The sequence below is a fragment of the Limnospira fusiformis SAG 85.79 genome (genome assembly GCF_012516315.1).
In the GTDB taxonomy this organism is placed as follows: Bacteria; Cyanobacteriota; Cyanobacteriia; order Cyanobacteriales; family Microcoleaceae; genus Limnospira; species Limnospira fusiformis.
In genome coordinates, this window is record NZ_CP051185.1 from 5993243 (window position 1) to 6108585 (window position 115343).

Consider the following 115343-nt stretch of genomic DNA (forward strand, 5'->3'; position numbering starts at 1 on the left):
AAGCTCAATTGCGACGGTTGAAGCGAGTAGCAGAAGAACAGCAAAACCTATAGCGATCGCTTCCCAGATAAAAAGGGAACCTCCCCCATACACGAGAAAGATCCCCCATTGTCTGACAATCTAATTACTCCGAGAGTATCCCCAGTCTCAAGCCTTGGGGATTCCTTCCTACCTAATTACAAATCAGTTGTCGAATTTCTGGTTGAGCTCTCAAAAACTCGATCGCTTGTTCTCCTAGTTCACTAACGTCATCATACAAACTCATCAGATTATTGACATCTACCGTGATCGTATCAACCGATTGGAACCCTAAAACCACATCCAACATGGTTAACCGACCATCTCGAGTTGAATCTCGCAAAGCCGACAGTACATCATCAACAATGTTATCAATAGAACTACCAGGATTAATAAATAGACTAAAGGCCCCCACAGCTAATCGACCATAACTCGAACCTAACAGGCTATTAACTGTATCTGTGGGAACATTTACCCCAAAATTCAGAGCATTGCGGAAAGTGGTAATTTGAGAATCACTCAGTTCCGCCAAAGTAAATAAAGAGTTCAGTTGGTTAGACTTTTCCCCAGTTTCAGCAAATGTCTCCAAATCTTGAAACTCTAAGGAAATACTAGCGGGGCCGTAAATTAATTGGATCGCTTCGACTGCAGGAGCCGGGCGACTCATGAAAATTGTCAGACTGGCAGTGATTCCTACAATCATCACTAAACTCAGGGATATATATTTAGAGATCCCTTTGGTGAAGACACTGTAAGGGCTACGAAGTCCCTGACGAAAAGATTTTAGCGAAAAGTTCATGCAATATCTCCAGTAGCTTGGAAACCGCCTAGTGATTGTCACTACTAAAAAGCGACTTAGCCGATTTGGCGGTCAGGAGGATCGGCTTCCCCCCAGAAGAGGTCAATTTATCAATCAGCCTACCCTTTGACCGTGGGACACACGGCTGTAAGTTCAGGTTGATAACCCTATCTGTTTTATAGGTTTACTAGACAGGTTGAATGGTTCCCCAAATCCTTACTAATTAAACGATTCAGATATCCAAGTCCATTCTATCTAGTAACTGCTGAATTATACCAGCATCCTGAGCAGTTGGAAGGTGGTTAAGATAATCTTCTAAGTCACAGCGAGCCTCTGACCAGCGATACAGTTGATAGTAAATAAGACCGCGATCGCGCTTTTCTTTAATATCATCAGGAGACAAGATCACAATCCTCTCCACTACCTTCAGCGCCTCCTCAAATTCCCCAACATTCATATAAATTGCCTTCAGATTTTGCAGCATCCGCCTTAAAAATTGCCGTGGTGCGATCGGATTGAGAAATTCCGGCCGTAATTTCATCGGCTGTCCATAAATTTCCGACAATCTCAGCTCACAGTCCTCGGGGAATAGCACTTCTCCCCGTCCAAACGCATCAACATAAATCCCCGCATCTTCAAATTCTGGCTTAATCAGAAAATGTCCCGGCATCCCAATTCCCACCATCGGAAAATCCATGCGTTTCGCTATCTCTAAATACACCAAGGACATCGTAATCGGAATACCAGTCCGACGGTCTATCACCTGATTGAAAAAGCTATTTTTCGGGTCATAGTATTCAGTCCGATTACCCCGAAATCCTAATTCATCATAAAGGTAATGATTAATCGCCTTAATTATCCGCAGGGGATAGGCCGGCTTTTCCAGTCTCTCTAACACATCCGCCGCCATCCTATCTAAGTGTTGCAGATATTCTAAATGGTTAAAATATGGCTGATGTTCTCGGGCAATATATAGGGCAGCCTTAGCCAAATCTATTTGATTTTCTGGCTGGCTAATCTCCTCATAAAACTGTTGTCTTGGTTCCGCAAAAGTCATGTTTATATTAAGTAGCTTTTCGTCGATAATTACTCAGGGTCATTATCCCCATATCATCATAGGCCATGACTTTTGCCAATCACCCAACTGCGACGGAAAAATCGGGCTAGGGAAGATTCCTCTAAACTTAGGAAAATCGGACGACCGTGGGGACAAGTCCGGGGGGAACGGGTAGTCACCCATTGATCTAATAGGGTTTGCATTTCGGTTAAACTTAGGGGCGTGCCGTTGCGAATGGCACTGCGGCAAGCGGTGGCTACTTGGGCGGCCTGTAAATCGCCGCCATGGCTTAGTTCAATCAGCGCTTCTTGACAGTCTGGGCGATCGCACAGAATTTCTGGGGCGCTGCGGATGGCCCAGAGTCCCTCCCCAAAGGGGTCAACTTCCAAATTGAGGCGGGTTAGTTGTTCTAGTTGCGCCTCGGACAAATTCGCTAAGATGATCGGAGTTGACAGGGGGATTACTTGCCAACGCCTGCATAATTGTTCATAAATTACCCTTTCGTGGGCAATGTGTTGTTCTACTAACCACAAACCCTCTGGGTGTTCGGCCACAATATAGGTATTGTGAATTTGACCGATCGCTTTTAGTTTGGGAACATCAATTCTCTGGGGGTTTTCCGCTGATTCTAGGGGGGTGGGGCGGGTTCGGTATGAGGCAGTATCTTCCGAGACGCGCAACAGCTTCTCGATGGGATTAACCCCCGCTGAGAGACTTTCTGGGTTCAGCTTGAGAGTCTGAGCAATGGCTAGGTGAATTTGATCTTGCCAGTGTTTGAGATAATGTAAATAAATCTCGGCTTTGCTAGGATGGCGATTCCAATCAATTAAGGCGGGGTCGATATGCAGATGCACAAAACAAATCGGATAGCGATCGCGCCCACAGGTACGAGCAAAAGCCGATAATATCGTAGGCTCCAATTCGGGCGATCGCACCATACGACCATTAACTCCTATCTTAACCCAATCCTTGCGGCCACGTGAAGCGCGATCGGGCAGGCCAATCACCACCTCTAACCATGATTTCGATAGGTTTTGATGGCACTCTTCCAGCGATTCGGGGGGGTCTACATCCATTTTCAGATATTGCAGATCCCCCGCCCTGATACCCCTAATAAATTCTGGTAGCATCTGTTGGGTGGTCATGGCTGGCCCAAACCTGAGCCAGGGGCGATCGTTTTGGTGAATTTGCCATGTCACCTGGGGATGACACAGCGCTATCTGTTGTAACAACAGCTGCGCCCCCCGCAATTGTTGGGTCGCTGTCGGTCCGGCTGTGCGGCGCGAAGACCAGTTAGCAAACAGATTACTCACTCTTACTACAGTACCAGGTGCGATCGCCACCGCTTCCACCATTTCCGTCTCTCCCTGATGGTTATACACTACCCGCCATCCTGAACTTGGGGACGAGGAAAAACCAGGGCGACTGAGAATCTCTAAATCAGACAGTTGCGCGATACTGTGCAGCGCTTCTCCCCGAAACCCTAAACTGCTAATCTTTAATAAATCCCTTGCTGTCGCAATTTTACTGGTACTATGAGCCAGGGCAGCTAGTTTCAGGTTGGCTAAATTCATACCCTCCCCATTATCTGCCACCTCAATTCGCCATTGTTGCGGCCATAGAGAAACTGATATCCGCGTCGCCTTCGCATCAATGGCATTTTCTACCAATTCCCGCACCACCGCCGCCACTGAGTCTATCACTTCTCCTGCGGCTATCAGGTCAACGACTTCTTCTGACAGGATTTTAATGGAGTTCACAGTATATCTATAACCTGGTAAACCTTTGATCACTCCCCCTCTGAGGAAAAGTATTTAATCCAACCCCGCCGCATCCCTATCTCTACCATAATTCCCCCTACTGCAAACATCACTAAATTTTCTACCACCCAGAGGGCCATTTGTGCGAGAGGTTGGGGCGCTATATCCCATATAGCCAACCCCCGGACTAGACCGAAAGCAAACACCACCCCTAGTTTCAGTTGCGGGTTATTATCGCGGCGGACGGTGTAGCGATAAGTCACACCGAAGAGAAAGCCACTAATTATGGCGATCGCTCCCTTGACGATTAAATGCACATCCAAGGGTAGCCCCTCTCCTAGGATACCACTAACGGTCAACTCCATCATTAGGGCGATCGTCCCTACAGAAACACCCGCCCAAATACCCGCCACTAGGGACTGTATGCGTTCAGCCGGACTAAAGTTAGAAGATGGATGCGACTGGCTCAATTTCAGGATATGATAGCCTCTGAAGTCAATTTTCATCTGGTTTTGTAAAATACTACTATGGATATTTTGTCATTAGGTTGGGTTGGATTGTTAGTCGTCTTTACTTTCTCCATTTCAATGGTTGTCTGGGGTCGTAACGGCTTTTAGGCTATCCAGCATCACCAAAAACGAGGGTAAATTATCCTTTTCGCCCTCACTCACCAGTAGGGGCAAAAAATGTTTCGCCCCTACAACTTATTGATCCATTAATTCCCTGGTCACATAGGGCGGGTTTATTAATAGCCCAACCCGGAGGGCGGGTTTATTAATATTGTCTGGGAGAGTTGAGTTGACAGCCCAACCCGGAGGGCGGGTTTATTAATATTGTCTGGGAGAGTTGAGTTGACAGCATAACCCGGAGGGCGGGTTTATTAATATTGTCTGGGAGAGTTGAGTTGACAGCATAACCCGGAGGGCGGGTTTATTAATATGGTTTTGGAGAGTTGAGTTGACAGCAGAACCCGGAGGGCGGGTTTATTAATATGGTTTTGGAGAGTTGAGTTGACAGCATAACCCGGAGGGCGGGTTTATTAATATGGTTTTGGAGAGTTGAGTTGACAGCAGAACCCGGAGGGCGGGTTTATTAATATGGTTTTGGAGAGTTGAGTTGACAGCAGAACCCGGAGGGCGGGTTTATTAATATGGTTTTGGAGAGTTGAGTTGACAGCATAACCCGGAGGGCGGGTTTATTAATATGGTTTTGGAGAGTTGAGTTGACAGCAGAACCCGGAGGGCGGGTTTATTAATATGGTTTTGGAGAGTTGAGTTGACAGCAGAACCCGCCCCTACAATTATTAATTATTAATTATTAAAATGGCTTTTTTTAATATTCAAGTTAAACCCAATTCCCCACAGCAACTTATCCGAAAAGAAGCAGACGGTAGCCTAACCGTCTATCTCAAATCGCCACCAGTTGACGGGAAAGCAAATCAAGAATTAATTAAACTCCTCGCTAAAAAACTAGATGTTCCCAAATCTAACATTAAGATAAAATCTGGCTTATCTTCCCGCCGTAAATTAGTAGAAATTAGTTAATTTAACTGCCTTTATCCCAACCCACATCAATTATCCATTAATTACCGGGTGGGGTGGGGCGGGTTTATTAATATGGTCTTGGAGAGTTGAGTTGACAGCATAACCCGGAGGGCGGGTTTATTAATATTGTCGTCCAGAGGCGAGGTCACACCATAACCCGGAGGGCGGGTTTATTAATATTGTCGTCCGGAGGCGAGGTCACACCATAACCCGGAGGGCGGGTTTATTAATATTGTCGTCCGGAGGCGAGGTCACACCATAACCCGGAGGGCGGGTTTATTAATATTGTCGTCCGGAGGCGAGGTCACACCATAACCCGGAGGGCGGGTTTATTAATATGGTTTTGGAGAGTTGAGTTGACAGCAGAACCCGGAGGGCGGGTTTATTAATATGGTTTTGGAGAGTTGAGTTGACAGCAGAACCCGGAGGGCGGGTTTATTAATATGGTTTTGGAGAGTTGAGTTGACAGCAGAACCCGGAGGGCGGGTTTATTAATATGGTTTTGGAGAGTTGAGTTGACAGCAGAACCCGGAGGGCGGGTTTATTAATATGGTTTTGGAGAGTTGAGTTGACAGCAGAACCCGGAGGGCGGGTTTATTAATATGGTTTTGGAGAGTTGAGTTGACAGCAGAACCCGGAGGGCGGGTTTATTAATATGGTTTTGGAGAGTTGAGTTGACAGCAGAACCCGGAGGGCGGGTTTATTAATATGGTTTTGGAGAGTTGAGTTGACAGCAGAACCCGGAGGGCGGGTTTATTAATATGGTTTTGGAGAGTTGAGTTGACAGCAGAACCCGGAGGGCGGGTTTATTAATATGGTTTTGGAGAGTTGAGTTGACAGCAGAACCCGGAGGGCGGGTTTATTAATATGGTTTTGGAGAGTTGAGTTGACAGCAGAACCCGGAGGGCGGGTTTATTAATATGGTTTTGGAGAGTTGAGTTGACAGCAGAACCCGGAGGGCGGGTTTATTAATATGGTTTTGGAGAGTTGAGTTGACAGCAGAACCCGGAGGGCGGGTTTATTAATATGGTTTTGGAGAGTTGAGTTGACAGCAGAACCCGGAGGGCGGGTTTATTAATATGGTTTTGGAGAGTTGAGTTGACAGCAGAACCCGGAGGGCGGGTTTATTAATATGGTTTTGGAGAGTTGAGTTGACAGCAGAACCCGGAGGGCGGGTTTATTAATATGGTTTTGGAGAGTTGAGTTGACAGCAGAACCCGGAGGGCGGGTTTATTAATATGGTTTTGGAGAGTTGAGTTGACAGCCCAACCCGGAGGGCGGGTTTATTAATATTGTCTGGGAGAGTTGAGTTGACAGCATAACCCGGAGGGCGGGTTTATTAATATGGTTTTGGAGAGTTGAGTTGACAGCAGAACCCGCCCCTACAATAATTAATTATTAATTATTAATTATTAATTATTAATTATTAATTATTAATTATTAATTATTAATTGATAAATCTATCATCTACTGAATTAGAGAATAATGGCACATCATTTATGATACCATACTTCTCGAATTTGGCAGCCATACTTTGCCAGCGATCGCTATTTATTTTCCCTAAATTCTTATCTGTAAGTCCCCCAGTGACATAATTAGCTACCTGTTTCAGAGAAGCTATTTGATAATCTAAATCGTCATACTCTCCACCGGGTTCTGCATAATTATTAACAATAATTTTCGCCGCCTTTTCCACATCATCCAAAGCCAACCGCCAACCCGCAAATGTCACCTCTAAAAATTTCTGCACTATTTCCGGGTGGTATTGTAATAGTTCATTATGGGCAAAAATTACCTGAACATAGGCATCATAACCATAATCACTAAATTTAATAATGTTAGGTGTAATCCCGGTTTTGGCAGCAAATCCAATCGGTTCGTCTACAATATAACATTGTACAGCATCTACTTCACCCCTCAGTAGCAGATCATGTTTTTCCTCTCCTGAAACTAGGATAATTTCAATGGCATGGGAGGGGATGTTATCATAACCCATAGCCATTTGCATAATCGAGTAACTTTCCCCCTCCATTCCTACCCGTTTCCCGATTAAATCTTGTAAGTCATAAATCTGACTATTTGGCATCGACATTAACCCCAAAGGGGAATTTTGGAACATCGTAGCTATAGCTTTTATCGGTTGACCCGCAATTTGGGCATTCATAATAATATCCTGTTCACAACAACCAATAATCGCCGGATTTTTGGCTACTTGATTAGTTACAATCATCGCCGTTTCTCCCGGTCTAATTTCTACCGCCAAACCACTGCTTTTATAGAGATTATAATAATCAGCCAGCAACACCCCAGCAAATTGGGCATTATATTTCCAGTCTAACTGCATAATAATTTGATCAGGGTGTGTAGCTAACTCATTAGCAGCTACAGCCGCCGGACCTCTCAACTTATCTAGCAGTAAAGACCCCCCCAGAAAAGCAGAAGTTTTTAAAAATTGGCGACGATTGATAATCATGGTCTAAATTACTGATATATAGCGATCGCTTTTAAGATACTCCCACCCTTGGTCAAAAATCAACCCCTCAGCATCACCCCCACCCCCATAATTGATAACTCCCTATTTACTTACATTCAGTAATTTGGGGCGCGCGTCCAAATAATCCCGTCATTATTCGTAATGACAAATAACGCAAAGGTCGGATTTTTTTTAATCCCCAAAGTCCCCAACGACGCAAGATAACTTTAGGTCGCCAATTCCCCGAAAACATCCGATCCAGAAAATCCGTAAACCCCAAAATTAACAGGTTTTCTCCCCGCCGCCATTTCTGATATCGGTTGAGAGTTTTCATGTCGCCAATATCTTCACCCGCTTGATAAGCCTTTTTCACAATTTCGGCGATCGCACCAGCATCACGAATCCCCATATTTAACCCTTGACCTCCCACCGGGTGACAACAATGCGCCGCATCTCCTACTAACGCTAATCTATGATTAACATAGCGATCGCTTTGCATCAATTGCACGGGAAACACTATGCGATCGCTCAATAATTCTAAGCGCCCCAAAACTCCACCCGTCCGATATTCTAGCAATTCCAAAAACTCCCCTTTATCCATTTTTTGCCACTCATGGGCTTGGCTATGGGGCGCAGTTAACACCACTTGACAGCGATTTCCCGGTAGCGGCAAAACTCCCATCGGTCCGCTTGACCAGAATTTTTCAAATGCTACATTATTATGATGTTTTTCTGTTTGAATCGTAAACGCTATACAGGACTGCCAATATTTCCAACCTTTCGTCTTAATTCCAGAGGCTTCACGCAAGGGAGATTTAGCACCATCAGCAGCTAGGACTAACCTCGCTTTAATGGTCTTAATTCCCTCCCCATTTTCTACCTCGATTTCGGCGCGATCGCTATAATAATTAACTTGTTTCACTGTCGCTGGACACCACCAATGCACCTCGGCGCAATCTTCCAGAAACCTTTGCATTGCTGTTAGGATAATCGAATGTTCTCCCACATATCCTAATGCTTCCGTCCCTAAGTCCCTCGGTTCAAAATTGATCACATTTGGATGATCGCTATCACTCAGACTAATTTGATAAAATGTCGTTATTTTGGGGAGAATGTCTCCCCACACCCCGATATCATCTAAAATGCGCCCAGTTTGTAACGTTAAAGCATAGGCTTGGCGACGACTGGCGGCGATCGCTTTTGGCTGAGGTTCAATTAGTGCTATTCTTAACCCAGAATTTCTTAGGCTACACGCTACTGTCGCCCCCACAATACCACCCCCCACAATTGCTATATCATAGTCTCCCTCACCCTTCACCGATTCTGCTATTATCGATTCTGCTGCTAACAATTCATTTACTACCATTGGCCCGCTATTACACTCAATGCTCCACTTTCATCTATCATACATAGTATATTGTTAAGTTTTGTAACAAAAAATTAATAAATGTTAAAAATTTTCGCTTTTTGGGGAGGGGGGTTGCTTTTGCGGCTGCCTTGCGCTATACTTTTATCATAATGGGATGTTTGCGATTTTTTTATTTTTGCCTATTTCTTATTATTGAGGATATGTCAATATCATAACAGAAAGCGGCGGTCGATGTCAACCCCTTGACCAGAAAAATTATGGGTGAGAATGGGGCTGAAAAGCAGCGATCAGCAAACAGATAATCCCGACATTAATAGAAATATCAGCGACATTAAACACAGGAAATTGAATCAGGCGGAAATCGAAGAAATCGACCACATGACCAGAAACAAAGCGATCGATACCGTTACCCAAAGCGCCGCCAAGAATCAAACCATATCCCCACTGTTCCCAGGAAATGAGCCGAGGGCCAAACCAAGCCCAAAGCATTAATCCCAGACTAACCAGCAGAGACAACCAACGCAGCCAATAAACACCGCCATTGCTGAACAAACTAAAAGCCGCCCCAGTATTAACGACATATGTAATATGAAAAATACCGGGTAAAATGGGGACAGTTTGGGGAGGGGTAGTCAACTCAAAAGTCTGCACGACCCAAAACTTAGTCAAATGATCTATCACCAAACTGATAGTTGCAGCTATCCAAAAAGTCGAGTTTTTTTTAAATCCCATGGAGGATAATTTTGAGTTAATAAAACATTAACCCCCGGAGGACATAGGATATAACAGTTACCGCACAAGCCACAGCCAACTGACCACCGAGGGGAGTAAGAGAATAGCTGTGAATAGCCGTCATGAGTGGAATTATGCGATCGCCTACATCATTCATCAAATGAGTAGCAACCAGATAAAGTATCCCCACCAAGTGAATAGTAATCAATCCACACAGACAGCTAAATCCCAGCAATTCCAACTTAGGATGATTACGAAAAGCCAAAAAACCACAGACCCAACCACCGGGAACAAAACCCAATAGATAGCCAAAGGTAGGCTCTGCGAGGTAGCCAAAGCCGCCGCCTTGGGAAAAAACAGGTAAAACCGTCAAACCCAAGGCTAGATAGGCAATTTGAGACATAGCCGCCGCATTTTTTCCCCCCATACACCCCACCAGTAGAACTGCTCCGATCTGATAGGTAACACCCAAGGAATGTATCTGAATGTTAGGCTGACTCCAAAGGCTAGAGGGGTCGGTGACAAACGCTTCCAAGAAGGTGCCACCGATAGTCAGAAGTACGCCAATGATCGCCCATAAAAATTCAACTGGTGGTATCAATTGTCAGGGAGTTATACTGAAGTTTTAGTCTGGTGTTTATGGTTGGGTTTTTGTCCGGGAATAGGAGCCTCTCCACCCTCAAGACCGAGAGACTCTAACATAGCCCGATCGCTTTCGGGAGGTTGACCCATAGTAGTTAGGTAATGTCCGATCAGCATGGCATTAATCCCCGCTTTCAGACCTAACCCTTGTAATTCTCCCATAACAGCTTCCCGTCCCCCTGCATATCGCAAAATTTGCTCTGGGAGGAGCAGGCGAAAAATAGCGATCGCTTTCAGTGCTTGATATGGGTCAAGACGGGAGCGCCCCCCCAAAGGGGTTCCTTCACGGGGGTTAAGTAGATTAATCGGAACCGACTCTACCTCAAGTTCCCGCAATGCTAAAGCCAGGTCAACACGGTCTTCCCAGCTTTCCCCCATACCGATAATGCCACCCGTACAGGCTTGAATACCAGCAGCCTTGATATTTTTCACAGTTTCAACGCGATCGTGCCAACTATGAGTCGTCACAATATTACCGTAAAAACTTTCGGAAGATTCCAGATTGTGATTGTACCTAGTCACACCTGCTTGCGCCAAAGCCTGAGCCTGTTCTGGGGTAATTTCTCCCAAAGCACAACAGGGTTTAATGGAAGTTTCCGCCTGAATACGGCGAACCGTCTCTAGGATCTGTTCAAACTCACTAGACTTGGGGCTATTGTACTTAATACCCCGTCCCTGAGAAACCAAACAAAACCGTTTCGCCCCAGCTTCTTCAGCAGCTTTCGCCTGAGCCAGAATTTCCTCTGGAGATTTTAGCCCATAAATAGGCGAATTTTCCCCAGGGTGGTGAACCGACTGGGAACAGAAACTGCAATTTTCCGAACAGTTCCCCGACTTGACATTAATAATGCTACATAAATCTACCATTATGCCACAACAGGCTTGACGTACTCGGTCCGCCGCCTCACACAGCAGCAGAATGTGATCATTTCCTTCGATCTTAGTCAGTGCGATCGCCTCTTCTCGACCAATGCGATCGCCCCCAATTACCCGGTCAGCCAGGGAATTGAGCCACTGCAATAGTTGCTCTGTTGTCTGACCCGTAGGTGTAAGCGACCAAGACTCAGCATTGAGTTGGGACTGACGGTTAGTTGATGGCAGTGCTTGAACCACGATTAAGCCTTAAACTGCGTAATTACCTTAATCTCCCCATCCTAGCATCATCTCACCCCAAGCTCAATGGCAACCCCACCCCGTGGCCATAGATGGCAATTGTTAATTATTCATTAATTTTCCTCCCCCTGGTAAAGTTAGGTGCTACTAAAATTTATCAATCTCCCCACAGATCAGACTAAATAAGCCGCCTTTCTTTGACATAAGATGTTCCCCCCAATTAGAATTTAATAAAAACAGCACCATACCAGCCACCTATAGTCAAGTTAGCCTTGATTAAGATTAGTTTAAGGTTAGGTTATCCTTGACAGAAAAACCAAGTTAAGCTAAATCTTTAGATTTTTTTCTAACCATAAACTCCCCTTGTGGAGTCATCAATCTTGTGGTAATTTCTTGTGTAGGTATCGGGCTTAAAGTCTGTTTTTGTACCTGAGTATCAAATTAAACCAGAACCTTAATCGGTTATTGTTCATCTGATTTCCTAGTCGTTTCACCAAGTGGACGTATTTTTCATGGTTCTCAATCGCAAAGTCCTTTTAGCAGTAGCCTCCCTACCAATACTATTGGGAGCAACCGCCTGCGCTCCCGGTCCCCAAGAAGGAGAAACTCGCGGCCAAAGGATATCCATTAGCGGCGCTGGGGCGACCTTCCCCGCCCCCCTATTTCAACGTTGGTTTGATGCCTATAACCGCCAGGTAGACCCCAACGTACAAGTTAGTTATCAGTCCGTCGGAAGTGGGGCTGGTTTAGAGCAGTACATCAATGGCACAGTAGACTTCGGAGCCAGTGAAGCACCAATCACAGACTCCGCCACTCGCACAGAATCCTTCATCGCCGCCCACGGTCACGATCCCATTCAACTTCCCTTAACCGGAGGGTTTGTTTCCTTCTCCTATAACCTACCCGGAGTTGAGAACCTCCAACTGAGACTATCTCGGCAAGCCTACTGTGGTATCGTGACCGGACAGATTACCCAATGGACTGATCCGGCGATCGCCGCCGATAACCCCAACCTCAATCTTCCTAACCTACCCATTATCTTCGCTCATCGTTCCGACGGTAGTGGAACCACCTTTGTATTTACTAACCACATCAATACAGTCTGTCCTGACTGGCCTGCTGGTGTCGGCACCTCCGTAGACTGGCCTATAGGTATTGGTGGTCAAGGAAACGAAGGTGTAGCCGCGGCCATTCAGCAAAACGAGGGAGCCATTGGATTCCTATCTTATGCCTACGCAGCCCTCAACAACATTGACTCAGCTTTAATCGAAAACCAAGCCGGAAACTTTATCACCCCATCTCCAGAAGCAGCAGCTAAAGCCTTACTTGATGAACCCGTACCCGATAACTTTGCTTTGCTAGTTCCTGACCCCTCCGGTGCTGAGTCTTACCCCATTGTCGGTCTAGTTTGGGTAATGATCTATCAAAACTATGAAGACGATGCCAAATGGCAAGCTCTGCGTCAGGTTTTTGAATGGTCTTTAGGTCCAGAAGGCAGAGCCTTAGCAGAAGAACTCCTTTTTGTTCCCACCCCCGATCCTTTAGTACAAAGGATTAAAGCTGTCTTTGACACCGTAAATGCCAACTAACAGATTCCCTTAGACAATTCAGGAGTGCCACATTTTTGGTACTCCTACTACCAAAACTTTTATCGAGTTGGGATATATAGCCCAGAGTCTGGGTGTGTTAACAAACCACTCCGTTAGCCTTTTCCGGTTCAATGGATAACTGACAACTACTCCCACACTTTCCTAGTCCCAGTTACTTCCTGAACATTTTGGCGATCGCTCCTTCCTGTAAATACTCAACTAATCAAAGTGGAGACAAAACAACATCATGACCCTGGTTGATCCATCAAATCAATTCACTAGCCGTAGCCTGGAAAAACGAACCAGCACCATTAGAGTCATCGATATCGGCTTCTGGGGATTAACCCTACTCCTGGCTATTGGTGCCGGAGCCGTTTTACTTTGGGTAATCCTACAAACAGCGATCGAAGCTACCCCCGCCATTCGCCAATTTGGTCTCGGTTTTTTAGTCAATACAACCTGGAACCCTGTAACCAACGTATATGGCGTGCTACCCCAAATTTATGGAACCTTAGTTACCGCCTTTATCGCTCTAGTAATTGCTGTTCCCCTCGGCATTGGGGTCGCTGTCTTCCTCACCGAAGGATTTGCTCCCAAATGGGTGACAACTCCCATCGCTTTTGCGATCGAGCTAATTGTAGCCATTCCTAGTGTGGTTTTAGGCATTTGGGGCATTTTTATCCTCATTCCCATGATCAGACCCGTTTTTAGATTTCTCAACAGCAACTTCGGTTGGATTCCCCTTTTTGGTGGTGCTACCCCCTCCGGTAATAACCTCTTACTGGTCGGTTTAGTCCTATCCATTATGATCGTCCCCATTATCATCTCGATTACCCGTAGCACCTTTGAAGTTTTACCCAGAGACCTCCGCAATGGTTCCCTCGCTTTAGGAGCCACCCGCTGGGAAACTATTCTCAGAGTCCTTATCCCCGCTGGCTTATCTGGGATTATCAGTTCCGTCATGTTGGGAATGGGTCGCGCTATGGGTGAAACTATGGTAGCCGCCATGCTAGTCGGTAACGCCAACCGCATTAACATATCATGGTTACAGCCCGGATCAACCATTACAGGTCTCATCGCCTCCCAGTTTGGCGAAGCCGGACGCACCCAAGTAGCCGCTCTCATGTATGCAGGTTTAGTCCTGATGATCCTATCCCTGGTCGTCAATATCTTGGCAGAACTCGTCATTCGTCGATTTCAGAATATTGAGTAAGGTTTCTGACTTTGACCTGAGTTTTTTGTTCACTCAATCCCCGATTAAGTTTAGCAAGCATAAATTATGGATAATCTAGGTCGTCAGCCTTCCTTTCCTTCTGAAGGCGATAGTTTCGATATCAGCGAGAAAACCATGGCTCGCCATCGCCGTCTCGTGGGACGGGTCTTAACAGTCTTAACCATGGTCTTTGCAGCCACAGTTGTCATTCCCTTGCTGTGGGTCCTCGTTAGCGTCTTTCAAAAAGGCGTAGGCGCTTTAGTCTTTCCCGATATCTTCACTAAATTACCACCCCCTCCCGGCCTCTCTGAGGGCGGTTTTGGTCATGCCATTATCGGTAGCTTAATGACCCTCGGAATTGCTACCATGATTGCTGTTCCCTTTGGTGTCATTGCCGCTATTTATCTAGCCGAGTTCGGTCGCGGCACTAAGTTAGCCTACTTGGTCAAGTTCTCCTGTAACGTACTTACCGGGGTTCCCGCCATTTTATGTGGCTTATTTGCTTACTCCATTGTCGTCAGACCCATGGGAGGATTTTCCGCTTTTTCCGGTGGGGTCGCTTTGGCTGTCTTGATGTTACCCATTATTATTCGCTCTACCGAAGAGGCTTTGTTATTGGTTCCTAATGAAATGCGGTTAGCTGCCACTGGTATTGGGGCTACCCGATTTCAAACTGTAGTGCAAATTGTCTTACCCGCCGCCCTAACTTCTATTGTCACAGGTGTTGTTCTCTCTGTCGCCCGCGCCTCTGGAGAAGCTGCACCCTTACTGTTTACCTCCTTTAACAATAACTTCTGGGCTGCTAATGTTTGGGAACCAGTTGCTACCCTACCTATCTTGATTTACTTTTTCTCGATTATTCCCTACAAAGCATCTCAGGCTTTGGCTTGGGCCGCCGCTTTGGTCCTGTTGTCACTTGTCCTTATTTTCAGCGTTTTAGCCCGCTATTTCAGCCGCAAAAAAACCTTTTAACTTACCCACCCCCTCCCTTTTTTTTGCTCACCTATTCTGCCTCACTGTTCTTTTAGCTTGACCAATTGGAGAAACCATGCAACAATATATTAGTGATGTGTCCGTAAATACTCGGCGCATTTTTGAGATTAAAAATCTATCGGTTTACTACAGCGGTGCGATCGCTCTCCGGGATGTTAACATGGATATCCTGGAGCGCAAGATTACCGCTTTTATTGGCCCCTCTGGCTGTGGTAAAAGTACCCTCTTACGCTGCTTTAACCGCACTAATGACCTGGTTCCTGGTGCTGAGGTTAAAGGGCTTTTGAATTACCGAGGTCAACCCCTCTATCGCAAGGGAGTTGATCCCGTTGTTGTCCGCCGCCGCATTGGTATGGTCTTTCAGCAGCCTAACCCTTTCCCTAAGACCATTTATGATAATGTCGCCTATGGTTTGCGCGTAAATGGAATTAAGGATAACTTAGATGAGAGGGTCGAAAAAGCCCTACGCAGCGCCGCCCTCTGGGATGAGGTTAAGGATAATATGAAAAAGTTGGGGACTTCTCTATCGGGAGGACAGCAGCAACGTTTATGTATCGCTAGGGCGATCGCTGTTCAACCCGATGTTATTTTGATGGATGAACCCTGTTCCGCTTTAGACCCCATTTCCACCATGCGAATTGAAGATTTGATGGCTGAACTAAAGGAACATTATACCATTGTCATTGTTACCCATAATATGCAGCAGGCTTCTCGCGTAGCTGATTATACCGCCTTCTTTAACGCCGAAGCCCTAGAAGGTGGTAAGCGCGTTGGTTATTTAGTCGAAGTAGATACCACTGAAAACATTTTTTCCTGTCCCCAAGACCAGCGAACTCATGATTATGTTAGTGGTCGTTTTGGCTAAACCATAAACCTCCATATATAGCAATATTACATGATGATTGGTAAAATTAAACCTACTCCCCCCGAATCCCATACGGCGGGGATGTTCATGGTTATCCTTAACTCTCATCACCCCGCTATATATCCCATTAATTCCCCAACTGTATTAATCAAGTTGTGGGGGTTCTATTTGTACAATTGCTCAACAATTCAGGAGTTAACTGCTCATGATGGATGCTAGTATTCCCGATACTGCTAATGTGACTGATACCGATATAGTCATCCATGCTGAAAATATTGATGTTTTCTATGGGGATTTTAAGGCAGTTCGCGGCGTGACTATGGACATTCTCCAAAAACGAGTAACCGCTTTTATCGGACCTTCTGGCTGCGGTAAAACTACTATTCTCCGCTGCTTTAATCGCATTAATGATTTGATTCCAGGCTTCAGGTTGTCCGGGAATATTTACTATCAGGGTCAGAATTTATACGATCCCATTGTCGATCCTGTCCAAGTGCGACGACAAATTGGTATGGTATTTCAGAAGCCTAACCCCTTCCCTAAGTCTATTTATGAAAATATCGCCTATGGGGTGCGCGTCAATGGTTTGGCTAAGTCTAAAGCTGATCTCGATGAAATTGTAGAGCGATCGCTCCGTCAGGCTGTACTGTGGGATGAAGTCAAGGACAAACTCCGACAAAGTGGTTTGGCTTTGTCTGGGGGTCAGCAACAACGTCTATGTATTGCGCGCGCGGTTTCCGTTCAACCTGATGTAATTCTCATGGATGAACCTTGCTCCGCTTTGGACCCTATTTCTACCATGCGGATTGAAGAACTCATTGTTGAGCTAAAACAACAATACACTATCATTATCGTTACCCATAATATGCAGCAAGCAACTAGGGTCGCTGATATGACTGCCTTTTTTAACGCTAAAGCCGAAGATGGTAGCAAGCGTTTTGGCTACCTCGTTGAGTTTAGCGATACTCACAGTCTGTTCCAAAATCCCCAAGAAGAAGCCACCCAACAATATGTTAGTGGTCGCTTTGGTTAAGCACAACCTATCCCCAAGAGGTCAGAAGCTACTTAATTAGCCCTGTCTGACCTCCCTCTGGTTGTGGTGATTGGTTGATGGTGTTTTGACGCTATGCGCCTTTCATCCAGTTTTTCAGTAAGTTATCCTTAACCATCCCTTGGCGAAAAACCTCGATTAGATACTCCTGAGCTTCTTCTAAACTTAGGTGTTTGACTTGTTCCTGGAGAACCTTGAGCTTGAATTGTTGCTCTATGCTTAGATTTCCTGGGGTTTGCATTGTTCGCTCCTCCTCTGAAATTCTAGGATTGAGACTACGGTTTTGGATTAAACCGTAATTTTTGTTTACCTGGAATGTAAATTATCGTAACATAAACTTGACAATCTGTCCATCATGGACATTTAGACACTAATCTATTTAACAAAACTTTGGATTTTCCGCTCTGATAGCCACAGACTCAGCCCTAACTGCCATAAAATAAACTGATAGCCGTCAGATTGGAGATTGAGTTAATGGATGCTATAGAATTTTTTAATATGAGTGCCGGAAGATGGCGATCGCTAAGGACTACCCATCACCTAGCTTTTCGTCAAGCCGAAAAAGGATTTTCTGATATCAATGTAACCTCCCTTACCGCTGATGACCCCCAGGTAGCCGAGATCTGCAAAATGCACGATATTGACCCGAGTTTGGCGGCGGGGGGCGCTCATGTCACCTGGAATGGCGAAATGGCTTGGGATAAGGAAGACGAAAATCATAAGGGTTCTACCGTATTTGCGATCGTACCAGACCCAGATGATCCGCGCCGGGGTCGAATGCTGCGGGAACGCGGTTATGCCGAAATTGTCCCCGTGATTGGACGTTTTGAGATGGACGAAGAGGACGGCTTAACCTTAATAACCGAATATGAAACCATGAGTTCCATTGAGCGTTTTTGGTTTGTGGGTCCTCATGTAAGAATGCGATCGAGTGCCGTCAAGCGGTTCGGAGGCTTCAACACCTCCACCTTCTGCACAGAAATCCGCATCGACTCTGATTCTAACACAACCACAACTTCCGAAGCCGACAAACCATCTGCTGATTTTATCTCAGCCTTTGGTTGGTAAAACCGTAACCCCCCTGAAGTCCCAAGGTTTTCAGGGGAGTTAGTTGTTGTGTTTTAGCGGCTACTAACTGGCTGGCTTTCAATAAACCATCAAAAACCATTATACCATAGCCATGACATCTATAACCACCGACAAAACATATACTTTTGAGGACTACCTCAAATATGATGATGGCACAGACAACCATTATGAATTAGTCAATGGACAATTAGAAATCATGAACCCACCAACCATCAGACATTTGCTAATCGCCGATTTTATCCGGGATACTTTAAAAGCCGAAATAACTCGGATGAATTCACCTTGGTTGTGTTTGAAAGAAGCCGGGGTGAGAACCTCACCGAGGAAGTCGCGATTGATGGATGTCTGTGTCGTATCCAGAGAAAAAGTTGTAGAATTGTTGGATGAATCGGCAGTTTTTCAAACGCCACCCATCCTAGTGGTGGAAGTGGTCAGTCCCGAATCGGTAAACCGGGATTATCGGTACAAAAGAACGGAATATGCGGCGGCGGAAATCCAGGAATATTGGATTGTAGATCCGATATTAAATAAGATATCGATTTTGCGGCTGGATGAGGGTTTATATGAAGAAACTGTGTTGACGGACAATCAACAAATAGTCTCTCAAGTTTTCCCGGAATTAAGGTTAAATATCGGAGACATTTTCGCAGCGGGCAATATTTTCACCTCCCCGGAAAATCCCCCGCAATCCTAAAAAGCGGGGTTATATCAGCCACGCAAACATTTAATAAACGGGGTTTCTAGTAGGTTGGCTGGTGCGATCGCTTTACAACACACTCGGACTCTAGTAGGTTGGGTGGAGCGATCGCTTTACACAAAACAGGCGGCTAGGCTGGGAGACTCTAGTAGGTTGGGTGGAGCGATCGCGAAACCCAACACAGTCGGCTAGGCTGGGAGTGGTTAAGTTTTGGTGGAGTTTACGGAGTTCACATAACCTACTCCTGGTGCGATCGCTTTACAACACACTCGGACTCTAGTAGGTTGGGTGGAGCGATCGCGAAACCCAACACAGTCGGCTAGGCTGGGAGTGGTTAAGTTTTGGTGGAGTTTACGGAGTTCACATAACCTACTCCTGGTGCGATCGCTTTACACAACACAGTCGGACTCTAGTAGGTTGGCTGGTGCGATCGCTTTACACAACACAGTCGGACTCTAGTAGGTTGGCTGGTGCGATCGCTTTACACAACAGACTCTGACTCTAGTAGGTTGGCTGGTGCGATCGCTTGACACAACACAGTCGGACTCTAGTAGGTTGGGTGGAGCGATCGCGAAACCCAACACAGTCGGCTAGGCTGGGAGTGGTTAAGTTTTTGTCAGGTTTCCTGGGTTCATATAACCTACTGATTTGTTGGGTTTACGGAGTTCACCCAACCTACTCCTGGTGCGATCGCTTTACACAAAACAGTCGGCTAGGCTGGGAGTGGTTAAGTTTTGGTGGGGTTTCCTGGGTTCACCCAACCTACTCCTGGTCATATTAAATCATGAAATATATGCTACAATTAGGAATAAAATTAATCAGCCCCAATTGGGATAGAGTCAACTGCTTATGACTGTACTCATCTCAGACGAAATCCTGGAAGCCTCTCAGCTTACCCCAAGCGAATTTCGCCAAGAAGTAGCATTACACCTGTTTCAAACCGGGCGTTTGACCTTGGGCTATGCCAGTAAATTGGCAGATATGCCATCCGGTGCTTTTCGCCAACTTCTGAAACAACGAGATATCCCGCTTTACTCCTACGATGTGGAAGATTTTGCCTTAGATATCAAGAATTTACGGGAGTTGGGACGCTTGTGATTGTCATTAGTGATACATCAGTAATCACTAACCTGGCGGCAATTCACCACCTAAAACTTCTGTCTCAACTTTACCATCAAGTGACTATTCCTGAATCTGTGTATCGGGAACTCGTTGATATTGACCCTCCCGTACCCGGAACTCTGGAAGTTCAAGGTGCAGCCTGGTTAAAAGTCAGAGCATTAGTTAACCGTAGTGTGGTTGAACAGCTTCAAAATGAGGTAAGGTTAGATCCGGGAGAGGCAGAGGCGATCGCTCTTGCCATAGAGCTTCAGGCAGATTTGTTGTTGATTGATGAGCGTCGGGGTCGAGCGGAGGCTGACCGTTTAGGCATCAAGATTACTGGATTGCTAGGCATTCTGGTTGAAGCCAAGCAGAAAAATTTAATTACTGCGGTCAAACCTCTGATGGATGCTCTGATTGCTACGTCAGAGTTTAGAGTATCTTCGGCTTTATACAACCAGATTTTGAATATGGTCAATGAAACTTAATCGATATCTGATCAACCCCGTTTCTGCCATAACCTTTGCCTCCTCACCCAAATCTGCCTCAGAAACCCCCTTTCTCAACCCCTCAACCCATCCCCCGCCGCAACTTTCTAGTAGTTGGCTGGTGCGATCGCTTTACACAACACAGTCGGACTCTAGTAGGTTGGCTGGTGCGATCGCGAAACCCAACACAGTCGGCTAGGCTGGGAGTGGTTAAGTTTTGGTGGAGTTTCCTGGGTTCACATAACCTACTCCTGGTGCTATAATTAGCTTAAATGGCTCAACAAAACCATGAATACAACTCAACTACGCGAAAAAGTCGCCAGCCAACTCAACAACCTCTCACCGGAAAGACTTGCCCTCGTTAGTGAGTTTCTCGACTCCCTAGAAACCTCCGAACCTACTCAATCCTCTGGCTGGCAAAAATTGCCCCCGCTAAAACCAGGGAAAACCGCCACAGATTTACTCAAAGTTGCCGGAACTTGGCAGGGGGTATATGGCGGATAAGTCGGCGAAAAAATCCGAAAACATCAGAGCATCAGCATCCAGCATAGGCTCTGTTGGGACAAAAGCATCAAACCACCTCAAGTGTTTTCGGTTGAGGAATGACCTCACCTTCCGCCTGCCAAGCTGCTAGATACATTTCAATCACTTCTTCCCCATTGCGGATTGCCTCTTCCCGAGTTTTTCCGTGAGTACAAGGCATCACGACCTGCTCAGAAAACTCGGGAATGGTGACTAGGAAAAGCTCATCTTCATCAGACCATTGAACAATCATGCTGTATCGACTCATGAATCTTCCTCCTCTCTCAACCCTTCCAGTTCAGTTAGCAGTTTTTCCAGTTGTTTTTCTAGGTAACGGGGCACATCATCTCCATCCTGACCTGAAATGGTCAGGGTTTTTCCAATCAGAGGATGTCGCCAACGCTCATGGCTGCCCTTACCGCGCTTAGGCAAGTAAACAAAGCCATACTGTGCAATTTGAGCTTTCAACTCTCGAATCTTCCGGGGCATTAGTATGATTTAGGCATTTTGGTCTAGTTTATCACTTTTTCCGTTTTCATAAAGATAACTCAACTATGTGGGGTTTCCTGCTACTAATTCGGCAACTCAGAAACCCCCTTTCTCAACCCATCAACCCATCCCCCGCCGCAACTTTCTAGTAGTTGGCTGGTGCGATCGCTTTACACAACACAGTCGGACTCTAGTAGGTTGGGTGGAGCGATCGCGAAACCCAACACAGTCGGCTAGGCTGGGAGCGCGATCGCTTTACACAACAGACTCGGACTCTAGTAGGTTGGGTGGAGCGATCGCGAAACCCAACACAGTCGGCTAGGCTGGGAGCGCGATCGCTTTACACAACAGACTCGGACTCTAGTAGGTTGGGTGGAGCGATCGCGAAACCCAACACAGTCGGCTAGGGCTGGCGATCGCTTTACACAACAGACTCGGACTCTAGTAGGTTGGGTGGAGCGATCGCGAAACCCAACACAGTCGGCTAGGCTGGGAGCGCGATCGCTTTACACAACAGACTCGGACTCTAGTAGGTTGGGTGGAGCGATCGCGAAACCCAACACAGTCGGCTAGGCTGGGAGCGCGATCGCTTTACACAACAGACTCGGACTCTAGTAGGTTGGGTGGAGCGATCGCGAAACCCAACACAGTCGGCTAGGCTGGGAGTGGTTAAGTTTTGGTCGGGTTTCCTGGGTTCACATAACCTACTCCTGGTGCGATCGCTTTACACAACAGACTCGGACTCTAGTAGGTTGGGTGGAGCGATCGCGAAACCCAACACAGTCGGCTAGGCTGGGAGTGGTTAAGTTTTGGTCGGGTTTCCTGGGTTCACATAACCTACTCCTGGTGCGATCGCTTTACACAACACAGTCGGACTCTAGTAGGTTGGCTGGTGCGATCGCGAAACCCAACACAGTCGGCTAGGCTGGGGGTAATTAAGTTTTTGTCAGGTTTCCTGGGTTCATATAACCTACTGATTTGTTGGGTTTACGGAGTTCACCCAACCTACTCCTGGTGCGATCGCTTTACACAACACAGTCGGCTAGGCTGGGAGCGCGATCGCTTCGTTTCACGCTCTTACCATCGAGCTTAATCCAGATTTGCTAAACTTGAGTTGCTACCATCAAACCTCAAATCTTTCAATAATCGCTAACCATTATGACCTTCCAACAATTGCAAAAACAAGTCTTAGATTTACCTCTAGGCGATCGCTGGGCATTGCTCAAACTCCTGGTGGAATCTTTGCAGCCAACTCCGCTGCCTTTTCCAGAGGCAACACCCACACTAGAAAGCACCCCTGGAGACGAAGACAATTCCCTGGAGCAATACTATGGCTGTATTGACGATGAAACATTTATCCGCCATCCCCAACCCGAACAAGGCGATCGCCAACCGATTATATGAGATTTTTGCTGGATACAAATAGCTGCATTATCTATTTACGCGGCAAGAACTTAGCTCTGAAGAAGAGATTGGAGTTTTATCGCAAAGAAGTTGCTGTGTGTTCAGTCGTCAAAGCAGAGCTTTTTTACGGTTCTATGAAAAGTGCCAATCCCGAAAAAAATCTCAGGTTACAGACAGAATTTCTCTCGCAATTTATCTCTCTTCCCTTTGATGATGTGGCGGCAAATTTATTTGGCATAATCCGATCGCAATTGGAATTTAAGGGGACTCCTATCGGGTCTTATGACTTACAAATTGCGGCGATCGCCCTGGCACATCATCTCACCCTAGTAACCCACAATGTCCGTGAATTTAGTCGAGTAGAGGGTTTACAGTGGGAAGATTGGGAGCCAGAGACATAGCGTTTCTTGCCCCCCTAACCGATCGTATAGAGATGATGGCTGCCTGTGATTCGTTTTAGCTGCCAACCCTGTTGTTCCACAATTTTACAGAGTGCTTTACCAGAAATCGATTTCATAAAGATAACTCAATGAACTGTTTTTCTGGGGTGACTTCCTGTTGTTCACTCGCCACTTCCAGCCAAAGAAAGAACTGCATCTGCAAGCATTTCTAACAACTCTTCATAGCTCGATGCCCAGGTGTGACAATTGGGAAGGGCGGGTACTGAACCTGGACTTCATCTTCTGGCCAAATCATTGCTTTAATCTTCATCGTTTGTCTCTAATGGCTATCTAATCAGGATTTTAGCCGATCTGTTAACACCTCACTCAGCAACCCACAGCCTAGAAACCGGGTTGCTGCGAACCGCACCTTTTTCCCGAAGCTGATTAGAGAAATCCGGTTTCTCACACCCCCTCCAACCGCAGAAAATGCACCACCCCCGCCTCATCCCCCGCCGCCACCGTTACCCCATCCGGTGCGATCGCACAGGAAGACATCGCAGCCTCCCCGGTAAAGGTGGCTAACTCTTTCCCCGTCTCCAAATCCCACAGTTTCAGGGTTTTATCCCAGGATGCCGAGACCGCTCGTTTCCCGTCCGGGGTAATGGCTACTGCTAGTACCGAGCTACTATGCCCGGTGAGGGTAGCCAGTTCCGTCCCGGTCTCCAAATCCCACAGTTTCAGGGTTCTATCCCCCGATGCCGAGACGGCTCGTTTCCCGTCGGGGGCGATCGCTACTGCATTTACCCAGCTACTATGCCCGGTGAGGGTAGCCAGTTCCGTCCCGGTCTCCAAATCCCACAGTTTCAGGGTTTTATCATCCGATGCCGAGACCGCTCGTTTCCCGTCGGGGGCGATCGCTACTGCCCATACCGAGCCACTATGCCCGGTGAGGGTAGCCAGTTCCGTCCCGGTCTCCAAATCCCACAGTTTCAGGGTTTCATCCTCCGATGCCGAGACCGCTCGTTTCCCGTCGGGGGCGATCGCTACTGCCCATACCGAGCCACTATGCCCGGTGAGGGTAGCCAGTTCCGTCCCGGTCTCCAAATCCCACAGTTTCAGGGTTTCATCCTCCGATGCCGAGACGGCTCGTTTCCCGTCCGGGGCGATCGCTACTGCCCATACCGAGCCACTATGCCCGGTGAGGGTAGCCAGTTCCGTCCCCGTCTCCAAATCCCACTGTTTCAGGGTGTTATCAAAGGATGCCGAGACCGCTCGTTTCCCGTCCGGGGCGATCGCTACTGCATTTACCCAGCTACTATGCCCGGTGAGGGTAGCCAGTTCCGTCCCCGTCTCCAAATCCCACAGTTTCAGGGTTCTATCCCAGGATGCCGAGACCGCTCGTTTCCCGTCGGGGGCGATCGCTACTGCCCATACCAAGCTACTATGCCCGGTGAGGGTAGCCAGTTCCGTCCCCGTCTCCAAATCCCACAGTTTCAGGGTTTTATAGGATGCCGAGACGGCTCGTTTCCCGTCGGGGGCGATCGCTACTGCTAGTACCGGGAGACTATGCCCGGTGAGGGTAGCCAGTTCCGTCCCCGTCTCCAAATCCCACAGTTTCAGGGTTTCATCCCTGGATGCCGAGACCGCTAGGAACCCGTCCGGGGCGATCGCTACTCCTCTTACCCAGCTACTATGCCCGGTGAGGGTAGCCAGTTCCGTCCCCGTCTCCAAATCCCACAGTTTCAGGGTGTTATCCCCCGATGCCGAGACCGCTCGTTTCCCGTCCGGGGCGATCGCTACTCCTCTTACCCAGCTACTATGCCCGGTGAGGGTAGCCAGTTCCGTCCCCGTCTCCAAATCCCACAGTTTCAGGGTTTTATCCTCCGATGCCGAGACCGCTCGTTTCCCGTCCGGGGTGATCGCTACTGCTGTTACCCAGCTACTATGCCCGGTGAGGGTAGCCAGTTCCCTCCCCGTCTCCAAATCCCACAGTTTCAGGGTGTCATCAAACGATGCCGAGACCGCTCGTTTCCCGTCGGGGGCGATCGCTACTGCTAGTACCGAGCTACTATGCCCGGTGAGGGTAGCCAGTTCCGTCCCGGTCTCCAAATCCCACAGTTTCAGGGTGTTATCCGAGGATGCCGAGACGGCTCGTTTCCCGTCGGGGGCGATCGCTACTGCATATACCCAGCCACTATGCCCGGTGAGGGTGCGAATTAGTGGCCCGCCGGGAGGGGTGAGATTAGCTGTGAGGGGACGAAACCAGGGTTTTTTCTGGGCTTGTTTTGCCTGTTCCAATAAAGCCACAATTTCTGGATTCTCAAAGGACAGCAACCGCCCCAGAAGTTGCCCCGCCAGTTGGGTTGTATCCGAGGCTAAAACATGAGCCGATAGCCGCAACGTCCCGGCGATTAATTGCAGGGTTTCCGTCTGTTCCGGGTTCAGCAAGACATCCGAACTCATCGCCAAATCGTAATCTTCTATTAACGCTTGCACCCCGCACTCCGCCAGTTTTGCCTGCATAAAGTCAAAATCCGTCAGCAATTGGTGCAGCCGTGCAGTTTGGGAGGCACGCCACAAACTTCCGGGCAAGGTTTCTAACAGCCACCGTCCGTCTTCTCTCGGTATTTTAGCTAATCGGTCTTTGAGTTCACCCATTGTTCAACTTAGGACTGGTAAGGTTAACCAAGGTTAGAGGAATTATCCCCCCAACTTCTGGAAAAAAGACGAGCTTTTTGGGGTTAATCCTGACCATAAAGCATTTCCCATGATTTATCCGCAATTTGCTCTTGTATCGGTGCCACCCAAGATTCAACCTCCTCCACGATATCCTGACGATAGAGGAAATCGTTAAAGCTCTTGTGGTAAATACTGTACAGTGGTTTTTCACCCGGTTTCCTTTGAATGCGGAGAAACTGCGACCACTCATCGAGTATCCCCTGCACCGTCAGCGAAATTTCTCCCGCCAATTGCGACAGTAACCGACAAGAAATCGGCTTAGTTTATAGTAAGTTGGCAGGTGCGATCGCTTTACACAACAGACTCGGACTCTAGTAGGTTGGGTGGAGCGATCGCGAAACCCAACACAGTCGGCTAGGCTGGGGGTGATTAAGTTTTTGTGGGGTTTCCTGGGTTCACATAACCTACTCCTGGTGCGATCGCTTTACACAACACAGTCGGACTCTAGTAGGTTGGCTGGTGCGATCGCTTTACACAACACACTCGGACTCTAGTAGGTTGGCTGGTGCGATCGCTTTACACAACACAGTCGGACTCTAGTAGGTTGGCTGGTGCGATCGCTTTACACAAAACATTCGGACTCTAGTAGGTTGGCTGGTGCGATCGCTTTACACAACACAGTCGGATTCTAGTAGGTTGGCTGGTGCGATCGCTTTACACAAAACAGTCGGACTCTAGTAGGTTGGCAGGTGCGATCGCTTTACACAAAACATTCGGCTAGGCTGGGGGTAATTAAGTTTTTGTGGAGTTTACGGAGTTCACATAACCTACTCCTGGTGCGATCGCTCTGGGTTCATATAACCTTGGCTATAGTGAATTTAAGCGTAATTATTCAAGGGGAAATTGTATGACCGGAAAACCACTAGAAATCGAGGGAATTTGGGAAGAAATTGTCAGCCATTCCGATGCCTTAGCAGGATGCCAAGTGCGGGTGACAGTTCTGCTCTATAAAACTTAAACAAAACCGGACATAGCCGGATATTGATGTTTATTTCTGGCTTCGTCCGGGACTGTCGGCAGCACCCCGTCCACAAGTGTAATCGTCTGAACCAGGCGATTTTTCTAAATTTATACTGGCGTTCAAATCTCTATCAATCTTCAGGCCACAGTTTGGACATTCAAAAGTCCGACGGACTAGGGGCATTTTTTGACGATAACCGCAATTAGAACACAGTTGACTGGATGGATAAAATCTATCCGCAATAATCAACTTTGAACCATAACGTTCTGCCTTGTAACCTAGTTGACGACGGAACTCATAAAATGAAGCATCAGCGATAGAACCCGCCAAACAATGATTTTTCAGCATACCTGACACATTCAAATCTTCAATGACTACTTGGCTGTGGTTCTTAGCCAAGAAAGTAGTTATTTTATGAATCGTGTCCCGCCGAATGTTTGCTACTCTTTGATGTAGCTTTTGAACTTTTAAGAGACATTTGGCCCAATTTTTCGAGCCTTTGACTTTGCGACTTAAATGACGTTGTAATCGAGCTAGTTTTTGGGTGGCTGCTTTATAAGCCTTGGGATTAGAGAATTGGGTCCCATCGGAGCAAGTCGCCAAATTGTTAATTCCTAGGTCAACCCCGATTCTCTCTCGATATTTCGGTGTAATTTCTGGCGTGATTTCTACGAAAAAGCTAATATACCAGTCACCTGCTTGGCGCGTTAGGGTGACTTTCTTAACCCAACTTTCGGGTTGTGCCTCAAATGTAGAAACCCAGCCCACAAAAGGCAGCTTATGGCGAGTTCCTGACAACTTGAATGGTTTGCCACAATTGTCAAGGGTAAAGCTATCATGGTGGCCTTTCTTCTTAAATTTAGGATAACTGCTTATTCCTTTGAAGAAGCGCTTAAAGGCATCCCCTAGATTAATGAAGGCATATTGATAAACTCTAGAAGACAATTCGGACATCCAAGGATATTGAGGTTTCACATAATTCGTAAAAACCTTTTTGATGGAGTTGACGTTAGGCTTGAGTCCCTCTTGATAAGCTGACATCCATAAGTGTAATCCCCAATTGAACACAAATCGAGCATACCCCGCGTGTTTGGCCATCAAGGTGGCTTGACGGTCATTGAGTTTTAGTTTTGTCCGGAAAGCTTTGTAAGGCATGATTGGATTTTACCATGAAGAATCCAACTTGATGAGTATGTCGTCAGGGAAATTTGGCATGGTCTGGGGTTTGACCGTATACTCATTATTGAGTTGCGAATCTTTTGGGGTATTGTACCTTATTGTCCTAAGATATAAAGCAAATCTTGGATTAAATTCTTGCTCTCTCGCCCACCCCAGTCCCCATCTCCAGACAACTCTGCCCCCTTTCGTCCGGCTGGCGATCGCTCTTTACTGAGACACGCCGGAACTTGGTCTGGTGATGACCTGGAGGATTGTCTAAACATGGTTTATGAGACTCGTCAGCCTCTGGAGTTTTAATGGTGTATCTGCTAGATACAAACGCCTGTAGCCGCGTGATTCAGGGAGATTTAACCGCGCCATCAACTCGATGGTTTAAGTGGGGGAATGGCAATCTGACAATTCTTGGTTCAGTTGTGCCAATGATATCCCGCCTTCTGTTTTGAGTCTAATTCGCGATTCTGTTAACATCTCGATAAAACTAGGATTCAAACTCAGACTCGCGGTTTCTAGATCCGCATCCCGAATCGGAATCAGGACAGCAGTGGCTTGAGCGTCAACGGTGATGATGATTGGTCGATCGCTCATCTGTTGGATATAATCAGCAAGCGATCGCCCGGAATGAACAGCCTCAACCCTGAACTCGCCGCCATTGGCTTCGAGATGTCCGGCGGCTTTAGCGATAAACTCAGGATGAGAATTAAAACTGTGGGTCAATTCATCAGCTAACCGAATCGACATTAGCGCCGCTTGAGGTTGTTCGTCAACTGTGATGATCAAAGGTTGGCGATCGAGGGTTGCCATATATTCGGTTAACGGGGCTGTAGCTTGCGATAAATTAAGAGTCTTCATCTGTTTCCTCCCATAAGCGATCGCCGAATCTAACTTGATTTCTGTCCTTGATGCCAACCGCCAAAATTTCCACAATAGCCTCCGGCTCTTCCTCTACATCATAGTACACACGCAACTGCCCAATCCGCAATTCCCAAGATGCCAAGGGATTAGGACGCATTAGCTTCCGGTTGCGGGTTTCCACAGTAGGTTGACTGGTGAGTTGTTGAGAAATCCCTTCGAGTACCATACTCCGTTGTCGCGCCGTCAACTCCCGGATCTGGTCGGCAGCGGTTGGCGAGATAATAACTTGATACGGCAAAGTTTAACCTCCTGCTGATGTGACAAAATAATATTGGCTATTCTCTCCCGTAACAGGCAGTTTACGCTTGCTTTATCGACTGATTTCAGACTTCCGGTTTTCTTTGGTGACTGTTTTGCATTGTGACCTTTGGCTTTCCATTCCTTGCAAATGTAGAAAATGAACTCCGCCCAAGACATCTCCCACCACAACCATTTATAGTAGGTTGGGTGGAGCGATCGCTTTACACAACACACTCTGACTCTAGTAGGTTGGCTGGTGCGATCGCTTTACACAACACACTCTGACTCTAGTAGGTTGGCAGGTGCGATCGCTTTACACAACACAGTCGGACTCTAGTAGGTTGGCAGGTGCGATCGCTTTACACAACACACTCTGACTCTAGTAGGTTGGCAGGTGCGATCGCTTTACACAACACAGTCGGACTCTAGTAGGTTGGGTGGAGCGATCGCGAAACCCAACACATTCGGCTAGGCTGGGAGTGGTTAAGTTTTGGTCGGGTTTCCTGGGTTCACATAACCTACTCCTGGTGCGATCGCTTTACACAACAGACTCGGACTCTAGTAGGTTGGGTGGAGCGATCGCGAAACCCAACACAGTCGGCTAGGCTGGGAGTGGTTAAGTTTTGGTGGGGTTTCCTGGGTTCACCCAACCTACTCCTAATGCTATAATTAGCTTAAATGGCTCAACTGTTTAAAACCGGGCGTTTGACGGTGGGCTATGTCAGTAAATCGGCATATATGCCCCTCCCTGCTTTTCAGCCAATTCTGAAACAGCAAGATATCCCGCTTGACTCTCAGGATGAGGTTAAATGACTACCAAAATAAGCGATCGCCAAATTTATGCTCGCCTAGGAATTACCCCTCAACAACTGGCTGAATTTTGCCAACGTTGGCAGATAGTTGAACTTGCCCTATTTGGATCCATTCTCCGAGATGACTTTAACGCCAATAGTGACGTAGATATTTTAGTCACCTTTCAGCCTAATCACTCTTGGGGTTTAGAGTTTATTCAAATGCGAGAACAACTCTCTACTCTTTTTAATCGTCCTGTTGATCTCATCACCCAACAAAGTATTCTCAATAGTCATAATGTTCTCCGTCGCCAGAGCATCCTCAATTCAGCAGAGGTCATCTATGGCCAAGGATAAACAGGCATTAATAGATATTCTAAAGGCTATCCAGCAGATTATTAGTTATGTTGAGGATATCAAAAAAGAAGACTTGCAACAAGATGATGAAAAACAGGCGGCTATTTTATATAGGATTATTATTGTTGGGGAAGCAACTAAACGATTATCCCCTGAATTTCGTCAACAATACCCCATGATTCCTTGGCGGGAAATGGCGGGTCTACGAGATGTGGCATGGCATTAGTCAAGGTGGTTAGGACGCAGCTTTGAGAACGGAATCCATGGCATCATGGAGAGAATCAAACTGCTCACGTGCAGTGGCGAATACGGGCTTTCAGCCACGACCAACATTTCTCTATCTTGTTGAGGTCTGGCGAATAAGGCGGTAGATAGAGTAAACGGCATTGAGCTGCCTCCACCAGTTCAGCAATCCGTCCCCCTTTATGAAACGTTGCATTGTCCAATACTAGAGTCTGACCTGGCTTCAATGTTGGAATTAAGATGAACTCCAACCACAACTCAAACACTGTCCGATGACAACAACCCTCAAAGCTAAAGGGAGCTAAGAGTTGTTGATGACACCATGCGGCTATCATACTTACCCTGCCCTGCCTCTTCCCTGATTTGAGTGCATGGAAGCGTTTTCCTTCCTCGCAGTAACCATAAGGGTAATCCGAGTCCTGACTATTCATGCCGGCTTCATCGAGGTAGACCACTTCTTCCGGCTCCATCTGTTCAATCTGAGCCATAAACTCCTCTCGCTGTTGCTCATCACGTTCTTGGTAGCCGTAAGTTTTTTTTCTGGTGAAGCCAATTTTCTTCAAGGCTCTGGATATGGTGCGAGGAGAGATGTCGTCATCCCAAAGTTCAGCCATTTGAGCTGCTGTTTTGTCGCCATGCTCTTGGGCAAAAGCCTTGAATTTTTGCCAGTCGGTAATTTTGTGGTTATTGCCAGGTCGGTGATGAGGTTTAGGGAGGAAGTCTCCGGTCTGTGCTTTTCTTTGCAGCCAGAGATTAATGGTGTTCCTGCTGACATGGAAAACTTGACTGGCTTCGGTTTTGGGCATACCGTCTAGTTCAATGGCATCAATCACTTTTTGTCTGAGGTCGTAACTATAGGGGGCTGGCATTTTTGGTCTTCTTAGTCATCTCGTCCTCTCCATTATACGTCCTAAGTGTTCTGTCTTGTGCTATAGCTCAGATTCGATGGCCTGGTCTTACCCCCTAAAGTTTCGTCGTTCTCAACCGGTGGGCGATAACGTACAAAATCAATACCGGCCGTCAGTGGCTGCTGGCGATAATGTACAGAATCAATACCGGCCGTCAGTGGCTGCTGGCGATAATGTACAGAATCAATCCCGGCTGTCAATGGCTTATGATTATCAATCTAAAGTTTCCTCTGTTCTGTCCGGGGCTTCTGTCCGCTCTGTTCCTTCTACTGCCGGTGCTGGGAATGGTCAGGGGCGTAAACCAAAATCGTGGAGAACTCATGGTATAAAAGGCTAAACGGAGTTGCTTTAGTTAAGGTGAGTCTGTCGATTAACAGAATTGCTCTCTTGACATTCCCCAAAATTGCGGGCATCTTATAAAAGAACACTTAGAGATTTCAACAATGGTTAAGAGTGAACATCGTGATGACCCGATGTCATCCCTTCAATCGCGAAAAAAATTTTTAGAACTCGACTTGTTAAGAGTCCTAGCTATTGCTTTGGTTATCTCCAGCCATGCAACGGCTTATCTAGGTTGGTCTCCTCATATTAACCAACTGATGAAATTCCCGGGATCTATTGGTGTGGGTCTGTTTCTCTATCTGTCAGGATTTCTTTGTCAACGCTCTCAAAACAATAATCAGTCTAATCAGACCAGATGGGAAGTTCTTCAGAAAAGACTTGTTCGGATTTTCCCTCTTTACTGGTTATCTCTTCTTGCTTTTATTGTAATATTTCATTTTCTGTCAATTTTTCATAATTTCGATTTTTCTCCATTACCCACTACGGTAATAGCTCACTTTTTAGGTCTACATCTAGTTCTAAGAAGTAGTTACGTTTCTAGGAGCCCAACTCTCTGGTATATTGGTGGTTTGGTAATCTACTATTTACTTTTTAGTCTAATGAGCAAATTGAACTTTAAAAAGTTTTTGGCTCTAAACATATTACTTTTTGTATCGGCGATTTTGCTGAAAATATTTTTCAAGAATCAATCAATCCATATTATTGATAACAGGCTTATCATGAATTATCCTATTTTCTTAACAGGCGTGATTGTAGGTAAATTTGATCCAAATTTTTTGTTTTTAAGACGCTACATTAGATTGACTCTGTTTTTGTCTCTAACTGCTTCTTTACTTTTTAGGATTTTTTATGGACAGAATCTAATTGGGACTCACACTTTTTTGATTGATTGGCAGGACATAAAATTTTATTTGTACATTTTTGTATGGACAATATTTTTTCTGAATTTGGGGATACTCGTAACTCCATTAATGCTAAAAGCATCTAAGAAAATTGAGTATTTTGCGACGATTAGTTATGCTATATACCTATTTCATAGACCGATTTATGGACTAATCTATGGGTTACTTTTGAGCCTAGATTTAGGGTCAAAAACAATCAGAACTATTATGTTTCCACTTGCTACACTTCTACTAATAATCGCCTCACAGTATATCACGAGTTTTGATATTAATGTTCTCCAACCTAAAGCAACCCAGGTAATGAGAAAGCTCTTCCCTAAAACAGCCACGAAGTGAGCGACCGTCTTCTAGGGATAGGTAAGACCTATGTGAATATTTTACACGCCGCTTATTGAACATCTCTACATAATATAATAGTATTTGTAGAGTTTCTAATAAACTAATGGCAGAACCGAAGAAAATCGGCATGATAATTTTAGGTATCATGTTTACACTTGTTCTCTTGAGTGGGATTTGGGAGATGTGGAGTGTATATCAATTTGAGAGTCGGCCAACAAATATTGAAAGAGAAGCAGCTAAGTGGTTAAGAAATATGGAAAGAGAGAGAGAGAGAACCGAAAGACTTAGGCAGGAATACAGGGAAAGGCAGGAAGCGCAATGAGCTGGTTTTTAAATCTTCTTTGCCCCAAAAGTGGAAAGCGATCGCTTTTCGGGTTGAATACCTAGTGCCTTGTCTTGTCGTCACCAGGCGGCGCAGTTGTTTTGAGAAGACGATCGCCTATTCGGAGAAGTGGGCGACCGTCTACTAAGGATAGGTGAGACCTATGGGAATATTTTACACGCCGCCGGTCTAAAGTGAAAGTAGTTGCAGTTTGACGATTGGGGAATGGGGAGAGGCGATCGCGCTTGTGGTCGCCTCTTTTTTGGGCGGTTCACCGGTGACAGGAGAGGTTGTTGAGGCGGCGAGTCTTGGGGAGGTAAAACAAAATTAAGCACTCTGATTGTGCTCATAACAGAAATAAGACTCATTTTATTATTGGAGTGTTAAATAAATCGAGGCAAAACACTCTAATGATTTACATGATTTTAGATAGACCATACTGCAAAATTGGTTTCTCCAAACACCCCCAAAAAAGACTAAAACAATTACAGACTGGGAACCCTCGCCGATTAATATTATTGGCAGTATGTAACTTGCCTAATAGTTTTGAAAAAGAATTTCATCGTTTTTTTAAAAAATATAAATTCAATAATGAATGGTTTTTGATTCCACCCAATGAACTTGACTGCATTCTATTTGTATTGAAACTCATGGAAAATCAAGGGATTCAGTTAAAGTTGCCATTAGATGATTGCTAATCTAAAAAATCATCTTTCCCGTTCTAATGTTGTTAACTGATGGGGGATTGCGGTTGCCTTGGGAATACTTAGGCGATCGCATCCCGTCAGGTTGGCTGGTTTTAAGGCTCCGCTGAGTGGGTGAGTTGGCTGGTTTTAGAGGTAGGGCGATCGCATCTCCGACGGCTAACTGTAGAAGGTAGGTTGCCAAAAAGTTTCCCAGGTTTCCATTTTCCAGTAGGTGAGTTGAGAGGTAAGGCGATCGCATTTCCCAAAGATTTGACACTCTACGGCCTTCGGCCTTACTGGTTGACTGGTGAAAAGGATAGCGGGCGGTACACACCACTTATCGTAATGCACCACGCAGGGTCCCGCAGTCGGCTAGGCTGGGAGTGGTTAAGTTTTGGTCGGGTTTCCTGGGTTCACATAACCTACTCCTGGTGCGATCGCTTTACACAACACAGTCGGACTCTAGTAGGTTGGCTGGTGCGATCGCTTTACACAACACAGTCGGACTCTAGTAGGTTGGGTGGAGCGATCGCGAAACCCAACACAGTCGGCTAGGCTGGGGGTGATTAAGTTTTTGTGGGGTTTCCTGGGTTCACATAACCTACTCCTGGTGCGATCGCTTTACACAACACACTCGGACTCTAGTAGGTTGGCAGGTGCGATCGCTTTACACAACACACTCGGACTCTAGTAGGTTGGGTGGAGCGATCGCTTTACACAAAACACTCGGACTCTAGTAGGTTGGCAGGTGCGATCGCTTTACACAACACAGTCGGACTCTAGTAGGTTGGCAGGTGCGATCGCTTTACACAACACAGTCGGACTCTAGTAGGTTGGCAGGTGCGATCGCTTTACACAACACACTCTGACTCTAGTAGGTTGGCAGGTGCGATCGCTTTACACAACACACTCTGACTCTAGTAGGTTGGGTGGAGCGATCGCGAAACCCAACACATTCGGCTAGGCTGGGAGTGGTTAAGTTTTGGTCGGGTTTCCTGGGTTCACATAACCTACTCCTGGTGCGATCGCTTTACACAACACACTCGGACTCTAGTAGGTTGGCTGGTGCGATCGCTTTACACAACACAGTCGGCTAGGCTGGGAGTCGTTAAGTTTTGGTGGAGTTTCCTGGGTTCACATAACCTACTCCTGGTATGATCGCTCTCCTAATATGTGGGGTTTCCTGCTACTAATTCCGCCACTCAGAAACCCCCTTTCTCAACCCCTCAACCCCTCCAACCGCAGGAAATGCACCACCCCCGCCTCATCCCCCGCCGCCACCGTCACCCCATCCGGTGCAACCGCACAGGAAGACATCGCACCATCCCCGGTAAAGGTGGCTAACTCTTTCCCCGTCTCCAAATCCCACAGTTTCAGGGTGTAATCCCTGGATGCCGAGACCGCTCGTTTCCCGTCGGGGGCGATCGCTACTCCCCCTACCCAGCTACTATGCCCGGTGAGGGTAGCCAGTTCCGTCCCCGTCTCCAAATCCCACAGTTTCAGGGTGTTATCATAGGATGCCGAGACCGCTCGTTTCCCGTCCGGGGCGATCGCTACTGCATTTACCCCGCCACTATGCCCGGTGAGGGTAGCCAGTTCCGTCCCCGTCTCCAAATCCCACAGTTTCAGGGTGTTATCATCCGATGCCGAGACGGCTCGTTTCCTGCCGGGGGCGATCGCTACTGCTAGTACCTGGCCACTATGCCCGGTGAGGGTAGCCAGTTCCGTCCCCGTCTCCAAATCCCACAGTTTCAGGGTTTCATCCTCCGATGCCGAGACCGCTCGTTTCCCGTCCGGGGCGATCGCTACTGCTGTTACCCTGCTACTATGCCCGGTGAGGGTAGCCAGTTCCGTCCCCCTCTCCAAATCCCACAGTTTCAGGGTTTTATCATAGGATGCCGAGACCGCTCGTTTCCCGTCCGGGGCGATCGCTACTGCTCTTACCCCGCCACTATGCCCGGTGAGGGTAGCCAGTTCCGTCCCCGTCTCCAAATCCCACAGTTTCAGGGTGTTATCCCTGGATGCCGAGACCGCTCGTTTCCCGTCCGGGGCGATCGCTACTGCATTTACCCAGCGACTATGCCCGGTGAGGGTAGCCAGTTCCGTCCCCGTCTCCAAATCCCACAGTTTCAGGGTTTTATCATCGGATGCCGAGACCGCTCGTTTCCCGTCGGGGGCGATCGCTACTGCATTTACCGGGTCACTATGCCCTGTGAGGGTAGCCAGTTCCGTCCCCGTCTCCAAATCCCACAGTTTCAGGGTTTCATCCCACGATGCCGAGACCGCTCGTTTCCCGTCGGGGGCGATCGCTACTGCATTTACCCACCAACTATGTCCGCTGAGGGTAGCCAGTTCCGTCCCCGTCTCCAAATCCCACAGTTTCAGGGTGTTATCCCCCGATGCCGAGACCGCTCGTTTCCCGTCCGGGGCGATCGCTACTGCATTTACCCCGCTACTATGCCCGGTGAGGGTAGCCAGTTCCGTCCCCGTCTCCAAATCCCACAGTTTCAGGGTGTTATCCTCTGAACCGAACAACGAGCCGGATGCCGAGACCGCTCGTTTCCCGTCCGGGGCGATCGCTACTGCCCATACCGTGTTACTATGCCCGGTGAGGGTAGCCAGTTCCGTCCCCGTCTCCAAATCCCACAGTTTCAGGGTGTTATCATCCGATGCCGAGACGGCTCGTTTCCCGTCGGGGGCGATCGCTACTGCCATTACCCAGCCACTATGCCCGGTGAGGGTGGCCAGTTCCGTCCCCGTCTCCAAATCCCACAGTTTCAGGGTGTTATCATCGGATGCCGAGACGGCTCGTTTCCCGTCCGGGGCGATCGCTACTGCATTTACCCAGTCACTATGCCCGGTGAGGGTAGCCAGTTCCGTCCCCGTCTCCAAATCCCACAGTTTCAGGGTGTCATCCCAGGATGCCGAGACGGCTCGTTTCCCGTCCGGGGCGATCGCTACTGCTAGTACCTCGCCACTATGCCCTGTGAGGGTGCGAATTAGTGGCCCGCCGGGAGGGGTGAGATTAGCTGTGAGAGGACAAAACCAGGGTTTTCCACGCCATTGTTTTCCCTGTTCCAGTAAAGCCACAATTTCTGGATTCTCAAAGGACAGCAACCGCCCCCAAAGCTGCCCCGCCAGTTGGGTTGTATCCGAGGCTAAAATATGAGCCGATAGCCGCAACGTCCCCGCGATTAATTGCAGGGTTTCCGTCTGTTCCGGGTTCAGCAAGACATCCGAACTCATCGCCAAATCGTAATCTTCTATTAACGCTTGCACCCCGCACTCCGCCAGTTTTGCCTGCATAAAGTCAAAATCCGTCAGCACTTGGTGCAGCCGTGCAGTTTGGGCGGTGTTAACGAGATGCTTAGGGATTTCTTCTAAGGCATAGCGCCGCTTTTCTGGATATAATTTGTTGAGCCGTTCAATAAAGCTGGTCATAATTCATGGGTGGAAATAGAACAATTTATAGTAGGTTGGATTTCGCGATCGCTTTACACAACACAGTCGGCTAGGCTGGGAGTGGTTAAGTTTTGGTGGAGTTTCCTGGGTTCACATAACCTACTCCTGGTACGATCGCTCTCCTAATATGTGGGGTTTCCTGCTACTAATTCGGCAACTCAGAAACCCCCTTTCTCAACCCCTCAACCCCTCCAACCGCAGAAAATGCACCACCCCTGAACTATCCCCCGCCGCCACCGTCACCCCATCCGGTGCAACCGCACAGGAAAGCATCACACCATCCCCGGTAAAGGTGGCTAACTCTTTCCCCGTCTCCAAATCCCACAGTTTCAGGGTTTTATCATCGGATGCCGAGACCGCTCGTTTCCCGTCCGGGGCGATCGCTACTGCATTTACCCCGCCACTATGCCCTGTGAGGGTAGCCAGTTCCGTCCCCGTCTCCAAATCCCACAGTTTCAGGGTTTTATCCCTGGATGCCGAGACGGCTCGTTTCCCGTCGGGGGCGATCGCTACTGCCCATACCGTGTCACTATGCCCGGTGAGGGTAGCCAGTTCCGTCCCCGTCTCCAAATCCCACAGTTTCAGGGTTTTATCATCCGATGCCGAGACGGCTCGTTTCCCGTCGGGGGCGATCGCTACTGCATTTACCCCGCTACTATGCCCGGTGAGGGTAGCCAGTTCCGTCCCCGTCTCCAAATCCCACAGTTTCAGGGTGTTATCCTCTGAACCGAACAACGAGCCGGATGCCGAGACCGCTCGTTTCCCGTCGGGGGCGATCGCTACTGCATTTACCCCGCTACTATGCCCGGTGAGGGTAGCCAGTTCCGTCCCCGTCTCCAAATCCCACAGTTTCAGGGTGTTATCCTCTGAACCGAACAACGAGCCGGATGCCGAGACCGCTCGTTTCCCGTCCGGGGCGATCGCTACTGCCATTACCCAGCTACTATGCCCGGTGAGGGTAGCCAGTTCCCTCCCCGTCTCCAAATCCCACAGTTTCAGGGTGTTATCAAAGGATGCCGAGACGGCTCGTTTCCCGTCGGGGGCGATCGCTACTGCATTTACCCCGCTACTATGCCCGGTGAGGGTAGCCAGTTCCGTCCCCGTCTCCAAATCCCACAGTTTCAGGGTTTTATCCTTAGATGCCGAGACCGCTCGTTTCCCGTCCGGGGCGATCGCTACTGCCATTACCCAGCTACTATGCCCGGTGAGGGTAGCCAGTTCCGTCCCCGTCTCCAAATCCCACAGTTTCAGGGTTTTATCCACTGATGCCGAGACCGCTCGTTTCCCGTCGGGGGCGATCGCTACTGCCATTACCCAGCTACTATGCCCGGTGAGGGTAGCCAGTTCCGTCCCCGTCTCCAAATCCCACAGTTTCAGGGTTTTATCCACTGATGCCGAGACCGCTCGTTTCCCGTCGGGGGCGATCGCTACTGCATTTACCCCGCTACTATGCCCGGTGAGGGTAGCCAGTTCCGTCCCCGTCTCCAAATCCCACAGTTTCAGGGTGTTATCCTCTGAACCGAACAACGAGCCGGATGCCGAGACCGCTCGTTTCCCGTCCGGGGCGATCGCTACTGCATTTACCGGGCCACTATGCCCTCTGAGGGTAGCCAGTTCCGTCCCCGTCTCCAAATCCCACAGTTTCAGGGTGTTATCAAAGGATGCCGAGACGGCTCGTTTCCCGTCGGGGGCGATCGCTACTGCTAGTACCCAGCTACTATGCCCGGTGAGGGTAGCCAGTTCCGTCCCGGTCTCCAAATCCCACAGTTTCAGGGTGTCATCCCAGGATGCCGAGACCGCTCGTTTCCCGTCCGGGGCGATCGCTACTGCTCTTACCTCGTCACTATGCCCGGTGAGGGTAGCCAGTTCCGTCCCCGTCTCCAAATCCCACAGTTTCAGGGTGTTATCCCCCGATGCTGAGACGGCTCGTTTCCCGTCGGGAGCGATCGCTACTGCATTTACCTCGTCACTATGCCCGGTGAGGGTGCGAATTAGTGGCCCCCCTGGAGGGGTGAGATTAGCTGTGAGGGGACGAAACCAGGGTTTTTTCTGGGCTTGTTTCGCCTGTTCCAATAAAGCCACAATTTCTGGATGATCAAAAGACTGCAACCGCCCCAGAAGTTGCCCCGCTAGTTGGGTCTTATCCGGTTCTAAAATATGAGTCGATAGCCGCAACGTCCCCGCGATTAATTGCAGGGTTTCCGTCTGTTCCGGGTTCAGCAAGACATCCGAACTCATCGCCAAATCGTAATCTTCTATTAACGCTTGCACCCCGCACTCCGCCAGTTTTGCCTGCATAAAGTCAAAATCCGTCAGCAATTGGTGCAGCCGTGCAGTTTGGGCGGTGTTAACGAGATGCTTAGGGATTTCTTCTAAGGCATAGCGCCGCTTTTCTGGATATAATTTGTTGAGCCGTTCAATAAAGCTGGTCATAATTCATGGGTGGAAATAGAACAATTTATAGTAGGTTGGGTGGAGCGATCGCGAAACCCAACACAGTCGGCTAGGCTGGGGGTGATTAAGTTTTTGTGGGGTTTCCTGGGTTCACCAAACCTACTCCTAATGCGATCGCTCTAATATGTTGGGTTTCCTGGGTTCACCAAACCTACTCCTAATGCGATCGCTCTAATATGTTGGGTTTCCTGGGTTCACCAAACCTACTCCTAATGCGATCGCTCTAATATGTTGGGTTTCCTGGGTTCACCAAACCTACTCCTAATGCGATCGCTCTAATATGTTGGGTTTCCTGGGTTCACCAAACCTACTCCTAATGCGATCGCTCTAATATGTTGGGTTTCCTGGGTTCACATAACCTACTAATTCTCATCTGAACCATACAAACCCGCCCACAAATTATCAACGATCGCCTGTTCAATATCCCGCAAAGATATCCCCGCTTTTTGTACCGTTCGCTTCTTGAATAAAAAGTCCTGAAAACTCTTGTGGTAAATACTATAAACCTCATTATCCTCGACAATTCGATGGCGCAAAAACTGCTCCCATTCATCCAAAACATCCTGCACCGTTAACGGGTCTTCCTCCGCAAAATCCGCCAACAAATCGCAGGACACAGGTTTACAAGTTTTTGACAACAAATAGATGATTTTCAACTTCGTCCGAGGTAACGGCTTGGTCACCATTCCCATACGCCGCCAATGTTGCTCATAATATTGTTCCAAACCCTTGGGCAAATTTGCCAAGTTCAAATCGGCATATCTCCCCTTCTCAATGTCATTCAGAACATACTTTAAATACATGAAATTGCTTTCGCTATTCTCTGCCAAAAAGTCGATAAATTCCGCCTCTGTCACTCCTTGGGCAGTCAGCCAGCGTTGGATAGGTTCCCGTTGACAGCGATACCGAATAAACCGTCGGATATCTTCTAAATTGGCTTGATAATATTTATCGGACATCATATCAAACTCCTGCTGTGGTGCCGACACTACCAAAGGTAACAACTCCGGGCGTTTGGTGAGGATAAAATAAACCCCCCTGGGTAAATTTTCGGGCAGATAAAGCACATTTGCCCTCGAATTTTGGGTGCTTAAATCTACTTCATCCAAGGCATCCACGGCAATCACTAAACGGTCAGTTTTTGCCGCCGCTTCCGTTAATAACTTGCTTAAAAAATTGCCATTGCGGGTATTATCAGGATGCAGGGGTAAGTCATAAGCTAACCCATACCTTGTCATCAGTTGCTCGCAAATATTTTTCAGGAAATCTTCCGTGCTGGTGCGGTTTTCTGACAGGATATTAAAATAAGCCAAACATCCCGTTTGCTGCACATATCGCGCTAACAACGCGCTCTTACCCACGCCGGGGTCGGCTTCTATGATAAAATAACCATTGGCTTGTCTTCGGCAAAATTCCTCAATGGCATTAAAGACGAATTCCCTCCCCAAAAACTCCTGGGTTTTTTCCTCAATAAAAGCGGCAAAATCTGCGGGAACGGCGGCAGTCCCTTTTAAGGTTTTCAGCAATTGATTAAACCGTTCATCTAACCCCTGACAAGAGGCGATAAATGTATCCACTCCCTCATCAATTCTCCCCCGAATTTGCTGGAGTTCCTGGTCGATATTCCCCACTTTCCCGCTAATGTCGGTCAGAATATCGTGGGTTAAGGTATTAAAAACTACCTGATTATATTTTATTTCTAAGCGGAAATAATGCACTAATCCGGGTAAATATAAGTTGCGAAATGTGTTCAGCAACACGGGGGGCGCTTCCCTTAGCCACTGGTGTTCGGCTTCTAGCCGCTGCATCAATTTAGTCTGAATTGCCTTCAGTTCACTGCCTTGCCAACTTCCCTCACTGCCTTGGGGCTGTTCCCCTTCAACGATTATTAAGATTTGTTGCCCATCCTGCTTAATCTGGTCAATTCGTGCTATAATTAAGGGTTGATTACGCTTCCATTCCGGTGTTTTCTCACAGCAGCCACAAATATCATTTAGGATGCGCTCATGGGCTGTTAGCAGTGCTTTTTCAATGTCATGATTACGTTCCCCAGCCTTACGCTGCGCCCACTTATGACATTCGGAACCGACGACTCCCAACCCAGCACTAGCAAATAATGACAACATCTCAACAATCATGGTTTTACACCCCATCCCACACATCGGAGTTATTAATTAACATTGTAGCGGATTTCCCCCACGCAGTCAACGGCACGGCGACTAGATTATTGACAATCCCCCACCTGGGAAAAAGGGGGTTTTTGATGGTATAATTGGCGGGAGGTAAATATCAGTAGGGTGCGTGATAACCGGGATTTATGGGGGGAATATAAACACCATTTCCTCGGACGCACGGCGACTAATTACTGACCATCAATTACTAGGAATAAAGGGGGTTTCCGGGTGTGATTATCGGCGGCGGGAACGACTCCGGGAACCAGACCGACTCCCGGAACTAGACCGACTCCGGGTAACTGTAGAAGGAAGACTTCTATAGTTGGCTTTGACCCGCCTTTGGCGATAAAGAATAATTGTCTCGGGTTCTTCGGGTTCCATTTCTTCTGCTACCATTGAGGATGAGGTGGCTGATTGTTCGGTTTCCACGGGGTCTACTTCCAAGGTGGCGCGGATATCTCGGGCGAGATTAAATGCCAATTGCTTGAGGGCGGGTTCTTGGCTGTGGTTCAATAATTCGGCAGCTTTGCTGAAGTCGGCGGCGGCTTTTTCCAGGTGGTCGAGTTGATAATGAATTAACCCCCTATCTAAGTAGGCATTCGCTCGATTTGGGTCTAGGTCGATCGCTTTATTGTAATCGGTCAAAGCCTCTTCAAACCTCCCTAATTGCAGGTATTCTTCCCCGCGAAAATAGTATGGTTCAGGGCTTGACGAATTCACCCGAATTGCTGTAGTATAATTGGAGAGGGCTGATTGGTGGCTGTCCATGGCTGCGTAGGCAAAACCTCGATTTAGGTAAGCCTCCATCAGGGCGGGATTCAGTTCTACAGCCTGACTGAGAGTGACGATCGCAGCACTATAATTCCCGGCTTGGATTTTCTCCATGCCCCGATTGTTCAATTCTACCGCCTGGTGCGATCGCATGACATATTGGCTCACCACCGCCAGATTGTCCCGATATTCTTTCAGTTTCCCCTGGGCTTCTGCAAAGGTGGAGGAGTGCTGGGGGATGCTTTCCAATTGGGCGATCGTCTGCTGCCATTTGCGTTGCGCCTCTTCCCAAACCGCAGGGGGGTGGGGGGGGTTCTGCACGAGTTGCGAGGCGGACATGGCTCGCGTGATGGCTTCCTGGTAATTTTGGCGGGCTTTTTGTTCGGGTTCCAGCTTTTGTTGAACAACCTGTAACTGGGAACGTAAAAAAGTCAGTTCTTCCAACTCGGACTGTCTGGGAAATTTCGGGGCATTTTCTAGGCGTGCGATCGCCCCTTGTAGGTGGTCATGAGCGGCAGAAAGACTATCGTAACCGGAGAGGGTTTCCACCGCCCCCACGGAGTCTGTCAACAGTCGGGCTTGTGCGATCGCCTCCTGCTGCTGTTGTTTCACCCAGACCCCTGCACCCGCGACGATGGCGATCGCGATCGATACACCCAAAACAGTTCGGTTTGCCATGATATGATACCCCTACTATATGTCAATCCTACCATATCGGTTGTCCAGTAAGTCCCACCCCGAAATTGGGTAGAAAATCGACCGCCATTAATGATGGGGAAATCATGATTAATTGGATATATGATGGATTTGGTGCGTCAGTGACCCGACGAATCTTACCCAACTATCATCAATAATGGCTAAAGTCTCCCAAGAAGAACTAATTAAAGCAGCGATCGCAGGGGTTGCCGTGATCACCTTTCCCACAGACACAGTACCCGCCTTAGCAGCCCGTCCAGACAAGGCTGAAGCCATTTTTCAGACCAAACAACGCCCCCCCGATAAACCATTAATTTTGATGGGGGCTACAGCCGAAAGTCTATGGCAGTTTGTAGATAGCCTAGCCTGGGAATTAGAATGCTGGCAGCAAATCGCCCGTCAGTATTGGCCAGGAGCCTTAACCCTAGTGTTACCAGCATCTTCAGCAGTTCCCCCAGCCGTTAATCCCACCGATCCAACCACCATTGGTTTACGGGTTCCTAAGTGTGAAATTGCCCTAGAAATCCTCAAACGTACTGGCCCACTGGCTACCACTAGCGCTAATCTTTCGGGACAACCACCCCTATTAACCACGGCTGATATAGATAGGCAGTTTCCAGAAGTTCTGACCTTAAAGGACGCTCCCCCAGAGTCAGGGTCTGCCATTCCCTCAACAGTAGTGCGGTGGACAAAAAACGGAGATTGGGAAATACTGAGGAGGGGTGGGGTAGAGTTTGTCAGCCCCTTGCCCAAATCCAGATTTAAATAGCATATATCAACCAGCCAGAGTATGTCACAATTCAAGGGGGAGTGCTGTTGTTAGACTGATCTCAACTAATCGTGACAAACTCATGGGCTGGAATGAATTTATCTATTTGGGTGCAGGGCTGGGACTGGGTTGGTGGCTAGGTCAGCGCCAACTTTCCGGGGGGGGAATGAAACTCATGACCCCAAAACCGCCTTTGGCGAAAACTTCCCGATCGCCATTACCAGAGTCGGGGACCGGAGAATTGGATGCTATTAGCGATCCACAGGTGGCAGCCTTAGCCGAAAAATTGCAGCAGACGCGATTGGCTTATCATTTAGCCGTAGAAATGGCTCAGTTTAAGGCGGGTTTTTTAGCCCGTACCTCCCACGAGTTGCGATCGCCCCTAAATAGCATCATCGGCTTTTTACAGTTAATCCTTGCCGACCTATGCGAAAATCCACAAGAGGAAAGGGATTTTATCCAACAAGCCCATGATGCCACCCTGCGGATGATAGCGTTAATGGATGAGGTGATTATGGTGGCTAAAACCGAATATGGTAGCCAACAGATGAACCTGCAACCCCTGAAACTGGCTGAAATGTTGGCGGAGGTGGAACAACTCACCCACTTACAAGCGGCTAACCGCAGCATCCGCCTATCAATTATTCCCCCCGATCCGCAGGTATATGTAATTGGCGATCGCCCTCGCCTCAAGCAAGTTTTACTCAGTCTGGTCGATGGTGCGATCGCTGGGATGGAGTCTGGGAAGGTCCAAGTTTCCACCCACGTCGCCTCAGAGTCTGGCTATGTTCACATTTGGATTGATGACCAACGCCCCATCAGCGCCTGGAGTGAGTCCTGGGATTTACTCGAGTCTACCCTAAAATCCCCAGCCAGCAACAGCACCAACATTGACCCAACTGATATAGCCCTTTCGCCGGGGATGCGTCTATTAATGAATCAGACCCTATTGGGGTTGATGAATGGGCGCTTAGACGTGGTAGCAGTGCCGCCAGATTCAGAAAACAGAAATTTCACCCGCACTCAATGTTCCCTTCCCCTGGGCTGATTTTTAGCAATTACAGCTTAATGCGATCGCGATCGTTGGCGGGGGGGATGGGCTATCGGTGATTGAGGGACTCAACTGAGAAGAGTGCCGCCAATCATACCAGCCAGCAAAATCCAACCGATGATCACATTATCACGGAACATTTTGCCGTAAATCTCCCGAGAAATCTCTGGGTTTCGCAGTTGCCAATACTGACGCGCCCATAGAATCACCACTATAGCTAAAGCCAGCCAAGAAACAGGGTGCAGGTGCATTTGTAAGTCTACCCCCAACATCAAAGCCGCTGTACCCAGGAAAAATAAACCCACCGCATTCGGTGCAAAGTCCCCAAAAAATAGGGCGCTGGAGTTGATGCCCAATCGGCGATCGTCTTCGCGATCGCTCATAGCATAAACCGTATCAAACCCCAAGGTCCATAATACCGTCGCCCCCCATAGTAAACCCGTAGAGGCTTCTAGGCTACCATTGGCAGCACTCCAGCTAATTAAAACCGCAAATCCCCAGGCGATCGACAAAACCAATTGAGGGACTGGAAACACCCGTTTAGCTAAGGGATAGCAGATAATCACCGGAACCGCCGCCACAGACAACCAGAAACTGAGGGGATTAAGATATAGCGCCAACCCGAAAGCACAAGCAAACGCCACCAACCCCACCACAACACCAGTTTTAATCGTGAGGGCGCGACTCGCCAAGGGACGGTTACGGGTTCTTTCCACTTCCGGGTCAATGTTTCTATCCCATAAATCATTGACCACACAGCCAGCCGCACTGGTGGCTAGGCTACCAAAGACAATCACCAAAATCAGAGTTAAAGGCGGGGTTCCCCCTGTCGCTAAAAATATCGCCCAGAGGGCTGGAATCATTAAGATTAACCGTCCCGCTGGCTTATCCCACCGCAGCAGACGGACAACACTTAGCCAGGTAGGTTGTGGTTGATTCGCTTCTGTCACCATTATTATTTAAACCGCTCCAAAGCCAATTTTAATTAACATCGGGTAAATATTCCCTATCAAAAAATATAATTGCAGCCTTGAGGGTTGTCTCGGCTTGGCTACAGACCCCGAACTTGATGCGATCGCCTTTTGAGATATGTTGAGTATTTGTTCCGGATTTCTCCGTGTTCCAGTGCTTTATTTGTTCAGGCGGCTTGCTGACTGACTGTCCTCGTTTTCCGCCCTTTAGCTGACTTCATTCTGGCGGGGTGCGCGGATCTTCAGAGCTAATTAAGAATTATTCTTGCATATTGGGCGACTGATGGTATAAAAAAGAAGACTCGCTCTCGTTTTTTCCCTCACTGGGGGTCAAGTGGGGTCGGTCCAATCGCTTATTCATACTCACACTGATAATAAACCGTGTTCAAGACAACTAAACTACTGGTTAGCAATGTTTTACTGGCGATCGCTGCCACTGTGTTTGTAGTTCCTGCCGTGGCACAACCTCCCCAGATTTTAGCTCAAGCCACCTCCCAGGCGAACATCAATCAACTTAATGACCTGCTCCAAAAGGGGCGAGATCTCGTTAATAGTGGCAATATGGATGAAGCCCTCAATGTTTACCTTCAAGCCGTCCAGCTAGACAGCAGTGATGCTAAAATATATTCGGCTCTCGCCTATGTACAGGCCTTGCGGGGAGACTTTGAGGCGGCTGCTAAATTTTATCGGGACGCTATTACCCTCGATCCTCAAAATGCAGATTTTTACTACGGTTTGGGTTATACCCTAGCCCGGTTGCAAGACTACCCAGCAGCAGCACAAGCCTATCGGCGCGCTACCCAATTACAGAGAGATAACATTAATGCTCACCTGGGGTTAGCAGCCAGTTTATTTAGACAGCAAGACTATAGGGGAGCCATTCAAGCCTATCAAGCCGCCCTGGCTTTGGAACCTAATAGCTGGGAAGCTAACGCATCTATGGGAATGGCTTGGTTAAGACAAGGAAATGCTTCCCAATCTCTACAATTTCTACAACAGGCGATGGAGTTGGCTCCTAATCAGCCTAATATTTATCTGAAACTGGGTATAGCTTATTTGGAACAAGGCGATCGCACCGCCGCCCTCGATGCTTTTCAAGAGGCGGCGCGACTGTCTCCTTTTAATGGTGAAATTCAGTTCCAAATTGGGGAAATATTCCGCCTTCAAGAGAATTTTGAGGGTGCGATGCAAGCCTATCAACAAGCCTTAGCTATGGAACCGGATCTAGTGGCAGCTAATATGGCGATCGGTGAAATTCAGCTAAGATTAAGAGACTATATTGGTGCGATCGTCAGTTTCCGACGCGCCGCCGATCGCTTTGCTGACCAACCATCAGTTCACTATTATTTAGGTCTAGCCCTGAAAGAACGCGGAGGTCGAGAACCCCAGGCGATCGCCTCCTTTAGAAAAGCCCGCGAACTCTATGAGAAACAAGGCGATCGTGAAGGTGTCAGACAAGCCGAAGCCGCCTTGAGAGAACTCGAAGCTAATTAACTGGAATTCCCAACCCAGGTAGGAGCCTAAGCGTCCCTACCTGTTGTATATGGTTGACTAATTCTGAGCTAATTAGTTATGATCATCCCATGGGATCGGAACCGAACAATGATTGCCACGGTCAAATGTAATAATTAGTTTTAGTTTTTGGTGAGGAAGCATCATGGGTAAACTGAATAATCTTCAACAGCTATCCGAAAAAGTAGCACTAGCCAGCCTAGGAATTGGGATGTTGCTAGTGGGAGGACAACAGCCTTTAATGGCATCAAGTCCAACTGCTGAACCAACCCTTTCTGCTAGTGGTTCAGCACCGCGTATTTATCCTTACCAAAGTCTTTTGAATCCTGATGTACCTCCCCTCGATGACCCTTCCAAATTTTTACCCCTCGGAGAACAACAAGCACAACTAAAATTAGTTCTCCGTTTGGGAGAACGTCGGGTTTATGTATATCGAGGTGAGAGTCAAATAGCAAGCTATCCCGTAGCCGTAGGAAAACCCGGTTGGGAGACTCCCACCGGAACTTTCCAAGTTACTGAAAAAGTCGAAAATCCTCAGTGGCAAAATCCCTGGACAGGAGAAGTGCGCCCCGCCGGACCAAATAGCGCCCTAGGTTTGCGCTGGATTGGATTTTGGCATGATGGCAAGGATGCGATAGGATTTCATGGAACCCCGACAGTCAACTCCATTGGACAGGCGGCTTCTCATGGTTGCGTTCGGATGCGGAATGAGGATATAGTGGCGCTATTTGAAAAGGTGGAAATGGGGACTGTGGTTATGGTGCTTCCCTAGGCTAGTTTCGGGATCTTCCCTAGTTCCGGCAGCGGGTTGCTACTCCAAACGGAAACCGACCGCCCCCCAGGGGGAAGTCGGTAAGAGTTAGGATCAACAATGGAACTGTGGGATTTATTTTTTCATAAAGGCTTGGGCTTGACTGATCGCCGCACTACCGATTTTAAACAAAGCCCAGCCGCCAGCAACGATCAACGGTAACAAAACCACAACAATCCGAAGATCCAAATCCATTTGCTCTCCTCCTGAATTTTTAAAGAAATCTTTATATTCCTATTTGTACCGCATTTTTGCCAATGCCTCAAGGGGTTAGCCAGTAATTATCATTTTAGTCAAAACCTGTTCCAGTCCACAAAGCCCTGTTTGACATCCTCAGATCTCAAACGATCGCCTTCTCCGTCGCAATTGATAGAACTGATGTAAACTTAGATTTAGGCATAATTTCAGAATCAGACCACCAGGAGTTGATCCCAGAGGAGACTAATGCCTCGAAAATTGCCTGATTCTGTCGATGTGCATAATTGATCTATGCTTGAGGGGGTAATGGTCATGGCTACAGATCGTCGCGTTTCCCGCGTGGCTTCACTGATTAAACGGGAGGTTAGCCAAGTATTGCTCTACGACATCAAAGACGATCGCGTGGGAATTGGAATGGTCAGTATTACCGAAGTTGAAGTGTCCGGGGATTTGCAACACGCTAAAATTTTTGTGAGTATCTATGGGACCGAAGAAGCACGCCGCTCAACTATGGAAGGGTTGCGATCGGCAACTGGCTATATTCGTTCCCATTTAGGAAAGCATATCCGTTTACGACGTACTCCAGAAGTGGTGTTTCTCGAAGATCGTTCCCTTGAACGTGGGGATAAAATTATTGAGCTGTTAAATCAGATTTCTCACGAACACAAAAACTCAGATACAGCCGGGGATACCACTCAGGAAGATGACCCGGAAGCACAACAGTAACTCACGCAAAGGTAATTCATAATCAATGAGTGTACTCTCGTCCCAGGTGGCTCAAATGGTGGTCGTGCGTGCTAGTGGTCATCTGTTTGACCACCAAATTCGCTATCCGGCTTGGGAACCGGGACGCGATCGCCTCCAATACTGGTTACAGGAATTAGGGGTCGGTGGAGTCATTTTTGTTGATGGTAGCGCGGCGGAAATGGCTGCTAGAACTAAATTGCTTCAGTCCTGGGCGAAAGTCCCCCTATTTTTGGCTGCGGATATTGAGGAGGGAGTAGGACAGCGTTTTGCTGGGGCGACTTGGTTTCCACCACCAATGGCTTTGGGGTCGATCGCTAATCATAACCTAAGTCTGGCTGAGGATTATGCGGAAAAAATGGGGGCTATTACCGCCTCGGAGGCTCTGGCTATAGGCTTAAATTGGGTTCTGGGTCCGGTGGTGGATGTTAATAACAATCCTGATAATCCCGTGATTAATGTGCGCTCTTTTGGGGATAATCCAGAAACCGTTAGTAATTTAGCCAGCGCCTTTATCCGGGGTTGTCAAAAATACCCCGTCCTAACTACGGCGAAGCATTTTCCCGGTCATGGAGATACAGCCGTAGATTCCCATATTGAGTTACCAATGTTACCTCATTCGGCGGAGAGGTTGGCAAGGGTTGAGTTACCCCCCTTTCAAAGGGCGATCGCTGCTGGGGTTGATAGTGTCATGAGCGCTCACTTATTGATTCCGGCTTGGGATAGGGAACTACCTGCTACCTTATCCCCGAAAATTTTGACCGAAAAATTGCGACAGGAATTGTGCTTTGACGGGTTGATTGTTACTGATGCTTTGGTCATGGGGGCGATCGCCCGTGGTTACAGTTTAGCGAGTAGCTCCGTATTGGCAGTAAAGGCCGGGGCTGATATCCTATTAATGCCTGAAGATCCCGAAGTCACTATTCGCGCCATAGTACAAGCCGTCGAAAATGGTGAGATTTCCCCAGAAAGGATAGCTGCTTCTTGCGATCGCATCAATAAAGCCAAGGAGAAAATTTCTACCCGTCAGGTTTCTGACCTAAATTTGGATTCTTTATCGACTCCAATCGCTGTTGAAACTGTAAGTTTGATTTTGCAACAGTCCCAGGTTAGCCCCCGGTTAGACCTTCAGCCCCCCATAGCGCCACCAAACAATCTACAACCAGCCGAGTGGCGGAATTTGGTGATTGTCGATGATTTGCTTTCCTGTCGGTTTCTGGGACATCATACCCCGGCGATCGCTTATCCCGCCAAATTGGGCTGGAAATTACAACTTATCGATCGCAATAGTGGGACCAACCCAGCCGCCGAAACCGGATTTTCCCCCACTTTGCTACAGTTATTTATTCGCGGTAATCCTTTTGGCTGGACTGCTGGATTAACTGAAATAGCCAGGGTTTGGTTTAAAAAATTGTTAAAAACTGGGGAACTCAAGGCACTGGCGATTTATGGTAGTCCGTATACTCTCCAAGAGTTTTTGCCCGAAATTCCCGATGATGTGCCATTCGTGTTTTCATACGGCCAAATTCCCCCAGCCCAGGCGATCGCCTTAGAAAGTCTCTTCCCGTGCGTCAAAGCATAAAGCGTATCCTTTCCCCAATGGTTGATCCCGTGCGTGTGCACCCCACGCACATAATGAAAAATCTGTGCCATACTAAAACCGGGAAAACTAAATCAATGGTTTTTCCCGATTCCATAGACTCTTGTTTATAGAATGTGTAGTTTTGGACTAATGGGCGCACTGGCTATCCTGTGGGTTATGGCTTCCGTAACCCACTAACCAGTATCATCTCCTAGGTCAGACAACTTGCTGATTTAATCAAGTCCACCGTCAAAACTGCCCAGAGTCCCCCAAATCCGGGAGATTAGTCGTTTTGATTATATTTATCAAAGTTTCCAGGTAAATTGTATTCACTTATACTGAAAAAAAACCCTTCCCTAAATCTCGATTTTGGATTATATTGATACCAATGCCAAAAATAATCAGGCAAGCAACCCCATGAGGGCGAAATATGACTTACACCACCGTTCAATACTCACTTGACGTCATTAAAGACGAAGTACGCAATCTCCTACATAAAGGTATGATCAGCCGTCAGCAGCCGATCTATACATTGTGCCAGTACATTCCAGCTAGGGAGTGGGCTTGCATCGAGTACGAACTGGAGGCGTTTAACTTCCTCCTGCGTGACCGCATAGGCGATCTGGTTGGCCGTGAAAAGTGGGACAACGACTAAGGTTTAACTAGCTTTCGGGTACAATGTTAGAAATTTACGTCACAGTCCGACCTGGGACTGAAAGTTGGGGCTCCCAGCCCTGCCCTACTGGGGCGACTTTAAATAAAAGATATAACCAGTGGGTGGTTTGACCGAAATTCCAAACCGCCCAGTTAGCAAGCGATTTTAAGATCCAATCCGGTTCAGGATAAATAAACCCAGACCGCCAATATAATCCCAAGGCGGAACAGGTTGGTTTACCCTAACCCGTAGCAGAGACAAGTCATGGCTTGTCTCTGCTATCATTGACTAGCGGGCTACAGCAGTTTTCTTAGCGTCTTCTGAGGCTAGGAATTTCTCCAACTCTGTTAATGCTTCCGCGTCTACCTTAGTTTGCATGGGGCAGAATTTCGGACCGCACATAGAGCAAAACTCAGCAGTTTTGTAGATGTCCGCCGGGAGAGTTTCGTCGTGATACTCGCGGGCGCGTTCAGGGTCTAGGGATAATTCAAACTGCTTGTTCCAGTCGAAATTATAACGGGCTGCGGACAATTCATCATCGCGATCGCGCGCCCCTGGACGATGGCGGGCGATATCTGCTGCATGAGCGGCAATTTTATAGGCAATCAAGCCATTACGGACATCCTCAGCATCAGGGAGTCCTAAATGTTCTTTAGGTGTCACATAACAGAGCATAGCAGTTCCATACCATCCCGCCATAGCCGCACCAATAGCAGACGTAATATGGTCATAACCGGGCGCAATATCTGTCACCAAAGGACCCAACACATAGAAAGGCGCTTCGGAACACTCTTCCATTTGTTTTTTAACGTTAAACTCAATTTGATCCATTGGCACATGACCAGGACCTTCTACCATCACCTGCACATCATGTTCCCAGGCGCGGCGAGTTAACTGTCCCAAGGTTTTCAATTCAGCCAGTTGTGCTTCGTCTGATGCGTCATGGGTACAACCGGGACGCAAGGAATCCCCCAAACTAAAAGAGACATCATATTTTTTGAAGATTTCGATAATGTCATCAAAATGAGTATAGAGGGGATTTTGCTTATGGTGATGGAGCATCCACCGGGCAATAATACCACCGCCACGAGACACAATTCCGGTAATCCGGTTACGGACTAAGGGCAGATATTGAATGAGAATGCCAGCATGGATAGTCATATAATCGACTCCCTGCTGGGCGTGTTTCTCAATGATATGCAGAAAGTCGTCTGCAGTGAGTTTCTCAATGCTACCGTGAACGCTTTCTAAGGCTTGATAAATGGGTACTGTACCAATGGGAACCGGGGAAGCGTTAATGACGGCGGTGCGAATAGCATCGAGGTTTCCTCCACCTGTAGACAGGTCCATAACCGTGTCTGCGCCATATTTAACGGCTAATTTCAGCTTGTCTACTTCTTCTTCGAGGCTGGAAGAGTTGGGGGATGCGCCGATATTGGCGTTGACTTTACATTTAGAGGCAATGCCAATACACATTGGCTCTAGGTTGGTATGATTGATATTAGCGGGAATAATCATCCGACCCCGTGCAACTTCCTCGCGAATTAAATCAGGGCTTAGATTTTCGCGGGTGGCGACGTAGTGCATTTCCTCGGTGATGATTCCCTGGCGGGCATAGTGCATTTGAGATACATTAGCCTGTCCACGTCGGTTGGCAACCCATTGAGATCGCATAAGTATTTCCTCTGTTAGTTACAGCTTCCCTACGCCGGTACTAGCCGGACTCAGGTTCCAAGGGTGTCTCTCAGCCTGGACTTCGCAGGCACCCCTAGCTTGATGAATGTTTAGTTGATGATGTTAGCACTTATGTTGAGATTTGATCTAGGGTCTGTTAACAATTATTTATGTATTTTTCTGTAGAGTGCATCAGATTTGGCTATGGTCTGACGCACTCTAGGGGACTTCTGAAGGACTAGAGGATTTTGGTTAGGGTAAGGTTGAGAATGCCATTATTGTAGTCTACTTGAACGCGATCGCGACAGACGCTTTGAGGGAGAGCGATCAGTTGACGAAAGGGAACTTGGGAATTATTAAGGGTTCCCGAAATGATGGCAGCTTCTCCGGTGATGAGAATGTCTAAATCATCTTCACATAAATCGGGAATGGTCATGTTGATCATCAGGTGATCGGGGCTGTCTTTAATGGCGATGATGGGTTGGAAATTACTGCCGCCATTGATGAGTTCATCTTCGCCATAAACTTGTTCGATGTTACGGCTAATTTCGGCAGATTTTTTAAATGTGTGTGAGAAGTCGATGACCATGGTTACAATTCCTAAAACGCGGTTTTATCTTCAGAAAACAGGATTTTTTGAGGTTGAAATACAGGGTTAAAAACCATAATTTCGGATGCGGAAATTTCGGATTTTTAAAGTTTTTTGTCAACCGGATTTAACTGTTGTTAAACACCAAGTAAATCGGCATCTGGAATAGGGGGCTGTTTCTGCCAAAATCCTGTATCCCCACGAGGCTCTTTGAGAACCTGCCGGGACTCAGTTGGTATGAGAATCAAAATTGATTCGCCTCCCCAAGGCTATGCCGATAATAGATGTTCAGATTAACTGAATTTATGATGAAGATTCATCCATGGGAAGAGTTGGTGCTGATGTAGGACTCACGGTGCGTCCAACGATCGCCTTATGACTTTCCCGTGAAGAAAGCATTTCAACAGCGATCGCTTCTACCTGTATCTCCAAGGTGCCATAGATAATGTCGAGGTCAACCGTTGCTTCAATTTGATCGAAGCCGTTGGGTGAGAACTCGGTAATCCAACGCGGCCCGTCTACAATATTGCGGGACTGCCGATCATATATCCATATTTTGACATATATGCGGGGCAAGTTGTCGGGGATTTGCACGCGAACTTTTAAAGACTTTCCGGCGGTAGGATTAACGGTGAGGATATCTAAAATCGGAACCGGAATTTCTTGGTCTTCGGGTATGACAGATGGTGTTGTGGTGCTACTCCCTCCTCTCAAGGTGCTATAAGGCCTCCCCATCCCTGAAAATGGCCTGCTAGAGGGGGGTTCGGTAGTCAACCCCTTCCCTTGGGGAAATACCGCAGAATCCGCCCTGGTTTGGGGGAAGACAACAGGAGGTTCGAGGGATTCATAATCTACGACAATTTCCTCGGCTTCCAATTCTGTGACCAAGGGGCTGAATTCATAATTAGGTGGTGGGGTCTGATTCTCGTCTGGCACTAATGGTTCTGCTGGTGAGGAAACGGCTGTGTCATCAGAAGCTGAGGAAGATGCTTGTTTCATCCAGTGAGACAGATCTCGATCTTTGGCTAGGGAACTTAATCGACTCAAAAATCGCTCTTCTAAATTCAGATGAGGTAAAGCCTTTTTCGCTGCCGGGGAAGTGGCTGTGGAAGTATTGGTATGGGTCGCATCTGTTGGCTCTGGTGATGAGTCGATAGGGGTTTCTGGTGGGTCTGTATTGAGCAGGTCAGTATTGCTGTCTTCGTTGGGGTCTGTTTGACCGGCACCCTCCTCGGGTGTTTTGGCGACAGAACCCTCGGATGTAGAGGTGGCTAATGGTAGGGTAGGGGATGCTGGCGGTTTTGGGTTGACGAATGGAAGTGCGATCGCCTCTGAATTGGGACTCGAAGGGATGTTAAGGATATTAGACCAGGGGTGGGGTTCTGTCTGTGCTGTTGGATCAGCAGAGATAAAATTGCCAAAGCTGGGCAATTCTAGGGCAGTCTGAGGCTTACCTTGAGCATTTACAGGCTGGCTTTGTGTTTCTTTATTTACTACGGCTAAGGGGGCTGGCTCCGCCGCTGGGAGTGGTATAAATGAATTTTCGACTAGGGGTTCGTTGGGTTGAGCGTCAATTTCTAGCTCCTCTGGTAATGGGTCTAAAAACTGTTCGACCAACATGGTGATATTGAAAGAATTGCGGACGGGGGGATGCTGATCACTGTAAAAAACGACCTCTCCCAAAACTAATCGGGTTTTGCATTCAAAGGGTACATAAATAGCTGCGGAAAATGGCACAGGTAAAACAGACTGTGGTACGGGTTGGCGAACATCATAGAGAATTTCGGAGGCTTGAGGCGATCGCAAACATATCTGTAATTGAGGATTAGAAACTACCATAGAGGTGATAGCTTCCATATAAGGGTCAGAGTCCGGGTCAGATTTAATCCTAATCTGTCCAGATAGTAAAACGGCGCTACCAAACTCGACCACATAGCTATGGCGTTCTAGGATAAGTTCTATGGAAATATCCTCTGCGGTCAAGTCTGCGGTTTCGTTTATGGCGACACTACTGCTTAGTTCCTGTGCGATCGCGGTTTCTTGGTTGGCTTCTGGCTGAGGTTCCCCAGGGTAGAGGTCTGTAAGATTAGAATCACTGGTTTTTTCTGATGGTGTCGTGGGTGTCACCGACTCTAAATCCGTCTGTTGTGGTAGGCTATCTTGAATGGCTGACCCATCCTCCAATATTTCCTCAGAGTCAATCTCAGAGTCAATCTCAGTGTTGGCTAGTACCTGTAGTTTCATTGTGGCACGCCAAGTATTTCCTAAAAGTCCGGCTCTTAAATCTGGCGAACAGGAAAACTCCCAAATTCCGGGTTTGAGGCTAGTATAGGGGATTACGACCATTAAACCCTCTGAGTTCATATAACTTTTCAGGGTCTTAATGCGGCGCACTGGGGGGTCTTCGTCTATAGCGTCATAAACAATCCTAATTTCAATTTCCTGATCTTGATGGGACCCACGACAAACAATGCGATACCGACCTTCTAACACCTGAACATCAGGAGACTCCAGGGGTAGCCAAGTGTTATCCCCTTCCCGTTGTAGTAGGAATTCTAGGTTATCCATCATTAGCACCTCTGCCAACATCCTGGGTATCATTTGCTGTTGAGACTAGCACTATGGGTGCTGTTGGTGATTATAGGTGCTTTTGGTGATTATAGGCGATCGCTTCAACCTAATCATACCAGGACACTTTTTCCACGGGCAGTTTTTCCGCTTCAAAATCCGAAGGATACCATTTTAGATCTCGTTAGTTCGTAAGAGCTGGCTACTTGTTGCCATTGTTTCTGCGCGATCGCATATTTCGCTATCCAGAATGGTTCAATCGTCACTCGGTGCTGTGGTTTTTCTGTATGCAAAATTTTCCACATTTCCAGGTGAACCCATCAGAAATCTTCCCCCAGGGATAAACACCATTTCTAGGGTGACTTCATCTCTCAGATTTTCTATGAAATTTTGGGCTTGACTTCCGCGACGACTCATTCTTAGTTGAGGAAAAAATCAAGCATATAGCCATGTTACCCCCACGGCTTCAATTATAGCGATCGCCATCCCGGTTGTCAACCCCCCACCCCTCTCGTCGCGCCGATTTTTTGTTAAGTTTTGTTAAGTTGAAGTTGGGGGGCTATGAATTGTGGCTTAACCTGAAGGTAGGTTGAGGAAAAAATCAAGCATATAGCCATGTTACCCCCACGGCTTCAATTATAGCGATCGCCATCCCGGTTGTCAACCCCCCACCCCTCTCGTCGCGCCGATTTTTTTTTAAGTTTTGTTAAGTTGAAGTTGGGGGGCTATGAATTGTGGCTTAACCTGAAGGTAGGTTGAGGAAAAAATCAAGCGTATAGCCATGTTACCCCCACGGTTTCAATTATAGCGATCGCCATCCCGGTTGTCAACCCCCCATCTCTCTCGTCGCGCCGATTTTTTGTTAAGTTTTGTTAAGTTGAAGTTGGGGGGCTATGAATTGTGGCTTAACCTGAAGGTAGGTTGAGGAAAAAATCAAGCGTATAGCCATGTTACCCCCACGGTTTCAATTATAGCGATCGCCATCCCGGTTGTCAACCCCTCATCTCTCTCGTCGCGCCGATTTTTTGTTAAGTTTTGTTAAGTTGAAGTTGGGGGGCTATGAATCGTGGCTTAACCTGAAGGTAGGTTGAGGAAAAAATCAAGCGTATAGCCATGTTACCCCCACGGCTTCAATTATAGCGATCGCCATCCCGGTTGTCAACCCCTCATCTCTCTCGTCGCGCCGATTTTTTGTTAAGTTTTGTTAAGTTGAAGTTGGGGGGCTATGAATCGTGGCTTAACCTGAAGGTAGGTTGAGGAAAAAATCAAGCGTATAGCCATGTTACCCCCACGGCTTCAATTATAGCGATCGCCATCCCGGTTGTCAACCCCTCATCTCTCTCGTCGCGCCGATTTTTTGTTAAGTTTTGTTAAGTTGAAGTTGGGGGGCTATGAATTGTGGCTTAACCTGAAGGTAGGTTGAGGAAAAAATCAAGCGTATAGCCATGTTACCCCCACGGTTTCAATTATAGCGATCGCCATCCCGGTTGTCAACCCCTCATCTCTCTCGTCGCGCCGATTTTTTTTTAAGTTTTGTTAAGTTGGGTGATACTTGGGGGGGCTATGAATCGTGGCTTTACCTGAAAGTAGGTTGAATAAAAAATCAAGCATATAGCCATGTTACCCCCACGGCTTCAATTATAGCGATCGCCATCCCGGTTGTCAACCCCTCATCTCTCTCGTCGCGCCGATTTTTTTTTAAGTTTTGTTAAGTTGGGTGATACTTGGGGGGGCTATGAATCGTGGCTTTACCTGAAAGTAGGTTGAATAAAAAATCAAGCATATAGCCATGTTACCCCCACGGCTTCAATTATAGCGATCGCCATCCCGGTTGTCAACCCCTCATCTCTCTCGTCGCGCCGCTTTTTTTGTTAAGTTTTGTTAAGTTGGGTGATACTTGGGGGGCTATGAATCGTGGCTTTACCTGAAAGTAGGTTGAATAAAAAATCAAGCGTATAGCCATGTTACCCCCACGGTTACAATTATAGCGATCGCCATCCCGGTTGTCAACCCCCCATCTCTCTCGTCGCGCCGATTTTTTTTTAAGTTTTGTTAAGTTGGGTGATACTTGGGGGGGCTATGAATCGTGGCTTAACCTGAAGGTAGGTTGAGGAAAAAATCAAGCATATAGCCATGTTACCCCCACGGCTTCAATTATAGCGATCGCCATCCCGGTTGTCAACCCCTCATCTCTCTCGTCGCGCCGATTTTTTGTTAAGTTTTGTTAAGTTGAAGTTGGGGGGCTATGAATCGTGGCTTAACCTGAAGGTAGGTTGAGGAAAAAATCAAGCATATAGCCATGTTACCCCCACGGTTTCAATTATAGCGATCGCCATCCCGGTTGTCAACCCCCCACCCCTCTCGTCGCGCCGATTTTTTTTTAAGTTTTGTTAAGTTTTGCGACGTTTAAACGTAAGTTTGATAGTCCCATGATCGAAGTTGTCACTACAGAGGCTAACTTCTCCGTTGCCATTAATTCTGACAGACAATTCCACCTGGTCAAGCTGCATGGGAGATTTTTGGGAGTTTCCAGAGGCTTGCTGCATTTGAAACGCTTGCTGTTCCGCTTGTAGAAATACATCACCAATTACTAATAAAAATTGACTCATATTTTGCTGCATTTTGTGCGCCGGGACTGCTACCCTGTGGGTCTGTGATTCTGTAGGAGTGTCAGGGGATGTTGAGGGGTTAGGGGAATCTTGGGTAATAATCCAGATACTTTTGGGAATTTGGATAATTTCTGACATAGACTAATGGGGGATGATGGTTAATTATTAACTTAATGTGATGATTGTAGCTTAAATATGGTGGTTGATGTCTAATGATTGAGATATGAAGAAGGAAGCCGAAAAGATTGAGTTTCACTAGGTTAATGGGTCTGGTGGGGGCGGTGCAATATATGCGATCGCATACAAGATAGACTTTCACAAGGCGCGCCATGGCAAAAATATCACCGTGGGGAACATCTCCGATTTGGGAATATTTAACTATTTTGGGTGTCAAAAAAAAGCGTCAGAAAAATCTTATATCTCTGACGCAGGCTAATTGTTAATGTATGAAACCCACAACATTTAACGAGTAACCAGGTAATCTGACTCGATAGGTTCAGCATCACCCGATCGCACTAATACTTGATAAATCATGACAATAGCCTCTGCTTGACTGACGGACTGATGAGGATTAAAAGTATTGCGATCTGGATGACTGGCGACCAAACCCGCCTCAGTCGCCGCCGCCACTTGACCAATAGCCCAATCAGGAATTTGATCAGCATCGGAGTAAACTTTGAGAATTTCCTGGGGATTATTGGGGGTAGGTAAATCCAAACCACTGACCAAAGCCACCACGACCTCTGTATGAGTCATTTCTTGATTAGGTTGGAAAACTTCCCCAGGATAACCCCGGAGAAAACCCATTTTGGTAGCTTCTTGGATCGCCTGATTAGCCCAATGGTCTTGCGGTAGATCCTGAAACTTAATATCAGGTTGAATTCTGTCAGTTTTGAGGGATTGTTGCAACTGATGAGCAAACTGTCCCCGACTCACTGGCTGATCTGGGTTAAATGTACCATCTTCTGCACCGATCGCCTGATTATGGTCAGCAAAATAAACTACAAAATCCCGCGCCCAGTGTTCCTCTGGTACATTAGCCAGTATAGTTGTAGCCGAATCTGGAGTTACAGCGGTCTGGGTGGGAGTGGTTTCTGGTGTTTCGGCGGTAGTTACAGGGGAACTGGGAACCTCTGAGGTTTCGGTGGGAGTAGGAGTTTCAGGGGGTGATGTAACCGCCGCCTCTGTGTCTGTGGTCGTGGTTGTTTCGGCTTCTGTTGTGGGTGATGAAAATAAGGGGAGAGTAGCCGGAGTTGACTCGGTGGTGGGAGAGGCTATTTGTAAACCTTCCAAGTTTAGCCAGCTTAGTGTCAATCCTGTAGATTCGCTGCTGACTGTATCTGAAGGTCCAGACTTAGACTCTGGGGTGTATGAGGAAGAGATTATAGAGGTTGTGCTGGAGGATGCTTGACGGACTATATCAGAGACATTGATTAAACTCCGATGATCTGAGATAGTTTCGGGTTTAGCTGAGAGTAAGCTAAAGCTGCTTTTGGGTTCGATCTTCCCAAATACCCAAAAGAAGACAAACCCCATAGTTGCGATCGCCAAAATAATCGCCAGCCATTCCTCCATAGTTGGGGGTGATTGTTTCCGTGGCTGTAAATCAGCCCGATCTGATTCTGACATAGGAATTTTTTGCTCTTGAACATTCCCCTCAAGGTTAACTGTTCTCGATGACCATGACAATCAAAAAAAAGGGTGGCAGTTGAAATTTGGTTGCCACCCTGATAGATTAGTTAACTGCCATGGGATGAGACAAATCACCATTAAGAACTAAGATCGCCTTAGCATAGCCAGGATCTTGGTGAGTTCCAATCAAATTGGGATCACTAGCTAGTTGCTTTTTCTCTAACTGAGTCAATTCGATGGAAATATCGGGGGTGACACCTTTCTGGCTGATGTCTGTACCGTTAGGGGTATAATAGTGGGCGATGGTGACAGCCAAGCCGGAACCATCAGATAAGGAAAAGACGGACTGTACCAGGGCTTTACCAAAAGTCCGAGTTCCCATAACCATAGCCCGCTTGTTGTCCTGCATTGCTCCTGCCAAAATTTCACTAGCACTGGCTGAGTTATCATCAACTAGGACAACGGTGGGTAAGTCAGTTAAGGCTGTATGATTGGCGCGGATTTCCTGACTTTTACCGTGGCGATCGATTGTACTAACGATCGCTCCTGAGTCTACCCACATCCTAGCGATATCAATGCTGCTGCGTAACAGTCCCCCAGGATTTCCGCGTAAATCTAAGACAAATCCATCTACATTTTGAGCCAGGAGTTCTTTAATAGCTTGTTGCATCTGTTCAGCCGCATGGGAGTTAAACTCCTGTAGTTGAATGTAACCAATCTGGCGATCGCCTTCTGTATTGAGGCGATAGCGGACGGCTTCTAGTTCAATGCGAGCGCGGGTAAGGGTCAGGTCAAATTGTTGAGCTTCATCGCGACTGATGGTTAAAGTGATGGAAGTTCCCACCCGACCCCGAATTTTCTCGGCTGCTTTTTCTACGGTCATCCCTTGGGTAGACTCGCCATCAATGGCTAAAATGCGATCGCCTGATTGGATTCCCGCTTCCATGGCTGGGGAATTTTTAATAGGATTAACTACTGTAATTTGGCGAGTTTTCTCATCCAAAGTCAGTTGCATTCCCACCCCAGAAAGTTCTCCCGCTGTTTGATTGGTGAGGCGTTCATACTGCTTAGGATCGAGAAATCGGGTATATGGATCGTTGAGTTTTTCTAAGGCGTTACGCAGTTCTGTATATGCTTCTTCTGGAGAGGAATATTCTTTACTGAGAAGCTGTTGTCGAACTTCCAGCCAGTCGATCCGGTTGAAACTGGGGTCTACATATTCTCGATTAACAATCTGCCAAGCCTCGTCAATGACGGCTTTCGGACTATTTTTTAAGGTAGCATTTACTGAACCACTGAGCCCTGGAATCGTTAAAGCGGAAATGGTGACTATGGCTCCACTTAAAACGGCGCGCAAGGGGGAAAAAGGTCTAGTAGCTTGATTCATCTAATCTTCCTCTGGCTGGATTCTCTGGCTGGATGCCTAAATGATATTTTTATAGGGTAGCAAAAGCAATCCCTATACAGTTGACATTAAATAATAGTCGATAGCTTTAAAATACACCTGGGAAGGTATGTTAAAAGTCAGCTATCATAAGGCTGTTGTCCAGGTATTATACCCGGATGGTGTGATCATGATACTGGATTTGATGATGATACCGAACTCCGGGAGCGATTGTGTGTCTGAAGACATTATACAAGCATAATTTATCTATTGTCATCTTTTTGTACAATAAGTTTTAGGGAAATTTTAGATTTGGGGGAACCTCCCATGTCATCTTTGGCTGTGAAACGGTTTGAGGGTCTTTTTCCAGTGGCGATCGCGGTTGTCGCCCTGGGTGCTATCATTGGGGTGCAAATCTATGCACCGGGTGGGGCTAGGTTGGGCGATCGTTTTTCTGAAGAAAACGGTCTGCAGTTGACCCAATTGGAAGCCGAAAGGCAGGAGCAGAGACTGGCTGCTAATCTGGAGATTGTCAAAAATTTACCCACTTTAGGCTTTGATAACCTCCTTGCTAATTGGGTATTTCTGAACTTTCTCCAGTATTTCGGAGATTTGGAAGCGCGGAATTTGACGGGTTTTCAACTCAATGACAATTTTTTTGATGTGATTTCCCGCCTCGACCCTAGATGGATAGATATGTACTTATTTTTATCTACCGCTGTTGGTTATTACCAAGCTCAACCCGAACTTTCCGTAGAATTGATGCGGCGGGGAACTGAGGCGCTGTCTCCAGAATTCCCCGGTGCTTGGCGATTATGGCGGTTAAAGTCTCTTGATGAACTATTACTCCTGGGCGACATTCCAGCAGCCATAGAATCCCTAGAAACCGCCTCTGAGTGGGCGCAAGCTAGTGGATATGAGCCAGTAGCAACCCTATTTCGGGATGCGGCTAACACGCTCCGGGACAATCCCGATAGTGTGCCGATACGCATTAACGCCTGGCTAACAGTATACTCGCAAACCATGGATACTTTGGTTAGGGAGAGAGCGCTAACGGAACTGGAAGCGTTGGGGGTGGAAATACAGGAGGGAGAGGACGGAGAGTTACGATTTTTTGTTCCCCCACGACCGGAGCCGGAAAATTAAGCACTTGTTGAGGTGTTAGGGGTTGTCCTCGAATTTGTAGCCAACTCCTGTTACAGTTTTGATGAAGGTGGGATGAGATGGGTCGGGCTCAACTTTTTTCCGTAGTCTAGCTACATGGGTATCAACTACTCGCTCATCCCCAAAAAAGTCATCTCCCCATAATTTATCGATTAATTGGGTACGACTCCACACGCGACCGGGATAACTTAGAAAGGTGGCTAATAAGTTAAATTCTAAGGTGGTCAGGTCTAAAGGTTCGGTATTACCATGGTTTTGAAAGTTGGCTTTCCTTTGGTCAATATCAACGGTAAAATGAGCGGTTTGGTAGGTTTGGGTCTGTCCTCCCTGGCGGAGACTGCGACGCAATAAAGCTCTAACTCTGGCTACTAATTCCCTAGGACTAAAAGGCTTGACCATATAATCGTCGGCTCCGGTAGACAGACCGACTATGCGATCGATTTCTTCTCCCTTGGCGGTTAACATTAAAATGTACGGGTCTTTTTGTCCGGGTTGTTGACGAATACGAGCGCAGACTTCTAAACCGTCTAAACCGGGAAGCATTAGATCGAGAATAATTACATCTGGTCGTTGTTGTTGAAATATCTCTAATGCGCTTAATCCATTCTGGCTAATTTGACAGGAAAATCCTTCCGCCTCTAAAGTCCGACGGATAAGGAGAGCAATTTCTGGTTCATCTTCGACAATTAAAATATTCATAACTTACTCCGATATTGGCACAGTGGAAAGGTTACAATACAGGTTACAGACTAGCCCGCCAAAACATATAAATTGAGAGTATTCCTAACAGTGTCCTAAAGGCTAAAGTGACAATGCGATCGGGTAATTTTGGTAAAAATCTGGTGCTAATTTGTACTCCGACTAATCCTCCTAAGCCTAACATAAATCCCTGCCCCCACAGCACATTTCCCTGTATAGCGTGTCCGATACAAGCGGAAGCAGCAGTAATAATAATTACCCCCAGGCTGGTCTGAATGGAGGCTTTAATGGTTTCCCCTAAGAGGAGAATTTGCAGGGGAACAATAATCACACCGCCCCCAACCCCAAAGAGTCCGGCTAGGAGTCCGGCGAGACTCCCGGTAATCATAAAGGCTAGGTATGGGTTAATGGTTTTTTCGGGCTGAGTAGAACCGGGGTTAAGTTGTTCATCTAGTTGCTTTTTGGCGATGATATCCTGGCGGACTTTGACTAAGTAAATATTCAAAAGCAGTAAACATCCAAAGCCGAATAACAACCAAGATGATGGTAATAAATCAGCAATATAAGACCCAAGTATGGCAGTAATTACGGCAGAAAATCCAATTGATATTACCCGCTTCACTCGCAAAAAACCCATCCGCCAATTTTGGATGCTTCCTGATATGGCGGTAATTAGTACCGAGAAAATACTGGTGGCTACTGCTTGATTACTCACATAGCCAAGGGTGACTAAAATAGGCACTAATACTGTGCCGCCTCCAATTCCTAAAAATCCGGCTAATATTCCAGCTAAGAGTCCGGCGAGGGCGAGGGTTAAAAGTTCTGTTGGGGATAAGGATAAGAGTTCCAAAATCATTAGTTAAGGATTAGTTAAGGGGAAATTGGAAAGTTTCTGGTAAGATGGATTTGGCGATCGCACCATGAACCCCTTTTTGGGGGCTATTAACTACTTGGGTAATGCGGAAGTCAACCCCTAGGGAACAGAGAATATAGGCTTCTTCTGGGGAAATTCCTAGGATTTGCACTAATAGGTTAATGGTACGTTCTAGGGTAGACTGAAAGGCATCATCCAGGGTATGACCAAAACCCATGGTGATTATATCAGTTGCGGTTTCTGCTAGGGGGACATCTAGGGAACAGTTTTTGTGCAGAATAATTTTAATTGTGCCATTCATGGAAGTTTCGATCGCTGTGGTGTTGACTTCACCGCCTCCCTGGGCTGCGTGTCCGTCTCCCAGGGAAAATAGGCCACCGGGAACCAGTACGGGAAGGAAAATGCGCGACCCGGCTTGTAATTCTGGGTTGTCGATGTTTCCCCCATAGACTCCTGGAGGTATGGAAGACTGGGAGGTTTCGCTGGCGACTCCTAAAATTCCGAAAAATGGGCGCAGGGGAATTTTTACCCCACTTTGGGGGGGAAATTCGGCTAGATTTCGGGTAAGATCGAGGTTGATAAATCGCAATTTCGGCTGGCTAAATCGTTGCGGTAGGGCTCCCCAACCGGTTCTGATAGCATTAAACCCTACATTTAAACGGGGGTAAATTGACTCTAACTGGATTTCTAAAATATCTCCGGGTTGGGCATTTTCGATGTAAATGGGACCAGTGAGAAGGTGAGGACCAGGACCGACAATTCGTTCCGGCGACAGGCGGCGACAAAGTTCGATAAATTCTGGGGTCAAAAATCCTTCTGGGGCTTGATTATAAAGGTAATAGCCTGTGTAGGTTTCTACCTGAATGCGATCGCCTGATGCGATGACTAAGGCTGGCTCTAGTTCCGGAGAAAAGCCTCCTACATGGGTGGTGTTTGCTGTGGCTTTCAGAGTATAATTAACCATCTTAATATGAACATTATTCAGTATTTGATAGGGTTCTTTTGGGAGGCGTTCACTCGACCGATAAAGTTGGGTGAAATTTCTCTTTCTATTCAGTTAATTGTCACAGTTATTTTAGCTTTCGTTGCCGTTTTTTTTGTTTGTACCTTTCTGAGTAATTTACTCAAAGATAAGATTCTTGTCAAGTTAAAGTTTGATGAGGGTAGTCGAGAGGCGATCGCCACCATCTTCCGATACTTTACCATTACTATAGGCTGTTTACTCATTCCCCAAGCTGCCGGAATTGATATGAGTTCCTTTACTTTCCTGGCTGGTGGTTTAGGTATTGGTTTGGGTTTTGGTTTCCAGGGACTCGCCCAAAACTTTGTCAGTGGTTTAATTTTATTATTAGAAAGACCCATTAAAGTTGGCGATTATATTGAACTTGATAAATTGGAAGGAACTATTCGCAAAATCTCCATTAGGTCTACTGTAATTGTGACTAATGATGATATTTCGATTATTGTTCCCAATCAGATTTTAGTGAGCAATAAAATCATTAACTGGAGTCATGGGAATGTACTTAGCCGCATTCATATTCCGGTGCGAGTCGCCTATGGAAGTGACCCAGTTTTAGTCACCGAAGTTTTGCTATCCGCCGCCCGCCAAGAACCGAGAGTATTACACCACCCAAAGCCACAGGTTTGGCTCAGAAATTTTGGCGAAAATTGTATTGATTTTGAATTGTTAGTTTGGATAGAACTTCCTAAAGCCAGGCTACCTATTCAAAGTTCTTTAAATTATATCATCCAGAGCAAACTGTATCAAAATAATATCAACATTCCTATCGCCCAGCGAGACCTATGGATTAGAAATACTGAGGAACTTAAACAGGTATTTGCACCAATTATCGCTTCTTCCCAGTCTGCTAAAATAAAATCCGCCACTACCACTGAATATCAGGAATTAGAAAGGCAAAATATGTCCCTACAAGCATTATTAAGGAAGGTAGTTTATTTTGAGGGTCTGAGTGATTTAGCATTATTAGGGTTAATTGAAATGGGCTACCGAGAAACTTTCGCACCTCATCAATTTATTTTCCATGAAGATGATCCAGGTGATGCTTTTCATATCATCTTATCTGGGGTGGTAGAAATTTTGGCGGAAAGGGCTAATAAGCATATTCGTGATTTATCAGCGGGAGATTTTTTCGGGGAATTAGCATTAATTATGGGGATACCTAGAACGGCGGCGGTAAGGGCTAAAGAAACCACTATTTTGTTTGTGGTTAGTCGTGATGTATTTCAGCGGTTTTTAGGGAGTTATCCCCAGGTAGCAGACCAAATTGCCGAGAAAGTAGCTGAACGAAAAGAGGAGTTAGTACAACGTCAAAAAATGCTCCGAGAAATGGGTATTTTAGGGGATGATGATTTAGATAATAATCCCTTAGTATGGATTAAACAACGCATGAAGTCTCTATTTGGTATTTGAGATCAAAGTATCTGTAGGGGCGGGTTCACCGGGCTATATCATAGTCACAGATAAACCACATAAACCCGCCCTATCCCCGCCCTATCAAAGTATCTGTAGGGGCGGGTTCACCGGGCTATATCATAGTCACAGATAAGCCATATAAACCCGCCCTATCCCCGCCCTATCAAAGTATCTGTAGGGGCGGGTTCACCGGGCTATATCATAGTCACAGATAAGCCATATAAACCCGCCCTATCCCCGCCAGATAAACCCGAAATATTCTAATTATCGGTGGGTGGGGGCGGGTTTATCAAAATTCCGGTGGGGAAGTTTCATTGACGGCAGAACCCGCCCCTACATTATCGGTGGGTGGGGGCGGGTTTATCAAAATTCCGGTGGGGAAGTTTCATTGACGGCGGAGGCGCGCCCCAACGGGGTGGTAATGTTTTGGGAAATGGGAAATTGATGGGATGGGTGCATTTCGTCTTGGTTCCAATTATAGGGATTATTGACGATATATTCTCGAATTTTTTGTAATGCGTTTTCGTCCCTAATTATATGTTCATAATATCCCCTTTGCCATACAGGAACTTTAGAAAGCGATCGCAATTGATTAATCCTACGGCTAGAAAAAGTTTTGAAACCTTGAACAACTTTTGAGAGAGTATGGCTGTGGTCTGTTAAGATAATGATACCATGAATATGATTAGGCATAATCACAAAACTATCTAACTGAATTAAAGGGTAAACTCTGGTTAGGTTAAACCAATTGAATTTAACCACTTCACCATAACAGTTTAGCATTACAGTTTGGTCTTTAATTTCACCCAATAAGCATTGTTTATGATAAATACAAATTGTGACAAAGTATGCCCCCGGTTGACTGTAATCATATCCTCGAAGACGAATTGATTGGCGGTTATGAATATCAGGATTGTATTTCATATTGATAAACCATCATTAATCATCTGTAGCGGCGTGTTCACGCCCGGTATATGGTAATTGGTAGGGGCGGGTTCACCGGGCTATATCATAGTCACAGATAAACCACATAAACCCGCCCAATCAAAGTATCTGTAGGGGCGGGTTCACCAAACTATATCATAGTCACAGATAAGCCATATAAACCCGCCCTATCCCTGCCCAATCAAAGTATCTGTAGGGGGGCGGGTTCACCAAACTATATCATAGTCACAGATAAGCCATATAAACCCGCCCTATCCCTGCCCAATCAAAGTATCTGTAGGGGCGGGTTCACCAAACTATATCATAGTCACAGATAAGCCATATAAACCCGCCCTATCCCTGCCCAATCAAAGTATCTGTAGGGGCGGGTTCACCGGGCTATATCATAGTCACAGATAAACTACATAAACCCGCCCTATCCCCGCCCAATCAAAGTATCTGTAGGGGCGGGTTCACCGGGCTATATCCTAGTCACAGATAAGCCATATAAACCCGCCCTATCCCCGCCAGATAAACCCGAAATATCCTAATTATCGGTGGGTGGGGGCGGGTTTAGTTAAATTCCGGTGGGGAAGTTTCATTGGCGGCAGAACCCGCCCCTACATTATCGGTGGGTGGGGGCGGGTTTAGTTAAATTCCGGTGGGGAAGTTTCATTGACGGCAGAACCCGCCCCTACATTATCGGTGGGTGGGGGCGGGTTTAGTTAAATTCCGGTGGGGAAGTTTCATTGGCGGCAGAACCCGCCCCTACGGCTTTTTCGGGTGGGGGCGGGTTTAGTTAAATTCCGGTGGGGAAGTTTCATTGACGGCAGAACCCGCCCCTACGGCTTTTTCGGGTGGGGGTGGTGAAGTTTAATTAACTAGGGAATGGCAGGATTTTTGTGTGAACGATAATTGCTGTTTTTGATATGCTAAGTTAAGGCTATATTCCTAAAGTTTTAGCAATCCGATCGCGACTTTTGGCTAAATGTGCTATACTATAGGCATCCAGACGATCGCTACGACGTTTAACTAGGTAGTCTAGGGATTCTTCTAACTGCTTAAACTGAAACCAGGCTAAGGTCTGTGCATCTTGGGGGGCGGGGGTATTTCCTAATACTATATCAGTCATTAAATCTAGATAAACTTGTTGTAGCGATCGACGCACCGGACCGATAGATATTTGTTTTTCGCTAGTCCATAGTTCCGACCAGATACTATTTGTTAGCATTTCCAATAATTCGGGTATGGTTAAAGCATTACCAGGAGAGGTTTTAAATTCCAAATCCCGCAACCGAGTTAACCTCGCCGGTGAAAGTAGTTCGGATAAAATGCGGTTTTGGACCCACCCAATGCGATCGCTAATAGGATAATCTAAGGAAGCAAAACGATTAGGATTTCCCCAATCAGACCATCGAGAAGGAACTAAGCGATTTAACAGATTCGGAGAAAAATTAAAAGCATCTTCAGCAAATACATATTTGGCTAAAAGTTGCAAAGCCTCTCGTTGCTGAGTTACTGGAATCGGCTCTAAAGGTAAAGAACTGCCACTATTACCAATGCGGTAACGATGGAAAGACTGACCACCTATATATGGTATAGCATTAGCTGCATTATTAGCATAATAACTCAAAATTGTGTTAAAAGCTATCAGCAGTTGGTCAGATTCTTGGCTGCTAGGAAATGAACGAGTTTCTAACCTATCCCATATATATTGGGCATTGTCTAATTGCCATTGGGAATAGCGTAACATATCACTACTAAGATCCCATGGTAGCGCCTCGGGGTCAAGAAAAATTCCCCATACATCCTCATCGGTTGCAAATGCTAGATCTGGCTCAGTTGCCCGTGCTACAATTTCCTGTAATTGGCGAGACTCTAAATAAGGTGTCATATCTAAAATGGGTTGATATCCATATTGAATCGCCCATTGATCATAAGCGCCTAAAACCACGGGAAAATAATCGCCCTGGGGTTGTCCTGGGGGGGCTAAATTCACTGGTAAATAATCCATTACTGAGGCGGTCATTCCCCTAGTGCGGGTAATATCGCGATCGTTTAATTCCTCTGGTGTTAGCATGGTACTACCCCGGAAATTGTGTCTTAAACCCAAAGTATGACCAATTTCATGGGCGGTTAAATAACGCAAATATTGATTAATATACTCATCTATAGAATCTTGGTGAAATCTAGGGTTAACGGACATGGCGATCGCACCAATAGCCAATTGGCGAGTAGATTCTACCTCAAAACAAAAATGCTCCAATGCTATTAAATATTCCTGATTATTAGGGGTGGGTTGTTGCCAATTTCGCCCTAATAAACCATCCTGACATTGTGCAGAACTACCCTCGACTAAAATTTCCTGTCTTTGTCGCAAGCTGTCAATGGCTTGACTTTCAATCACCATATCTGCATCTAAAATTTGACCGGTTAAAGGGTTAACATGGGAAGGACCGTAACCACTGAAAGGCGAGTTAAAAGATGTAGACCAGCGAATGGTATTATAACGGACATCGGCGGGATCCCAGGTAGCATTGTCCGGCATTTGTCGCACTTCGATCGCATTCATAAAACCCACCTTTTCAAAGGCTTTATTCCACATCAAAGCGCCTTCGGCAATAGCTTGACGGTATGCTAAAGGAATGGTATTTTCTAGCCAAAATACAATCGGTTCTACTGGTGCTGACAAGGGCGCACTAGGGATTTGTTTTTGTAAATTCCATCGGTTAATATAGCGCACCATTGCCCCTGTTCGGGTAGGGTTAGAAACATCCCGATAAATCGTTGTAAAATAGCCGATTCGTTCATCAGCTAGGCGAGTGCGGTAGCTGTGATCATCAGGAAGGGCGAGAAAACTGTAACGAATTTTTAGGTTAAATGCACGCCTATCAGAAATAGCTGGGCTATGAGGTACTAGGTTTCTCCCCACGGCTGTAAACCCTAATACTGATGCGACTTCGACATTATTGGGAAATGCTTTGAGACCCGAAATATAGGATTTATCAGCATCAAAATTGTAGTTATTTTGTAAACTGAATAACAGTTGAGAAACGACTCCCGAAAATTCGTTATTTCCTACTAAAACTGGGCTGAAATCTACTAAAATACTCTGTCTTTCAGGATGGGTAGCCATGACAGGTAGGGAGTATAAAACTGAATCCCTAAAAGCGCGGTCTATGGCTGCGGCCTGGGGTTCTTGGGGATTGAACCGAAAGTTGATATTAGGAATTAATAATTCTATCCGGTTGGAAACAGAACGCAGTTTAAACAGGAAACTTCCTAAATCTTGACCACTCCAAAAGTTACTATTTTCTAACCCAGACTCAAGGCTAATAAAACACAGAAAATTTTGCTCAAGCTGTTGGGGTTGAATTTCCAGATAAACCTGTCTAGTTTCGGGTTTGTGATAGAGAGTAAACAACCCGACCAATTGTTCTGTTCCCTGGATGATACCATCAAAATCGGCAGGTTGTGTCTGTTGCTGTGATATCTGAAATGGAGCGATCGCCAAAGATTTGGGGATTTGTGCGATCGCTTTATTCCACCCCATTGTCACCATAACAAATGAGAGCAACAAAATTATCAGATATCGGCTTAATCTTCTCATCAACCATTAGGTGTTCTGAGATCGTATTGTTCTAACTTCTGCTCAAAAATCTCAGACGCTTGTTCAGCAGGTATATCCAACATTTGCCACAAATGGGTCAAAAACTCTCGTTCCTTAATAGACAAGACCCCATCAACTAATAACAAATCGCTAACTACTGTAAACACAGTTTCCTGAAGTTGTACAGGTAAAAACTCACGAGCGATCGCCAACAGAGAGTAAGTCCCCTTGAGAGATAGTAACTCAAATAACTTTTCGACTAAATTAGTCAGCTTGGGCTGAGAATATCCGTTAAACAGGGGAAGTTCCGACAATAAAACTATAATCCGTTCCCTTTCCTGGGCGCACAGATAGCCGTCAGCACAGATAGCACTAACTGCGATCGCCGCAAACGCCTCCGGGGTAGACAGAGAAATCCGCGTTTCATCCTGTCCTTTAAAGATTTTGTTGAGTATGCTCATCAGAAACCCACTGATACATTTACGCGACATTTTTCCGGTTGTTCCCGGACAATGCAACGATAGCACTATTACCCGTTAAGGTAACAGAGGCGGTATCCCGCAAAGCTTTTAGAAAGATTCCAAAAGCACCGTTCCAGTCCCGTGGTAGAGTGAACCCCCACTCAGGACATCGGAACACTTTTGAGCCACCTAGCTGGGAATGGACATGACCACAGTGAGTACAGGTTTTGCTGGTGTATTCTTCCGTCACATCTACAACTGTGGTTCCAGTTATTTCCCCTTGATGTCTCAGGGTTAGTTTGAATCGATAATGCGCCCATGTCAGCATGGCGCGGGCAGTCTTAGACCTGATTAGACGCTTCACCTTGGCAACCATATTGGAAGTCTCGAAGGGGGGCCAAAAAATCAGGCTGTGTTATGGGATGGCCAGGGATGCGACCCAATCAACTAAGGGGTTGAAGTCCTCACCGGGTAGTCCCCACGCCCATTTCAGCTCTATTTCATACCCGAAGGTCTCGCACCATACTTGGTATTATACCGTATTGCCGTAAAATGTTAACCTAATTTGAGATGAAATCATGCTCTCTCAACAACGAATAAAGGGTTCATTGTAACACAACTTAGATTTTACCATTGCCCCCTACCCCGTGATTCCCCCGGAGCAAGGAGCCTGTCCATTATCGTGCGTTACCCCTAGGAAGAGTCAAACCCTCAGCGGCTGCTCGATATTCTTCCACCGCTTCGCTAAAGTCAATAGGAAGCACAGCCACGACATTTTCATGGGGACGGGGAATAATTACCCAAGTTTCCAAAGCCCCCCCATATACCTTCTCTACTGCTGCAATACCAGCATCCATAGCGGTTTTCACCTCGGAAACATCCCCTCGTATCATCACTGTAAACCGAGCGCTACCCGCCCGGATATAGCCCACCAGGGTGACACGACCCGCTTTAACCATTGCATCTGCTGCCGCTAAAATCCCTGGAAACCCCTTAGTTTCCAGTGCGCCCACTGCTTGTTGTGACATCAAAAACTCTCCTGAGTGAATAATAACCCGTCGCTGCACTTGAACTTGAGTCTAGCGACAATTGTTGACAAATTTACCAGAATATGCTATGTGTACATACTCTAAACCAGAGCGACCAGTTAGACTCGGAAGGGTTCGCTCTTGGGGGTATGGTGAATAGGAAGAACATCAACAATATTAGGCGGGGGGTTAGGAATGGTGTAGTGGGTAATAATTGTACACCCAAAGGTATTTTCCGCCGCTGCAATACCTGCCTCCATTGCGGGCTTAACTTCGGAAACTCCGCCCCGAATGGCAACCATAAACTCTCCCCGTTCTGCTAAATCAAAATATACTAAAGTCACCCGTCCAGCTTTAACCATTGCATCAGCCGCCGCCAGTACACCCGGAAAACCCAAGGTTTGAATTACACCCACCGCCTCTGGCATGGAATGTCTCCTCGCTCATTGATATTGCTCAAGCTAATTTTACGCCGAAAATAGCACTTAAACATACTATTGGTTTAGAAAACTTTAGGAACAGTGGACCGCCGAGTGATGATGGTTAACAGTAACCAGACCTCTGGTTCCCGATTCCCGATCGCTGGTATATATAAAATTAGATGGGTTAAGGGACAGACAAAATGGCCAAAGGACGTATAGCGGAAATTTTGCGGACAGGTAAACCGGGTGAAGCGGTAACAGTTCAGGGTTGGGTGAGAACTAAACGGGAGCTGAAGGAGTTTACCTTTGTTGAGGTTAATGATGGGTCTTGTATGGCTAACCTTCAGGTAGTCCTCAACCCCGATTTAACTGATTATGCAGCAATTTTACGACAACTGAACACCGGCGCATCGGTGGAAGTGACGGGAGAAATTGTCTCCTCTCCTGCTAAAGGTCAACGTATTGAACTGAAGGCTGATACAGTACAGGTCTATGGTGAGGCTGACCCTCAGACCTATGTTTTGCAGAAGAAGCGACACTCTTTTGAGTTCCTACGCACGATCGCCCATTTGCGATCGCGTACTAACACCTATGGCGCAGTCTTTCGGGTTCGTAACGCCTGTGCGGCGGCGGTTCACCAATTTTTCCAAGAAAGAGGCTTTCTGTGGATACATACCCCTATTATCACCGCCAGCGACTGCGAAGGCGCGGGAGAATTATTTTCCGTCACCAGTTTAGATCTCAATCATCTACCCCTCACGGAGACGAAAACTGTCGATTTCTCCCAAGACTTCTTTGGAAAACGCGCATTTCTTACCGTTAGCGGTCAACTCGAAGCTGAAATTATGGCTCTGGCTTTTGGTAATGTTTACACTTTTGGCCCCACTTTTCGGGCGGAAAATTCTAATACTTCTCGCCACTTAGCCGAGTTCTGGATGATTGAACCAGAAATGGCTTTTTGTGACCTTGATGGTAATATGGATTTGGCTGAGGCTTTCCTTAAACATATCTTTAAGTCGGTTTTAGAACAATGTCCAGAAGACCTGGAATTTTTTAACCAAAGAATTGATAATTCCGTCTTGGCTACGGCTGATAATATTATCAATAATGAATTTGAACGCATTACCTATACGGAGGCGATCGCACTACTAGAAAAAAGCGATCGCACCTTTGAATATCCCGTCAGTTGGGGCTTAGACCTACAATCCGAACATGAACGCTACCTAGCTGAAGAACTCTTTAAAAAACCCGTAATTGTGACCGACTACCCCCGTGAAATAAAAGCCTTTTATATGCGCCAAAACGACGACGAAAAAACCGTCCGCGCCATGGATGTTCTCGCCCCCAAAGTTGGCGAAATTATCGGCGGTTCTCAACGGGAAGAACGCTTAGATATCCTCCAAAAACGTATGGAAGCCTTACAAATTAACCCCGATGAATTATGGTGGTATTTGGATTTGAGGCGCTATGGAACTGTTCCCCATGCGGGTTTTGGTTTAGGCTTTGAACGGGTAGTTCAGTTTATGACAGGGATGGCTAATATTCGTGATGTAATTCCTTTCCCACGCGCTCCCCAAACCATTGATTTTTAAAGAGTCATTTACAGGGGTGTGTCAGTTTTGAAGTATCCCGTCATCATGACTACAGCCTGTTCAGAAATGATCTGATCATCTCTCAAAGTCCCTCTCCCTCTCTGGGATCCAGATTTAGGGTGAGGGGAATGTATTAAGCGACTGGTGAACAAGCTGTATTTCACCGTCGCTGGCGCACCCTACTAATCAAAGTCCCTCTCCCTCTCTGGGATCCAGATTTAGGGTGAGGGGAATGTATTAAGCGACTGGTGAACAAGCTGTATTTCACCGTCGCTGGCGCACCCTACTAATCAAAGTCCCTCTCCCTCTCTGGGAGAGAGATATAGGGTGAGGGGAATGTATTAAGCGACTGGTGAACAAGCTGTATTTCACCGTCGCTGGCGCTACTAAATGTAATTAACAATATTGATTATTTGGAATTAAAGTTAAATAGGGATTTTTGCAACAGTTTAATACCTTTGTTGGCTACATCTGAATAACTCAACTCTCCCGCAAATATGCGGCTCATAGTCGCTGTGGCTGAAGGTTTTTTGACAGCTATTTGATAACCTAATTGAGGAAAACGGTAAAATATTTGAGCTAATTTCTGAGCAAACATCATCTGATTACCCCATTCCTCATTCATAACTTCTGTGTACTTATCTAAAGCATTAATATCCCCCCCTAGCGCTTGATTAATGGCTTCAGCCGCTTTTAAACCACTAAAAATAGATGGACGAATACCCTCAGCCGTAAATGGATCAACCACACAGGCGGCTTCTCCTGCTAAAACTGCATTTTGGGTATGTAATTTTTGTTGACCATCCCACAGAGAAATTGGATGTCCGCATTCAGTAGCATTATCTAAATTCAGGTTAAAAAATGTCGCATAATCTTCTAATATTCGTTTGAAATTTTGTGCTTTGCGTTGTTTAGAAAAAGCTCCAGCCCCCAGAGAATAGCCGTCAGCTTTAGGGAAATTCCAGCCATAACCACTATTGACTAAACCAAATTCAAAATATGTCTTCATATCCACAGGTTTAGATGTCGGTATTTCTAATTCTAACGCCCCCGCTACCAGTTTCTTTTGTTTGGTAAATCCTAACCATTTGGCTAGAGGACCTTTAGCACCATCCGCACCAATTAAATAACGACCAGTGTAGGTATCTTCCGGGGTTTTAACTAACCAGCGATCGCTCTGAAATTCTATCCCCAGAACCTCGGTATTATCTCTAACTGTAGCCCCTTTACTGATAGCCTGTTTCAGAATAAAATAATCAAAAACCTCTCGCCTGACCATCCAAATCGGATTTATTTTTAATTCCACCTCTATGGGTTCCGATTTATTCCAGGTATAATAAACCATAACAGTTTTCAGGGAAATTGCCGGAGAAAAATCGAAATCAAACCAATCCTGAACTATCGGAGAAACTCCACCCCCACAGGGTTTATATCGTGGCAAAATCGCCTTATCAATAACTAAAATCGAATGACCTTTTTTCGCCAAATGATAGGCTGCTGTGGCTCCCGCTGGACCTGAACCTACAATAATACAATCAAAAATCATTAATTTATCCTTAAAATTAAAAGCAGGGAATTAAAGATTAGTCGGTGTTTTGACAATCTTCTCCCCCTGCTGTCTAACTATATTAACCTGGGCGGATTTATATCGCCGAGATAGGGCGGGTTTATGATCACAGGTATATGGCGGGTTTATGTGCATTCATCTGTTACTAGGATATACCGGGCGTGAACCCGCCCCTACCAATTACCATATACCCACATTGATTAAGGTTTCGGTTGGCGAACTGCTGGAGCCGCCGCCCCATAGTTGATCCGACACCCCACGTTAAAGATGCTTGAACCGCATTCTAAGGGTACTATTTGCTCATTGAGGATGGCGCTACAACTGACATACTCATCGCCATTGGTATCTCTGATCATACACCTAATCGGAGTCGCTCCAGAACTCTTGGACCAAGCCTTCATCCCTAACTCCGCTACCATATGAGACCAAAAAAATGACAGGAAACCGATCGCCACTACTACGGACAGAACTATTCCTACTTTCAGTTGCCAACTATTGATAATTTTAAGGAATTTATCCTTGAGGCTACTTACCGCCTCCACAGCATTATTACTGGTTTGCGTTGAATTATCTGTCATTTGTCTATTCTGATAGATTTACGCGACATTTTTCCGGTTCCGGACAATGCGACGATAGCACTGTTACCCGTTAAGGTAACAGAGGCGGTATCCCGCAAAGCTTTTAGAAAGATGATCCCAAAGCACTGTTTAGCTTGGTAGTCTCAGACCTGATTTTTCGCTTCACCTCACTAGCCATATTGGAAGTCTCGAATTGGAGCCCAAAAATTAGGCTGTGTTATGTGGGATGGTCAGGGATGCGACCCAATCAACCAAGGGCTGGAAGTCCCACTAGGAGTTTATTTCAGGCATCTCAGCCCTATTTGGTCTCCTAAACGTCTCGCACCCATACTTGGTATGGTAGCGCATCGCCCTAATTGGTTCAACTAATCTGCGATTAAATTAAGCTCCCCCGTTAATATTATTGCCAATTATGTTAAGTTTTGTTACAAATTGTCACGATCGCCATAGTAATGGGAGATAACTATTGACTTAGGGGGTTGGCTATGATACCATTTTAGATAATGGCAGGCACGACTAAAAAATTATTTAGGGATATATTTCCATTGTAAAGCGTAATACTCTAATGTTACCCCACATCCCCCCATCTTGTCAACCCCTTTAGGGGGGCGGGCCATTTTTTTTGAAAATTTAGAGCATTAGAGGAATGGAATGGGGGCGATTGTGGCATTAATTAGGGCTTTAACAAGCGAATAAATTCGAGGGGTAAGCCGTCAGCATCAGCAATAAAAGCGACCTCATAAACGCGGTTGCTGATTAGCTGTTGGGTAGGGGGAAGGAGAACCTTTAAAGAAGGGATGCGATCGCTCAAATGATGAATCCAAGTAGGTAAATCAGGAGTAATATCAGTCAAATCAAAAGAGAGATGATAGTAACCGACATAATGTTCATCTCCAAAGGGGTCAGGGGGTGGTGATGGTTCAGGAATTTGGATAAGTTCAAGGCGGCCCAAATCTCCTTGCATCCAACAGGCGAGGGTGTAGCCAGTAGTAAAGCGATCGGTGACGGAGAACCCCAACTGCTGATAAAAAGCGATCGCGCGATGAATATCTGCGGTGCGAATAGAAGCATGGTGCATGAAATTATCCCCATCTATTTCCATGAGCGCCAATTAAGATAAGGAAGGGGAGAGCCCCTTTTCCTTTTCCAGACTAAAGTTAATGACATCCCAACAGGGTTCAACCTGTGGGGAGGGGCTAAACTCTACAGGAAGACCATAGAGACGAGGTTCCCCCACCTCAGACTGATCACGCCAGGGGGTGTTACGTTCGAGATAAGAACTAATTAACTCCTGGTAACGCTGTGCGATGATGACTCGTGTGGCTCGATATCCTTGAGTATATAAGCGATCGAGGGCTTCGTGTATTTCAAAGCGGATACCGTCAGGATGGGTATGCTGTCGATACCATTCATCCTCCCATAAACGCCATTGTCGCCCGGACTGAAGATGTACCAATTCGCCAGTTTGAGGATCAGCTTCAAAAGCCCCATGTCGAGGACATAGGTAAGTATCCGTCAGGGTTAAAGCCGGGATTTTTTGGCGACAGTGAGGACAGCGAATCTCCGCCCCAAAAATAGGGTACTGCAAGGCAGAATTTATCATGAAACCGTTTTCCGAGCCAGTAGTGGTCTATTATAGCGATGGGTTTTGTATATGTATCAATCAGCCATCAGTTTAAGCTATGAACCTACCTGATCAAGCTCCCATTTGTCCAGCAGTCGGTCATTTTCCGCCACCGGATTTGTCTAAGGCTGCATTTGTCGCCCCAGGTGCGGTGGTGGTTGGTGATGTACAAGTGGGTTCAGGGGCGAGTATTTGGTATGCTGCGGTAGTGCGGGGGGATGTTGAACGGATTATTATAGGCGATCGCACTAATATTCAAGATGGTGCTATTCTCCACGGCGACCCCGGATATATTACCCATTTAGAACATGATGTTACCGTAGGTCATCGAGCGGTGATCCATGCCGCCCATATTGAACCGGGAAGTTTAATCGGCATTGGGGCAATTATACTAGATGGGGTGCGAGTCGGTTTCGGTAGTATTATCGGTGCGGGTTCTGTAGTGACCAAAGACGTACAACCGCGATCGCTAATGGTGGGAGTTCCGGCTAAACGTATCCGGGAAATTTCCGAAGCCGAAGTCACAGAACTTATTGACCACGCCCAACGATACGAGAAACTGGCACGATTTCACGCTGGAGGTAGCACGGAGACCGGATTTGAACTAAAATAGGGACGCACTCTAAAAATTCCTTGGCTACCAGTTATCCCATGAGGGATGAAAATGTCGGAGAAATTGTTATGGCCGGGGTGGAAGGTGGAAAATCAGCTTGACACTCCCCGCTCTGAAGAGACGGGGATTCTTGGCTCACCGAGACCACTTAAACTAGATTCCTTGCGTCGTCTAGCCCAGAGGTGGGACTCTCCCCAAGCGTTACTTTCGGTATGCCCTACCGTAGTTGCATTTCTGCCAATCCTGTTTAGATTGAAGCAAATATACCTCAAAAACTGATTTGTCTAGTTCCTGTGAATCTTTTACCTGCTGCCAGGAGGAAGCTAGAACAATGCAGCCAAACCGCATAGATTCAATGGTCAAGGTTCAGTGTACGCCTTGAGGCAACAAGGTTTTTTAAGTGGTTGGTTACCTGGCATGACTACAATCAGTGTAGCATTTATCTAGTAAGCGTGTAAAGTCAAACAGCGATGTTGTTCGAGAGTTGATCAGGTCTTGGGCTGACGGGCACTAAAGTACCCGTGTCGCCTTTCATCCTTGCTCTCTTGAGACAAGGTTTTCATGCTCCAGTGTTGTTCGCATAACAACACCCTCAAGACCCGAAACATCCTATCGGTACTATTGCATACCTGGCTGGAGTTGCTGGATGATAAGTACAAGTTGCTAGGACCCGCAAGACTTTTTTTGGTGATTTACGGGCGTTAACCTGTTACCTGTACTTAGACAGTTGGGAGGGCCTACTGACGTTTATCCTGCAAGGTTTAGAGCAGTTAGACATTCTACCCAATAGCAGTCGAATTTCTATAATGAGAATGGCTGCGATCGTTTACAATAGGGTGATTGCTCAGTGGAAGCATTCCCAGATCTGATGGAAAAAGATAAAGAATTTGCCGTTCATCAACAAGTTAGAGTGATTGCTCTACCGCCATATATCAAAACAGCGGAACCCATGCCGATTCTACGGCCTCCGAACGTGATCAAGTTAGGTGAAGTGGGGGTAGTTCTCGATCGCCGTCCTGGTGGTTACTGGGGCGTTAGATTCACCAAAGGTTCATTTTTAATAGAGAGCCAATATATTGAGGCAGTGGAAAACCCAGAGCCAGAAAGCAGGGTGTCTGACTGACACCCTGGGGATAAACCAACAGTCAAATTACCACAGGCCTCTAATTGGACCAGGAGCCGGCGCTGGTGCCGGCGCTGGTGCGGGTACAGGCCGTGGCACTGGTGCAGGTGCAGGCCGTGGCGCGGGTGTTGGTGCGGGCCGTGGTTGTACAACACCAGCACCAGCACCTGGTAAATCAACTCGTTGAGCAGAACAGCCACCGACAATTCTTGTACCATCGGAGAACTGAGTCCCAAACTGTGAACCCTGTCTAAACAGAGATCCCAATTCGGTACTTACGCTCTGCATTTTAGCGACTGTTGCCGGAATATTGGCGACATCGACATACATTCCCGGCACAGGATAGTATTTCAGAAACTCCAAGAAAGAGATTTTGCCATCGTTGCTGAGGGCGTTAATCAGTCCAGCGCGAATAGCTTTGCCATTAGCAACTCGCCGATGGGTGCGTACAGTTGCACCAATTTCATCAGTTAGTTCTTGACCTGTGGGAGTGTAAATCATACAGGAAAATGGTACTAGGTCAAAGCCAATTTCTAAGCCCATCAATCCCCGCAGGGTGTCTGCCTGAATCCCGGAAGCACCGACAATCTGGCGAATAGTTTTAGTGGTCACTCCATCTCTGGTAAATGCCTCTAAATCACTGATGTTGATGGGAGCTTGGAAAGGTCCATAGGTGAGAATCACTCGCTCGGCGGCGATCGCACCAGTTTGAGCAAAAATTACACCAGCGATCGCTCCGAAAAACCATCCCGGACGCAAATTCTTCACACTTGGTAGTTTCATGTAAAACCTCACTTAAAAGAATGAAAACTGCCATTTCTCATAACAGATACACTTAACCCCAAAAATTGGGCAATAGTCGGAAGTATCTGAGTATTGCACAATCTTAAAAAGCAGACGTGGAGGTGTCTCTTAATGCTTTCAACATTAGGTTGAAAGCGGACTATTCTCATGTACAAATCGCCTTTTTTCAGCCAAAATTTACAGGCGATGCACTTTACGTCTACTACAGAACAGCTATGCTGCTATAGGCCTTGACGGTTCCGAGTGTATCAATAGTTGGGTATAATGTCAAGCATTTGGGTAAGAATTTCCCAATAATAAACTAGCAGTCGGCAGGCCTTATGCACCACAATTTCGGATCCGGTTGCGGTTATAGTCAGCTTAAATGTAGTTGCCAAATTTCACAAGCTCGAAAACATTAATTTTTGCCAATCTGTTCCTAGTTCCCAGGATTTGAGGGGTTAACTAGGTAGCAAAATGAAGAGTGATTTCATGGCTTCTAGGCTGAGAATGGCTACTACTCCTCCCGCTGATAGGAGAGTCATGGGAATCAGAATCCTCTGTAGTAGACGCAGCGATCGCATTAGTTCCTGTTCATAGTATTGTTGAACATTATACAGGGCACCATCCAGATGTCCGGTTTCTTCGCCAGTGCGAATCAAATTGATAGCGATCGCTGGGAGTCGTTCCCGGAGACATTGGCTGAGAGTTTTTCCGGCAGGAATTTGTCCCAAGGCTACGGTTAAAGTTCCCCTCATCTGCGGACATGGAATGCGATCGCGCACCAATTCGATCGCCATGAGAATTGGTAAGCCACATCTAATAGGCAATTCCAACTCAGCCAGATATAGCATGGAACGGGCGGTTTGAATACGACGGATAAAAGGTAGTCTGGGGATAAGTTTGTAGACCATAAACCCGACAACGCCGGCTATAAACATCCACAACAGCCAATCATTTAGGTTAGCCTCATGGGTGTATAAGATAGTCGCCAGTAGCAACAGAAGACTGAAAGCAGTAGTCGCAGCAGCTATGGTCACAGAACGATAAAAATTTTGTCGGTGGGTCTGCTGTTTTTCAATTTCAGCCAGTTGTAACAACATTTCGGGTAGTGCGCCGCTGGTGGCTGCTATATCCAGCAAACTAGCAGTCCACCAGTCAAATATCCGAGGGGCTCGTCTGAAAGCGACAGATAAATCTTCCCCACGACCGAGAGATTTAATCACTTTCCCCAGGTAACGACCAAGCCGAGGATTGCTTTTTTTGGCGATTACTATCAAACTTTGATAGACTGTTAAACCAGATTCCAACAGCACTGCCAGTTTAGTATATAGTTGGGCTTTTTCCTGGGGGGTCATAGGGCATGGGTGCAAGGAATTAGGAACTGAGCCATTAATTTCGGCCATGGGGGTGGCTCGTTGGGGGTTACATATCTACGAGTTTGCGCCTGACTCGTTCTCGGTGAGCGATAATTGGTGATGGTTGGGGTTGTTCGCTGAGTTCTAGGGCGATCCCATAGGAATTAAAAGCCTCTTGATATAGGGCAATTTGCTCGAAGGCTTGGCCGCGTCTGACCCATGCTTCCCAGTAGTCGGGTTTGATTTTGATCAGTCGGTCATAAGCAGCGATCGCATCTTGATAGCGATCGAGTTTTTCCAAGATCGCCCCTTGTTCTAACCAAATTTGGTAATTGTCTGGCCAAATAGCGATCGCCTCAGAAAAAGCATCCACCGCCTGCACATATTGTCCCAAACGAGCTAAAACCTGTCCCAGTTTCACCCAGGCTTGAAAGTTATCAGGTTTTTGGCGAACCAATTTCCGATAAGCCATGACTGCTTCTTCATCTCGTTTAAGTAGTTCCAATGCCATACCCCGCTGTAGTCCCACTTGGTCTGCTAGTTCGAGGGTTAAAACAGTAGTTTGAATTACTTTATCGTAAGCCTTCAGCGCATCCTCATAGCGTCCTAATCTTTCTAAGGTCAATCCCCGCTGGTTCCAAGCCTCGAGGAAGTTTGGTTGTACTTGCAGGGCATTATCGCAGGCAATTATGGCTTCTGGGTAACGCCGCAACTGAAATAAAGCGACTGCGCGACCTAACCAGGCTTCGGGAAAGTTAGAATTGAGTTGAGTAGCGCGGTCAAAAGAAGCGATCGCGGATTTATATTCTTTTAAATCCAGTAAAGTTTGACCCCGACCTATCCAAATAGCTGGGGACTCCGGGTTAATTTCCAAAGCCCGATCTAGGCTAAGTAAAGCAGTTTTCGGCCACCCCGATTTCAGAGCCATACCTTTATAAAACCAGGCTTCGTAATCGTTGGGTTGCAGTTGGATCACTTGGTCATAACAGGCGATCGCATCATTGTAGCGATGTAATTTTTGTAAGGCAATCCCCCGATTAAAAATAGCCTTGAAGCTCGCTGGTTGCAGTTCTAAGGCTTTATCGTAGGAAGCGATCGCATCGACATAACGATGCTGACTCATCAGCATTTCCCCACGATGAAACCAGGCTTCATAGTTAGCCGGTTCCAGTTTGACCGCCCGATCTAATGATGCCACGGCTTCACTATAGCGATCGTCATTCATCAAAGCATTACCCTGGTGATACCATAGAGCCGAAATATTTGGTTTAATTTCGATCGCCCGTTTATAGGAAGCGGCCGCCGCCTCAAATTGTAGGGATGCTTCCAAAGCCAAACCCCTCTCATACCAGGCTTCAAAGTTATTGGGTTCCATAGTTAAAGCCTTGTCAAAAGAGGCGATCGCTTCTTCATAGCGTTCTAACTTCGATAGAGTCATGCCTCTAAACGTCCACGGCCAATAATTTCTCGGACGCAATTTAATAGCCCTATCATAGGCCCCCAGTGCCTGTTTATACTGTTTCAACTTTCGTAATGTATTACCCAAGCGCAACCAAGCCGCCCACGAATCAGGCTTTAACTTAACCGCGATCTGATAATGTATCAGAGCCTGATCATATCGCTCCCGTTTATATAAACGATTCCCCTGGTTATACTCCCGAAATGCTTTAAATATATTGAATATCCCCCAGTTCCCGGCTTGATCTTGTTCCGCCCCAACAGAATCACCCTCACCAGCGGATGTCTGAGATGTTTCAGCAGGGGTAGTTACAGGCGCAGGCTGCTGGTTTAACTGTTCATCTGTGTTCAGCAACGTCTCTTTCCTCACCGTGGCTTGATTTTGACTTTACCCACCCCGGTTAGACAGGGCTTTTTTGACTTTCAGATATCTTGCCAGTTTACCAGAATTGATACTCCGGCGGTGAACCAAACATCATCAACCAAGTTTTCCCAGGTTAGATCGCCATACTTGGGCTTTAATTCACAAAAAAGTTTCCTTGTCAATGCCTAAATCATCAGTAAAAGTTATATTGTTTATAGACTTGATTTATAGTTGTGATCTAAATCATAGCCAAAATCTGAAAATGTAAGGCAAGATCATTGATGGGAGAACGGAGGATATCCAAAGCCAATGGCAATATTTAACCGTCAATAACCCACCACTAAATGGGAGTACCGATTCTAGTGGGGGCTTGAAATAGCCCTAGTTGGACTGATCAAGCTAGGAAATGCGATCGCTAACCATTGCGGATTAGTTGTCAACAAGATTGAAGATCCAGTGTACAGCAAAAAGTATACTAACTGGTGGCGATCGCCATCTGTATTCCTATTCGAGGGATTTAATCATGAATTGGGCAAACCATACTATGCCCCGTCTGCACCTTGCTAGTTGGGTTAAAAATCATTCACACCACCATTTTCACCCATCATTTTCGCCCCTTCAACCTCTGCGACAGTGGCTGAACCAGATACAAGTCAAAAATCCGAAAACCGCCCGATTGCTATGTAGTTTAATTCCGACTCAATGCCCCTTTGAGCGAGATATTAAATTTGGCGATCGCACTATTTTTCACATTCCGCCCTTATGCAAACTCAATCCGGTTTATGAAGAATTAGTCAGTTTACGTTTTCGCGCTTTATGCTATCTGGCTGATGAATGTGGCGAGGATATCACCGCTTATCTGGGAGGCTAAAATCAGATGAAATGGTGAACCGCCAGATCAGAGTTTAATGGTTGACGATTAACCCCCATCCCCCTACAACCCCTAGGTTGGAGGAGATGGGGGATTGTTAATCAAAATTAACCCCCAAAAAGATGGGCAAAAAGCATGGTGTTAATTAACTAAAATCAGCCTCAGCTTTCCGAAAACGGCAAATTGGCAGGTTGAGCAAATTATCAAGTGGAAAGGTGAACTACGGAACGCCATAAGCGCGATTGATTGCCAGTGGTAGTTAACCAATTGTCTCTACTTTACTGATCTAATTCCGCATAGTGAGACTCTGATAATTCAGGTTTATCTGCGGTCCTATGGTTAGGGTGTAACCAGACAATTTGACGCTGGCGGGGGTCTATTCGGTTGCCATTTTCTTGCATAATATTTTGAGCTTGTTGAGGGTCAAAATAGCGACTAAACTCCTCTTGATGTTGTTGGACCCTGGCTTCAGTCATATTAACTTCCGCCTCAATTTCTCGCCATTTATCATGGACGATGCGTTGATTAGGCACAATTTGGACCAGTGCTGCTACTGCGAATGCAGATAATGTGAAATTTGTCAATATTTTCGCCGTAGTTTCTAATGCGATCGCCCTATGATGTCGATGGGCGCGAGGTCGGACTCGAACTTGAGAACGACGACGCAAGCGGCGGGGAGACTGCTGTGGTTTTTGAGGTGGTGTAGGAGGTTTAATCGCGTACATGATCGTCGTCTCAGTATATTTTTATCATCGAGTCTGATGCGAAGGCAAGTTGTCAGGCTGGTAGCCCGGTTGATGCGAATGCGCCAACGGTAACCCGCAGCACTATAAATAAAAAGACCCCGACAGTCAAGCCTAGTGATAGAGACTAATTTACTGCATTATGCAGCAATTGTCTCCATTACGATCGCTTTTCTGTCGAAGTCCGGCTATTGTCCCTAGAGACAAGGAATATAGGGATCGATTCTATTTATAAAGTTCGGTGGAAAGACGGAATGCCAAAATACCGGGGATCAATGCAATTACCAAAGCGACAAAAACTTGGGTATCGGTTAGAGACATAATAAAGAAACTCCTTGGATCTGAATTTGATCTTGATTGTTGACTAATTTGAACTAATCTGGGTCGGTTGGGAAGAGTTTGTAACAAGTTTAAACAAAATGTTACGGTTTTTCGGGAAGCTGGGGACAACCGATCGCGATCGGTACTACCCACAGGCGCTGGCGATCGCCATTGATGTCCCCAACACCGATGCTATTCTACCAGCCAGGACTTGAGGCTAGGTTCCCAACTTACCAATTCCTCGTCCTTAAACCAGAGAGCGATTTCTTTTTGCGCGGTTTCTGGTGCGTCTGACCCATGAATTAAGTTGCGACCAACACTAATCCCAAAATCTCCCCGCAGGGTTCCCGGTTCAGCATTCAGGGGGTTAGTAGCGCCGATAATCTTCCTAGCAGAGGCGATGACACCTTCCCCTTCCCAGACCATTGCTACTAAAGGACCGGAAATGATGAAAGAAACCAGATCATTGAAAAATGGTCTTTCTTTGTGGACATCATAATGTTGTTCAGCCAGTTGGCGGCTGGCTTTCATAATTTTTAAACCCACGAGGGTAAAGCCTTTGGCTTCAAAGCGTTTGATAATCTCGCCGATGAGTCCCCGTTGAACACCATCAGGCTTAATAGCTAGAAATGTGCGTTCCAAGCCTAATCTCCTGTTGTTAGCAAATGTCTACAGGAATCAGATTAACTCATTTTGAGTCACTGCCATGATTTAATTGGCTGTTCAATTTACTGAAGCTAGGGGGAGGTAATCGTTGGCATAGTTCCTGTCAATGGTGTATAGTGCCATTGTCCCTGAATCTATAACTCCCCAAATGCGATCGGACTTATCTCCTATTTGGATTTCCTTAAAAATCTCGATACTGGCTACAGCTATAACTTTGATCGGGGGAGTTTGGGCGGCTTATAAATTGCATAGTTATCAAGGTAAAGGGAAATCCTTAATTGAAAGTATTTTAATTTCTCCGCTGATTTTGCCTCCGACAGTGGTGGGATTTATTTTGCTGCGAATTTTCGGGGATAGAGGCTTATTAAGCGGGTTGTTAGCTATCCTCAATATCAATATTGTATTTACTTGGTATGCGGGCATTATTGCGGCTACTGTTGTGACTTTTCCCCTCATTTATAAAACTTCCTGTGGGGCTTTTGAGCAAATAGATAGCAATTTGTTAGTTTCCGCCCGCATTTTAGGGGCTTCGGAACTCAAGGTTTTTGTACGAGTAGCGTTTCCTCTGGCTTTTCCTGGTATTATTTCTGGGGCGACTTTAGCTTTTGCTAGGGGACTGGGAGAGTTTGGGGCAACTATGATGTTGGCTGGCAATATTCCGGGAGTTACTCAAACTATTCCTTTGGCGATTTATTCAGCGGTACAAGCTGGGGAAATTCAGGAAGCCTGGATGTGGTCAGGGGTGATTTTATCAATTTCTTTGTCAGCAATTACTTTGGCTAATTTAGGGATTAAATGGCAGCGATCGCCTCAAAAATCTCCGGGGGTTAATCCTCCTCATCTCCAGATTAAACGAGCCACTAATTTTAGCATATATCCGGCAGAAGGCACGGGTTTACAAGTCAATATTTATCAACAACTTCCGGATTTTGGATTACAGGTAAAATTTTCTGGCTATCGCGAAGAACCCCTAGGGATTTTGGGTGCATCTGGTACGGGCAAAAGTATGATTTTAAGATGTATTGTCGGGGTGGAAACTCCCAGGAGTGGCACGATAGTTTTAAACGGGAAAGTGCTATTTGATTCTACCCAGCAAATCAATATTCCGAGTAGCGATCGCCGGGTGGGTTTTTTGGCTCAAAATTACGCCCTATTTCCCCATTTAACTGTAGCGGAAAATATCGCCTTTGGTTTATCAGACCAACTCTCCCAGACTCAAATAAAGATGAAGGTTGAGGAACAATTAATCAGGGTGAAACTTCCTGGTATAGGGAACCGTTATCCTCATCAACTCTCAGGGGGACAACAACAGCGAGTCGCCTTAGCAAGGGCTTTAGTAGTGGAACCAGAAATTTTACTGTTAGATGAACCATTTTCTGCCCTAGATAGCCACATTCGATATCAAATGGAACAGGAACTTATCCAAATACTAGAAACCTATGCGGGGGTGACATTATTTGTGACCCATAACCGTTCAGAAGCCTATCGTATTTGTCCTCGGTTATTAGTCATTAATCAGGGACGGGTGGAAGCATTTGGTTCCACCCAAGATATTTTTGATCACCCCCCTACTTTATCAAGCGCGCAACTGACAGGATGCAAAAATTTTTCACGGGTGGTGAGAATTTCTGAACGGGTGATAAAAAGCCTTGACTGGGGGTGTAACTTAGAATTATCAAAGCCGCTTCCCCAGGGATTAACTCATGTGGGAATTAGGGCTTATCAGGTTGGGGAAAACCTAAGTTTATGGTCAGAAACCGACCCACCAGGAGAAAAAAATATCTTTCCTTGCTGGGTAGTTTTTACGATAAAATCCCCGAAACAAATTAGCCTTTATATTAAGTTAAATAGTCCCCCAAATCACGCCCAAGATTATCACCTGCAAGCTGATATTTCTAAGGCTAAATGGCAGAAACTTAATAACCATGAATTTCCTGGGCAAATTACCCTGGCGGCTGACCAACTTTTGCCACTGGTAACCCCTGATGATTATGATGTCATGTTATCAGGGGATATGCTGAATAACAGAGGATTAAGCTGATATTAATACCGCATAAATTCGGGACTACCCAAGAAAATTGCACCCTGTAAATTGGGGGGACTTTCGGCTAAAATTTGGCGAGTTTGGGGAGATAATAAAACTCCTAAAGTTTCTTCTAGCTGCTTGACATCAACTGGGTTTCCTTTATGGAGTAATCCCCCCGCCAAGGGGACGGCTAAACTACTGCGACGCACCATGGTATCTGGGTTTAACCAAGCCTGTTGAGTGTTTTTATATCCATCAGGAGAAGGACAGCCATAAAGAGGCATTCCCAACTGGTTTAAAATGCCGTTAATGGGGTCATAATTAGTCACTTCTCCGACGGCGCGCATGACTGATGTTATATAACGATAGGGGTTTTTGAATTTACTATTGTAGTGATTTTCGTCCCAAAATTCGGTGCTGTTAAATAAGGTTTTGAGAACTTCGGTGATATCGCCTTGGGTTTCCATAAAGCGATCGCCTAAAGCCTTAACTAAAGATGATGGGGGTTCGTCAGCGACAAATGCTTGGGCTAATTTATAACCAATATGTTTGGCGGTGGCGGGGTGACTAGCTAGGATATCTAATGCTTCCTCAACCTCCTCGATACCTCTGCCTTTAATAGTTCTCCCAAAAAGGATTTTATCATTAAAATCATGTCGAGTTTCATCAAAATAAAATCCTTCCTGATTTCGGGGGCGATCGCTTGGTTTTGGTAGTCCCCAACCTGTCAAAATTCGGGCTAATTCCATCACGTCATTTTGTGTATATCCCCCCTCAACTCCCAAGGTATGTAACTCCAATAATTCCCGCGCATAATTCTCATTCAACCCCTTAAATCTTCCGGTCGCACCGGGACTATTTGGGGCGGTATTTTGCCAATTATCCAAATAGAATAACATGGCGGGATGCCTAGCGGTTGCGCCTAGTAGGGTTCGGAATTTACCCCAAACATGAGGTCTAATGGCGTGTTCCTCATAGGACCCAATCCAAATTCTACTCAGTCCTTGCAATCCAAATACGTTAAAATGGTTAAACCAAAAATCCACCATCACTTCTTCTAATTGGCGGGGACTATGTAAAGCCCGAATCATTCTGGCGCGACGAATTTGGTTAATTACTCTCTGTTGAAATTGCCGCCTAACTTGTGCGAGTTGAGGCTGTGCTAACCCCAGTTTTTGGGCTTCATTAACCTCTCGATTTTGTTCTCTAACTAGCCTTCCTGGTCGCCAGGGGAGGGTATCTAAGGGCTGAAGTTCCTGGGTGAGAGTTGCGGGAATAGCTAAAGAATTGGGGTTAAGTTGCGAGTTAATATATCCAGCCATCCCGGTCTTGTTAATTTGATTAATCTGACCGTTAATTAACCCTAAACTCTGTCGGTTAACCAGATGAATAATTTGGCGATCGCCCATAATTCTATACTCCTGAAAATGTTAACGCCCTAATTTATTAGGAATACCGTCACAGCCGCCGGGGATAGTATTTCGAGATTTTGACCCCGACCAAGCACAGCAATAATAACGATTCTCCTCGGACAGGTTCAAAACCGCAGTAAAATCAGCATTTTCTAGGACAGCGCCAGTATTAGCGCCAGTAGAGTAGTCAGGAATTAAGGTCCGAGTCCGGGGGCTGGCGGTTTCCACTGAACCATAAAAGAATTTAGTCGATCGCAGATTACTATGGGTGAGGTTGGCTTCATAGAGAATAGCGCGAGATAAATTAGCACGCACCAGGTCACAATTCGTTAAATTAGCGCGGACTAGGTTCGCCTCTCCCAGGTCTGTGCGCCGCAGATCGGTATTTTTTAAGTCGGTCCCGGCTAACATGGCCCCTAAATCAATAACTCGGATACCTTCGGCCCTATCTTCCGCATAACTACCATTACCATCTAATATAGGGCGACCCAAATGGCGATCGCGTTTAAGGGGAGTAATTAACCGCGCCTGGGACAGAAACCGGAGAATTTTCGCTTTTCCATCTGCGTCTACACTACGAATAATCGCCGCGGTTCGTCCTTCTGCGATTACCCTTTCCTGGGGCCAATCTTCTAATAGTCCCTGTTCCCCTAAGGCTAAATCAGAGACTCCCTGAAAATAAGCATCGATGGTCTGTTGTTGGGTAATGCGGTTTTGCTGAATGGTTAAATCCCGGGAGATTACATATTGTCGCCAAGCCACATATACGGCTAAAATGGCGATCATAATTTGACCCAAAGCGCCGATCAATTCCCCCAGTGCGCCGATCGCATCCCAGTTGATGACAATATTACGGGCTGCGTCTGTGTTGGAACCACTCAGCATCAACAGCCCGGTAATTGCCGATAAAATCCCGAAACTAGCGACGATTAAACTACGCCAGATAGGAGGAATCAGGGTTGTCCAAATTTTACCCCAACTCGGCCAAATAATTAACAGTGATGCGGCAATAGCCACAACCGCGCTGAGATAGCCGACCCAGACATTATCGATCGCTAACCCTAAAATCATGACGGCGATCGCCCCCAGGGTCAACACAGAAGCCAAAAAGTTACTGGGTCTAGGATTTTCCGGCTCGGCTTTCCCTTTTTGGGTGGGGGACTCTTCTAGGTGATACACCTCCCCATGATCGCTATAGGAGAAAACTTGATTCTCAGACACTGAGGGACTCAGGGTAATGGTGTTAGGACTCTTTCCATTGGGGCTATCAATATCCTGGTTAGGCTGTTGCGGTGCGGATAAATTGGGTTCTGTCATACTGATTGATAAAGGCTAGGAAAGATTTAATGCTCTTCTCTGGATCTATTGTATCTAAAGTTCCGGCAGATCGGGTATCGTAAATGTATTATAAAAATTGACTGATAATTCAGATATAATCAAATTTGCTATATTATATCCATGAACTTAAAGTTATCTGACTATACCAAAAAATTAGGAGTTAGCTACCCAACTCCAGGGCGTTGCTGGAAGTCTAAACAGCTACCCCATCCCACTAAACAGACTGTTACCCGCCGGATTATGATTGATTTTCACCCCCACAGTTTAGCCCCTTCTGCGAAAATAGTTAGGCAATTTGTCCCCTGGTTACATCAGCGGCAAAATCTGGTTATTTAGACTTCCCAGCCGACAGGTTAAGTGAATATGCGATCGCTCCATAAATGAGAGGATAGGTTAATAATAATACCGCTTAATTCCGGCAAATATTAACTCAATATTATCAGAATATTATCTAGTTTTTGTATGAGATAAATAAAATGTAATAAAAACTACAATAAACAACTAATCAGTATTGGTATTTTTTAAGTTATTTATATTCGCAAATTAAAGTATATAAACGACCCCAAAATCGATGAAATCACTACTCCCCATAGGAATTACTAGATGTCTAAATGCGCGCCTGTCTAGGCGGATTGCCTTTTGGGTTGCCACTAGCATAGTTGTGATTGAATTAATTATTTTGGTGCCATCAGTGTATCGTCGTCGCCAAGAGTTGTTATCTAAATTGCAGCACCTAACCTCTCAAAAAATCGCTTGGATAGTAGAAACTTACCCCCATAAAACGCCGGAGGATTTTCTCAAACAACTGCAAAATTTACATTATATGAACTCTGATATTATGGGAGGGTCTCTCTATAGTTCCGACGGACAACTAATTGGCAGTTTTGGGGAAACTCCAGCTTTATCTTATCCAGAAGCCAGAGATGTACAAATACTGTATGTAAACACTCCCGAAGGCGATCGCTATGATCTTACCTGTGATACTTTTCCCCGCCTAGATGATTATCTCATTATCCTCCGCTATGATGCCTCTCCTATTCATCGGGAAGTCTGGTATTTTATTGTACGAATTGCGGGACTGGTTTTGATTATTTCTGTGTTTGTCACTGGTGCGACTATGGTAGTGCTTAACTATTTAGTGATTTTGCCGATTTTGAATTTACGCCAGGATTTAATCAAGGCGGGTTCAGCTATTACTAATCATCAGTTACCCCCTCAGTTTTATGCTGCTTCTGTCCAAAGTCGGGATGAACTAGGGGATGTAATTAGCGCATTTATGGATATGTACAATCAAATTTCGGAGGCGATCGCGCAACAAAAACAAGCCGAGGAAGCCTTACGCCAAGAAAAGGAAAAATCCGATGAATTATTGTTAAATATTCTGCCGGAAACCATAGCCTATAAGTTAAAAAATACCCACACTTGTATTGCGAATAGATTTGAACAGGCGACTATTTTATTTGCAGATATAACTAATTTTACCGAACTCGCTTCCCAATTAACACCCACAGAATTGGTGGATTTACTTAATCAACTTTTTTCCGCTTTTGACCGCCTTACAGATAAGTATGGTTTGGAAAAAATTAAAACTATTGGTGATGCTTATATGGTGGTTGGGGGAATTCCTAACCCCCGTGATGATCACCCTCAAGCCGTGGCTGATATGGCGCTAGAAATGCAACAAGTTGTCCAACAATTCCACTGCGTTAGGCTTCCGGTTAGTGAAGCATCTGGTTTAGGAGAAGGGTCTACAGATGATCATAAACAGGGGGAAATTAGCCACCAACTTAATATCCGTATTGGTATTAATATGGGTCCGGTGGTGGCTGGGGTTATTGGTTTAAAAAAGTTTACCTATGATTTATGGGGAGATGCGGTCAATACTGCTAGTCGTATGGAGTCACAAGGTGAACCCGGAAAAATCCAAGTCAGTCAGACGGTATACTGGCATTTAAAACCACAATATATATTAGAAAAACGAGGGGTTGTTTCCGTGAAAGGTAAAGGCAATATGACCACTTACTGGTTAATTAGTAAACGGTCAAAATCTGTGGATTAATTAACTTGGTTAAATTTGGGATAAATTACCACTTGATTACGACCTTGTTTTTTAGCGTCATAAAGTGCTTTATCTGCCTCCATAAGTAAGCCATCGAGACTAATTTCTGATGATTCATAAATGGTCACACCAATACTCACAGTTATATGAATAGTCTGGTCATCAACGTATATGGGAGTTGTGGCGATCGCCTCTCTAATCCTTTCCGCTACCAATAGGGCTTCATCAGCTTGGGTTTCTGGTAAAAATACCACAAATTCTTCCCCTCCAAACCTGCCAAAAATATCCACTTTTCTTAAAGCATTAACCGTGACATCTGCCATAATTTTTAGTGCTTCATCTCCGATATTATGACCATAATTATCATTAATTAACTTAAAATGATCAATATCTATCATTAACACAGAAAAGGGGTTATTATAGCGGTGGGTGCGTTGAAATTCTCGCTCCGCCAAAGTTAAGAGATGGCGACGATTAGCAATACCTGTTAAAGGGTCTGTCGTGGCTAACTTTTCTAACTCAACTAATGCTTGTTTCAATTCATCGCGAGTATATTTTAACTCTAAATGAGTTTTAACGCGAGCCAGTAGTTCAGGAGCCTTATAGGGTTTAGTAACATAATCGACAGCCCCTTGACTAAAAGCCTGAAGTAAATGTTCAGATTCATTACTAGCGGTGAGGAAAATAATCGGAATTTCTGCATAAAGCGGGTCAGCTTTTAAATGCTCACACACCTGCAAACCGTTAATTTCCGGCATCATTAAATCAAGTAAAATCAAGTCAGGATTAGCAGTTTTGACTCTTTCGATCGCTTGTTTACCGCTGGTGGCGAAAGTGGTGGCGTAACCGACATCATCAAGCATCGCTCCAACGACCTGCAAATTTTTGCTGACATCATCAACAATCAAAATCAAAAAATTTTCTGGTTGAAAACAGTTCACTACACACTGGGCTATTAATTCCAAGACTATACATTGATCCTATACCAATTGTTAACCAATGACAACTAGAGACCAAACTAACCACCTACTCAATTAGTAATAATCACCATAACTTATTCACCATAAATATCTATAAGCGATCGTCGCAGGTCTGGGAAGGCTCTCACCGTCCCAGGGATTTTGTCCCAGTCAAATTGTTCGAGTTGGGAACTCAGGGTAGAAGCATATTCCACAAAAGCCGGATAGGGGTACTGGTGGGACCATTGAACCAACTGCTCCGCAAAAGCCTGTAAATCCCTCATTTTGAGAGTTTGTCCTAGTTCTGGCCAAAATCTGTCTTCGTGTTCCTGGAGTTTTTCCAGTAATTCACTAATGGAAGCATAGGGGGGTTCTGGTGAAACCGGAAGATCAGGGGTAGCTGGGGAGGTATCATCATCAACTTGATCAACAGCATTTACAGTGTCCTGGGGAAGTAGTTGTTTTAAGACTAAGACTAACTGTGAACGACTCACAGGTTTATGCAAAAAACCATCCTGGATAGAAGATAGTTCTTGGTGGTCGCGATCGAGGGATGAAGCCGTTAAAATAATAATTGGAATTTGCTTAGTGACCGGATTTTCCTTTAACTGTTTGGTGGCTTCCACTCCATCTAATTCCGGCATTCGCAAATCCATCATAATTACATCAGGTTGTTCTAGTTCCGCTATTTGAATCGCCTCGATGCCATTATGTGCGAGCAACAGATGATGGTGGGAATTTACAAAATATCCCTGAATTAAATCCAAGTTTGATTGGACATCATCAACGACTAATATTTTACTCGGTTTGACCGCGTTTAAATCATCATTTTTTTCGACGAGTTTATAATCATCGGGTTGCCAGTCTATGGGTGTAACATTTGGGAAAATTAAAGTAAATTGACTACCTTTACCCAGTTGACTTTCTAGGCTGATAGTTCCCCCAAGCATTTGGGTGAGTCGTTTAGTAATTGCTAACCCTAGTCCTGAACCACCATATTTGCGGGTGCTTTGTCCTTCACTTTGAATAAAACTATCAAAAATGCGTTGCTGTTGTTCTGGAGCGATACCAATTCCGGTATCAGCGATCGCTATTTCTAGGGATATAGTAGATTCGGGATTCTCCGCATTTAGGGGAGTATTGCTGTTAGTCACCACCGAAATTTTCACCCAGCCTTCATCAGTAAATTTGAGAGCATTTCCCACCATATTTAACAAAATCTGTCGTAACCTGACTTCATCAAACATAATCGCTTTCGGCAAATTATCGTTAATTTCTCTAATCAATTCCACCTTTTTTTCGGCTGCTTTGTGGCAAAAAATTTGATAGATTTCTTCTAGCATAACCCGTAAATCAATCGGTTCCTGATGGAGTTCCATTTTCCCCGCTTCAATTTTTGATAAATCCAGAATATCATTAATCAAAGAAAGTAAAGTTTTCCCACTAGCTGCAATGGATTTAACATATTGCTGTTGACGAGGTTCCGACACCAAACTCTGTAGGAGATCGCAAAATCCTAGAATCGCATTCATAGGGGTACGGATTTCGTGACTCATATTAGCTAAAAATTCACTCTTAGCACGGTTAGCAGCTTGGGCGTGGCGTGTGGCTTCTTTCAGGGCTTGATTTTTGTGTTCTAGTTCTAGTTTGTGTAACTTTTCCTGTTCCAAAAGTTGCGCCTGTGCTAAAGCAATTCCTACTTGTTGAGCGATAGCTTCTATTAGTTCAATTTCTTCGTGAGTCCAATGGCGAAACCGATCGCACTGTTGCAAACTAATGACTCCATTAGGTTCGCCTTTGTAGGAAGTCCGAACGCTTAACATGGATTTTAAATGAATTTGGCGACAGAGATCATAATGGGGAAACAGTAGGGGATCTTGATAGACATCATCAGAAGCTATAGCCTGATCCTGATTTAATAATATGGCAAGATGTCGATTCTTGTGAATGGGTATTTCTACCCCCAAAAAAGGCTTATACTCACCCCTTAAATATTCTGCTACCATAGTTATTTGCGGTTCAGAAGTGGCGGCGGAATAACGATGAATTAAACAGCGATTCACATGAAAGGCTTCCCCCACTAAACTAACTGTAGCTTGAACAATGTGTTGGCTGTCGAGACTTTGGCGAATTTCGTCTGTTATCTGTTGTTGTAGTAAAGTATTTTGAAAAGCCTGTTCCAGAACTTTTTTAGCCTGTTGACGTTCGATTTCATTACCAATCCACATGGCAATTAATTGCAACAATTGCCGTTCACTATTGCGAAAGGGAGTATGGCGAGGATGGGGACTACAAAAGTTAATAGTTCCATATACATGTTGTCCTACTATAATCCTCACCCCAATATAGGCTTGGAGTCCTAGGTTATGATAGGCTGGATGGTTTTTATATTCCGACTGTGCCGCCGAGGTAATACAGACAATTTCCGAACTGTTAAAAGTGGCTTCACAAAAGGTATTGTTTAATCGGAATAAATCGCCTTTTTCAATAGGTGGTGTCAGTCCTGGGGGAGTTTGTACCGCTACCACCTGATAGCGATCGCCCTGAATATGAGAAAGCATCCCAATTTCTAAGCCAAATTGTAGTCGTCCCATAGACAGTAAAGATTCTAGTCTCTGATTAAAATTCAGATTAGGAGCCACAGCAATCTGATATAATTCTCGGAGAGCAACTTCTCTAGCTTGTAACTCTTCTTCTGCTTCTTTCCGAACTGTAATATCCTCAGCAATACCAGCAAAGCGGTAAATATTTCCGTCCTGATCATAAATCGGAAAAGAACAAGCACGAATCCAGCGTCTTTCACCATCTGGGCGAAAAATAGGATACTCTAACTCTAATTCCTTTTTTCTCAGAAATTGGTGTTTCATTCCACTAATTACTTTCGGTCTATAATTCACATCTATCGAATCAAACCAAGACTCAGGTTCTTGATATAAACTCTCACAAGTTCTGCCCCAAATTTGCTGATAAGCTGGACTAATATATAGGACTTCTCCACTGCGAGAAACTATAAAAAATGCTTCGGAAATTGCCTCAGCAAATTGACGGAACTTTTCCTCGCTTTCCCGCAAAGCTTGTTCAATTTGTTTTTGTTGTTCAATTTGGTTTGGTAGTTGCTGAGTTCTCTGTTTAACCCTAGTTTCTAAATCCTGATTAAGCCGCTGACGTTCCTGTTCAGCTTGTTGGCGATCGCTAATATCTTGTAACATCGCCGTATAAATTACTTGATCAGGCAATTGCAACCTAGATATAGAAGCCTCAGCCGGAAAAAATTCCCCATTTTTCCGTAGTCCTACAATCTCTCGCCTTCCCTTCATCGGAGAATTTACAATTTCCTTTTTACCAAAATTTTGGATATGTTTTTCATGTATTTGGTGGAGATTTTTAGGTAACAGAATATTCAGAGGTTGTCCAATCACCTCATCGATAGTATAGCCAAAAATTCTTTCTGCACCCTGATTAAATAAAGTAATCCGTTGGTCTTCTCCCACAGAAATAATCGCCTCTTCCGCAATATCTAAAATTCCCCTCAACTTTTGATTACTCTCAATTAAGGCTTCCTCTAATCGGCGACTTTTATCAATTTCTTGTTGTAATATAAAATTTTTCTCGGTTAATGTTTGAGTACGTTTTTGGACTAAATACTGCAAATTCTGATTGAGTTTATTTAAGGCTTTGCGACTCTCCTCTAATTCGATAATATCTCGATAGGAACGTAAAGCAGCAATAATAGTTGTCATCAATTTTTGCTGAGTCATTTCTACCTTAGTTTTATAATCATTAATATCATAATCAATAATTACAGAATCTTCCGGCGCTTCCCCCGGATATCCAGTTTTGAGGATAATTCTCACCCAGGGATTATTAAGCTGTGTACGGATATATTTAACTAAATCCAGACCCGCATTATTAGTTTCCATCACCACATCTAACAATAAAACAGCCGTGTCAGGATTAGCGGCGATCGCTTCTTTGGCTTCCCCCCCCGAATAAGCCGAAATAAAAGTTAAAGGTCTATCTTGAAAAGTCAAACTTTTTAAAACCATTCGTGTCGCTTGATGCACTTCTTTATCATCATCGACCAGCATAATTTTCCAGGGTTTACCGGACTCCATCCCATCGCTGTCAGATAAAACAGAAGACTCCTCGCCTTCTTCCTCATCCTCAATAATCATTAAAATATCTTCATCTTTAGTAACATCACCTGAATGGTTTTGACTATTCATATCTTAATCCCTATAAATTCATTTTTGAGGATAGCGGGGACAGTTGATGATAAATTTAGATCCTACTCCCACCTGACTCTCGCAATCAATTGTACCTTTCAAAGTTTTAGTTACCAAATTATACACAATATGTAAACCCAAGCCATTCCCCCCCTGATTACGGGTGGTAGTAAAAAAAGGGTCAAAAATATGCTCCAGGGTTTCAGGAGGAATACCACAACCATCATCACTGTATTCAATCAAAAAGTGATTATCGCTCACCTCAGCTATCTTTAAATATAACTGACCTGACTCAAATGGTTGGTCAGCATGAATCAGAGCATTAATCACCAAATTGGTGATCACCTGAGAAATCGCACCAGGATAGCTATCTACCTCTATGGTGTCGTCTCCCTCAACTACAATGCGATGATGGGTCTGTTTCAGTTTAGGACGAATATTCAATAGAATTTCCTCTAAATAGGGTTTGAGAGCAAAAGTTCGCCTTTCTAGGGATGTTTGGTCAACGGCTACTTGCTGAAAACTCTGGACTAATTCTGCTGAACGCTGGAGGTTACTGAAAATCAGTTTACGGCTTTCCGATACCATACCAAGATAGGTATTTAAAGTCGATCGCTTTAACGGTTGCGATCGACAAATACTCATCAACTTTTGAGTTTCACTCACCAAAAAAGAAGCCGCCATAATTCCCGTCCCCACCGGAGTGTTAATTTCATGAGCCACCCCCGCTACCAACCCCCCTAAAGTCGCCATTTTTTCCGCTTCAATTAGTCGTTTTTGCACCGTTTTTAGCCGTTGCGATGTCTGGGAAAGTTCCGCATTTTGTTCAGTTACTTTCTGTGGCAACGTTCGATACAGCAAAGCATTCTCTCAGCCAATTGCTACCTGAAAATATAGTAAACTCACCACTTCTATTTGAGCATATCCAAAACTGTCATTTTGCCTATTTTTTTCCATATACAAAATCCCAATTAGCCGTTTTTGCCGAATTAAAGGAATACCTAGAATTGACCGGGAATGATGACTTTTAATATATTCATCATCCCGAAAATTTTGGTGGTCATTATAAGCATTATTAAGCAACACATATTCATAAGTGCGCGCCACATAGTTAATGATTGACTTAGGAAAAGATTTGTCTGACAGTGTATTAAGGGGAATTGACCGCAAAACCGTCACCTCATCAATATCCATCTCTGCTATAGCTTCAATCATCCATTCTTGAGATATTTCTTGACTGGATTTATGGTCACATGGTAAAATTAAGTAACCTATTTCTGCATCTGTATTCTCAATAATAATTTTCATGGTTTTAGCCAACAGACTGGCTAAAAAAGTTTCTCCAGACAAGGTTTGATCAGCCTGTAGAACATGACCCAGATTAAAAATTTTGGCATTGCTTGGGTATTCTCGACTCTGAGATATTGAACTTTTCCACCAGTTAGCCGGAGAAAAAATATCAGGATATCGATACTTAATATCTTTAACTTTTGCGGTAGCTTCCCAGCGGCTATAAGTGCCATGAGCCGCCTTTATATAAATCACAAAAAATCTCTCTAAATTTTGTTTTCGATAAAATTCTGCCGCCAATTCATAGGCGATCGCTATTTCTTGAATCGCACCATTTTTAATCGCCTCAGAAACCGCTTGTTCGTACTTTTGCTGTGCTGATAATATCTGATTAGGCAGGCGTTCTAACTCCGCCTCTACCAAAAGATACCGATGTTGAAAACTCGCATAAATATGATTATTCCAGGATGACATTAACCCCTGATTTTGGCGGATTTTATCTAAAATAACATCCCGCTTTGACCCAGACATAGTTTCTGCCTGTACCAATAAAGTCAGAGAATCATAAAACAAATATTCTCCGCGATTAAAAACACTTAAACCATCATCGATATAATTACTAACTAATTCAGCCGCCTGTAAAGCCGATTCATAATCTCGAAATAGATAGCATAGAATTAATTGGAAGCAGTGAACATCAAATAAAGTTGAACTGCTATCAAGCGGATTTAATAGCAATAACATTTCCTGTTCTATATCTTTCCATACCGAGGCATTAATCCAGTCTGATTTTTGGTTTAAATTCCGCAATTGTTGCATCATCGTACTCGCCGGTTGCGTCAGACCCTATAAGCAATAATAACCTGATAATTAGACACTGACGCACCGGGTCGGCTACCTCTCACCTCCCTTGTAGGGTGCGTCAGACCTGGTAAGTAGCAATAATCACCGGATAATTGAAACTGACGCACCTTTGCTTGGCGACCTTGTAGGGTGCGTCAAACCTGGTAAGTAGCAATAATCACCGGATAATTGAAACTGACGCACCTTTGCTTGGCGACCTGGTAGGGTGCGTCAGACCTGGTAAGTAGCAATAATCACCGGATAATTGAAACTGACGCACCTTTGCTTGGCGACCTGGTAGGGTGCGTCAGACCTGGTAAGTAGCAATAATCACCGGATAATTGAAACTGACGCACCTTTGCTTGGCGACCTGGTAGGGTGCGTCAGACCTGGTAAGTAGCAATAATCACCGGATAATTGAAACTGACGCACCTTTGCTTGGCGACCTGGTAGGGTGCGTCAGACCTGGTAAGTAGCAATAATCACCGGATAATTGAAACTGACGCACCTTTGCTTGGCGACCTGGTAGGGTGCGTCAGACCTGGTAAGTAGCAATAATCACCGGATAATTGAAACTGACGCACCTTTGCTTGGCGACCTGGTAGGGTGCGTCAGACCTGGTAAGTAGCAATAATCACCGGATAATTGAAACTGACGCACCTTTGCTTGGCGACCTGGTAGGGTGCGTCAGACCTGGTAAGTAGCAATAATCACCGGATAATTGAAACTGACGCACCTTTGCAGCGACCTGGTAGGGTGCGTCAGACCTGGTAAGTAGCAATAATCACCGGATAATTGAAACTGACGCACCTTTGCTTGGCGACCTGGTAGGGTGCGTCAGACCTGGTAAGTAGCAATAATCACCGGATAATTGAAACTGACGCACCTTTGCTTGGCGACCTGGTAGGGTGCGTCAGACCTGGTAAGTAGCAATAATCACCGGATAATTGAAACTGACGCACCTTTGCTTGGCGACCTGGTAGGGTGCGTCAGACCTGGTAAGTAGCAATAATCACCGGATAATTGAAACTGACGCACCTTTGCTTGGCGACCTCAGAGTAGATAATTAAAACTGACGCACCTTTGCTTGGCGACCTGGTAGGGTGCGTCAGACCTGGTAAGTAGCAATAATCACCGGATAATTGAAACTGACGCACCTTTGCTTGGCGACCTCAGAGTAGATAATTAAAACTGACGCATCTCTGGTCGGCGACCTCAGAGTAGATGATTGAAACTGACGCACCTCCCCTCGGGTACGTCAGACCCGGTAAATAGAAACGAGTCCCCCAAGTTTAACTGACGCAGCTTTTATCGGTTGCTACTGACGATTAACGAATGTATTGTGGACACATCTGCTTAACCAAATTATTGCGAATACTTTGATCGGTGCGTAAAATTTCCCGTATTTGGGGGTCCAAAGTCATATCTTGACGAAGAGACTCTTCCTGAATAGCCTGACGTTGCCGCCAAGTTAACCCCCCAGAAGCCAAGGCTTGACAGGTATCTCCGACATCTTCAACAATAGACTTCAAATCATTTTGAGCAGAAAGCAGCAACATACGTTTATGTAGCTCAGGTTGTTCGGACTCCTCAACCATACTTCGGTAACGAGAGATGATATGGGAAGCGCTCAACACAGTTGGCGGTTGTGCTTCTGCGGGAAGTTGACCAATCAAAATCCCAAGGGAAACTACAACCCCTATATACCCATACAGACCATTCTTAGCCATGGTTCCTCCTAAACGGAAGTTTAACTCACTAAGGTTGTTAACAGACCGGACCATTTAGCCACCTACCGCATACTCAAGCGATCCCAGGATCATCCTCAGAATCTGCCAGCAGTATCTGGAGGGACACAGGTTCTCTAATCTATCACCCAACCTGGTTAAAAGGACAATTCCCCAAGGGAATGCCTTTGAGAACAGAACTGGTTTTTTGAGTTCGGGGATATTGTACTCTCAGACTATACATCAAGTCTTGGGCAAGCGCACCAAATCTATCAAAGTTCATTGAGAATAGCCATTTTGCCGTTGATCCTGGAAATAATTTCTTTGAGACCCTCAATTGCCATATACTCCTAGAACCAGAGAAAATAGGAGCATGATTTAATCACAAATTAGGTTAATATTTTAGGGCAATACGGTATAATAAGCGAGAAGGGTTGAGGATAAACCTATTGCCAGATATGTCAAACCCAAGGAAGCGGCCAAAATCCTTGGAGTCCATGAAAGAACACTCCGCAGATGGGACGACAATGGCTCAATCGACACCATCAGAACCCCCGCTGGGCAACGACGATATAACGTTGAGTCATATACTGCCAAATCAGGCAGTGACAAACGCAAAGTCGTTATCTATGCCAGAGTTAGTAGCCACGCCCAGCAGTCAGACCTCAACCGACAGGTGGCCGCACTGTCCAACCTCTACCCCGAAGCAGAAGTCGTCTCAGAAATCGGAGGCGGGCTCAACTTCAAGGGAAAGAAAATGCTGGCCTTACTGGGACATCATTTGTCAGGAGATGTCGGCATGGTTGTCGTTGCCCACCCAGACCGATTGGCAATATGGGGATTTGACTTGTTTGGATGGCTCTGTGAGCAAAACAGTTGCTCACTCATGGTTCTCAACCAGACAAGTCTCAGTCCAGAACGAGAAATGGTTGAGGACATCCTCGCCCTCCTCCACTGCTTTAGCTCCAGATTATACGGACGGAGTAAATACAAAACTCAGGTCAAAGAAGATCCGGATTTACCCCAGCCCAGAGCTAAATCAAGTCTGGCGTAAATGGCTGGCTGCTTGTCGGTATTGCTACAACCAAGCAATTGCATTATCTAGGAGTGGTAAACGACTAAGCAAGTTAAAGTTACGCAATAAAGTGATGCCGAGTGACTTACCCGAATGGGTCAAAGAAACACCCTGCCACATTCGGCAAAATGCCATCTTTGATGCCTATCAGGCTTTGAGCGCCAGTCCTGGCGCAAGGTTTAGGAGCTGTCGGGATAGTTCTCAAGCGATTAAGTTCAATAATACTAATTTCTCTTCAGGGAGTTGGTATCCAAGACTAACGAAAGGATTAACTTTCATGGTTTCCGAACCCATCCCTAAAACTTGCGGGCAAGGGACTCAGTTGGTGTTTACCAAAGGTCGATGGTTGGCGATTTTCCCTGAACCAGTTGCCGTTACCCCAACTGAAGCGAATGGCGTAATTGCATTAGACCCGGGTGTGCGAACTTTCATAACTGGGTTTGATGGCTCTCGGTTTCTGGAATTTGGCTCCGGGGATATAGGACGCATTACTAGGCTATGTCAACATTTGGATGATTTGATGAGCCGAATCGCCAAGGAACCCTGTCGTTCAAGAAGGCGACGGATGAGGCAAGCGGCTCAACGAATGAGAACCAAAATCCGCAATCTAGTTGATGAAGCCCACAAACAAATTGCTCACTACTTGACTCACAACTACAGCATAATTTTTCTGCCGACCTTCGAGACTTCCGATATGGTTGCCAAGGTGAAGCGTCTAATCAGGTCTAAGACTGCCCGCGCCATGCTGACATGGGCGCATTATCGATTCAAACTAACCCTGAGACATCAAGGGGAAATAACTGGAACCACAGTTGTAGATGTGACGGAAGAATACACCAGCAAAACCTGTACTCACTGTGGTCAGATGCATTCCCAGCTAGGTGGCTCAAAAGTGTTCCGATGTCCTGAGTGCGGGTTCACTCTACCCAGGGACTGGAACGGTGCTTTTGGAATCTTTCTAAAAGCTTTGCGGGATACCGCCTCTGTTACCTTAACGGGTAATAGTGCTATCGTCGCATTGTCAGGCAATAGCCGGATAAATGTCGCGTAAATGTATCAGTCATAAACTACATTGGTGAGCGATCGGTGCTTTTTCCTGATTCAATAGGAAACATAGAACATAAACTTTTGTTACGAGAGGAGTGAAGATGTACATTGTACAGATTGCCTCTGAGTGCGCCCCTGTAATCAAGGCGGGAGGTTTGGGTGATGTAGTCTACGGACTCAGCCGAGAGTTGGAACTGCGGGGCCATGCAGTAGAGATAATTCTACCCAAATATGATTGTATGCGTTATGACCATATTTGGGGACTACACGAAGCCTACCGAGATTTAGTTGTCCCTTGGTATGGTGCAGCGATACACTGTGATGTTTACTGTGGCTGGGTTTATGGCAGATTATGCTTTTTCATAGACCCCCATTCGGATGACTTATTTTTCAATCGCGACTGCTACTACGGTTGCAATGATGACAATATGCGGTTTGCCTTTTTCAGTAAGGCAGCCTTAGAGTTTCTGTTGCTGACTAACAAACGGCCCGATGTGATCCACTGTCATGACTGGCAAACTGGCCTAGTTCCGGTGCTACTGTTCGAGATTTACAAGTATCATGGCATGGAATATCAACGGGTTTGTTATACCATTCATAACTTTAAACATCAGGGCATTGCGGGATGTAATGTTTTGTGGGCTACCGGTCTGAATAAGGAATCTTACTATTTCGCTGACGATCGCCTCCAAGATCCCTTTAATCCTTTTGCTCTAAATTTGATGAAAGGCGGAATCGTCTATTCTAATTTCATCACCACAGTTTCCCCCCACCATGCTTGGGAAGCACACTATGGCGATTTTGGTTATGGTTTGGGCCATACCATTCATGAACATCAACATAAATTCAGGGGGGTACTCAATGGCATTGACTATGAAGTATGGAATCCCGGAGTCGATCGCTATATTCCCCATCATTATGATGCTGATACCTTTACGGAAAAAGCCAAAAACAAACAAGCACTCCGAGAGCGATTATGGCTGGGTCACGGGGATAAACCTTTAATTGCTTATGTGGGGCGTTTAGACCAACAAAAAGGCGTTCATCTCGTCCACCATGCTATTTATTATGCCCTCTATCGCCAAGCTCAATTTGTGTTGTTAGGTTCGGCAACGGAAACCGCAATTAACAACTGGTTTTTGCATGAAAAAAATCATCTAAATCATAACCCTGATTGCCATATCGAAATTGGTTTTAATGAAGAACTTTCCCATCTCATTTACGCCGGGGCTGATATTATTATTGTTCCCAGCAATTATGAACCTTGTGGCTTAACTCAGATGATTGGGTTGCAATATGGGACAGTTCCAGTGGTGCGGGGGGTTGGCGGGTTACTCAATACAGTGTTTGACCGAGACTATGACAACTGTCATGAAGAAGAAAAACGCAATGGTTATGTGTTTTTCCAAACTGATAGTCAGGCACTAGAATCGGCTTTAGATAGAGCGATCGGCTTGTGGTATCACTATCCCAAAGAGTTTCAAAAGTTGGCAATTCAAGGGATGGAATATGACTACTCATGGTCAAATCCAGCTACTCAGTATTTGTCGATTTACGAATATATTCGACATAAATAAGTGTCGTAAAAATTCCCATATTTCTGGGGTTTTTGGTGGCGGTAATATCCCAAACCTCACACCTGAAACCTCAAATATTATCGGTGACATCGGTTCATATATCTCACTTAGATATGATGTTTTCCTCAGCATATAAATACCAAGTAAATCAATGGTATTTTCGACCGACAGATGTATTTCTAGCCTCCTATCCACGTTCTGGTAATACTTGGATGCGATTGTTACTTAGTGATGTAATTAAACAATTGGGGGGGGAAACAACACAGCCAGGAGGTAATGTGATCCCAGATGTTTATAAGGTTGATATTGAAGACTGGTATCGCAACCCTCGGATTAAAATTCCGTTTCGGATTATTAAAACCCATGAACCATTCGACCTAATTTCAGATTATCGAATTATCTACCTATTTCGACATCCTGCTGATTGTCTTTGTTCCTACTATCACTATCAACTAAGGTCGCCTAAGTTTCGGAAAAATAACTCGGGGATAGATGAGTTTTGTCTGAATTTAATCAATCAATGGTGTGGTCATATTAACAGTTATTTAGAAGCTGCAAAAACTGACAGCGATCGCCTTTTATTTGTCAGCTATGAATCCCTAAATAATAACCCGGTTGAATCTCTCAAAAATGCCTGCATTTTTATGGATTTAGATATCACAGAATCTCAGGCTAAAATTGCCGTCACTAATCAACAATTCCGGCAACTTAAAAGTCTCAGTCAGCGGGGAGATAGCCAAACTCTAGGATTTGCGGAAAACGGCGGATATCAAAACTTCTTTCGGCGCGGTGAAATCAACTCATCGGCACAAGAATTGTCGGGAAACACCCGCGAAACTATCAACCATAAATCCCAGAATCTTGACAATCAAATGAGGGAACTGGAGTCACAAAAAGTCACAAATATTAATAGTAATTAAGAGTCGATAAGGTGCTATCTATGTCATAATTAATCCCAGAAAAGTTTAACGGAGATAGATGACAGCTAAAACAGGATTGACGAAAAGTGCATAAATTGTTTTAGTATATCAAAATGGATAACCCTATTATTATATCAATGGCAGAGCAGGTGCATACTCATGGATTTACTATCCCATCAGTTTATCAGCTATTTTGAGCCAGAACAGGCGGATAAACTTTGTCAGTTGGCTATTGTCGAATACTACCCAGAAGGAAGCCTAATTTTTGAAGAAGGCGAAGTTCCCGACTACTTATATTTAGTGCTAACGGGGGAAGTAGAGTTTAGTAAGTCCACAGGAGGCGATCGCTATCAGGTGGTAACAGTAGCTAGACCCAATAGCTTTTTTGGTGAATTTGGGGTCTTAGACGGACAGCCACGCAGTGCGAGAGCGATCGCTACACTAGGGGGAGCTACCCTAGCTAAAATCTCACGGGATAACCTAATCACCATTCTCCAAGACGCAAAGGGTCAAGTAGTCCTCAAGCTATTCGGCTATATTACCCAACAACTGCGAAACACCACCAACGAGTATGTCAACCAAATGGTTCACAAGCAGAAAATGGAACTATTGGGGGAAATGGTCAACACCATTGTACACGATTTTCGCAGCCCCTTCACAGGTATTCAGCTTTCTAGTTCCATGATTCGGGAACTACACCCGGACGAAGAAACCGAGGAATGGTGCGATCTAATTTCCATGCAAATTCAACGGATGTTAGGAATGGCTGAAGAAGTCCTAGAATTTAGTCGGGGAAGCACCAGCCTGCTCTTAAAACCCGTGGCTATAGAGGAGATTATACAGCAGTTTGAAAAGTTAAACCGAGTCTATTTACACTCCTCTGATGTAGAATTGGTCATTGATATTCCTGACGGAATCTACGTCCTAGCTGACCTTAACAAGATTATACGGGTGTTACAGAACTTGGTCAGCAATGCAGTGGAGGCCTTTCCTAATTCACAGGGAAAGATTATCATCACTGCTACCACTCAAGATAATTGGGGGGTGATTATGGTTAAAGATAACGGAACGGGTATTCCCAAAGCTATTCAAGAACATCTATTTGATGCCTTTGTCACCTATGGAAAACAGGGAGGAACAGGTTTAGGAACAGCGATCGCCAAATCCATTGTCGAAGCTCATGGCGGCGCGATTAGCTTTGAATCAACCGCCGGAGCAGGAACTACATTTTGGATTCGTCTACCTTTGAACAGTGGCGATCCCAATATGCAGTCCCCAACCCTCAAACAAGTAAATATTGGTTGATTTTCAAGGATGATTATATATCCAAAACCTCAAAATCTGTTTGACCATAGGCCATTTGGCGATCGATAGCTGAGAGAATTTTATTATTAGCCTGATCCGAGTGCAAGCAGGCGCAAGCCAAAGCCGCCACATCAGCGCGGTGGATAGTTCCCGCGACTCGGTAATCCTCCGTTAGCACACCATTTCCCGTCGCTGGTTCGGACTTTAACCCTCCCGGACGGATAATAGTATAGGTGAGGCCACTATTAATCAGATGTTCCTCGGCTTTTTCCTTTTCTATCAAGACTGATTTCAGGGTTTCCATAGCCTGGGGAGGGAGAGCTACAGCACTTTGACCGCTACCAATGGAGGAAATTAGGATAAATTTTCCTACATTAGCTTTCACGGCTGCATCAATCAGGTTACGATTCCCCAAATAATCAGCCCTTTGACCGTCTTTCGGTAAACCGCCAATGGTGCTAATCATGGCAGAAATAGCCGGCCCGTCTGTCACAGCCTGTTCAACGGCGGCCAGATCGAGAGCATCTCCCATGACAATTTCAATCCCCATTCTTTCGAGTTCTGGTCCGCTGGATGGCGATCGTAATAATGCCCTAACCTTTACTTGTCCTCCCCTCAGACAATTGGCAATTTCCCGACCTACACCCCGACTCGCACCCGCGAGAAAAATACAAGATTCAGAATTCATCTATTTACTAAAATCGTTTATCAATTATCCATTATCAATTATCCATTATCCCTTGTCCTCAAATACCCCCAAATATAATTTTTGCTAATTTTTACGACTCAATGGATTTAAATTTCAAAATATTGTTAAGAATTAATACAATTTAATTGAAAATATCTCGCAAATAGTTGACGAGATTATAGGGGTTATGGTATCATCGGATAAATCGTTACCAAGGGCCTCTTGTGTCTAGGCGCAAAAAAAAAGCCTAAAGCCCCGATTATGTCGGGGTTAGGATTATTCTACGACCAAAATTAAAAATTCACGATGCACGAGTTTTGCGGGACTAAGGCGATCGCCATTTTTAGGAGTCTTGACAAAAACCACATTGTGTGCATATCTGAATCGTCGATGGGGATCAGTGAATTAAGAACTAGGGGTATCAGAAATCAGAGATCTCATACCTTCGAGAGTGGCGGGGATAGATCGCGGGTCCATAAACATGACCTTGCTGCTATCACTATTACCGATAGTAGCTCCCATCTCAATATAGTTTTGGGCTAACAGATATTGCAAGGCTTCCCGTGCTTCCGGGTCACTTTGGAGAGTCTTAGTTAGAATTTGGATAGCTTCCGCCGTCGCATGGGCTTTGAGAACCTGAGATTGACGTTGTGCTTGAGCCTCGAGTACCACAGCCTTTTGTTGAGCTTCAGCAGCTAAAACTTGCGCCTCAGCCCGACCTTTAGCGGAGTTAACAGCAGATTCTCGTTCTCCTTCGGAAGCCAGAATAGCAGCGCGTTTTTGTCGTTCCGCAGACATCTGCAATTCCATAGCATCCATTACCGCCTTAGTAGGGCAAATATCGCGCAATTCCACCCGTGTGACTTTCACACCCCAGGGGTCAGTAGCGATATCCAATTCCCGCAATAGCATTTCATTAACTTCTGTGCGCGCGGTGAAAGTTTGATCAAGTTCTAGTTTTCCCATTTCGGAACGGATCTGGGTTCGCACCATATTTTCCATAGCAGCCTGTAGGTTATTCACCTTATAGCAGGCTTTTTCCAAATCCATAATCCGCCAATAAACGACAGCATCAACGCTAATGGAAACATTATCGCGGGTAATACATTTTTGGGGAGGAATATCAAGGACTTGTTCCCGGACAGTTTCCCGATAAGCCACCCGATCCAAGAAAGGGACAAGAAAGTTTAAACCCGGATCTAAGGTACGGCCATTATACTTACCGAGGCTTTCGACTAAGGCTTTATCGCCCTGATTAATAATTTTGACAGAACCTGCCAGTGTCGAGCCACCGAAGAGTAAAATAATGATCAAAAATAGCTGTTCCATGGTTGATTTTCCTCTAGTGTTAAATTCGGATGAGCATATTTCTACAGCTTGACCAGGATAGACTTCTGACCAATCAAGTAGTTAGGAATTGATTAACTTTTCAGGAACGACAATTAAGGTATTTCCTTCTCGATTGACAACCAGGACCTTTTGTCCAGGAGCGATCGCATATTCTCCCTCGGAACGTGCCCGCCAAGAAATCCCATCATAAATTACCCGTCCGGTTTGTCCCGGCAAAATTTCCGTCAAAGTTTCAGCCTCTGTTGCTTCTTCCAGGATAGCAACCCGACGGTGTGGCAATAAACGGCGCATTACCATTATAGATGCCACGGATAATATCATCCAGAGAGCTATTTGTATGGGAACATTAGGCAAGATCAAAGAGATCGCAGCCACTACCAAGGCACTTACGCCCATCATAAACTCGACAAAGGCCGTAGGAAGAAATAACTCCATCAAACATAACACGGCCCCGGCCAGCAACCAAACGAGTGTAGGATTGGCAAACATCGATTTAACAAGCCTCCCGGTAATTTAGGGCGCTAGAGTTGATAGCGCAAATTTGATGATTAATGGATTGCTATGATCAACAGGAGCATGATTTAATCACAAATTCGGTTAATATTTTAGGGCAATACAGTATAATAAGCGAGAAGGGTTGAGGATAAACCTATTGCCAAATATGTCAAACCCAAGGAAGCGGCCTAAATCCTTGGAGTCCATGAAAGAACACTCCGCAGATGGGACGACAATGGCTCAATCGACACCATCAGAACCCCCGCTGGGCAACGACGATACAACGTTGAGTGATATACTGCCAAATCAGGCAGTGACAAACGCAAAGTCGTTATCTATGCCAGAGTTAGTAGCCGCGCCCAGCAGTCAGACCTCAACCGACAGGTGGCCGCACTGTCCAACCTCTACCCCGAAGCAGAAGTCGTCTCAGAAATCGGAGGCGGGCTCAACTTCAAGGGAAAGAAAATGCTGGCCTGACTGGGACATCATTTGTCAGGAGATGTCGGCATGGTTGTCGTTGCCCACAAAGACTGATTGGCAATATGGGGATTTGACTTGTTTCGATGGCTCTGTGAGCAAAACAGTTGCTCACTCATGGTTCTCAACGAGACAAGTCTCAGTCCAGAACCAGAAATGGTTGAGGACATCCTCGCCATCCTCCACTGCTTCAGTTCCCGATTATACGGATTGCGTAAATATAAAACTCAGGTCAAAGAAGATCCGGATTTACCCCAGCCCCGAGCTAAATCAAGTCTGGCGCAAATGGTTGGCCGCTTGTCGGTATTGCTACAACCAAGCAATTGCATTATCCCGGAGTGGTAAACGACTAAGCAAGTTAAAGTTACGCAATAAAGTGATGCAGAGTGACTTACCCGAATGGGTCAAAGAAACACCCGGCCACATTCGGCAAAATGCCATCTTTGAGGCCTATCAGGCTTTGACCGCTAGTCCTGATGCAAGGTTTAGAAGTTGTCGTGACAGCTCTCAAGGGATTAAGTTCAATAATACTAATTTCTCTTCAGGGAGTTGGTATCCAAGACTAACGAAAGGATTAACTTTCATGGTTTCCGAACCCATCCCTAAAACTTGCGGGCAAGGGACTCAATTAGTCTTTGCCAAGGGGCGGTGGTTTGCGGTGTTTCCTGAACCAGTTGCCGTTACCCCAACTGACGCTACTGGCGTGATTGCATTAGACCCGGGCGTCCGAACTTTTATGACCGGGTTTGATGGTTCACGATTTCTGGAATTGGGCTCCGGAGATATAGGACGCATTACTAGGCTATGTCAACATTTGGATGATTTGATGAGCCGAATCGCCAAGGAACCCTGTCGTTCAAGAAGGCGACGGATGAGGCAAGCGGCTCAACGAATGAGAACCAAAATCCGCAATCTAGTTGATGAAGCCCACAAACAAATTGCTCACTACTTGACTCATAACTACAGTATAATTTTTCTGCCGACCTTCGAGACTTCCAACATGGTTGCCAAGGTGAAGCGTCTAATCAAATCCAAGACTGCCCGAGCCATGCTGACATGGGCGCATTATCGATTCAAACTAACCCTGAGACATCAAGGGGAAATAACTGGAACCACAGTTGTAGATGTGATGGAAGAATACACCAGCAAAACCTGTACTCACTGTGGTCATGTGCATTCCCAGCTAGGTGGCTCAAAAGTGTTCCGATGTCCGGAGTGCGGGTTCACTCTACCCAGGGACTGGAACGGTGCTTTTGGAATCTTTCTAAAAGCTTTGCGGGATACCGCCTCTGTTACCTTAACGGGTAATAGTGCTATCGTCGCATTGTCAGGCAATAGCCGGATAAATGTCGCGTAAATGTATCAGCTACAATTATTTTATATTTGATTTTCCTGGTTGAGTCCTATCGGCAACATATCTTCAGAGTGTCTTTACATAAACTATTGCAAATCAGCAGTTCATCACCACCCCCGATCTACTGCACGAACCCGGTCTGTCCCAAACCTAGCAATGTCTTGGGAGAGCAAATCTGTGCTACCTGTGAGACACCGTTAACCTATCGCTATTTGTGGGCGGTGGGTTCTGCGGCTCAGTCCATGCAATCGGGACAAATAGTTGGAAACCGCTACTATGTGACGGCGCCCCAAATTTGGTTGGATACTAAGCCAGGAGTCCCTCCGGTGCTTCCCGATCGCTTATCTGATGCGATCGCATCCTATTTGTATCTGTATCCTTACCACCTCCATATTCCCAGCGTCTATGGGGTTTACAACTTCACTGCTGCTGAGGATATGGTTGAGATTGTGCTTCTGGATAATATCCCGGTTGATGATCGGGGCAATTTATACCCCTCGTTGGTAGAAGCATGGCCGGAAGCCACAGCAGTCCGTCAAGTTTACTGGCTATGGCAGATTCTACAATTGTGGATTCCTCTGTGTGAGCAGGGAACTACCTATAGTTTACTAATTAAGCATAACCTGCGAGTAACTGGGTGGCGGGTACGATTGCGGGAGTTACATCAGCAGGGTAAGATACAACCAACCCTACGAGATCTGGCTGAGTCTTGGTCAGTTTTGATTGAAACTGCCCATCAGAGAGTCCGCCAGCCTTTACAGGATATTGTGCAAGTCCTACGCCATAGCCCAGAAGATGCCATAGAAGCGATCGCCACTCAACTTAACCAGATCTTACTAGAACAAGCATCTGAGTTGCCCTTACATATAGCAGTAGCAGGTCAAACAGATGTGGGTATGATGCGATCGCATAATGAAGATTGTTGCTACCCCACAGCTACCGATCTCAAGCAAACCGATATTTACCCCAATGACAGACTCATCCCCTACATGAGTTTAGTTTGTGATGGGGTGGCGGGTCATGAAGGTGGCGAAATTGCTAGTCAGTTGGCTGTCCAATCGATTAAGCCCTTGATTCACAGTTTCATCATGGAAGTTGAGCAACAGGAAACCCTACTTTCCCCCCTGATGATCGCCCATCAACTTCAGGAAATTACCAGAGTTGTTAATAATGTCATTGCCGCCCAAAATGATGAGCAGGAACGCTCATCTAAGCAGCGCATGGGAACTACCCTAGTTATGGCACTACAACTCCCACAACACGCTAGACGTGGCTCTGGT

Annotated in this window: 121 protein-coding genes, 2 pseudogenes and 1 riboswitch (2 of these 124 running past the window's edge); of the genes and pseudogenes, 60 read left to right on the forward strand and 63 right to left on the reverse strand. The window is 45.9% G+C overall.

The window, feature by feature from the left end; translation table 11 throughout:
• Positions 1-53 carry the final stretch of an SRPBCC family protein gene (locus tag HFV01_RS27890; RefSeq protein WP_006622517.1) on the forward strand. It extends 400 nt beyond the left edge of the window, so the window shows 53 of its 453 coding nt (coding positions 401-453); its start codon lies beyond the left edge, outside the window; its stop codon occupies positions 51-53.
• 119 nt (positions 54-172) lie between these two features.
• Here the strand turns inward: HFV01_RS27890 and HFV01_RS27895 are convergent, their stop codons facing one another.
• The 4 genes from HFV01_RS27895 to HFV01_RS27910 form a co-directional block, all read right to left on the reverse strand.
• A complete protein-coding gene (locus tag HFV01_RS27895) occupies positions 173-817 on the reverse strand; it encodes an alpha/beta hydrolase (RefSeq protein ID WP_006669421.1) in 645 nt (214 codons plus the stop codon).
• A gap of 232 nt (positions 818-1049) precedes the next feature.
• Complete coding sequence (locus tag HFV01_RS27900; protein ID WP_006622519.1) at positions 1050-1874, reverse strand: SirB1 family protein; 825 nt, start codon at positions 1872-1874, stop codon at positions 1050-1052.
• A gap of 56 nt (positions 1875-1930) precedes the next feature.
• Positions 1931-3667 carry a DNA mismatch repair endonuclease MutL gene (gene mutL, locus HFV01_RS27905; RefSeq protein WP_193520620.1) on the reverse strand — a complete coding sequence of 579 codons (1737 nt, stop codon included), beginning with the start codon at positions 3665-3667 and terminating at the stop codon, positions 1931-1933.
• Positions 3664-4140 carry a hypothetical protein gene (locus HFV01_RS27910; protein ID WP_006622521.1) on the reverse strand — a complete coding sequence of 159 codons (477 nt, stop codon included), beginning with the start codon at positions 4138-4140 and terminating at the stop codon, positions 3664-3666. Before HFV01_RS27910 ends, mutL begins: the two co-directional genes overlap by 4 nt.
• A gap of 21 nt (positions 4141-4161) precedes the next feature.
• Here HFV01_RS27910 and petN point away from each other — a divergent pair, with 21 nt between their 5' ends.
• Positions 4162-4251, forward strand: a complete 90-nt coding sequence (gene petN, locus HFV01_RS27915) for a cytochrome b6-f complex subunit PetN (protein WP_006615846.1) — start codon at positions 4162-4164, stop codon at positions 4249-4251.
• 705 nt (positions 4252-4956) lie between these two features.
• On the forward strand, positions 4957-5178 hold the full coding sequence (locus HFV01_RS27920; protein WP_006622522.1) for a DUF167 domain-containing protein: 222 nt from the start codon (positions 4957-4959) through the stop codon (positions 5176-5178).
• Positions 5179-6625: 1447 nt separating this feature from the next.
• Here HFV01_RS27920 and HFV01_RS27925 read toward each other — a convergent pair.
• The 5 genes from HFV01_RS27925 to bioB form a co-directional block, all read right to left on the reverse strand.
• A complete protein-coding gene (locus HFV01_RS27925; protein WP_193520621.1) occupies positions 6626-7651 on the reverse strand; it encodes an ABC transporter substrate-binding protein in 1026 nt (341 codons plus the stop codon).
• A 106-nt stretch (positions 7652-7757) separates the two neighbouring features.
• Complete coding sequence (locus HFV01_RS27930) at positions 7758-9017, reverse strand: FAD-dependent hydroxylase (protein ID WP_193520622.1); 1260 nt, start codon at positions 9015-9017, stop codon at positions 7758-7760.
• 258 nt (positions 9018-9275) lie between these two features.
• Positions 9276-9752, reverse strand: coding sequence for a signal peptidase II (gene lspA / locus HFV01_RS27935; protein WP_006622525.1), 477 nt, complete (start codon positions 9750-9752; stop codon positions 9276-9278).
• 16 nt (positions 9753-9768) lie between these two features.
• On the reverse strand, positions 9769-10353 hold the full coding sequence (locus HFV01_RS27940) for a biotin transporter BioY (protein WP_006622526.1): 585 nt from the start codon (positions 10351-10353) through the stop codon (positions 9769-9771).
• A gap of 11 nt (positions 10354-10364) precedes the next feature.
• On the reverse strand, positions 10365-11507 hold the full coding sequence (gene bioB, locus HFV01_RS27945; protein WP_006622527.1) for a biotin synthase BioB: 1143 nt from the start codon (positions 11505-11507) through the stop codon (positions 10365-10367).
• A gap of 512 nt (positions 11508-12019) precedes the next feature.
• On the opposite strand from bioB, the gene pstS reads away from it, so the two are divergent.
• The 5 genes from pstS to pstB (HFV01_RS27970) all read left to right on the forward strand — a co-directional run bounded on the left by pstS (position 12020) and on the right by pstB (HFV01_RS27970) (position 17200).
• Positions 12020-13096: a phosphate ABC transporter substrate-binding protein PstS gene (gene pstS / locus HFV01_RS27950; RefSeq protein WP_006622529.1), complete on the forward strand. Its 1077-nt coding sequence runs from the start codon at positions 12020-12022 to the stop codon at positions 13094-13096.
• A 247-nt stretch (positions 13097-13343) separates the two neighbouring features.
• Positions 13344-14309, forward strand: a complete 966-nt coding sequence (gene pstC / locus HFV01_RS27955) for a phosphate ABC transporter permease subunit PstC (protein WP_006622530.1) — start codon at positions 13344-13346, stop codon at positions 14307-14309.
• 66 nt (positions 14310-14375) lie between these two features.
• Positions 14376-15281: a phosphate ABC transporter permease PstA gene (gene pstA / locus HFV01_RS27960; protein ID WP_193520623.1), complete on the forward strand. Its 906-nt coding sequence runs from the start codon at positions 14376-14378 to the stop codon at positions 15279-15281.
• A 76-nt stretch (positions 15282-15357) separates the two neighbouring features.
• Positions 15358-16167 carry a phosphate ABC transporter ATP-binding protein PstB gene (gene pstB / locus HFV01_RS27965; RefSeq protein ID WP_008056317.1) on the forward strand — a complete coding sequence of 270 codons (810 nt, stop codon included), beginning with the start codon at positions 15358-15360 and terminating at the stop codon, positions 16165-16167.
• A gap of 205 nt (positions 16168-16372) precedes the next feature.
• On the forward strand, positions 16373-17200 hold the full coding sequence (pstB, locus tag HFV01_RS27970) for a phosphate ABC transporter ATP-binding protein PstB (RefSeq protein ID WP_006622533.1): 828 nt from the start codon (positions 16373-16375) through the stop codon (positions 17198-17200).
• 91 nt (positions 17201-17291) lie between these two features.
• On the opposite strand, the gene HFV01_RS27975 is transcribed toward pstB (HFV01_RS27970), so the two are convergent.
• A complete protein-coding gene (locus tag HFV01_RS27975; protein ID WP_006617869.1) occupies positions 17292-17459 on the reverse strand; it encodes an NblA/ycf18 family protein in 168 nt (55 codons plus the stop codon).
• Between the two features lie 233 nt (positions 17460-17692).
• On the opposite strand from HFV01_RS27975, the gene HFV01_RS27980 reads away from it, so the two are divergent.
• The 9 genes from HFV01_RS27980 to HFV01_RS28020 all read left to right on the forward strand — a co-directional run bounded on the left by HFV01_RS27980 (position 17693) and on the right by HFV01_RS28020 (position 21097).
• Entirely contained in the window at positions 17693-18286 is a 594-nt protein-coding gene (locus HFV01_RS27980) for a phycobiliprotein lyase (protein ID WP_006622534.1), read from the forward strand.
• A 112-nt stretch (positions 18287-18398) separates the two neighbouring features.
• Entirely contained in the window at positions 18399-19001 is a 603-nt protein-coding gene (locus tag HFV01_RS27985) for a Uma2 family endonuclease (RefSeq protein WP_006622536.1), read from the forward strand.
• Positions 19002-19055: 54 nt separating this feature from the next.
• On the forward strand, positions 19056-19196 hold the full coding sequence (locus HFV01_RS27990; RefSeq protein ID WP_193520624.1) for a hypothetical protein: 141 nt from the start codon (positions 19056-19058) through the stop codon (positions 19194-19196).
• A 96-nt stretch (positions 19197-19292) separates the two neighbouring features.
• Positions 19293-19463, forward strand: a complete 171-nt coding sequence (locus HFV01_RS27995) for a hypothetical protein (protein ID WP_160162565.1) — start codon at positions 19293-19295, stop codon at positions 19461-19463.
• 67 nt (positions 19464-19530) lie between these two features.
• The gene (locus HFV01_RS28000) at positions 19531-19785 is read left to right on the forward strand and encodes a hypothetical protein (RefSeq protein ID WP_152344006.1); all 255 of its coding nucleotides are present in this window, start codon (positions 19531-19533) and stop codon (positions 19783-19785) included.
• Positions 19786-19853: 68 nt separating this feature from the next.
• Positions 19854-20102 (forward strand): UPF0175 family protein, encoded by a 249-nt coding sequence (locus tag HFV01_RS28005; RefSeq protein WP_006622539.1) that lies wholly within the window; start codon positions 19854-19856, stop codon positions 20100-20102.
• The gene (locus HFV01_RS28010) at positions 20099-20593 is read left to right on the forward strand and encodes a PIN domain-containing protein (RefSeq protein WP_006622540.1); all 495 of its coding nucleotides are present in this window, start codon (positions 20099-20101) and stop codon (positions 20591-20593) included. The genes HFV01_RS28005 and HFV01_RS28010 overlap by 4 nt, the downstream gene beginning before the upstream one ends.
• Complete coding sequence (locus HFV01_RS28015) at positions 20583-20792, forward strand: hypothetical protein (protein ID WP_187758440.1); 210 nt, start codon at positions 20583-20585, stop codon at positions 20790-20792. Before HFV01_RS28010 ends, HFV01_RS28015 begins: the two co-directional genes overlap by 11 nt.
• A gap of 89 nt (positions 20793-20881) precedes the next feature.
• Complete coding sequence (locus tag HFV01_RS28020) at positions 20882-21097, forward strand: hypothetical protein (protein WP_006622542.1); 216 nt, start codon at positions 20882-20884, stop codon at positions 21095-21097.
• 67 nt (positions 21098-21164) lie between these two features.
• Here HFV01_RS28020 and HFV01_RS28025 read toward each other — a convergent pair whose 3' ends face one another.
• Positions 21165-21383: a type II toxin-antitoxin system HicB family antitoxin gene (locus tag HFV01_RS28025; RefSeq protein WP_006669412.1), complete on the reverse strand. Its 219-nt coding sequence runs from the start codon at positions 21381-21383 to the stop codon at positions 21165-21167.
• Positions 21380-21604 carry a type II toxin-antitoxin system HicA family toxin gene (locus HFV01_RS28030; protein ID WP_006622545.1) on the reverse strand — a complete coding sequence of 75 codons (225 nt, stop codon included), beginning with the start codon at positions 21602-21604 and terminating at the stop codon, positions 21380-21382. Before HFV01_RS28030 ends, HFV01_RS28025 begins: the two co-directional genes overlap by 4 nt.
• Positions 21605-21671: 67 nt before the next feature.
• Here HFV01_RS28030 and HFV01_RS28035 point away from each other — a divergent pair, with 67 nt between their 5' ends.
• From HFV01_RS28035 to vapC, 6 genes are all read left to right on the forward strand, one after another.
• On the forward strand, positions 21672-21926 hold the full coding sequence (locus HFV01_RS28035) for a hypothetical protein (RefSeq protein ID WP_193520625.1): 255 nt from the start codon (positions 21672-21674) through the stop codon (positions 21924-21926).
• A 50-nt stretch (positions 21927-21976) separates the two neighbouring features.
• A complete protein-coding gene (locus HFV01_RS28040) occupies positions 21977-22177 on the forward strand; it encodes a hypothetical protein (RefSeq protein ID WP_193520626.1) in 201 nt (66 codons plus the stop codon).
• Positions 22178-22227: 50 nt separating this feature from the next.
• Positions 22228-22395 carry a hypothetical protein gene (locus HFV01_RS28045; protein ID WP_193520627.1) on the forward strand — a complete coding sequence of 56 codons (168 nt, stop codon included), beginning with the start codon at positions 22228-22230 and terminating at the stop codon, positions 22393-22395.
• A 7-nt stretch (positions 22396-22402) separates the two neighbouring features.
• Positions 22403-22528, forward strand: a complete 126-nt coding sequence (locus HFV01_RS31480; protein ID WP_281061167.1) for a hypothetical protein — start codon at positions 22403-22405, stop codon at positions 22526-22528.
• Between the two features lie 234 nt (positions 22529-22762).
• On the forward strand, positions 22763-23008 hold the full coding sequence (locus HFV01_RS28050; RefSeq protein WP_006669411.1) for a hypothetical protein: 246 nt from the start codon (positions 22763-22765) through the stop codon (positions 23006-23008).
• Entirely contained in the window at positions 23005-23409 is a 405-nt protein-coding gene (vapC, locus tag HFV01_RS28055; protein ID WP_193520628.1) for a type II toxin-antitoxin system tRNA(fMet)-specific endonuclease VapC, read from the forward strand. Before HFV01_RS28050 ends, vapC begins: the two co-directional genes overlap by 4 nt.
• A 14-nt stretch (positions 23410-23423) precedes the next feature.
• Here vapC and HFV01_RS31880 read toward each other — a convergent pair whose 3' ends face one another.
• The 3 genes from HFV01_RS31880 to HFV01_RS28065 form a co-directional block, all read right to left on the reverse strand.
• Positions 23424-23525, reverse strand: coding sequence for a type II toxin-antitoxin system HicA family toxin (locus tag HFV01_RS31880; protein WP_368663646.1), 102 nt, complete (start codon positions 23523-23525; stop codon positions 23424-23426).
• A gap of 328 nt (positions 23526-23853) precedes the next feature.
• Complete coding sequence (locus HFV01_RS28060; protein ID WP_193520629.1) at positions 23854-26049, reverse strand: WD40 repeat domain-containing protein; 2196 nt, start codon at positions 26047-26049, stop codon at positions 23854-23856.
• 83 nt (positions 26050-26132) lie between these two features.
• Positions 26133-26360, reverse strand: a complete 228-nt coding sequence (locus HFV01_RS28065; protein ID WP_192808267.1) for a hypothetical protein — start codon at positions 26358-26360, stop codon at positions 26133-26135.
• Positions 26361-26453: 93 nt separating this feature from the next.
• On the opposite strand from HFV01_RS28065, the gene HFV01_RS28070 reads away from it, so the two are divergent.
• Entirely contained in the window at positions 26454-26624 is a 171-nt protein-coding gene (locus HFV01_RS28070; RefSeq protein WP_193520630.1) for a hypothetical protein, read from the forward strand.
• 494 nt (positions 26625-27118) lie between these two features.
• Here the strand turns inward: HFV01_RS28070 and HFV01_RS28075 are convergent, their stop codons facing one another.
• Positions 27119-28246, reverse strand: coding sequence for an RNA-guided endonuclease InsQ/TnpB family protein (locus HFV01_RS28075; protein WP_193520631.1), 1128 nt, complete (start codon positions 28244-28246; stop codon positions 27119-27121).
• 159 nt (positions 28247-28405) lie between these two features.
• Here HFV01_RS28075 and HFV01_RS28080 point away from each other — a divergent pair, with 159 nt between their 5' ends.
• Complete coding sequence (locus tag HFV01_RS28080) at positions 28406-28567, forward strand: hypothetical protein (RefSeq protein ID WP_260378567.1); 162 nt, start codon at positions 28406-28408, stop codon at positions 28565-28567.
• 75 nt (positions 28568-28642) lie between these two features.
• Here HFV01_RS28080 and HFV01_RS28085 read toward each other — a convergent pair whose 3' ends face one another.
• Both HFV01_RS28085 and HFV01_RS28090 read right to left on the reverse strand, forming a co-directional pair.
• On the reverse strand, positions 28643-29119 hold the full coding sequence (locus tag HFV01_RS28085; protein ID WP_006669407.1) for a hypothetical protein: 477 nt from the start codon (positions 29117-29119) through the stop codon (positions 28643-28645).
• Positions 29106-29420 (reverse strand): type II toxin-antitoxin system RelE family toxin, encoded by a 315-nt coding sequence (locus tag HFV01_RS28090; RefSeq protein ID WP_006669406.1) that lies wholly within the window; start codon positions 29418-29420, stop codon positions 29106-29108. Before HFV01_RS28090 ends, HFV01_RS28085 begins: the two co-directional genes overlap by 14 nt.
• A 439-nt stretch (positions 29421-29859) precedes the next feature.
• On the opposite strand from HFV01_RS28090, the gene HFV01_RS28095 reads away from it, so the two are divergent.
• The 4 genes from HFV01_RS28095 (at position 29860) to HFV01_RS28105 (ending at position 30796) form a co-directional block, all read left to right on the forward strand.
• Complete coding sequence (locus tag HFV01_RS28095; protein ID WP_193520632.1) at positions 29860-30027, forward strand: hypothetical protein; 168 nt, start codon at positions 29860-29862, stop codon at positions 30025-30027.
• Positions 30028-30100: 73 nt separating this feature from the next.
• Entirely contained in the window at positions 30101-30235 is a 135-nt protein-coding gene (locus HFV01_RS31485) for a hypothetical protein (protein WP_006669405.1), read from the forward strand.
• Entirely contained in the window at positions 30232-30570 is a 339-nt protein-coding gene (locus HFV01_RS28100; protein ID WP_006669404.1) for a nucleotidyltransferase family protein, read from the forward strand. The genes HFV01_RS31485 and HFV01_RS28100 overlap by 4 nt, the downstream gene beginning before the upstream one ends.
• Positions 30557-30796 carry a HepT-like ribonuclease domain-containing protein gene (locus HFV01_RS28105; protein WP_193520633.1) on the forward strand — a complete coding sequence of 80 codons (240 nt, stop codon included), beginning with the start codon at positions 30557-30559 and terminating at the stop codon, positions 30794-30796. Before HFV01_RS28100 ends, HFV01_RS28105 begins: the two co-directional genes overlap by 14 nt.
• Positions 30797-30805: 9 nt before the next feature.
• On the opposite strand, the gene HFV01_RS28110 is transcribed toward HFV01_RS28105, so the two are convergent.
• Positions 30806-31682, reverse strand: a protein-coding gene (locus HFV01_RS28110) for an IS630-like element ISAtsp1 family transposase (RefSeq protein ID WP_249432974.1) whose coding sequence is annotated in 2 segments (ribosomal slippage) — positions 30806-30868 and positions 30870-31682 — 876 coding nt in all. Because the reading frame shifts where the segments join, the coding sequence is not laid out codon by codon here.
• A 482-nt stretch (positions 31683-32164) separates the two neighbouring features.
• Here HFV01_RS28110 and HFV01_RS28115 point away from each other — a divergent pair.
• The 3 genes from HFV01_RS28115 (at position 32165) to HFV01_RS31885 (ending at position 34324) form a co-directional block, all read left to right on the forward strand.
• Positions 32165-33301 (forward strand): acyltransferase family protein, encoded by a 1137-nt coding sequence (locus tag HFV01_RS28115; protein WP_193520634.1) that lies wholly within the window; start codon positions 32165-32167, stop codon positions 33299-33301.
• Between the two features lie 344 nt (positions 33302-33645).
• Positions 33646-33774, forward strand: coding sequence for a hypothetical protein (locus tag HFV01_RS31490; protein ID WP_318286029.1), 129 nt, complete (start codon positions 33646-33648; stop codon positions 33772-33774).
• A 271-nt stretch (positions 33775-34045) separates the two neighbouring features.
• Entirely contained in the window at positions 34046-34324 is a 279-nt protein-coding gene (locus HFV01_RS31885) for a GIY-YIG nuclease family protein (protein ID WP_193520635.1), read from the forward strand.
• Position 34325: 1 nt separating this feature from the next.
• Here HFV01_RS31885 and HFV01_RS28125 read toward each other — a convergent pair whose 3' ends face one another.
• The gene (locus tag HFV01_RS28125) at positions 34326-34589 is read right to left on the reverse strand and encodes a hypothetical protein (protein ID WP_193520636.1); all 264 of its coding nucleotides are present in this window, start codon (positions 34587-34589) and stop codon (positions 34326-34328) included.
• A 106-nt stretch (positions 34590-34695) separates the two neighbouring features.
• Between HFV01_RS28125 and HFV01_RS31495 the strand changes: the two genes are divergently transcribed.
• The 3 genes from HFV01_RS31495 to HFV01_RS28135 all read left to right on the forward strand — a co-directional run bounded on the left by HFV01_RS31495 (position 34696) and on the right by HFV01_RS28135 (position 35409).
• Complete coding sequence (locus HFV01_RS31495) at positions 34696-34824, forward strand: hypothetical protein (RefSeq protein WP_318286030.1); 129 nt, start codon at positions 34696-34698, stop codon at positions 34822-34824.
• 8 nt (positions 34825-34832) lie between these two features.
• The gene (locus HFV01_RS28130; RefSeq protein ID WP_193520637.1) at positions 34833-35003 is read left to right on the forward strand and encodes a hypothetical protein; all 171 of its coding nucleotides are present in this window, start codon (positions 34833-34835) and stop codon (positions 35001-35003) included.
• 238 nt (positions 35004-35241) lie between these two features.
• Complete coding sequence (locus HFV01_RS28135; RefSeq protein WP_193520638.1) at positions 35242-35409, forward strand: hypothetical protein; 168 nt, start codon at positions 35242-35244, stop codon at positions 35407-35409.
• A 121-nt stretch (positions 35410-35530) separates the two neighbouring features.
• Here HFV01_RS28135 and HFV01_RS28140 read toward each other — a convergent pair whose 3' ends face one another.
• Complete coding sequence (locus HFV01_RS28140; protein ID WP_193520639.1) at positions 35531-37753, reverse strand: WD40 repeat domain-containing protein; 2223 nt, start codon at positions 37751-37753, stop codon at positions 35531-35533.
• 195 nt (positions 37754-37948) lie between these two features.
• Entirely contained in the window at positions 37949-40207 is a 2259-nt protein-coding gene (locus HFV01_RS28145) for a hypothetical protein (protein WP_193520640.1), read from the reverse strand.
• Positions 40208-40216: 9 nt separating this feature from the next.
• Between HFV01_RS28145 and HFV01_RS31500 the strand changes: the two genes are divergently transcribed.
• A complete protein-coding gene (locus HFV01_RS31500; protein WP_273247939.1) occupies positions 40217-40351 on the forward strand; it encodes a hypothetical protein in 135 nt (44 codons plus the stop codon).
• Positions 40352-40590: 239 nt separating this feature from the next.
• Here the strand turns inward: HFV01_RS31500 and HFV01_RS28150 are convergent, their stop codons facing one another.
• The gene (locus HFV01_RS28150) at positions 40591-42366 is read right to left on the reverse strand and encodes a P-loop domain-containing protein (RefSeq protein WP_193520641.1); all 1776 of its coding nucleotides are present in this window, start codon (positions 42364-42366) and stop codon (positions 40591-40593) included.
• Between the two features lie 270 nt (positions 42367-42636).
• A complete protein-coding gene (locus HFV01_RS28155; RefSeq protein ID WP_193520642.1) occupies positions 42637-43851 on the reverse strand; it encodes a tetratricopeptide repeat protein in 1215 nt (404 codons plus the stop codon).
• 175 nt (positions 43852-44026) lie between these two features.
• Between HFV01_RS28155 and HFV01_RS28160 the strand changes: the two genes are divergently transcribed.
• Together HFV01_RS28160 and HFV01_RS28165 are read left to right on the forward strand one after the other, a co-directional pair.
• Positions 44027-44638: an L-threonylcarbamoyladenylate synthase gene (locus HFV01_RS28160; RefSeq protein WP_006622554.1), complete on the forward strand. Its 612-nt coding sequence runs from the start codon at positions 44027-44029 to the stop codon at positions 44636-44638.
• Positions 44639-44720: 82 nt separating this feature from the next.
• On the forward strand, positions 44721-45686 hold the full coding sequence (locus HFV01_RS28165) for a sensor histidine kinase (protein ID WP_006669399.1): 966 nt from the start codon (positions 44721-44723) through the stop codon (positions 45684-45686).
• A 71-nt stretch (positions 45687-45757) separates the two neighbouring features.
• Here the strand turns inward: HFV01_RS28165 and HFV01_RS28170 are convergent, their stop codons facing one another.
• Positions 45758-46642 carry a 4-hydroxybenzoate solanesyltransferase gene (locus HFV01_RS28170; protein WP_193520643.1) on the reverse strand — a complete coding sequence of 295 codons (885 nt, stop codon included), beginning with the start codon at positions 46640-46642 and terminating at the stop codon, positions 45758-45760.
• Positions 46643-47041: 399 nt separating this feature from the next.
• On the opposite strand from HFV01_RS28170, the gene HFV01_RS28175 reads away from it, so the two are divergent.
• Both HFV01_RS28175 and HFV01_RS28180 read left to right on the forward strand, forming a co-directional pair.
• Positions 47042-48154 carry a tetratricopeptide repeat protein gene (locus tag HFV01_RS28175; RefSeq protein WP_006669398.1) on the forward strand — a complete coding sequence of 371 codons (1113 nt, stop codon included), beginning with the start codon at positions 47042-47044 and terminating at the stop codon, positions 48152-48154.
• 163 nt (positions 48155-48317) lie between these two features.
• Positions 48318-48944 (forward strand): L,D-transpeptidase, encoded by a 627-nt coding sequence (locus tag HFV01_RS28180; protein ID WP_006622558.1) that lies wholly within the window; start codon positions 48318-48320, stop codon positions 48942-48944.
• Between the two features lie 114 nt (positions 48945-49058).
• Here the strand turns inward: HFV01_RS28180 and HFV01_RS28185 are convergent, their stop codons facing one another.
• Positions 49059-49178, reverse strand: coding sequence for a photosystem II protein Y (locus tag HFV01_RS28185; protein ID WP_006618995.1), 120 nt, complete (start codon positions 49176-49178; stop codon positions 49059-49061).
• Positions 49179-49493: 315 nt separating this feature from the next.
• On the opposite strand from HFV01_RS28185, the gene rbfA reads away from it, so the two are divergent.
• The 3 genes from rbfA (at position 49494) to HFV01_RS28200 (ending at position 52162) form a co-directional block, all read left to right on the forward strand.
• Positions 49494-49907 carry a 30S ribosome-binding factor RbfA gene (gene rbfA, locus HFV01_RS28190; RefSeq protein WP_008056353.1) on the forward strand — a complete coding sequence of 138 codons (414 nt, stop codon included), beginning with the start codon at positions 49494-49496 and terminating at the stop codon, positions 49905-49907.
• Between the two features lie 25 nt (positions 49908-49932).
• Positions 49933-51507 carry a glycoside hydrolase family 3 N-terminal domain-containing protein gene (locus tag HFV01_RS28195; protein ID WP_006622560.1) on the forward strand — a complete coding sequence of 525 codons (1575 nt, stop codon included), beginning with the start codon at positions 49933-49935 and terminating at the stop codon, positions 51505-51507.
• A 430-nt stretch (positions 51508-51937) separates the two neighbouring features.
• Entirely contained in the window at positions 51938-52162 is a 225-nt protein-coding gene (locus HFV01_RS28200) for a DUF4327 family protein (protein WP_006669395.1), read from the forward strand.
• A 288-nt stretch (positions 52163-52450) separates the two neighbouring features.
• Here HFV01_RS28200 and thiC read toward each other — a convergent pair whose 3' ends face one another.
• From thiC to ctpB, 8 genes are all read right to left on the reverse strand, one after another.
• Entirely contained in the window at positions 52451-53836 is a 1386-nt protein-coding gene (gene thiC / locus HFV01_RS28205; RefSeq protein WP_006622561.1) for a phosphomethylpyrimidine synthase, read from the reverse strand.
• Between the two features lie 9 nt (positions 53837-53845).
• Positions 53846-53942: riboswitch (TPP riboswitch) on the reverse strand.
• Positions 53943-54074: 132 nt separating this feature from the next.
• Entirely contained in the window at positions 54075-54425 is a 351-nt protein-coding gene (locus HFV01_RS28210) for an Hsp20/alpha crystallin family protein (protein ID WP_006622562.1), read from the reverse strand.
• Between the two features lie 303 nt (positions 54426-54728).
• Complete coding sequence (locus HFV01_RS28215; RefSeq protein ID WP_006622563.1) at positions 54729-57014, reverse strand: hypothetical protein; 2286 nt, start codon at positions 57012-57014, stop codon at positions 54729-54731.
• Positions 57015-57145: 131 nt separating this feature from the next.
• The gene (locus HFV01_RS31505; RefSeq protein WP_006670904.1) at positions 57146-57298 is read right to left on the reverse strand and encodes an SUMF1/EgtB/PvdO family nonheme iron enzyme; all 153 of its coding nucleotides are present in this window, start codon (positions 57296-57298) and stop codon (positions 57146-57148) included.
• Complete coding sequence (locus HFV01_RS31510) at positions 57249-57410, reverse strand: hypothetical protein (protein ID WP_006622564.1); 162 nt, start codon at positions 57408-57410, stop codon at positions 57249-57251. Before HFV01_RS31510 ends, HFV01_RS31505 begins: the two co-directional genes overlap by 50 nt.
• A gap of 1973 nt (positions 57411-59383) precedes the next feature.
• Entirely contained in the window at positions 59384-59740 is a 357-nt protein-coding gene (locus HFV01_RS28225) for a Pepco domain-containing protein (protein WP_006622565.1), read from the reverse strand.
• Positions 59741-60064: 324 nt separating this feature from the next.
• Entirely contained in the window at positions 60065-61231 is a 1167-nt protein-coding gene (locus HFV01_RS28230) for an S-layer homology domain-containing protein (protein WP_006622566.1), read from the reverse strand.
• A gap of 106 nt (positions 61232-61337) precedes the next feature.
• Positions 61338-62621, reverse strand: a complete 1284-nt coding sequence (gene ctpB / locus HFV01_RS28235; RefSeq protein ID WP_006622567.1) for a carboxyl-terminal processing protease CtpB — start codon at positions 62619-62621, stop codon at positions 61338-61340.
• Between the two features lie 324 nt (positions 62622-62945).
• Between ctpB and HFV01_RS28240 the strand changes: the two genes are divergently transcribed.
• A complete protein-coding gene (locus HFV01_RS28240; protein WP_008056200.1) occupies positions 62946-63764 on the forward strand; it encodes a hypothetical protein in 819 nt (272 codons plus the stop codon).
• Positions 63765-63779: 15 nt separating this feature from the next.
• Here the strand turns inward: HFV01_RS28240 and HFV01_RS28245 are convergent, their stop codons facing one another.
• The 3 genes from HFV01_RS28245 to HFV01_RS28255 are packed head-to-tail and all read right to left on the reverse strand — an operon-like array spanning position 63780 to position 66319.
• The gene (locus HFV01_RS28245) at positions 63780-64481 is read right to left on the reverse strand and encodes a response regulator transcription factor (RefSeq protein WP_006622569.1); all 702 of its coding nucleotides are present in this window, start codon (positions 64479-64481) and stop codon (positions 63780-63782) included.
• Between the two features lie 43 nt (positions 64482-64524).
• The gene (locus HFV01_RS28250; RefSeq protein WP_006622570.1) at positions 64525-65337 is read right to left on the reverse strand and encodes a sulfite exporter TauE/SafE family protein; all 813 of its coding nucleotides are present in this window, start codon (positions 65335-65337) and stop codon (positions 64525-64527) included.
• Positions 65338-65347: 10 nt separating this feature from the next.
• Positions 65348-66319: an acetamidase/formamidase family protein gene (locus HFV01_RS28255; RefSeq protein WP_006622571.1), complete on the reverse strand. Its 972-nt coding sequence runs from the start codon at positions 66317-66319 to the stop codon at positions 65348-65350.
• 66 nt (positions 66320-66385) lie between these two features.
• Here HFV01_RS28255 and HFV01_RS28260 point away from each other — a divergent pair, with 66 nt between their 5' ends.
• Positions 66386-67786 carry a mechanosensitive ion channel domain-containing protein gene (locus tag HFV01_RS28260; protein ID WP_315646911.1) on the forward strand — a complete coding sequence of 467 codons (1401 nt, stop codon included), beginning with the start codon at positions 66386-66388 and terminating at the stop codon, positions 67784-67786.
• Between the two features lie 366 nt (positions 67787-68152).
• On the opposite strand, the gene HFV01_RS28265 is transcribed toward HFV01_RS28260, so the two are convergent.
• The 6 genes and pseudogenes from HFV01_RS28265 to HFV01_RS28290 all read right to left on the reverse strand — a co-directional run bounded on the left by HFV01_RS28265 (position 68153) and on the right by HFV01_RS28290 (position 74240).
• Positions 68153-68713, reverse strand: a complete 561-nt coding sequence (locus HFV01_RS28265) for an REP-associated tyrosine transposase (RefSeq protein ID WP_006622573.1) — start codon at positions 68711-68713, stop codon at positions 68153-68155.
• Positions 68714-69656: 943 nt separating this feature from the next.
• Positions 69657-72266, reverse strand: coding sequence for a zinc-dependent metalloprotease (locus tag HFV01_RS28270; RefSeq protein WP_235677528.1), 2610 nt, complete (start codon positions 72264-72266; stop codon positions 69657-69659).
• 56 nt (positions 72267-72322) lie between these two features.
• Complete coding sequence (locus HFV01_RS28275; RefSeq protein WP_006622576.1) at positions 72323-72814, reverse strand: tellurite resistance TerB family protein; 492 nt, start codon at positions 72812-72814, stop codon at positions 72323-72325.
• A pseudogene (locus HFV01_RS28280) lies at positions 72804-73199 on the reverse strand (zinc ribbon domain-containing protein); the annotation flags it as partial. The pseudogene HFV01_RS28280 and the gene HFV01_RS28275, both read right to left, overlap by 11 nt.
• 262 nt (positions 73200-73461) lie before the next feature.
• Positions 73462-73812, reverse strand: a complete 351-nt coding sequence (locus HFV01_RS28285; RefSeq protein ID WP_006670274.1) for a carbon dioxide-concentrating mechanism protein CcmK — start codon at positions 73810-73812, stop codon at positions 73462-73464.
• Between the two features lie 119 nt (positions 73813-73931).
• Positions 73932-74240: a carbon dioxide-concentrating mechanism protein CcmK gene (locus HFV01_RS28290; protein ID WP_006622579.1), complete on the reverse strand. Its 309-nt coding sequence runs from the start codon at positions 74238-74240 to the stop codon at positions 73932-73934.
• A gap of 194 nt (positions 74241-74434) precedes the next feature.
• Here HFV01_RS28290 and asnS point away from each other — a divergent pair, with 194 nt between their 5' ends.
• The gene (asnS, locus tag HFV01_RS28295) at positions 74435-75826 is read left to right on the forward strand and encodes an asparagine--tRNA ligase (protein ID WP_006622580.1); all 1392 of its coding nucleotides are present in this window, start codon (positions 74435-74437) and stop codon (positions 75824-75826) included.
• Between the two features lie 409 nt (positions 75827-76235).
• On the opposite strand, the gene HFV01_RS28300 is transcribed toward asnS, so the two are convergent.
• The 4 genes from HFV01_RS28300 to HFV01_RS28315 form a co-directional block, all read right to left on the reverse strand.
• The gene (locus HFV01_RS28300) at positions 76236-77372 is read right to left on the reverse strand and encodes a geranylgeranyl reductase family protein (RefSeq protein WP_006622581.1); all 1137 of its coding nucleotides are present in this window, start codon (positions 77370-77372) and stop codon (positions 76236-76238) included.
• Positions 77373-77593: 221 nt separating this feature from the next.
• Positions 77594-77971, reverse strand: coding sequence for a hypothetical protein (locus tag HFV01_RS28305; RefSeq protein ID WP_006622582.1), 378 nt, complete (start codon positions 77969-77971; stop codon positions 77594-77596).
• 673 nt (positions 77972-78644) lie between these two features.
• Positions 78645-79049: a VOC family protein gene (locus HFV01_RS28310; protein WP_035759996.1), complete on the reverse strand. Its 405-nt coding sequence runs from the start codon at positions 79047-79049 to the stop codon at positions 78645-78647.
• A gap of 33 nt (positions 79050-79082) precedes the next feature.
• Positions 79083-79574: a TIGR02652 family protein gene (locus tag HFV01_RS28315; RefSeq protein ID WP_006622585.1), complete on the reverse strand. Its 492-nt coding sequence runs from the start codon at positions 79572-79574 to the stop codon at positions 79083-79085.
• Between the two features lie 79 nt (positions 79575-79653).
• On the opposite strand from HFV01_RS28315, the gene HFV01_RS28320 reads away from it, so the two are divergent.
• Both HFV01_RS28320 and sipA read left to right on the forward strand, forming a co-directional pair.
• The gene (locus HFV01_RS28320; RefSeq protein ID WP_006622592.1) at positions 79654-80208 is read left to right on the forward strand and encodes a gamma carbonic anhydrase family protein; all 555 of its coding nucleotides are present in this window, start codon (positions 79654-79656) and stop codon (positions 80206-80208) included.
• Between the two features lie 868 nt (positions 80209-81076).
• The gene (gene sipA, locus HFV01_RS28325; RefSeq protein WP_006670270.1) at positions 81077-81331 is read left to right on the forward strand and encodes a regulatory protein SipA; all 255 of its coding nucleotides are present in this window, start codon (positions 81077-81079) and stop codon (positions 81329-81331) included.
• Positions 81332-81358: 27 nt separating this feature from the next.
• Here sipA and HFV01_RS28330 read toward each other — a convergent pair whose 3' ends face one another.
• The 3 genes from HFV01_RS28330 to HFV01_RS28340 form a co-directional block, all read right to left on the reverse strand.
• Positions 81359-82114: an alpha/beta hydrolase gene (locus HFV01_RS28330; protein ID WP_006622593.1), complete on the reverse strand. Its 756-nt coding sequence runs from the start codon at positions 82112-82114 to the stop codon at positions 81359-81361.
• A 461-nt stretch (positions 82115-82575) separates the two neighbouring features.
• A complete protein-coding gene (locus HFV01_RS28335; protein WP_193520644.1) occupies positions 82576-83520 on the reverse strand; it encodes a type II secretion system F family protein in 945 nt (314 codons plus the stop codon).
• Positions 83521-83539: 19 nt separating this feature from the next.
• Positions 83540-85285 carry a tetratricopeptide repeat protein gene (locus tag HFV01_RS28340; RefSeq protein WP_006622595.1) on the reverse strand — a complete coding sequence of 582 codons (1746 nt, stop codon included), beginning with the start codon at positions 85283-85285 and terminating at the stop codon, positions 83540-83542.
• A gap of 532 nt (positions 85286-85817) precedes the next feature.
• On the opposite strand from HFV01_RS28340, the gene HFV01_RS28345 reads away from it, so the two are divergent.
• Complete coding sequence (locus tag HFV01_RS28345) at positions 85818-86165, forward strand: Mo-dependent nitrogenase C-terminal domain-containing protein (protein ID WP_006618724.1); 348 nt, start codon at positions 85818-85820, stop codon at positions 86163-86165.
• A gap of 278 nt (positions 86166-86443) precedes the next feature.
• Here the strand turns inward: HFV01_RS28345 and HFV01_RS28350 are convergent, their stop codons facing one another.
• From HFV01_RS28350 to ndk, 3 genes are all read right to left on the reverse strand, one after another.
• Positions 86444-86890, reverse strand: a complete 447-nt coding sequence (locus HFV01_RS28350; protein WP_006622597.1) for a slr1601 family putative cell division protein — start codon at positions 86888-86890, stop codon at positions 86444-86446.
• A 243-nt stretch (positions 86891-87133) separates the two neighbouring features.
• Positions 87134-87229: a photosystem I reaction center subunit XII gene (gene psaM, locus HFV01_RS28355; protein WP_006618726.1), complete on the reverse strand. Its 96-nt coding sequence runs from the start codon at positions 87227-87229 to the stop codon at positions 87134-87136.
• Positions 87230-87421: 192 nt separating this feature from the next.
• Positions 87422-87871 carry a nucleoside-diphosphate kinase gene (gene ndk / locus HFV01_RS28360; protein ID WP_006622600.1) on the reverse strand — a complete coding sequence of 150 codons (450 nt, stop codon included), beginning with the start codon at positions 87869-87871 and terminating at the stop codon, positions 87422-87424.
• 130 nt (positions 87872-88001) lie between these two features.
• Here ndk and modB point away from each other — a divergent pair, with 130 nt between their 5' ends.
• Positions 88002-89936, forward strand: a complete 1935-nt coding sequence (modB, locus tag HFV01_RS28365; protein ID WP_193520645.1) for a molybdate ABC transporter permease subunit — start codon at positions 88002-88004, stop codon at positions 89934-89936.
• A 2-nt stretch (positions 89937-89938) separates the two neighbouring features.
• Here the strand turns inward: modB and HFV01_RS28370 are convergent, their stop codons facing one another.
• Complete coding sequence (locus HFV01_RS28370) at positions 89939-91330, reverse strand: DUF1800 domain-containing protein (protein ID WP_008056228.1); 1392 nt, start codon at positions 91328-91330, stop codon at positions 89939-89941.
• A 21-nt stretch (positions 91331-91351) separates the two neighbouring features.
• On the reverse strand, positions 91352-92650 hold the full coding sequence (locus HFV01_RS28375) for a pentapeptide repeat-containing protein (RefSeq protein ID WP_006670267.1): 1299 nt from the start codon (positions 92648-92650) through the stop codon (positions 91352-91354).
• A 141-nt stretch (positions 92651-92791) separates the two neighbouring features.
• Here HFV01_RS28375 and HFV01_RS28380 point away from each other — a divergent pair, with 141 nt between their 5' ends.
• Both HFV01_RS28380 and HFV01_RS28385 read left to right on the forward strand, forming a co-directional pair.
• On the forward strand, positions 92792-93007 hold the full coding sequence (locus tag HFV01_RS28380) for a hypothetical protein (RefSeq protein WP_006622604.1): 216 nt from the start codon (positions 92792-92794) through the stop codon (positions 93005-93007).
• Positions 93008-93242: 235 nt separating this feature from the next.
• Positions 93243-94730 carry an adenylate/guanylate cyclase domain-containing protein gene (locus HFV01_RS28385; RefSeq protein ID WP_193520646.1) on the forward strand — a complete coding sequence of 496 codons (1488 nt, stop codon included), beginning with the start codon at positions 93243-93245 and terminating at the stop codon, positions 94728-94730.
• On the opposite strand, the gene HFV01_RS28390 is transcribed toward HFV01_RS28385, so the two are convergent.
• The 5 genes from HFV01_RS28390 to HFV01_RS28410 form a co-directional block, all read right to left on the reverse strand.
• Positions 94727-95695: a GGDEF domain-containing response regulator gene (locus HFV01_RS28390; RefSeq protein WP_111890799.1), complete on the reverse strand. Its 969-nt coding sequence runs from the start codon at positions 95693-95695 to the stop codon at positions 94727-94729. The genes HFV01_RS28385 and HFV01_RS28390 overlap by 4 nt on opposite strands.
• Positions 95696-95784: 89 nt before the next feature.
• Positions 95785-99915: a PAS domain S-box protein gene (locus HFV01_RS28395; protein ID WP_006670265.1), complete on the reverse strand. Its 4131-nt coding sequence runs from the start codon at positions 99913-99915 to the stop codon at positions 95785-95787.
• Between the two features lie 18 nt (positions 99916-99933).
• Positions 99934-100776: a sensor histidine kinase gene (locus HFV01_RS28400; RefSeq protein ID WP_006670264.1), complete on the reverse strand. Its 843-nt coding sequence runs from the start codon at positions 100774-100776 to the stop codon at positions 99934-99936.
• Between the two features lie 9 nt (positions 100777-100785).
• The gene (locus HFV01_RS28405) at positions 100786-102027 is read right to left on the reverse strand and encodes a GAF domain-containing protein (protein WP_228116431.1); all 1242 of its coding nucleotides are present in this window, start codon (positions 102025-102027) and stop codon (positions 100786-100788) included.
• Between the two features lie 1349 nt (positions 102028-103376).
• A complete protein-coding gene (locus HFV01_RS28410; protein WP_006670263.1) occupies positions 103377-103778 on the reverse strand; it encodes a hypothetical protein in 402 nt (133 codons plus the stop codon).
• 445 nt (positions 103779-104223) lie between these two features.
• On the opposite strand from HFV01_RS28410, the gene HFV01_RS28415 reads away from it, so the two are divergent.
• The 5 genes from HFV01_RS28415 to HFV01_RS28435 all read left to right on the forward strand — a co-directional run bounded on the left by HFV01_RS28415 (position 104224) and on the right by HFV01_RS28435 (position 109699).
• Complete coding sequence (locus tag HFV01_RS28415) at positions 104224-104829, forward strand: IS607 family transposase (protein ID WP_071776856.1); 606 nt, start codon at positions 104224-104226, stop codon at positions 104827-104829.
• Complete coding sequence (locus tag HFV01_RS28420) at positions 104792-105901, forward strand: RNA-guided endonuclease InsQ/TnpB family protein (protein WP_260379032.1); 1110 nt, start codon at positions 104792-104794, stop codon at positions 105899-105901. The genes HFV01_RS28415 and HFV01_RS28420 overlap by 38 nt, the downstream gene beginning before the upstream one ends.
• Before the next feature lie 97 nt (positions 105902-105998).
• Entirely contained in the window at positions 105999-107474 is a 1476-nt protein-coding gene (glgA, locus tag HFV01_RS28425) for a glycogen synthase GlgA (RefSeq protein WP_008056237.1), read from the forward strand.
• Positions 107475-107587: 113 nt separating this feature from the next.
• Positions 107588-108394, forward strand: a complete 807-nt coding sequence (locus HFV01_RS28430) for a sulfotransferase domain-containing protein (protein WP_193520648.1) — start codon at positions 107588-107590, stop codon at positions 108392-108394.
• A 159-nt stretch (positions 108395-108553) separates the two neighbouring features.
• Positions 108554-109699, forward strand: a complete 1146-nt coding sequence (locus HFV01_RS28435; RefSeq protein ID WP_193520649.1) for an ATP-binding protein — start codon at positions 108554-108556, stop codon at positions 109697-109699.
• A 13-nt stretch (positions 109700-109712) separates the two neighbouring features.
• On the opposite strand, the gene HFV01_RS28440 is transcribed toward HFV01_RS28435, so the two are convergent.
• From HFV01_RS28440 to HFV01_RS28450, 3 genes are all read right to left on the reverse strand, one after another.
• On the reverse strand, positions 109713-110387 hold the full coding sequence (locus HFV01_RS28440) for an SDR family oxidoreductase (RefSeq protein WP_006622617.1): 675 nt from the start codon (positions 110385-110387) through the stop codon (positions 109713-109715).
• Between the two features lie 405 nt (positions 110388-110792).
• Positions 110793-111716: an SPFH domain-containing protein gene (locus tag HFV01_RS28445; protein ID WP_006622618.1), complete on the reverse strand. Its 924-nt coding sequence runs from the start codon at positions 111714-111716 to the stop codon at positions 110793-110795.
• Positions 111717-111797: 81 nt separating this feature from the next.
• Positions 111798-112226 carry an NfeD family protein gene (locus HFV01_RS28450; protein WP_006622619.1) on the reverse strand — a complete coding sequence of 143 codons (429 nt, stop codon included), beginning with the start codon at positions 112224-112226 and terminating at the stop codon, positions 111798-111800.
• A 198-nt stretch (positions 112227-112424) separates the two neighbouring features.
• On the opposite strand from HFV01_RS28450, the pseudogene HFV01_RS28455 reads away from it, so the two are divergent.
• The 3 genes and pseudogenes from HFV01_RS28455 to HFV01_RS28465 all read left to right on the forward strand — a co-directional run.
• Positions 112425-112961 (forward strand): annotated as a pseudogene (locus HFV01_RS28455) (IS607 family transposase); the annotation flags it as partial.
• Positions 112870-114066: an RNA-guided endonuclease InsQ/TnpB family protein gene (locus HFV01_RS28460; RefSeq protein ID WP_193520650.1), complete on the forward strand. Its 1197-nt coding sequence runs from the start codon at positions 112870-112872 to the stop codon at positions 114064-114066. The pseudogene HFV01_RS28455 and the gene HFV01_RS28460, both read left to right, overlap by 92 nt.
• 68 nt (positions 114067-114134) lie before the next feature.
• Positions 114135-115343, forward strand: partial view of a 4-Cys prefix domain-containing protein gene (locus HFV01_RS28465; protein ID WP_035758960.1) — the 5' portion only. The gene runs 777 nt beyond the window's last position; only the first 1209 of its 1986 coding nucleotides appear in the window; the start codon lies at positions 114135-114137; its stop codon lies off the right edge, out of view.

Coding starts and splice junctions, on each gene's coding strand:
- HFV01_RS28410 (WP_006670263.1), bottom strand. CDS start 103,778: ATGGCTAAGAATGGTCTGTATGGGTATATAGGGGTTGTAGTTTCCCTT.
- HFV01_RS28215 (WP_006622563.1), bottom strand. CDS start 57,014: ATGTTGGCAGAGGTGCTAATGATGGATAACCTAGAATTCCTACTACAA.
- HFV01_RS28180 (WP_006622558.1), top strand. CDS start 48,318: ATGGGTAAACTGAATAATCTTCAACAGCTATCCGAAAAAGTAGCACTA.
- HFV01_RS28255 (WP_006622571.1), bottom strand. CDS start 66,319: ATGGTTAATTATACTCTGAAAGCCACAGCAAACACCACCCATGTAGGA.
- HFV01_RS28395 (WP_006670265.1), bottom strand. CDS start 99,915: ATGAATAGTCAAAACCATTCAGGTGATGTTACTAAAGATGAAGATATT.
- HFV01_RS28375 (WP_006670267.1), bottom strand. CDS start 92,650: ATGACAGAACCCAATTTATCCGCACCGCAACAGCCTAACCAGGATATT.
- HFV01_RS28140 (WP_193520639.1), bottom strand. CDS start 37,753: ATGACCAGCTTTATTGAACGGCTCAACAAATTATATCCAGAAAAGCGG.
- modB (WP_193520645.1), top strand. CDS start 88,002: ATGGTGTATAGTGCCATTGTCCCTGAATCTATAACTCCCCAAATGCGA.
- HFV01_RS28240 (WP_008056200.1), top strand. CDS start 62,946: ATGTCATCTTTGGCTGTGAAACGGTTTGAGGGTCTTTTTCCAGTGGCG.
- ctpB (WP_006622567.1), bottom strand. CDS start 62,621: ATGAATCAAGCTACTAGACCTTTTTCCCCCTTGCGCGCCGTTTTAAGT.
- HFV01_RS28170 (WP_193520643.1), bottom strand. CDS start 46,642: ATGGTGACAGAAGCGAATCAACCACAACCTACCTGGCTAAGTGTTGTC.
- HFV01_RS28085 (WP_006669407.1), bottom strand. CDS start 29,119: ATGAAGACTCTTAATTTATCGCAAGCTACAGCCCCGTTAACCGAATAT.
- HFV01_RS28445 (WP_006622618.1), bottom strand. CDS start 111,716: ATGGAACAGCTATTTTTGATCATTATTTTACTCTTCGGTGGCTCGACA.
- HFV01_RS27980 (WP_006622534.1), top strand. CDS start 17,693: ATGGATGCTATAGAATTTTTTAATATGAGTGCCGGAAGATGGCGATCG.
- HFV01_RS28335 (WP_193520644.1), bottom strand. CDS start 83,520: ATGGCCGAAATTAATGGCTCAGTTCCTAATTCCTTGCACCCATGCCCT.
- vapC (WP_193520628.1), top strand. CDS start 23,005: ATGAGATTTTTGCTGGATACAAATAGCTGCATTATCTATTTACGCGGC.
- HFV01_RS28245 (WP_006622569.1), bottom strand. CDS start 64,481: ATGAATATTTTAATTGTCGAAGATGAACCAGAAATTGCTCTCCTTATC.
- HFV01_RS28270 (WP_235677528.1), bottom strand. CDS start 72,266: ATGGGGTGGAATAAAGCGATCGCACAAATCCCCAAATCTTTGGCGATC.
- HFV01_RS28195 (WP_006622560.1), top strand. CDS start 49,933: ATGAGTGTACTCTCGTCCCAGGTGGCTCAAATGGTGGTCGTGCGTGCT.
- rbfA (WP_008056353.1), top strand. CDS start 49,494: ATGGCTACAGATCGTCGCGTTTCCCGCGTGGCTTCACTGATTAAACGG.
- HFV01_RS28030 (WP_006622545.1), bottom strand. CDS start 21,604: ATGCCCCGGAAGATTCGAGAGTTGAAAGCTCAAATTGCACAGTATGGC.
- HFV01_RS31505 (WP_006670904.1), bottom strand. CDS start 57,298: ATGTGGAAAATTTTGCATACAGAAAAACCACAGCACCGAGTGACGATT.
- HFV01_RS28370 (WP_008056228.1), bottom strand. CDS start 91,330: ATGGGCGATCGCCAAATTATTCATCTGGTTAACCGACAGAGTTTAGGG.
- glgA (WP_008056237.1), top strand. CDS start 105,999: ATGTACATTGTACAGATTGCCTCTGAGTGCGCCCCTGTAATCAAGGCG.
- HFV01_RS27920 (WP_006622522.1), top strand. CDS start 4,957: ATGGCTTTTTTTAATATTCAAGTTAAACCCAATTCCCCACAGCAACTT.
- HFV01_RS28320 (WP_006622592.1), top strand. CDS start 79,654: ATGAACCTACCTGATCAAGCTCCCATTTGTCCAGCAGTCGGTCATTTT.
- HFV01_RS28155 (WP_193520642.1), bottom strand. CDS start 43,851: ATGGCAAACCGAACTGTTTTGGGTGTATCGATCGCGATCGCCATCGTC.
- HFV01_RS28225 (WP_006622565.1), bottom strand. CDS start 59,740: ATGTCAGAAATTATCCAAATTCCCAAAAGTATCTGGATTATTACCCAA.
- HFV01_RS28060 (WP_193520629.1), bottom strand. CDS start 26,049: ATGGGTGAACTCAAAGACCGATTAGCTAAAATACCGAGAGAAGACGGA.
- HFV01_RS31510 (WP_006622564.1), bottom strand. CDS start 57,410: ATGAGTCGTCGCGGAAGTCAAGCCCAAAATTTCATAGAAAATCTGAGA.
- pstA (WP_193520623.1), top strand. CDS start 14,376: ATGGATAATCTAGGTCGTCAGCCTTCCTTTCCTTCTGAAGGCGATAGT.
- HFV01_RS28150 (WP_193520641.1), bottom strand. CDS start 42,366: ATGATTGTTGAGATGTTGTCATTATTTGCTAGTGCTGGGTTGGGAGTC.
- HFV01_RS28285 (WP_006670274.1), bottom strand. CDS start 73,812: ATGTCACAACAAGCAGTGGGCGCACTGGAAACTAAGGGGTTTCCAGGG.
- asnS (WP_006622580.1), top strand. CDS start 74,435: ATGGCCAAAGGACGTATAGCGGAAATTTTGCGGACAGGTAAACCGGGT.
- thiC (WP_006622561.1), bottom strand. CDS start 53,836: ATGCGATCTCAATGGGTTGCCAACCGACGTGGACAGGCTAATGTATCT.
- HFV01_RS27895 (WP_006669421.1), bottom strand. CDS start 817: ATGAACTTTTCGCTAAAATCTTTTCGTCAGGGACTTCGTAGCCCTTAC.
- HFV01_RS31880 (WP_368663646.1), bottom strand. CDS start 23,525: ATGAAATCGATTTCTGGTAAAGCACTCTGTAAAATTGTGGAACAACAG.
- HFV01_RS28330 (WP_006622593.1), bottom strand. CDS start 82,114: ATGAAACTACCAAGTGTGAAGAATTTGCGTCCGGGATGGTTTTTCGGA.
- HFV01_RS28105 (WP_193520633.1), top strand. CDS start 30,557: ATGGCCAAGGATAAACAGGCATTAATAGATATTCTAAAGGCTATCCAG.
- HFV01_RS28275 (WP_006622576.1), bottom strand. CDS start 72,814: ATGTCGCGTAAATGTATCAGTGGGTTTCTGATGAGCATACTCAACAAA.
- HFV01_RS28345 (WP_006618724.1), top strand. CDS start 85,818: ATGAATTGGGCAAACCATACTATGCCCCGTCTGCACCTTGCTAGTTGG.
- sipA (WP_006670270.1), top strand. CDS start 81,077: ATGGAAAAAGATAAAGAATTTGCCGTTCATCAACAAGTTAGAGTGATT.
- pstB (WP_006622533.1), top strand. CDS start 16,373: ATGATGGATGCTAGTATTCCCGATACTGCTAATGTGACTGATACCGAT.
- HFV01_RS27925 (WP_193520621.1), bottom strand. CDS start 7,651: ATGATTATCAATCGTCGCCAATTTTTAAAAACTTCTGCTTTTCTGGGG.
- lspA (WP_006622525.1), bottom strand. CDS start 9,752: ATGGGATTTAAAAAAAACTCGACTTTTTGGATAGCTGCAACTATCAGT.
- HFV01_RS28385 (WP_193520646.1), top strand. CDS start 93,243: ATGAAATCACTACTCCCCATAGGAATTACTAGATGTCTAAATGCGCGC.
- HFV01_RS28430 (WP_193520648.1), top strand. CDS start 107,588: ATGATGTTTTCCTCAGCATATAAATACCAAGTAAATCAATGGTATTTT.
- HFV01_RS28310 (WP_035759996.1), bottom strand. CDS start 79,049: ATGCACCATGCTTCTATTCGCACCGCAGATATTCATCGCGCGATCGCT.
- HFV01_RS28145 (WP_193520640.1), bottom strand. CDS start 40,207: ATGACCAGCTTTATTGAACGGCTCAACAAATTATATCCAGAAAAGCGG.
- HFV01_RS31885 (WP_193520635.1), top strand. CDS start 34,046: ATGATTTTAGATAGACCATACTGCAAAATTGGTTTCTCCAAACACCCC.
- petN (WP_006615846.1), top strand. CDS start 4,162: ATGGATATTTTGTCATTAGGTTGGGTTGGATTGTTAGTCGTCTTTACT.
- HFV01_RS28160 (WP_006622554.1), top strand. CDS start 44,027: ATGGCTAAAGTCTCCCAAGAAGAACTAATTAAAGCAGCGATCGCAGGG.
- HFV01_RS28200 (WP_006669395.1), top strand. CDS start 51,938: ATGACTTACACCACCGTTCAATACTCACTTGACGTCATTAAAGACGAA.
- HFV01_RS27985 (WP_006622536.1), top strand. CDS start 18,399: ATGACATCTATAACCACCGACAAAACATATACTTTTGAGGACTACCTC.
- HFV01_RS28305 (WP_006622582.1), bottom strand. CDS start 77,971: ATGACAGATAATTCAACGCAAACCAGTAATAATGCTGTGGAGGCGGTA.
- HFV01_RS28290 (WP_006622579.1), bottom strand. CDS start 74,240: ATGCCAGAGGCGGTGGGTGTAATTCAAACCTTGGGTTTTCCGGGTGTA.
- HFV01_RS28075 (WP_193520631.1), bottom strand. CDS start 28,246: ATGCCTTACAAAGCTTTCCGGACAAAACTAAAACTCAATGACCGTCAA.
- HFV01_RS28300 (WP_006622581.1), bottom strand. CDS start 77,372: ATGATTTTTGATTGTATTATTGTAGGTTCAGGTCCAGCGGGAGCCACA.
- HFV01_RS28250 (WP_006622570.1), bottom strand. CDS start 65,337: ATGATTTTGGAACTCTTATCCTTATCCCCAACAGAACTTTTAACCCTC.
- HFV01_RS28265 (WP_006622573.1), bottom strand. CDS start 68,713: ATGAAATACAATCCTGATATTCATAACCGCCAATCAATTCGTCTTCGA.
- HFV01_RS28440 (WP_006622617.1), bottom strand. CDS start 110,387: ATGAATTCTGAATCTTGTATTTTTCTCGCGGGTGCGAGTCGGGGTGTA.
- pstB (WP_008056317.1), top strand. CDS start 15,358: ATGCAACAATATATTAGTGATGTGTCCGTAAATACTCGGCGCATTTTT.
- HFV01_RS28165 (WP_006669399.1), top strand. CDS start 44,721: ATGGGCTGGAATGAATTTATCTATTTGGGTGCAGGGCTGGGACTGGGT.
- HFV01_RS28100 (WP_006669404.1), top strand. CDS start 30,232: ATGACTACCAAAATAAGCGATCGCCAAATTTATGCTCGCCTAGGAATT.
- HFV01_RS27910 (WP_006622521.1), bottom strand. CDS start 4,140: ATGAAAATTGACTTCAGAGGCTATCATATCCTGAAATTGAGCCAGTCG.
- HFV01_RS28350 (WP_006622597.1), bottom strand. CDS start 86,890: ATGTACGCGATTAAACCTCCTACACCACCTCAAAAACCACAGCAGTCT.
- HFV01_RS28380 (WP_006622604.1), top strand. CDS start 92,792: ATGAACTTAAAGTTATCTGACTATACCAAAAAATTAGGAGTTAGCTAC.
- HFV01_RS28210 (WP_006622562.1), bottom strand. CDS start 54,425: ATGGTCATCGACTTCTCACACACATTTAAAAAATCTGCCGAAATTAGC.
- pstS (WP_006622529.1), top strand. CDS start 12,020: ATGGTTCTCAATCGCAAAGTCCTTTTAGCAGTAGCCTCCCTACCAATA.
- HFV01_RS27975 (WP_006617869.1), bottom strand. CDS start 17,459: ATGCAAACCCCAGGAAATCTAAGCATAGAGCAACAATTCAAGCTCAAG.
- HFV01_RS28015 (WP_187758440.1), top strand. CDS start 20,583: ATGAAACTTAATCGATATCTGATCAACCCCGTTTCTGCCATAACCTTT.
- HFV01_RS31485 (WP_006669405.1), top strand. CDS start 30,101: ATGGCTCAACTGTTTAAAACCGGGCGTTTGACGGTGGGCTATGTCAGT.
- HFV01_RS27930 (WP_193520622.1), bottom strand. CDS start 9,017: ATGGTAGTAAATGAATTGTTAGCAGCAGAATCGATAATAGCAGAATCG.
- HFV01_RS28405 (WP_228116431.1), bottom strand. CDS start 102,027: ATGATGCAACAATTGCGGAATTTAAACCAAAAATCAGACTGGATTAAT.
- HFV01_RS27900 (WP_006622519.1), bottom strand. CDS start 1,874: ATGACTTTTGCGGAACCAAGACAACAGTTTTATGAGGAGATTAGCCAG.
- HFV01_RS28315 (WP_006622585.1), bottom strand. CDS start 79,574: ATGATAAATTCTGCCTTGCAGTACCCTATTTTTGGGGCGGAGATTCGC.
- HFV01_RS28005 (WP_006622539.1), top strand. CDS start 19,854: ATGACTGTACTCATCTCAGACGAAATCCTGGAAGCCTCTCAGCTTACC.
- HFV01_RS28025 (WP_006669412.1), bottom strand. CDS start 21,383: ATGAGTCGATACAGCATGATTGTTCAATGGTCTGATGAAGATGAGCTT.
- HFV01_RS28115 (WP_193520634.1), top strand. CDS start 32,165: ATGGTTAAGAGTGAACATCGTGATGACCCGATGTCATCCCTTCAATCG.
- HFV01_RS28230 (WP_006622566.1), bottom strand. CDS start 61,231: ATGTCAGAATCAGATCGGGCTGATTTACAGCCACGGAAACAATCACCC.
- HFV01_RS28020 (WP_006622542.1), top strand. CDS start 20,882: ATGAATACAACTCAACTACGCGAAAAAGTCGCCAGCCAACTCAACAAC.
- HFV01_RS28435 (WP_193520649.1), top strand. CDS start 108,554: ATGGATTTACTATCCCATCAGTTTATCAGCTATTTTGAGCCAGAACAG.
- pstC (WP_006622530.1), top strand. CDS start 13,344: ATGACCCTGGTTGATCCATCAAATCAATTCACTAGCCGTAGCCTGGAA.
- HFV01_RS28185 (WP_006618995.1), bottom strand. CDS start 49,178: ATGGATTTGGATCTTCGGATTGTTGTGGTTTTGTTACCGTTGATCGTT.
- HFV01_RS28050 (WP_006669411.1), top strand. CDS start 22,763: ATGACCTTCCAACAATTGCAAAAACAAGTCTTAGATTTACCTCTAGGC.
- HFV01_RS28450 (WP_006622619.1), bottom strand. CDS start 112,226: ATGTTTGCCAATCCTACACTCGTTTGGTTGCTGGCCGGGGCCGTGTTA.
- psaM (WP_006618726.1), bottom strand. CDS start 87,229: ATGTCTCTAACCGATACCCAAGTTTTTGTCGCTTTGGTAATTGCATTG.